This window comes from Flavobacterium sp. ZB4P23 (genome assembly GCF_003970375.1).
GTDB lineage: Bacteria > Bacteroidota > Bacteroidia > Flavobacteriales > Flavobacteriaceae > Flavobacterium.
Genome location: NZ_RYDK01000001.1, coordinates 1 through 115,343 on the forward strand (window position 1 = coordinate 1; position 115,343 = coordinate 115,343).

Sequence of the window (115,343 nt, forward strand, 5' to 3'; positions counted from 1 at the left end):
GACTCCATTTAAGGTATCATTTATTAAAACATTGGAGAAAGCTGTTCCTCCGTTGGCACCATTTACAGCAGTTCCAGCATCATCATTAGCGACAATAGCAGCGCATTGCAAAGTTCCGCCACTAGTACTTGCTGTATTGATAAATGCTCCGTATACATTAATATCATTTATTACACTCGCAAGTGACCCTACACTAATTCTGATTTCGTCAAAAGATTGAGTACTCTGAAAACCCACATTATAGATTCCAGGACCAGAGTCATACGGAGGTATCGTCAAAGATAGATTTAACAATAGGGATGCACTTTTAGACTCTCTAAATACACCGTCTAAATAAGTAGAAATAGTTAACGAATTGAACAAATCTAACTGGATCAAACTATTCAAATCTTTTATTGTAAATCCTGCATAACTACCCGCAGGATAAGTAGACAACTGATCTAAAACAGCTATAGAAGCTGGAGCAATTACTCCTGCGGTAACTAAAACCGAAGCAAAATCAGTAGTGTTTGCTGTTAATACACTATTTGTATTGTTAACTGCGCAGGCCACACAAGCCAATCCATCAACACCGGTTTTTCCACTATCAATGATTACAGGAAAAATTGGATTCGTCAATGCGTATGTTTTATTGCATTCTAAGATTACCGGACACAATTTTTGGAAAATAGCACTGTAAACATTCACAACTCCCAGACTCACTGTTGCTGTATTAGTAATAGTAATACGAGCTTCATCAAAAGATTTAGTTGTAACAAAACCAATTGTCTGTAAACTACTTCCCACCAAAAGATTGGTTCCTACCGTAACTAAAGCAGCATTTCCAACTTTAGTTTCCTGAAGAACTCCATTAAGATACGTTCTTATAGTGACTGCGTCGAGTGCATTTACATTCAACAATAAAGGATTCTCTATTGTAAAACCTACAAAAGAACCTATAGGATAATCTTTTACCTGATCTTTTACAGAAATACTACCGCTGTTTCCAACACTTATCGTTAAATTTATTTGAGCAAAATTTGAAGTATTCTGATCTATCAAATTGTCTACATTGTTTATTGAACAAAGTGCACAAACTAAACCATCAATACCTGTATTTATACCATTAATATAAACTGGATAAGTAGGAGCTAACATCGCTGTTTGTGTATTACAAACCAAATCAGGCCCAGCACAGAAATTTTCAAAAACAGCACTATAAACTCTTGTTGAACCTAAATTCAGAGACAATGTCTGGTTAATGGAAAGCTGAACTTCATCAAATGATTTTGTTGAAACAAAACCCACTTTATACCGACCAGGATTGTTTAATAAAGAGCCATTGACTACCAAATTATTACCCAAAAAAGATTCTTGCTGAACTCCATTAAGGTATGTAATTATTGAAATATTCCCTAAGGCTGAAACATTCAGCAAATTAGAGTTTTCTATTTCAAAGCCAGCATAAGTACCCGCGGAATAATCCGTTAGTTGATCTTTTACAGCAATACTTCCCGAAGCAGCGACACCAGCTGTTAAAGTTATTGTAGCATAATCATTTGTATTAGCGCTAATGACATTCGAAGCATCGTAAATAGTACCTAAACTTATGCCTGAAATGCCAGTATGTGACGGTTCTAAACTTACTGGATAAGCTGGAAGATTCATTGCCGATGCGGTATTACAACTTAAAGCCGGACCTGTACAATAGTTTTGGATAACCGGGTAATAAACATCAATAGTATTTAACAAACTAGCCAAACCTTCTACAGAAATTTCAATCGCATCAAAATCTTGAGTTGTATTAAAACCTACTACATAATTATTTCCTGAACCGTTAAGCAATCCTACACCCAAAAGAGAAGAACCCGAAGCTATTTCTTTTAATGTACCGTTCAGATATGTTCTAATTGTAATTGAGCCCAGTAAATTTAAGCTCAATAAATTACCAGTATCAATCCTGTACCCTACATAAGTACCAGCAGAATAATCCGTATCTGTGTCTGTCACTCTATAATTTGCTGAACCTGCTGCACCAATAGTTACAAATGCAGTTGCAAAATTATTCAAGTCTGTATCTATTAACCTAGAAGCATTAGGAACCGCACAAAGCACACACACACCGTTGATACTTGCTGTTGCTAATAGGTTACCGTAAGTGCTATCAATAAAAGGAAGTGGAGTATCTGAATTACATTGAGCTGAGACAATATTTGTTGTTATAGTCTGGCTTACTGAATCACTGCGATTCCCACAGTTGTCGGATGCATCCCAAGTTCTGGTTGTACTGTATAATCCAGGTCGACTGCCAGGTGTTTGAGTGGTAGAAAGTATATTAACTGTGGTTATTCCACAAGTATCAGTTGCAGTTGGCGGACTAAAAACAGGTGTTGTCGGAGAATTAATTGTAATATTTTGACCGGCAGCACTTATTATTGGGGCTACTAAATCTTTTATTGTATATGTATAAGACCAGTTGCGGGTATATGGAGTTTCACTTGGATTACATGTTGTATAATCTACATAAGACCACGTGTAAGTTTTTGTAGTATTACAAATTGAAGATGAATTAGGCTCTTTAATAGTTAGACCTGTAAATATGATATCATTACCGCAATTGTTTTTAAAAGTAGGAGTTGAAGGTAGAATAGCTTCTGCTGCACAACTTACTATTGAACCACCATTCATAAAAGCGGAAACAAAATTAGATCTACCACAGGCATCTGTAACTTTTAGTTGGAGTGCTACGTTCCCAATTACAGAAGGAGCGATGTAGGTTGTTGGGTTTGTTGAAGTGCTTGAAAAAGTCCCACCTCCAATAGCGGACCATTCATAGGTAACCGCCCCCAGATTTCCAGTCACAGTTGCTATTAATGGATACGTTTGACTAGGAGTTAATGCAGTTGGAAAAGAGCTGTTAAGGTTTACATTAATTTGTTGTTTAATTCCAGCCAATAGTACAAAGTTAAAAAATGATCTTTGAGCCGCAATCATAGATTCAGTAGTTCCACTGTTATATTCATGAGCCGCTTGATACATTACCATACCCTTGGTAGCATCACCATAAGTTGGTCCATAAGCTAGAAGAGCAGCCGGATTTTCAGGGAAAGTGTAATTTCTACCAGAGTCCGTATAATTGTTTTGATAAATGGCTACTTTAGTAGTACTTCTCCATAAAGATTCTGCTTTTGGAAGATAGATTCGTTCTGATCCATTTTGTAGTGAAGCATCCATTTTCCCAATAAACTGCATCACCGGATCAGCATTAGCGGATGGATTATAAGTTCCAACAACGATTGGCTTATTGTGATTTGCCCATGGCTCTAGACCTTTTTCCGTAAGAAAATTAAATGGAGTTGTATTCCCCGCACTCACTATGTCTAATGCGCTTACTGCATGACAGCCTACCCAAAGATAGCCGCCATTATGCATATAATTTCTTAGTGCGATAACATACGCCGAAGACCAATTCTGTGGATCAGCATGTGGCAGTACGTAAATATCACCACAACTTGTAAGTTGAGTTGGGTTACTTTGTGTTACATAAGAACTTGATGGAATTCCGGCATTAAGATAATATGGAGTTATTAGGCTACCATTTTCGGTATCTAGTAGTGCCCTTGGCCAGCTGGTAAGTTTATTAAATATGGGTGCAGTGAAGGGTGCTGCAATCGGGCCATCAATAACAACCCCATTTGATCTCCAAGTGGCAATAAGGGTTCCTAAAATAGCGGCATCCTCAGCAGCAATTATAAAAGTTCCCCCTTTATAGGCTTTAGATCCAATTGAAAAATCAGCACCATCTTTAACTTTTGAGGAGTTTATTGACCAGTATACTGGTACATTTTTATCGCGAATCAAAGTGTAAACTAAGCCATAAGGCTTTAAACCTTTGGCAACTGTAGTGTTTTGCCCCATATCAATAATATAAGAGCCTGCATCGAATGTTTTGTTGGGATTAGTTTGAGAATGTATAGGACTTTCAGACATAAAGAAAGCCAATAAAAAAAGAGTAATTTTAGTTTTCATACAATCAAATTTTAATTAATTGAGGAGTATTATTTTGAATTTTAAAAATCAAATTCAAGTCTTAAAGCATAATAATGTTGAAAAACAAAATGATATTAGTAGCCGGCTTGGTCTTCAAAAACAATGTTTTCAAATTTCCAGGAAGCAATTCCACTATCTTTAGACTCTAAACAATTCCAACAAACTATTTGTGCTGTTTTGTCATCTAGAGGTATCATAATGTTAGCCGTAAAAAGATCCCCATTTTTGAAAGTAATGACATAAGTAAGTTTTACATCTTTTTCATTTTCATTCTTAATTTCAAAATATCCAGAATCGCCATTTTCATTTTCACAAGTTCTAAGAAATAGTAAGGATTCCGTTTTGCTTTGACCAAAAGAAATCCAATCTGAACATTTGTTCGAGCTTAAATTTGATGAAATGAACACGATAGTAATTGTATAAAGTAAAATTATTTTCATTTTTTGTTTTTTAAATTCCTAATTTTTGTTTTATCCTTCAGAACTTTTAAATAACATACATTCTGTTTTTGAATGATGTTTTGCTAGCAATTATTTGTATTGTATTTAAATGAAATTTTTCTAGTCCTTTGTTCTGTTAATACACTGAATAGTATTTACAAAGTCAGTCTGACTATTCATTAATGAAGATGAATGATATATTTAGAGTGAAGGACTTTTCAAAAAAATTTGATAAATCTGAGAAGATATTTTTTGGGGTAAAGTATTTTTTTTCATGTAGGTATGAGTGATTATATTCAGGTTTTTTTAAACAGGGCAATGTTTAAAAGAGCTAAATTATAGGTAATACAGCAGGTTTGTTTCTTTTTTCTATAAACTACTTAAAAAGTCGATGAAAGGTAAAATTTTTTAAAAAAAAAAGATAAAAAACGGAAAAGAAAGTTAATTTTTTATAATATAGGGATATAATTATTTGCCATAAAAAGAGGTTTTGTAATTTTTGTTTATAATTTAACCATCTATTTACTAATAGACTGATTTAAGGTAACTTATTTTTTAGACTGTTTACTAAAAACATTTTTACCAACTAAAAAGCACCTTGTAATGATTCTTTTTGATACTAATAACATAGTTTTTAATAAAAAAAATTAAATAATAAACTTAGTTTTTGTAAATTGTATCTGATTATTTAATTTCTTATGTTTAGAGACCCCAAAATTATTTTACATTATGAAAAATTTAATTATAGTACGTCATGCAAAATCAAGTTGGGAGGTATCGTTACACGATAAGGATCGTGCTTTAACAAAGAGAGGCATACAAGATGCGCATCTTGTTTCTTCGGATATTAGCCATTTTATACCCAAAACATATCTAATCTGGACGAGTACAGCCAAAAGAGCAACAGACACTGCGTTAATTTTTGCTCAAAATTTAGCATATCCTATTGACTGTATCATTTACAAAGACGACCTTTATACCTTTGATGAAAAAAAGCTTGAGAAAGCTATTAAATCCTGCAGTAACAGTTTTGAAAATATTATTCTTTTTGGACATAACGGGGCAGTTACAAATTTCGTGAATAAATTTGGAGATGTTTTCGTTGAAAACATTCCTACAACCGGATTTGTATCCTTAGAATTTGATACTAAAAATTGGAAAAAAATAAAAAAAGGTAAAATAAAAAAAATTATATTCCCCAAAGATTTAAGATGAATAAAGTAGTAGCACATAAATATATTGATAGAGAAAAAAGTTGGTTGGCATTCAATGCCAGAGTGCTTCAGGAAGCTGGAGATAATTCAGTTCCGTTACTAGACAGATTGCGGTTTTTAGGTATTTTTTCCAATAATTTAGATGAGTTTTTTAGAGTTCGTTTTGCCGCCATCAGACGATTAAGTTTAACAGGGATAACCGGAGAAAAATATCTTGGGGGTATTTCAGCACAACAATTAGTCAAAGATATCACTGAAATTGTTATCCAGCAGCAATCCGAAAGTTTGCGAATTTTGAGTGTAATTGAATCGGAACTCGAGAAAAAAAATATATTTATCATTACAGAAAATGATATCTCCACACAACAAGAAATTTTTTTGAAGGACTTTTTTATCCAAAAATTAAGTCCTGAATTAGTCACTATTATATTAAATGATTTAGCAGAATTTCCATTGCTAAAAGATACATCCGGATACCTGGCAGTGAAGTTGGTGATGAATCACACCTCAGAGATTCGCTATGCCGTTATCGAAATTCCTAAAACAATTAACCGTTTTGTGGTTTTGCCCTCTGATAATGAAAAACAATATGTAATTCTTATTGATGACGTGATTAGACATAATTTAAGCAGCATCTTTAATATTTTTGATTATAAAAGTGTTTCGGCACACATGATCAAAATTACCAGAGATGCGCAATTGGATATCGATAGTGACTTAAGTAAAAGCATGATCGAAAAGATATCCTTGAGTGTAAAAGACCGAAGAATTGGAGAACCAGTTCGCTTTATTTACGACCAATTGATTGAAAAAGATACCTTACAGTTTTTTCTTGATGAAATGAAAATTGAATCAACAGATAGTATTATTCCAGGAGGGAGATATCATAACAGAAGGGATTATATGAATTTTCCTAATCTTGGGCGATTTGATTTATTGTACAAAACGAATGATCCTTTACCCATTCCTGGGCTAAGTCTCGAAGGAAGTATCTTAGAAAAAATTAGCCAAAGAGATTATTTATTAAATGCTCCTTATCAGTCTTTCTCCTATCTCACACGATTTTTGCGTGAAGCGGCATTAGACCCAAAAGTGACTTCCATTAAAATCACATTGTATCGTTTAGCTAAAAATTCTCAAATTATTAGCTCTCTGATTAATGCTGCTAAAAATGGAAAAAAAGTAACGGTTCAAATCGAATTACAAGCTCGTTTCGATGAAGCTTCAAATATTTCCTATGCTGAACAAATGCAATTAGAAGGTATTGAACTTATTTTTGGAATAAAAGGGCTAAAAGTCCACAGTAAAATATGTGTCATCGAAAGAAATGAAAATGATAAGATAAAACGATATGGTTTTATTTCAACAGGAAATTTCAACGAATCTACCGCCAAAGTCTATACTGATGTGACTCTTTTTACGAGTCACCAACAAATTTTGAAAGATATCATGAAGATCTTTGAGTTTTTTGACATTAACTACAGGGTGAATCGTTACAAACATCTGATTGTTTCGCCTCACTATACAAGAACTCGATTTGTAAAATTAATAGACCGTGAAATTACACATGCATTAGCCGGAAGGAAAACACATATGAAACTAAAAATGAATAGTTTGTCTGATTTTGCAATGATAGATAAGTTATATGAAGCCAGCAGGGCAGGAGTGAAAATTCAACTTGAAGTGAGAGGAATTTGTTCCTTAATACCCGGTATTGCTGGAATGAGCAATAACATAGAGGCCATAAGCATTGTGGATAATTATTTAGAACATTCCAGAGTTTATATTTTTGGAAATGCCGGACAAACCGAAGTTTATATTTCATCCGCAGATTTCATGACTAGAAACTTAGATGACCGTGTCGAAGTAACCTGTCCTATTTATGATCAGGAAATAAAAAATGAATTAATCGATAATTTTGATATCGGATGGAAAGGCAACGTAAAAGCTCGTTTTCATTCCTATAAATTAGATAATAAATACAGAGGACGAAATCATAATCCTGTTTTTAGGGCACAACTAGAGACCTATAAATATTACCAAAATAAGTTAGAACTAGCATCCAAAAAGTAAGTAGTATCATCCCGGTAATCATTTGTTTGATACATTAAATTGAATAATGATTTTTTATAAGGAATAACGAATCCAAGCAAAATGATTAAAATAAAAAAATATGCAGCAATCGATATTGGATCTAATGCCATGCGCTTGCTAATTACAAATATAGTAGAACAAGAAGGCAAAGAGCCACAGTTTAACAAAAGTTCCTTGGTTCGTGTTCCTATTCGTCTTGGGCAAGATGCCTTTACCGTTGGTGAAATTTCAGAAGAAAATATTGAAAGAATGTGTGATGCCATGAAAGCTTTTAATCTTTTGATGAAAGTTCACAAAGTAGAATCCTATAAGGCTTTTGCTACTTCAGCCATGCGCGAAGCCTATAACGGTAAAGAAGTTGTGGCAATAATAAAGAAAAAAGCCGATATAAAAATTGAAATTATTGATGGTAAAAAAGAAGCAGCCATAATTGCTTCTACTGATTTACATCATTTATTAAAGACGGATCAAACCTATCTTTTTGTAGATGTTGGTGGCGGAAGTACGGAGTTTACATTGTTTTCGAATGGAAAAATGAAAAATTCAAGATCCTTCAAAGCCGGAACCGTACGTTTATTAAATGACATGGTTTGCGATGTAGTCTGGGATGAAATAGAAAAATGGATTAAAACAAATACGCAGGAATACGATGAAGTTACCTTAATAGGTTCTGGCGGAAATATTAATAAGCTTTTTAAAATGTCCGGAAAAATACAAGAAAAGCCCTTGTCGTATATTTATATGAATTCACAATACGCTTTCCTGAATTCCCTTAGTTACGAGCAAAGAATATCTGAGCTGGGATTAAATCCGGATCGTGCCGATGTAATTATTCCTGCAACCAGAATCTATCTGAATGCTATGAAATGGAGTGGTGCCAGAAATATTTATGTTCCTAAAATTGGACTTTCAGATGGTATTGTAAAAGCCATGTACTACAATAAAATTTAAGTTTCCAATCTAAATTATGTGTATTATGCATCTAAATCTAATCCAAATGTTGTTCGTAACAGATCAATATTTGGATTTATTTCATGAAGTCTGTTGTAACGGTCTTGGTCATTAAAATTTTTTCTGCTTTGAATACTTTCATTTACAATCACTTCAATTGTAATGTCGTGATTGTGTAAATGCCCTTTTAAATATCCCAAAAGCCCATTTAATTCTTTTTCAAAATCAAGTTTTGATCCTTCATTGGGCAACTCAATTGTGATGGCAGTTCCACTTAATACCGGATCATTAATAAGCAGGAGTGATTCCATAATTCGAAACCCTTTCTCTCCTAAGCGTTGTGCATATTTATTCCAATACAGCAACATTTCAGTCTCGCTAAAAGTTTCTGTAGGCAAATTAAGAACTTCTTTTATTATTCCTTTATTGCTTTCTTCTAAAGCTTTTTTTGCCCGAATACTGGATAACGAAAAAGCTGAAATCTTAGGCTCGTTTCCTGATGGGTTATGGGTTATGGGTTTTGGGCTTTGGGTTTCAGGTTGAACAACTTCAAGTTTAAACTCTTCAGCTGAGTTCTGGGAAACAGTTTCGGATTTGGAAACTGGAACTTGATTTTTGACATTGCCATTTTCATTGCTATTGCCATTGTTTTTTTGAATTTCTACTATAGCGTAATCATTCTTCCTGTAATAAGTAGGTGGAATTATAAATTGGTCAACTTTTTTTTTTCTCCATCAAAAGTGATAGAGGCCAGTTGCATAAGGCAAAGCTCAACAAGAAGTCGTTGATTTTGACTCAGTTTGTACTTTAAATCACAATCATTTGCTATTTCGATTCCTTTCAAGAGAAAATCTTGACTGCAATTTTGTGATTGCACGCCATACATTTGTTGTGCTTGTTCTCCAACTTCTAATAAAGATAAAGTTGCAGGTGTTTTAGAAACCAGTAAATCTCTAAAATGAGAGGCTAATCCGGATACAAAATGGTGTGCATCAAATCCTTTGGCAAGAATTTCGTTGAAAGCGATTAATAATTCCGGAATTTTGTTTTCCAAAATCAAATCTGTTACATTAATATAGGTTTCGTAATCCAACACATTCAAGTTTTCCGTAACGGCCTGACGTGTCAACTCTTTTCCACAAAAAGAAACTACTCGGTCAAAAATAGACAACGCATCTCGCATGGCACCATCAGCTTTTTGAGCAATGATATGCAAAGCGTCATCTTCAAAATTTACGCCTTGACTGGCAGCAACTTCAGCAAGATGTTCTTTGGCATCCTTTACGGTAATTCTTTTGAAATCAAATATCTGACAACGAGAAAGTATCGTTGGAATAATTTTATGTTTTTCGGTCGTTGCTAAAATAAAAATGGCGTGTTTTGGCGGTTCTTCCAATGTTTTCAAGAAAGCATTAAAAGCTGCGGAAGACAACATGTGAACCTCATCAATAATATACACTTTGTATTGTCCCGTTTGTGGCGGGATCCGAACTTGGTCAATCAAATTACGGATATCATCAACAGAGTTGTTTGATGCGGCATCCAATTCAAAAACATTAAAAGCGAAATCTTCATTTGGATCATCGTATCCGGGCTGATTTATTTTTCGAGCCAAAATACGAGCGCATGTCGTTTTGCCAACGCCGCGAGGCCCTGTGAATAATAGGGCAGAAGCCAAGTGATTGCTTTCTATGGCATTCAATAAAGTATTGGTAATGGCTTTTTGTCCTACAACATCTTTAAATGTTTGAGGACGATATTTACGGGCCGATACTACAAATTGTTCCATAGAATTTTATTCGAAAGCAAATATAGGTTTTAATTTAAAGATGGAAAAATTTAAGTATTGAAAGATTTTATAATTTTTCAAATGGTTTTTATTTCCCAAATTCCCTAGCCCAGATAGAAGAGAAAATCAGATTTTTAAGTGTTTTTTTTTAACGGTATTATGTGTTACCTAAAGTTTGGATTGTCCACCGGTTTCGATGCATAATTTTTCTAAAACAACTGCGGCGTCATTATTTGAATTTGCCGAAAAACCAGCTACAAAAACTCCTTTTTTACCAGAATCAGAGCTGATTCCATATACTACTGATTCTTCGTCAGGATCAGTATCCCCTTCGTAGCGGTAGACGTGATTTACTTCAAATTTATGTGGATTAGATTTAATATCATCTTGATGAATATTAAAATCATAGGTAAAACCTTTTTCTTTTAGATCTTCTAAGGCTTCTATTACGGTGGTATAATGGTACATTGGTTTCATGATTAATGAAAGATTTATTGTTATTTATAAAGGTAACTAATTTATTATTAAGTCATTGCGAAAAGGATGTTAAAGTAAATAATCTAAAATGGCGATACATGAAAAAATATTGTAATTTTGCACCGCAGACCGCCTTATCGCTGTTTTGAGCAATCAAAAGAGAGGAAAGTCCGGACACCAAAGGGAAGCATAGCGGGTAACACCCGTCGGTTCAAGTAATTGGATTAGGACAAGTGCAACAGAAAGTATGTACAGGTAATGCTGTAGTGAAACCAGGTAAACTCTATGCGGTGAAATATCAAGTATATCAGCATTTAAGGGCTTCTCGTCCGTTGTTGAAGGGTAGATAGCTTGAGTCCCGCAGTAATGCGGGATCTAGATAAATGATAAGGCTCTACTTGATTAGAGACAGAATCCGGCTTATAGGTCTGCATTTTTTTAAAAGATTTGATAAAATTTAGGATTGTGAAATCTAAAAGGAAACCATTAAGATATTAGTTTTCATTAAGTTCCACGGCTTAATTTTCTAAATTCCTTAATGGTTTACTTTTTTAAATAGTGCTTATGATAACACGAATTGGAATTTTAGGATTAGGTGGAGTAGGCGGTTATTTCGGAGGATTATTAGCCAAAGCTTATTCTGAGTCGGATGCAATCGAAATTGTCTTTATTGCTCGTGGCGAAACCCAAAAAGCAATAGCCCAAAAAGGATTGAAAATTATTTTAGAGGAGAGTGAAACCATTGTTTTTCCTAGTTTAGTTTCTAACGATCCAGAAGAAATTGGGGAGCTGGATTACCTTATTTGCGCCACTAAAACCTATGATATCGAAAAAAGTTTTGAATCTATAAAAAACTGTATCACTCCAGATACGATAATTCTTCCTTTATATAATGGCGTTGATGCCACGGCACGCATACAAATACTATTTCCTGAAAATAATGTATTACAGGGTTGTGTGTATATTGTTTCGATGATTGTTGCTCCCGGTGCGATCAAAAAAATTGGTGCTTATGAAAAATTATTCTTTGGTTCAAAAAATGCTCCGGTTTCTAAGTTAATAGAATTACAATCTATCTTCGAAAAAGCAAATATCGAAAGTTATCTTGTTGAAAATATAGAAGAAACGATTTGGGAAAAGTTTATTTTTATTTCAGCTCTGGCTTCAGCAACTTCATGTTTGAACCAAAACATTGGAGGAATTTTAAATAATCCTGAAAATAAGGCAGTTTATAGCTCATTATTAAACGAGATTTCTGCTGTTGCTTTAGCAAAAGGATTAGCGATGCCAATTGACATTGTTGCTCAAACTATTGCTAAATTAGAGAAGTCCCCACAAGACAATACATCATCCATGCACAGAGATCTATTAGCAGGTAATAAAACGGAAGTGGGTTCCTTGACAGAATATGTAGTTAATGAAGGTTTGAAATTCGGGGTTGATACTCCAATATATAAGCAAATATTGGAGCAATTGTCTTAAAATTGTTTCCGGAATTATTCTTCGTCACTATCGTTTTGGTCTGATTCATTTTCAGAATCTTCCTCGCCAGAGCCAATTTCGAAGAAACTAAAAATGGAACCACCATAACTTTTTTTAAATGAAAAGTGAATCATGTGATCCAGTTTGGTATATTTAGAATGTTCAATTACCATCATTCCCTCTTCATTGAGCAGTTCTTTTTCAAAAATCAATGAAATAATTTTTTCAAAAGTATTCTGGTCTAATGCATAAGGTGGATCTGCAAAAATGATATCGTACGAAGTTTTACACCGTTCTAAATAGGTAAAAACATCACTTTTTGTAGCAGCTATATTAAAATCATATTCGGTTGCCACTTGTTTGATGAATTTTACACAACCAAAATCCGCATCGACAGAGGTAATTGGGGTGCTGCCACGAGAGGCAAACTCGAAACTGATATTCCCGGTTCCAGAGAATAAATCTAATATTTTTAGTCCTTCAAAACTGAAATGGTTGTTCAAAACATTGAATAATGCTTCTTTAGACATATCGGTAGTGGGACGAACTGGGAGTCCTTTTGGCGGAAAAATGCGTCTTCCTTTGTATTTTCCTGAAATGATTCTCATGAGTTGAAAAGTATAAAATGATTTCTGTTTTCGGCCTCAGAAAAATAATTGTTCCATCGCAAATCTTCCACATCAATTAGGGAAACATTGCGAATGTATTGGTAAGCTATTTTGAAAAAAGCACTCTCGGTTTCAATTTTCCCTATCATTTCCAGTTGAAAGTTCTCTGGATTTAAATTCAATTGTTCGGCTGTAAATAAGATGTAATACATAAAATCTTCAGGTGTGCTGTATTCAAAAGAATTGAAAAGCAATAATTTTTGGTTTTGAACCACAATGATTTCAAAATGACCTGAATTGAAATGAATAAACATCTTTTTTTGGTCAATGTTTTTGGAGGCAACCAAAAGTTTCGAAACTAAAATACTATTGGCGTGTTTATAATCAAAAGAGCCAAACTGATCAATAAAAAAATTATTGATATTCACGTACGGAATATAGACGGCATTCATTTGATTATTTGGTATTTCATCAAACGCAAAAAAATCAGTTTCAAAAACCTTTGTATTATATTGTAAGTAACTTCCTATAAAGTTTTCATCAAAAAGTGCTGTAGGTACAAACGTAGAAAGATTGTTGTTGTGGATCACCAGAACGGCGTCATAGGTATCCTTTAATTCTGGATAATTCTGAAAGGCATTGGCAAACAAATCTTCAATTTTGGTAGTGGTGTCAAATGGATCAAAATGTATCTCATTGAATGAAATAACAGTGTTGTTCAGCATATCAAATGTACAAAAAGAAAGTCCCTTCAATGAAACTTGAATGGAAAGTTTTTTATAATTTTTTTCGACTATGTTCATAATAAGATTACTTTTTCTAAACAACGCAAACTTACAAATTTTAAAATCAATAACAATATCAATTGCAATGTCAATAGCCAAAATCAATAGTAATAATTGAAAATTGAAATTGCTATTGACATTGAAATTGAAAAAACATTCTCTACCTTGCATGTAAATTATACCAAATGAATTCCTCCTCTTTTTATAGTCTTTTACAAAAAAAATTTCCTTTTCAACCGACACACAAACAGGATATTTTTTTTCAAAAAATAGCTATTTTTTTAACGGACACGCATAACGATACCATTTTTGTTTTAAAAGGATATGCGGGAACCGGAAAAACTACCGTAATAGCTACGATTGTAAATAGTTTAGTAGAAATCAATAAAAAGTATGTTTTATTAGCGCCAACAGGGCGTGCGGCAAAAGTGATTGCTAATTATTCCGATAAACCGGCTTTTACAATTCATAAAAAAATCTATTTTCCTAAGAAATCTTCCGGAGGTGGCGTCTCATTTACTTTGCAACAAAACAAACACACCAACACGATTTTTATTGTTGATGAAGCTTCGATGATTTCGGACACCAATTCCGATTCTAAGCTTTATGAAAATGGTTCTCTACTGGATGATTTGATTTCCTATGTGTATTCAGGCACGAATTGCAAAATGATTTTACTGGGAGATTCGGCTCAATTGCCGCCGGTAAATTTAGATATCAGTCCCGCATTAGACATTCAAACATTAAGTATTAACTACGATAAAGAAGTCGAATATATTGAGTTGGACGAAGTGATGCGTCAGGAAGAAAATTCGGGAATTTTGCACAATGCCACGGAACTTCGAGAACTATTGAAGGATTCTTTTATAACTGAATTCAAATTTGATGTCAAAAAATTCAAAGATATTGTGCGCCTAACTGATGGCTATGATATTCAGGACGCCATTAATTCTGCCTACAGTAATTATAGCATTGAAGATACTGCTTTTATTGTTCGTTCCAATAAAAGAGCGAATCAATATAATGAACAAATCCGAACCAAAATCCTCGATAAAGAAAGTGAACTTTCTACAGGTGATTTCCTGATGGTGGTGAAAAATAATTATTTCTGGTTAAAAGATTCTGATGAAGCAGGTTTTATTGCCAATGGTGATATTATCGAAGTCTTGGAAATTTTCAATATCAAAGAATTGTATGGTTTTAAGTTTGCCAAAGTAAAAATCAGAATGATTGATTATCCCAATCAGATTCCGTTTGAAACAGTATTGTTATTGGACACCATAAAAAGCGAATCGCCATCATTAACCTATGAAGAGTCCAACCGATTGTATCAGGAAGTGCTGAAAGATTACGAAGGTCAAACAAAATTCAATCAGTTCCAAAAAGTAAAAGCCAACGAATATTTCAACGGCTTACAAGTAAAATTCTCGTATGCCATAACCTGTCATAAATCACAAGGCGGGCAATGGAATACCGTTTTTATAGAACAACCGTATTTGCCGGACGGCATCAATAGAGATTATATTCGGTGGTTGTATACCGCAATGACCCGAGCCAAAAACAAATTATATTTGATCGGATTTAAAGATGAAAATTTTGTGGAGTAAATCTAAAAATAACCGCAAATTCGCAAATTTTTCTATTTAATTTTTAATATATAATTTGCGGATTTGCGGTAAAAAAAATAGCTATGAACACACTAAACGACTTGCTTAAAATTTCAGGCTCTTTTTTGAATACGAGTTATTGGGGATTCTTCTCGTATGACGCCGGTAAATATTATGTAGATCTACTTATTTTGTTTTTTCGAGTACAAATTCCAAAGTATCTACAAAAGCACCATCGATACCATTATCGATTTCAAAATTCTGGTAGGAGGGACTTGCCTTCATCTGTAAATTTTCCAATTGAAGTGAATCCATTTTCGCAACATATTGTCCCGATTTTAAACCCAAATAACTAAAATAACCATCGGGTTCCGAAAGAATACTGGCGATTAATGTATCGTGTAAATCATAGATAGCGACTTTTAAGCCTCCAGTTCCCAGAAGTTGCTCATTTTCTTTTCGATACACCATTCCGGAAACTTCTCCCACAACCACAACCGGAATTTCAATTATTTTTAATTGATTGGGATTTAGTATACAATTTAAAGTTTTGTTATTTATGCGCCAAGCAATAGAATTAACTTTGGCGGTATTAAGTTCCACATAATTATTAATATAGGGTTCTAATCCGGTTATTATGGTGGTTCCATCGGGATTAACGAGCTGACGGTCACCGCCCATTACTATGATCTGGACTCCTTTTACCAGAGGTTCTTTGGCCTCTTTTTTTCCATTTCCATTGATATCTAAAAACGGAACAAATTTTACACTCGCTCTGCCCACACTTATTTGGTTATTAAAACGCACAAAATTAGCTTGGGGTTCGAAGATTAAGCTTCCGCTGGCAGATTGTGAAAAAGAAGCACTATTTTTATAAAAAACACTTGAAAATCCAGTATTGATATGATCGAAATTATGTGTAAAACTAATTTGAAAACTACTGTTTTGATTCTTAAAATTATAATCTAAAGAGGCTTGAATATAGCCTTTTTTAAAAATTGGCTTTCTCAATTGTGTTTGCAATGTCGTCATGGCATTGGCATCATATCCATAGCGCAATTGGGGAACAAGGACAAATCTTTTAGGAAGTTGGAATGAGGTAGAAATATTGCTGTATACCAATGGTTTTTGGTTTTTGGTAAAAAAGGCATTGGTGGTAAAATTAAAATTAAATCCAAATGAATTTCCCGAGAGTAAAAATTCAGAAGTGGTAAATTTAGTGGTACTAAATAGGTTTTCTTGAATGGTAAATCGGGAAGTTCCCGAAAAAAAAGAACTGCGATGCGGCATGGAAATACTTGCTTTCCGCATTTCGGAATAATTGAATCGAACGGCTTGTTGGTTCTTATCGTATTTGCTATAATCAAAGTCAAAACGAAGGTTTTTGGGTGTCGTATAATTCAAATTGAGATCATACAGCACTTTTGAATAATAGCTTGCCGTAAGAAATAATTGAGACGAGAGTCGAAAGGATGAATTCAAAAACGGAATACTTTTATTCGATTCTAAAGAGGAAATATATTCTATTCCACCTCCCAAAGTGACGTGATTAGAAAGTCCATAATTTACTTTTGCACTGGTAAAAATACTGCCTTTGCTATCCTCAATAATCCCGGAACTGATCGTGTATTCTACCTCCTTTTTTGGAAGGAAAAGAGCAGGAACTACAAATTGATTGCTAAATAACTGCTCTTCGCCCCAAGGTCCATAATATCGGAGTGTAACTTCGGTACGACCGTACATTAAAGGAACGTTGAACGAAAAGAAACCGTTGGCATCTGCCTGAAGATAATCGATTAATACATTGTTGATGTAGAGTTCCACCGTCCAATTGGCCTGGGTATGATCGCTCAAGATATACGTGCCAAAAGATTTTCTGATTTGGGTAGAGGCATTCGTGATCTGAGCTCCGATAATGGGAAACAAAATTGTCGCTTTGGAAGGAGCTGAAATTTTTCCTAAAGTGAACTGCTTAATATATTTGTTTTCATTGTTCACATAGCGCCATCGATAAAACTGGTTTTTGGCCACTATGGGTTGGTTGCTGGTGTAATTTAGCAAAGTGGTCAATTCACCTCCAGCTACAATGCCGCCTAAATTGAGGAGTAATCGTTCTGAATGACTTCCTTCAGATTGTTGTATGGTATTAACAGCCCAATTAGCTGTTCCAAAATGAAGTAGTGGTTTGTCACGTACGATAGTTGTGTCCGCTTTAAATTCCATTTTCATTTTGTTGATGTTATCGCGCATTTCTAGCAATCGGGCTTCTCTAATGGCGGGAAGTTCGAGTTTTGAGACCATTTCAACGGATAAACTCCTAAAGCTAAAATTATTTTCGAGCCCAAATATTTGATTGAAATAAGAAGCGTTTAAAAATAAATTTGTTTTGGTACGAATAAAATCGCTTGATTTCAGGGTGTAAACTTCCTCTTTGTAGCTAATGGTGTTGGTGTTTTGGTCAATTTTGAAGGTGTTATTTTGATTAATAAAAAAACCTTCAATAGTAGTAAAATTAGAATTGGGTATATTTCGTATTTTAATATAATCCAAAACTTCGGATACCGAAAGATAGACTTTAGATCCGCATATTACCGAGGAAATTTCGGTGGCACCAATGTATTTTACCTGAAGCAGCACTAAAACTTCATCGCAATCTTCCTCTTGTGCAGTAGCAGAAAAGGCTATCATGGAGAAAAGGAATAGAGATATGATGTTGTACAATTTAGTCATAAAGAACGAAGAGTAGCAAGTACTTTTGCTAAAGGGAATTATTTTTTTAGAGAACTGCCTGAGTTGCGTCTATGAATATTAATTAGAATTTGTTTGATCAGTAGTGTTTTGAATTCGGATTTTTTCTAAACTAGCTGTCAAAGTTCTTGTGAAGATGTCAAGTTCAGTAACAGAATCTTTTAAATAGATACTTAAACTTTCTAACTCTTCTTTTGATATAGCTTTAGAATCAATATGATTTGTCAAACCTTGCATTCTAGAAATAGGACTTCGAACTTGATGGGAAACTTGAAAAAGCATTTCAGTAATGGATTTTAGGTATTTCTGTTTTTCTGTATCTTTTTGTAACAAGATATCTTTGTATCGTAGAATAATAAAGCACGATATCCAGATAGAAAGAATGGATAAGAATTTGTTAGTAAAAACACTATAATACATTTCGATATGGTAGTAATCAATGGTATCAATAAGTGTTAAAATAGTGCATATTATGGCAAGCTTTATTATTTTATCTTTGTCTAAAGTATATGAAATAACTAAAGGAATTATATACAAAACAGCTATTGCTACTCCTAGAGGTACTTTTAAGTCTAATACGAATATAATTAGAACGATACTTGTTATAAGAATTTTTGGCATTATTAATTTTCTGTTCTATTAAATAATATATAAATCAAAAGGTTTATCTGTAATATAATTCTTTTGCGATTGCACTTATCTCATTATCATGCTTTGTTTTAGAAAAAAACGATGTCTTTCACGGCGTAATTTATCTGAAAATATTTTGATGTTTTGGTATTGTATTTTTTATCGTAATGTTTTCAAAAAACAAACAAAATTAACAAACAGATGATTCTTATTTATTACTATTAATTTCCGTTTCAAGTGAATATTCTTCGTTGTCTGACAAATTAAGGAAGGCTTCAGCATAAGTAGTTTCTTGATTTGGGGTAGAATAGATCACCTGTAATTTTCCCTTGCTGTAATCAATACCTGGAATAGTATTGAGTTTAATTTTGGTTTTGCGCAAATTTCCAGGAGCATATACTGCAAAGCCTTTTATTAGTCCCACATTAGTACTAATTCCCTCAGGATAAATATAATTGACATTCAGTTCCCCATAAGCAGATTGATTGCCTGTGCGGTGAATATCCAAGTATAAATCCTGTGATGGCAGCAATGCCAAATTAGATAAGGTCACTGCCGTATTTGCTTGTCCTATCGTAATAATATTGGCGATTAAAATCCCATAAACAGGTGTTAATTGAATGTCTATACTTTTTGGCTTGATCGTATCTGTTGCAGTGGTTTCGTTTTCTAAAAGTTTCGTTTTAGGAACACCTCGAAAATACAGATGAGAGCGGTATTCACCCTCTTTTAATTCGCTGGTTTTGATGAGTTGGATTTTTACGGTTTGCGATTCATTAGGTGCCAGAGTGATAGTTCTGGGATAATAACGGAGATAAGGTGAGGCAAAATTTTGATTTTCTTCTGGTTCTTCTATCGTATTGAATTTACCATCTTCATCCATTTTAATCTGACTGTAGGATAATCTGTAGGTTGTAGTATCTTTCCCGGTATTGGATAAATTAACATTTTGTACCCGGCTTTGAATTCCGTCAAAGACAATGCGTTTTGGGAATACCATTAAATCTCCTTGGGCCAGTAAAGGAAATGAAAAATTTAAAAAAAGAACCAGAATAAGAATACTTTTTTTAGTCATGAGGGTTTTAATTTTGTGGTATTTTGTTTTTCTATTTAATGAATTAAGCTCCTTAAAATTTAATTAAAAAGGGTGTTTATTTCTAAGCACCCTTTTTATTCAATTTAGTTGTAATTTACCGTAACAGCAAAACCACCCGAATTTACATAGGTACCGACCACTTGTGCAAGTCCAACGGTTAACGTAGCTCCAACAGTAAAGGCTTGTGATCCAGCAGTTAAAGTTCCGGAAGTTCCAATTGAACTTACAAAAGAAGCAACTGACATAGTTTTTAATCCTGTACCTGTAGCTGCAGTTGTAAGTTCAAGAGCACTAGTAGGCAATGTAATTGTATAAGCATAAGCTCCTTCACCTGATACTGCAAATGCAGCAGCAGCAGGAGATCCAGTAGCAGAAGTCAATTTAACTCCTCCAGTAGATGATCTAACAGCTGCAGGAGTCATAACAAGTGTACCCCCTTCAGTAGATAAAGTTGCAAAGGAACCAAAATTTAATGCGGTCGAAGTAGTAATTTGAATTGGAGCTACAATAGTTGTAGTGGTACCAGTTGAATTTACTGAAGATGGTGCATTTTGTGCCAAAGCACTTGTACTAAACACAGCAGTCAAAGCCATAATAGATAAAAGTGATGTAATTTTTTTCATTGTAAAATAATTTGGGGTTAAAATTAAGAAGCAAGTGCAGGTTTTGCTCTGGTCCTTAATCAGTTTAAATAATTTGTTTTGTATTAGCAAAAGTGCCAATTCCGGAGCAAATGTATTTAGTCCGTTAATATATGTAAAACGAGAAGTAATAAATGATGGCTACTAAGTCATAAGTGAAAAGGAGCCGAAGTAAGAATTATTTGATAAAAATTTAATAAAATCTTGGTTTTTATTGTGTTCATGCTTTTTAAAGGCTTTAAAAAAACATTAAAAAGTTAAAATTAACTAAAAGGACTTGAATTTTTAATAATTAAAATTCTTATAAAAATGTATTATTGCTACAGTTATGCGTTCATTTATTGTATTTTCTTAAAAGGTTTAAAAAGATAATTTATAAACGAATGGAACTAGTTTCGAAAATTAAAAAAGAGTGTCTTTGCGGTTTAAAACAAGTTGTTTTTAAACGTTTCAAAATTAGCATCATTTGAGTATAATTCGATCCAGAAATTCTTGTGTAATAGGTTTTTGCTGAAAGGAAACTACATTTGGGTCCCTGCAAACACGAATAATATCATGATTATCAATCGTGTTTGAAACAATAAATACTTTAACCTTATTTTTTAAAGTAAGCGGAAATTTATCATAAGCTTCCAGAAATTCAAAACCCGAAAAATGGGGCATATATAAATCTATAAAAATTATCTCAGGCAGCTGACCATGTCTTTCTTGATTTTCTTCTAAATATATCAGTGCTTCCCTTGCAAGTGAAAACTCGACAACCTTTTTTCCAAAATTATTATGGAGAATTATTCTAGAATTAATGTAGCGTTCAATTGGATTATCATCAATTAATAGCACTTTTTCGAATTTTGCTTTCAACTCGGTTTTCATGGTTTTAGTATTTAAGTGCAGTCATACAGGAAATATTTATTAGTTTACAACGAAAAAGAACTCCTATAATTTTGTGTAATTGTTATTCTTTAAGTTTAATAAATTTATTAAAATCATCTTGCCGTCTTTTGGCAACAGCCAAAAGTACACCATTAGGAAATTCGCAGAAATAGCCTTCTTTTTTAGAAATTTTCACTATGTGACGCAGATTAATAATATACGAGTGGTGAATTCTAAAAAAATAGTTGGGATCGAGAATTGTAATATATTCTCCTAAATTTTTACTCGATACGATTTTTTTGCCATTTTGTAGAAAAAAAGTAGTGCACCTTCCTTCGGCCTTACAGTAAATTATTTCCGACATAGGAATGAGTTCAATTTTATCCAAGGAGGAAACCGCAACATAATCGTTTGGCTGATTTAATGAGTTTAATAGCTCAAGTGCCTTGATTACCTGATTTTGATAGGATCGCTCCATTTTAATTCTTTTAATTACTTTGTATACAGCTAAAAGAAGAGAATTAAAATCGACAGGTTTTAAAATAAAATCAATCGCATTTTGTTTAAATGCGATTACAGCATTTTGTTTATCGGCAGAAATGAATACCAGTTTAGGAATACTCTGTTCTAATTCATTGAGCATATCAAAAAAAGTATCATCTGTAAAGGAAATATCTAAAAATACGAGATCTGGTTTTTGTAATTGTATACTATTGATTCCTTCAATTATAGAGCTCGTTTCGTTTACTATTTTAAGAATTATAAAGTTTTCTTTTTCAAATTTTTTAATAATTTGTAAAGTGTCTTTTTCTTTCGTAATAATTACGGCATTAATAGGTATCATAGGTGTGGACTTAAGGGGTAATTGATCTTTAAAACCGATGAATACCATTAGATATTAATCTATAGTATTCATTTTTAGAATGTTATAAAAAAAATAAAATAATATTTTTGTGTATCGAAAATAAAACAATAAATAGCAATAGTACTCAGCAGTTCTTTAAATAAAAACAAAAGTAATAATCGTTACGTTTCCTGTATTAAGTGTTATTAAACAGTGTGTTTTTGCTAAAAAGGGTATCTTTTAGTTAATTTAATTTGGTGTTTCCATTAACACAATGGAATTTCCTATTTTTTATTGTAAAAGGATTGAGAATTTACAATCAAATAGTAGTCTTTTGATACTTTTAATGGTAATTTTAGAATTATATATTTTATTGATTTTAAGAAAGTTAGTGTTTATTTTTGATAAAAAAAAATTTAAAGTATATATTTTCCTTAGAGTCCTAACAGTAGAGTAAGTTAGTTATGATCTGAGATTATTTTATTTTATCTAACCGTGTAAGAGCGCTACACCATCCTTCTCAAAAAATAAACAATTTTAATGAAAAATGGATTTTGAATTTGGCTTTTTATTGAAGTGTTTTGTTTGGTTCAAAACTAAAAATATAATGATGAATAAGCCGATAAACATATTTTAAATATATATGTTTATCTGATACCTAAAGTATATTTTTTTACTACAGATTTTACGCTTTACCATTTTAAAAAATCTATGTATAACCCGGGAATCCGTGCCAGTTTTCTTTTAATAGGAGTAATTACAGAAAGACATAAAATTAAATATGGTTGTCCGTTACTTGTACCAAACTACATTTTACAAATGAAATTTAGCTCTTTTGTTATTTCGACCAAAGTGAGAAATCACATAACGAGAGCAACTGATATGATTTCTCCTCCGTCGAAATGACAAAATAAAACGAAATGGTATTAGTAACGGATAGTCATAAAATTAAAAAAATATTTTTGCATTGTGGTAGCTAAAGATAATTAAACAAGACCGCTCAACTTAATAATGCAATGTAATTTAGCACTAAATTATTTTTCCTTACTTGTAGCAGCCTTATCGGTCAAGAACAATAATTCGCCATCCGATGGTTTAATTAATTGCATAGGATATTTTTCGGGATTATACGCTCCATATAAAACTTCGTTTAAGGCATAGGCTTTATTTTCTCCAAAAGTCACTACTACAATCTGTTTCGCTCTATTAATAAGAGGTGCAGTTAGAGTTATTCGAAACATAGTTTGAGACTCAAGATAATAAGCTGTTACCCACTTATCCTGTTCTTGCAATACGGCTTGCCCTGGAAAAAGAGAAGCAGTATGGCCATCATCACCCATTCCTAATAAAATAAGGTCAAATTGTCCGTCCTCGCCTGTTATATTTTTAATAGATTTTTCATATTCCAACGCATAATCCTCAGGAGTAACACCTTCTCTATACATTGGAAATATATTGTTTTTTGGTATATTTACAAGACTTAGTAGCGTATCGTTAGCCATTTTTGCATTGCTAAGTACATCATCAAGCGGTACCCAGCGTTCGTCACCCCAAAAAATAAAAATCTTTTCCCAATCTATTTTTGTCTTGTAGGAAGCTGTTGCCAAAAGGGCATAGATAGCTACAGGTGAGGAACCGCCGGTAAGCGCTACGACAAAGCGACCGCGTTTCTGTATTGCTTTTTCTGCAGCAGCTACAAATATATTGGCAGCCTGGCTTGTTATGTCTTCCTTAGTATTAAAAATTCTTACCATCAGCTGCTACTTCTACTTGTTTTGTTTGTACTGCTTTCTTATCTTTTTCTGCCTTGTCCGCTTTCTCTGCTTTCTTTCGTAGCTTTTCTTCTTCGGCATCTAGTGTATTTGATGCCCAAGAATGCCCCTGACGAGCAAGTAATTCATTTGCCGCTTCAGGACCCCAGCTTCCAGCTTCGTATTTATGCAGACTTGAAAATTTATCGTTTTCCCAAGCATCCTGAATGGATGTTACCACATCCCAGGCTTCTTCGACCTGATCGGAGCGCATGAATAAAGTTGGGTCTCCCTGTAAAGCATCTAATAAAAGGGTTTCATAGGCTTCAGTTGCTTGGGTAGAGCATGAAAAATAATCAAAAACCATTTCAGCTGGTTTTAACGAAAGAGACAAGCCTTGTTTTTTAGTCATAAACTGCAGTCTAATATCCATTGCGGGCTGAATGTTTATGATTAATCGGTTTGGCATCATTCCTTCTTTTCCAAAAGAAAAAGTAGAATGGGGTACCGGTTTGAATTGTATAACTATCGAGGATTGTTTTTCCTTCATTCTTTTACCTGTTCGAACGTAAAAGGGAACACCTTGCCAACGCCAGTTATCCAAATAAAATTTCATTGCTACAAATGTTTCTGTGATGGAATTATCCTTCACCCCTTTTTCTTGCAGGTACCCAGCTATCGGTTTTCCTTTTATCGAAGCTTTTTCGTACTGGCCTCTCACTGTGTAGTGTTCTACTTCATCAGGAGTTATACGGCGTATTGCTTTTAAAACGTCAGCTTTACGGTTTCTGACCTCATCAGCTTGTAACGAAGTGGGGGCTTCCATGGCAACCATCGTTAAAATTTGCATCAGGTGATTTTGTATCATATCCCTTAATGCTCCGGCACCTTCATAAAAACCACCACGGTCTTCAACACCCACTTCTTCGGCAACCGTAATCTGTACCGAATCAATAAAGTTACGGTTCCAGAGCGGCTCAAACATTGAATTTCCAAAGCGGAAAGCTAGGATGTTCTGTACAGTTTCCTTGCCTAAATAGTGGTCTATGCGGTAGATTTGTTCCTCTTCGAAGGTTTTTGCCAATAGCTTATTTAAGAGCTCGGCAGAACTTTTATCATAACCAAACGGTTTTTCAATAATAATACGATCCTGTTCCGGATTCGCGGCAAGATCTAATTTCTTAATATTATTAGATATGGTTTCAATGAAAGAAGGTGCTATTGAGAGGTAAAAAAGTCGGTTGGCACGTACCCCAAAAGACGCATCTATGGCGTCTAACTTTTGTTTCATCAACACGTATGATTCTTCTTTGTCGATATCATTTTGCAAATAAGAAATATGAGAAGCAAATTGTTCGAACTCTTTTTCGGAGGCTATTTTATTTCTCGAAAACTCATTTAGGTTTTCACTGACATGGTTTCGGTAATGCGCATCACTGTTTTCGGCCCTTCCTAAGGCAATGATCTCAAACTTTTCCGGCATACGACCATCAAGATAAAGATTATAAAAAGCGGGGAAAAGCTTTCTTTTAGCTAAGTCACCGGTAGCTCCAAAAACAAGAATGATGGTTGGGTTTATAGTATTGAGATTATCCATTATGTTCCATTTAAAATTTAGTCATTCCACTCGGTGTGAAATATACCGTTAGTATCAGTACGCTCATAAGTATGAGCCCCGAAGTAGTCGCGCAGTGCCTGTATCAGGTTGGTCGGAAGTTTTTCTGATCGGTAAGCATCAAAATAAGCTAAGGAGTTCATTAGACCGGCAATAGGTATCCCTTTTTGAACGGCAAATTGTACCGTAGACCTAATATTCGATTGATTCTCGTTTAACGTTTTAGCTATGCTATCGTCGAGCAGTATGTTTTTCAGTTTCCCATTTTTGGCATAAGCTTTTCTGAAATCTTCAAGAACTGTGGAACGAATAATACATCCACCGCGCCAAATCTTAGCGATTGTCTCCAAGTTCAACTCGTAATTATACTCTTCTGAAGCTTTCGTTAATAAGGCTAATCCTTGGGCATAGGTAATTAATATGGAGAAATATAAAGCCCCTTTAAGTGTTTCTATGGCTGCAGGCAAGTCAGTATTGGTTTGTTCTGCATTCCAAATTAATTTTGAGGAAGCCTCAATTCTTTCCGGTTTATTTTTAGACATTTCCCTCATTGCAACGGCAGCATCTACGGTTGAAAGGGGAACTTCTAAGTCCATGGCATTTTGAGAAGTCCATTTTCCTGTTCCTTTGGATTTTGCCCAGTCGGAGATTAGATTTATTAATATCTGGCCGTCGGTATCTTTTTTCTTCAGGATGTGTCCTGTTATTTCAATCAGGTAGGATTCGAGTTCGGTGTTATTCCATTCTTCAAATACTTTTTGAATTGTAGTGTCGTCTAGTTCGTATCCGCGTTTCATAAGATCGTATGCCTCTGAAATAAGCTGCATAATCCCATATTCAATTCCGTTATGCGCCATTTTTACGTAGTTTCCTGCAGATCCGTTGCCTAAGTATTCTACGCAAGGTTCTCCATTTACTTTAGCAGCAATGGATTCAAAAATAGGACGTAGCCTTTCATAGGCTTCTTTATTACCTCCGGGCATAAGGCTAGGGCCAAAACGGGCTCCTTTTTCGCCTCCTGAGATTCCCATTCCAAAGAAGTGGATTCCCTTGGCCGATAATTCTGTATATCTACGGTCAGTATCAGTAAAATATGTATTTCCGCCGTCGATAAGAATATCTCCTTTATCCAGGTGGGGCAGTAGGTTTTGAATGACAGCATCAACAGGTTTTCCTGCTGGTACTAATATCAGGATAGCTCTTGGCTGTCTGATAAGTGCAACAAAATCTTCGACGGCTGTTGTGGCTTTGATTCGGTGTTGGGAATTCGCTTCTTCTGTGAGAGAAAGAACTTTATCATCATCTAAGTCTAAGCCAGCTACAGCATGACCTTGGTCGGCCATATTTAAGAGTAGATTACGACCCATTACTCCTAGGCCCACTATGCCAAAATCGAATGTATTCATAATTAGTATGTAAATTTATTATTAGAAAAAAAAAGGCTGGACTTTATTTATAAAGTCCAGCCAAAATTAGTCAATTATTAGGCTACAGTAACACTATTTATAGCTTCTTTTAATGCTTTTGCAGCAGCAGCCGGATCTTCAGCACCATAAATGGCACCACCAGCAACAGCTACATCTGCACCAGCAGCTACAACATCTTTTATTGTACTAATATTCACACCACCTGCTACAGAGAAAGGAACTTTTGCTAGTCTACCTTCACTGATAAGTGTTTGTACAGAATATCCTGCTAATGTTTGTTCGTCAAGACCAGCGTGTAGTTCAACAAAAGCAACTCCAAAAGCAGTTACTTCTTTTGCTCTTTGTACTCTATCTTTAACTCCAATAGTATCAACTACTACTTTTTTACCATATTTTGCTGCAGCTTCTACCGCGCCTTTTACAGTTGCATCATCTACAGCACCCATAACGGTTACTAGATCTGCTCCAGCTTTAAATGCAATCTCAGCTTCTAGAAAACCGGTATCTGCAATTTTCATGTCTGCAAAAATTAATTTGTCAGGGAAAGCAGTTTTCATTGCTGTTACCACACTAAGTCCTTCCGATTTAATAAGCGGAGTACCTAATTCTATAATATCTACGTAAGGTGCTACTTTGTGTGCTAGTTCTAATGCTGCTTCTGTAGTAAGTAAATCAATTGCGACTTGTAATTTTGTCATGTCTAAAATGTTTAAAAAAATTAATAATATTAAAAAAATCGTTATTCCAGGTTGGCGTGTTTGGGCCATAGGTCTTCTTTGGTCAACTTTGATTCTTGCCAAAGCGACATAAAAACGCTCTCCAGGATAAATAATATAAACTGTTCAAAAAGGCTGCCTGCATACTGCTCGGAGACCGAAGCCCCAAAGTCAGTTTTTGTTGCCGCTTTTATGAATATGATATGGTCTGCCACTTCTGCTAATTTACTTTCTGCATCGGCAGTCAGCGCAATAACTGTTGCTTTTTGAGCCTTCGCTTTCACCGCTGATGAGAGTACTGAAGAAGTAGTGCCGGATCCTGATGCTAGCAGTAACAAATCACCTTCAAGAATGGCGGGTGTATTCGTTTCTCCTACTATGAATACCGTATAGCCTAAATGCATAAATCTCATGGCTGCCATTTTTAATGCAAGTCCGCTTCTCCCTGCTGCCATTACAAAAATTCGTTTGGCTGCTTTAATTTCGTTAACCAAAACCTTTATCTCTTGAGGATTAATCTCATTTGCTAATTTTAGGTTTTCCTCCAAAATAACATGCAGATTTTTGTTTGTCAAAGTGTTACTATTCATTTTGTTTTATTTTTAAATAAGCGATACGCTCCTACTATCATTCAAATTAGTACACCAATGAAATTGGGTAATTTTGATCGATTTTTTTTCGAGTGTGTGAGGTATTGCGTGATTGAAATTACAGGATGCCTTTATAATTTTAATTTTTTCTATTCAGAATTAAATAGAATAATAAAGCTGTAATCGATTTTTTGCAACAGTAATTAATCTCTATTTTGAATAGTATTAATTACTGATGCAAAGATAGATCAGAAGGAAAGGAGGGATGTTATATATACAAGACTATGCGGTATAAATTTGCGCCAGGCCATTCTGAAGGTCCGTTGGCGTTTCCTTTAGCTTAGCTCTTACAAATTTATTAAGAGCTGATGGAGAGCTAAACCCAAGGTCAAATGCGATTTCTTTGTGAGAGCGATCCGTAAACAGTAATTGTCTTTTAATTTCGGTAAGGATCCGGTTGTGGATTGCATTTATTGCGGTTTCGCCAGAATATTTTTTATTTAGTGCATTTAACTTTTTAGTGCTGATAGCCAGTTTTAAGGCATAGTATTGTACAGTGCGCTCCATTTTATATTGATGGTTCAAAAGTTTTTTAAAGGCTATATAGGTATTCTGGTCAGGACCTTGAGTGTCCTGATGTAAAACAGGATGTTGGCCATGGATTGATTCAATGAGTCCCAAAAGGAAGATTTTGATATAAAAACGGGCCTGCTCTTTTTTAACTAGGCTAGGGGCATTATAAATATCCTGTATGTTCTTTATAATAGGTAGGACTTGTTCAAATTCTAGGCTAGAAAGTGCGGTACAATTAAGGTGGGCCGATAAGTTTACATTATAGGCACTGAGCTCATTTTTCAATATATCTGAACAGAACAATACTTCTTCAAATAATATAATTTTGCCAGATAAATCAGTTGACAAATTTGACAAAAAGTGGATTTGATCCGGAAACAGAATAGAAATTTTTCCTGAGTTTAATAAATGAATTTTGTCTTCGATATGTACTTTAATACTTCCTGATTCCACAAGTATGATACAAAAATGATCTTTTTTATGTGGTTTCAAATAATCTTCAGCACTTGCTGTCCCAAGGTCAAAAACCCGGAAGGACAAATTTTTATCATCCGTTTTTTGAATGTTTTTTTTAATCTCAAACCTCTCTAAGTACATAGGATATTTTTTATATAAGTGCTGAGTGCGCTCTAATAAACGACTTTAATGCATCAAGTTTATTATAGAGTCATTTTAAATGATGCTTGTAAACCTAATTTATTAAATTTAAAACACTTCTTTAGTACAATTTTCATTAGTAGCTTTTCAATAATAGCTTAATAATCAAGGGATTTTAATTATAAAAGGGAGTGTCAGTAATTTTAAACATTAAAGATCAAGGACAAATATACTCTTTTCTTATCTTAAGATATTGATTCAGCTTGAAATTAGGCTCAAAACTAGATTCAGTACGGTTCTTAGAGCACTAATAATGAATTTTAATTTTTATATTGAAGGAACTAACATTACCCGCGAAAAGAGTGAAACATAAATACCTTAATTTTAACGGATGAAAAAGTACGTAAAATTGATGATCAACTTTCAAAAACTAAATTATTATGAAAACACAAAACGATAAAAAATTAGATAATCCAGTTTGGTTTTCGTTATTAGAAACGCATCAAAATTTTGCTATGAATTCTGGCAATATAAAATTCTATCCTCCGGATTATTGCCCGTTTGGTGGTTTTGAAAAAGGCGATGCTATTGCTAAGTCTATCGATAAATACGCTGCAATGGTTGATAATTTCTTTATTGTTGGAGAAAAACCAGAATTTTCAAATCTATTGACGATTAATAAAGAATTGGTTTGCCTTCAAATGATTGTTTACAATCCAATCGACATTCTAATTAATGATCGAATCATACAACTGACTGACGAACATATTGATGCTTTATATGCGTTGGTAAATTTGGTGCAGCCAGGGTATTTTAAAAAGAAAACCGCTTTATTAGGCAATTATTATGGTATTTTCAAAAACAATAAACTTGTTGCCGTGAGTGGTGAGCGCATGCAAATGAATGATTTTATCGAAGTCAGCGCAGTAGTAACACATCCCAATCACACCGGAAAAGGATACGCCAAACAATTAGTTGCCCATACAGTAAATGAAATTTTTAACCAAAATAAAACACCTTATTTACATGTAATTGAAGACAATAGCACAGCCATAACACTCTATCAAAAACTGGGTTTTACAATCAGGCAAAAAATTAGTTTTTGGTATATTACCAGGTAAACTTGTGGATTGAGAACAATTTTGTAAATCCTGAAAATGCACTAGCTGAGTCCAACTCAAAATCTGGGCAACAATAACTTAAAAAAAATCATCATAAAAGAGTTTTTTTTAAATGATTATAAGTAGCAAGAAAGATATATTGTCGCAATTATTAAAAAGAGTTTTTGCCACAGATTGTAAGGATTAAAAAGATTTTTAAAAATCTGGGAATCTGTGGCAGTTATTTAGTTATTACCTCTGGGACTTTGCTTCGAGGTAGTTTATTAAAAAAGGACTAAAAACTAAGTACTTAAAACAATATTTTTCAATAAAAAACTAAACTTGAGTTTTTTACGTAACTATTATTATTAGAAACTAATATCAATAATTATGACTAGAAAAGAATTTTTTTCCAGAGTAGGATTTGGAGCAGCAACAGTTTTACTACCTGCTTGTATTGCTGGTATGGCCGTGAGCTGTAGCTCCGATGATACAAATTCAGGTCCATCAGGTACCACCAACACGACACCTCCAGCAAGTTCAAATTTCACAGTTGATGTAAGCATGGGGACTTTAGCTAAAAACGGAGGTTTTTTAGTAACCCAAGGAATAATTATCGCTAGAACCAACGCAGGTGATTTTCTAGCAGTCTCTGCTGCATGCCCTCATGAGGGAGTTATTGTTAATTATGATGAAGCAGGTAACAAATTTGTTTGTCCAAGACATAATTCTCAATTTACCAGTAAGGGAGTAGTTACAATTGGGCCTGCAGTGTCTAATTTAAAAGAGTACAAGACTTCATTAGCAGGAACAGCACTGACTGTTTTTGTGTAATAAAATTAAAACAAAGAGCTATAAGTAAGTCGAAAGTTTAAAAGTCGTAAAGTCAAAAGAATTAACTTTAAGTAAAACAGCTTTAAATCAGATTTTTACATGATTTTATCCTGATTTTAAAATACGACATTATACCATGGTTATTACTTAAGTCTCTTATTGTTAAATTAATTCTGTCTTAATTTTGTTCTCTGCTAAATTGTTGTTTAGGGAAAACAAATACTTTTATAGAAATAAAAACAACCCTAAAATGAAAAAATACACGCTGATTTTGTTTCTTTTCTTAGGAACATTTGGTTATTCTCAAAATTGGGAATCTGATTTTAATGATGCAAAAATAAAAGCAATCAAAGAAAACAAAAATATCCTTCTTGTGTTTTCAGGATCTGATTGGTGTGCGCCTTGTATTAAACTAGAAAATACAATCTGGAAGTCAGAAGATTTTAAAAATGAGGCAGAGCAAAAATGGGTCATATACAAAGCTGATTTTCCTAAGAAAAAAGCAAATTTACTGGCTGCTAATTTAACAGCTAGCAATAAAAAATTAGCTGAGCAGTACAACAAATCTGGAAATTTCCCTTTAGTGCTGTTACTGGATAAAACAGGGACCGTATTAGGAATTACTGGTTACAAAAATGTGACTCCGCAAGAATACATTCAAATCATTCATTCCTTTGAGAAATAATGAAAAAAATACTCGTACTCAGTTTTATATTCACAACGGCATTAGCAACTTCGCAAATTACGCATAAGAGAAAGTTGTTTATGTTAGGGAGTCCTTTTGAGGTTACCGCTGTTGCAAGTGATACTATAAAGGCCAACGAATATATTGATTTGGCTGTAGCCGAAGTAAAACGAATTGAGTATTTAATCTCCGATTGGATTCCAACAACGCAAATCTCCGAAATCAATCGCAATGCAGGAATACAGCCAGTAAAAGTGGATGCTGAAGTTTTTGAATTGGTCGAAAGAGCCATTAAAATCTCCCAAATTACCAATGGTGCTTTTGATATTTCGTATGCTTCCATGGACAAAATATGGAAATTTGATGGTTCCATGAAAGTAATGCCAACCGATGAAGCCATAAAAAAATCAGTCGCGAAAATTGGGTATAAAAATATTATTCTAAACCAGAAAGAACAGACTATTTTTCTAAAATCAGAAGGAATGAAATTAGGTTTGGGCGGCATTGGACAAGGCTATATTGCTGATAAAGTAAAAGATTTATTGTTTTCTAAAGGCTGTCTTTCCGGAATTATAAACGTCTCGGGAGATATTAATGCCTGGGGGAAACAACCGGACGGAAAACCTTGGACTGTAGGAATAGTAAACCCTTTGAACAAGAATAAAATTTTTGCCACGTTCCCGATAGAAGACAGTGCGGTGGAAACTTCCGGCAGTTATGAAAAATATGTGATTTTTAACGGTATTCGTTATTCGCATATTATTGATCCCAGAACGGGGTATCCGGCAAATGGTGTGGTCAGTGTCTCTGTTTTTTCCAAGCAGACTGAAATCGCTGATGCGTTGGCCACAGGAATTTTTGTACTTGGAGTAGAAGTAGGCTTGGATTTAGTAAATCAAATTAAAGGGATTGAATGTATTATTGTTGACGATAAAGGAAAAATTCACTCTTCAAATGGAATTGATATCAAAAAATATAATTAATAACAAAATGCACTCATGAAACATAAAATAGCCTTTGTATTTTTTACACTTTTGATTTTGCAATCGTGCAGTTCCATAAAAGAATACGAAAAAGAGAAAATAACTGATCCTGACATGAAGCTTTCTGCCCGAACAGCGGAACGGTATGAAACGTCTTTTCAAGTATATCGTGAAGCTGCTGGCGGAGCCAATGGTGGAAAATCAGGTGGCGGCTGTGGTTGCAATTAATTTAAAGCATCAATTCAGATTGTAAATTCCAATCCATTAGAAAATGAAAATAAAAATTTTATCTCTTTTTATCTTAATCACTGTAACTGCTTTTTCTCAAGAAAATAGTAAAGAACCCGTTTTTAAAAAAAGAGTGTTAGAAAGTACAGAAGTGGACTTTCTAGCGAGTTATTACGAGCAAGATGGATCAAGATCAGCTGTTTCTGGGGGTATTGGTTCAGAGAAACTTACAGATGTCGCTTCTAATATTGTGGTGGCAATGCCGTTGAATGAGGATGATGTCTTGACTATTGATTTAGGAATATCAGCCTATTCATCAGCTTCGTCCAGTAATATAAATCCATTTAATTCTACGGGTGCTTCTGGTAGCAGAGGCGCTAATGATCCAACAGCAGGCAGTAAAGCGGCGGCTACGGGACCCAGTGGAACGCCTTGGCAAGCTTCATCTGGTGCTTCAAGAAGTGATGAGTTAGTATCCGTTGTTGCTAATTACAGTCATAGTAGCGATTCCAGGAATTTTATTTGGAATACAGATGTTTCTTTTTCAAATGAATATGATTACACTTCAGTTGGTTTTGGTGGCGGAATCACTGGTCTTTTTAATGAAAAAAACACAGAATTGAGTTTGAAAGTAAATGCATATATAGATCAATGGAGACCTATTTATCCAACAGAGTTGCACGAATATTCATTGTATGGTTCAAATTTTTTAAATCAAGGCTATTTTTTTGGTGTATCAGTTTTGGATCAGAACGGTGTATCCTCAACAGATTACTTGCCGTCTGAATTTAAACAGGTTACTACTGTTAACAGAAATTCATTTTCAGCTTCTGTAGGGTTTTCTCAGGTTTTGACTAAGAAATTACAAGTTTCCGTTTTCTTTGATGTATTGCAACAACAAGGATTATTGTCTTCTCCTTACCACCGAATTTATTTTGCAGACAAAGCCAATTTTTACATTGGACAAGCGCAATACATAAGCAATTACGAAAGTCCAAGCAACACCGGAGTTTACAAATTAGCAGATGATATCGAAAGATTACCGGATTCACGGTTTAAACTTCCCGTTGGAGCGCGTTTGAATTATTACATCAATGACCGATTTATAGTACGAACCTATTATCGTTTTTATTCAGATAACTGGGACATACAATCGCATACCGCCAGTATTGAACTTCCTGTGAAATTGTCCGATAAGTTTACTGTTTTTCCAATGTACCGCTATTATACACAAGCGGCTTCTAAATATTATGCGCCTTATGAAACGCATTTGTCAACAGAAAAATTTTATACTTCGGATGCTGATTTAACCACATTTGATGCCAATCAATACGGTTTTGGCGTTAATTATACAGATATTTTTTCTGCAGGGAAAATTTGGAAATTTGGCTTAAAAAATATTGATTTTAGATTCAATCATTACAAACGAAGTGATAATTTGACGGCTAATATTGCTACCATTGCTTTTAAATTTGTAATGCAATAAACCCTGAATTTGTAAAAAAACAATAAAGATGCATATGTTAATTCTTTTCAACTTCACTATTTTTATTCAGAGACCGAAAACGGAATTAAGACCAAAATATCGATTACACTCATTTGTAAATGGTTGAAAACAAAATTCTAATTATCGGAACCTTTTTCGGAATTGGAATTTTGATAGCTGGAATGTTTTTAAAGAAAGATTCGTTAAAAAATACGGCGTATATTTTGTTTGTGATAGTGTCAATTTTTGTCAATAAAAGTAGGAAATTCTGGGGATGAAATTCGTCATACAGAAATTAGTGAAGACAGCGCTGTTTCTGCACCCGTGAATGAGAATACAGCTGTGAAAAAAGAATATAATAAAAAAAAAGAATAATATTCATTTAACAAAAATTAGCATTTAAGTTAAAATAAAAATTGCTTTCTAAAGAATTTAACTCGTATATTTGCAAAAGAATTAAAATAAAGCAGACAAAAATGTTTACAAATCAATTGCATCATCATCATTTTCATTATTGCTCTCAAGCGATGTGTTAATGGTATGTGTGTAAATCATCATATTCTAAAAACCCGTTTGAGTACATCAAACGGGTTTTTTATTACCCCATATTTGTACTCAATCAAAATATTTTAAACAAAAAAACAAAAAACAAAATGAGTACATTAAAAATTGCAATTCAAAAATCAGGGCGTTTAAACGAAGACAGCATTCAAATTCTAAAAGATGCAGGCATTTCAATTGATAACGGAATCGACCAATTAAAAGCAGAAGCATCCAATTTTCCTTTAGAAGTTTTGTATTTAAGAAATTCGGATATTCCTCAATATCTGATTGATGGAGTTGTGGATATTGCTATTGTGGGCGATAATTTATTAGTTGAAAAAGGCGGAGATATTGAAGTAATTCAAAAATTAGGTTTTTCAAAATGTAAAGTATCTGTTGCTGTACCAAAAGCATTTGATTACAAATCCGTTCAGGATTTAGATGGTATGCGTATTGCAACTTCTTACCCTAAAACAGTGCTTGATTTTTTTAATTCGAAAGGTGTAAATGTCGATATTCACCAGATCTCAGGTTCGGTTGAAATAGCTCCAAACATTGGTTTAGCTGATGCTATTGTGGATATTGTTTCCAGTGGAAGTACATTATTTAAAAATAATCTAAAAGAGGTTGAAGTTATTTTTAAAAGTGAAGCGGTGTTGGCTGTTTCTCCAAAAGTAAGTCCTGAATCTCAAAAAATAATAGACACTTTAAAATTCAGAATTGAATCTGTTTTAAGAGCAAGAAAATCGAAGTATATCTTGATGAATGTGCCAAATGACAAAATTGATGCTGTTGGAAAAATTCTTCCGGTATTACGAAGTTTAACCGTTTTGCCTTTGGCACAAGAAGGATGGAGCAGCGTACACTCGGTAATCGACAAAGATACTTTCTGGGATGTGATTGATCAATTGAAAGAAGCTGGAGCTGAAGGAATTTTAGTTTGTCCAATTGAGAAAATGGTTTTGTAGAATTATGAATGATATGATTTAAAAGTAAAATCTTTCAATTTTTAAATCATTTAATCTTTGAATAAAATTAAAAATGAATAAAATATTCAATCCAAAACCCGAAAGCTGGGCTTCCATTTTAGAAAGACCTACAAAAACGGTTGATGATATAGAAGCAACAGTAAAAGAAATTTTTAAGGAAGTACAAAAGAAAGGTGATCTTTCTGTTGCAAAATACACTTCGCTTTTTGATGGTGCAATTATCGAAAATTTAGCAGTTTCTAAAGCAGAAATTGACGAGGCTATTGCTTCCATTTCTGCCGACTTAAAAGAAGCAATTTCACTTGCGAAGTCAAACATTAAAAAATTCCATACTGCTCAAAAAACAGAAAGAGTAACTGTAGAAACTATTGAAGGAGTAAATTGTTGGCAGGAAAAAAGACCCATTCAAAAAATTGGATTGTATATTCCAGGAGGAACTGCACCTTTATTTTCCACAGTCTTAATGCTTGCTGTTCCTGCAGAAATTGCAGGCTGTAACGAAATTGTTTTGTGTTCCCCTCCCGATAAAAATGGAGCTATAAATCCCGCAATATTGTATGCTGCAAATTTATGTGGTGTGACTAAAATATTAAAAGTAGGAGGTATTCAAGCAATTGCCGGAATGACTTTTGGTACGGAAACGATCCCTAAAGTGTATAAAATTTTTGGACCAGGAAATCAATATGTAACGGTAGCCAAGCAACTCGCAACTCAGTTTGGCGTAGCAATTGATATGCCGGCCGGTCCATCAGAATTATTGATTGTGGCTGATGATACAGCAGTTCCAGCTTTTGTAGCATCAGATTTATTATCTCAAGCGGAACACGGAGCGGACAGTCAGGTAATTTTAGTTTCTACTTCCAGAAAGTTAATTGAGGCTGTTGAGGCTGAAATCCAAATCCAAATAAAAGCGTTGCCAAGAAAAGCCATTGCTGAAAAAGCGATTGCTAATTCTAAATTAATTTTTGTCGAAAATGATAAAATTGCTTTGGATTTAATCAATGAATATGGACCAGAACACTTTATCATTTGTTCAGAATTTGATGATTTTTACAGTAATGGCGTTCAAAATGCGGGTTCTGTATTCATAGGAAATTATACACCTGAAAGTGCCGGTGATTATGCTTCAGGAACGAATCACACCTTGCCAACCAACGGTTACGCCAAGAATTATAGCGGTGTAAATCTGGATAGTTTTACTAAAGCAATGACTTTTCAAAAAATATCCCAAAAAGGCATACAAAATATCGGGAAAGCTATTGAAATCATGGCAGAAGCGGAGGGATTGCAAGCGCACAAAAATGCAGTTACATTACGATTAAAAGCGATTGAAAATGAAAAATAATTTCGATATAAATAATTTGGTTAGAGAAAACGTAAAGCAATTGAAACCGTATTCTTCAGCTCGTGATGAATTTGAAGGTTTTGATACTGCAGATATGATTTTTCTTGATGCCAATGAAAATCCGTTTGAAAATGGTGTAAATCGGTATCCAGATCCACAACAAGTTAGTGTAAAAGAGGTTTTGGCTAAACTAAGAAATGTCAAAACAAATCAAATCTTACTTGGTAACGGAAGCGATGAAGTGTTGGATTTGTTATTCAGAGCTTTTTGTGAACCAAAAACAGATAACGTAATCACTTTGCCACCAACATACGGAATGTATGGTGTTTTGGCGAATATCAATGCAGTAGAGAACAAAGAAGTGTTGCTTTCAGAAGATTTTCAGCCGCAAATGGAGAAAATCATGGAAGCTGTTGATGCAACCACTAAAATTATTTTTTTATGTTCACCAAATAATCCAACCGGAAATTCTTTTTCGGATGAAAGTGTGGCGTATATTCTTCAAAATTTTAAGGGGTTGGTAGTAATTGATGAAGCGTATATTGACTTTTCAAAAAAAGAAAGTTGGATTAATGAATTAGACGAATATCCAAATTTGGTCATTACTCAAACACTATCAAAAGCGTACGGTTTGGCAGGAATCAGATTGGGAATTTGTTATGCATCTGCGGAAGTAATTTCGGTTTTGAATAAAATAAAACCACCATATAATGTGAATGAACTGACTCAGAAAAGAGCTTTGGAACGATTAGACAAGCCGGAAAAGATAAAATCTGAAATTGAATCTATTATAGCACAAAGAGAGGAGTTACTTAAAGCGTTACTTGATGTTAATTTTGTCGAAAAAATTTATCCTACAGAAGCCAATTTTATTTTGGTAAAAGTGGATGATGCCAATAAAAGATACGCAGAGTTGATTGCAAAAGGAATTGTAATTCGGAACCGAACCACCCAACCACTTTGTGAAAATACATTGCGTTTAACTGTTGGAACAACACAAGAAAACATGAAATTAATTGAGGTGTTAAAACAACTTTAAACCTTAAACCTTAAACTTTTTTTAATGAAAAAAATACTTTTTATAGATCGTGACGGAACAATGGTTTTGGAACCAAATGATTATCAATTAGACAGTTTTGAAAAACTGGAATTCTATCCAAAAGCATTTCAATACCTTGGGAAAATTGCTTTGGAACTAGATTTTGAACTCGTAATGGTGACCAATCAAGATGGTTTGGGTACGGATTCGCATCCGGAAATTAACTTTTGGCCCGTGCATAATTTAATTATGAAAGCGTTTGAAAATGAAGGCGTTATTTTCAAAGAGGTATTAATTGATAAAACATTTCCGCACGAAAATGCTCCAACGCGCAAACCTGCATTAGGTTTGTTGACAAAATACATTGATAATCCGGAGTATGATTTAGCAAATTCATTCGTAATAGGAGACAGAATAACAGATGTGGAATTAGCCAAAAATTTAGGTTCAAAAGCGATTTTTATTAATACCGATGAAGAATTGGGAGGCGACGAAATTGCTTCAAAAAGAGAGGAATTAGATTCCGTTATTGCTTTGCAAACTACCGATTGGAAAGTAATTTATGAGTTTTTGAAATTAGAAGAACGCTCCGCTTCAATAAAAAGAAAAACAAATGAAACGGATATTTACATCAACGTAAACCTTGATGGAACTGGAAAAAGTCAAATTGAAACTGGAATTGCTTTTTTTGATCACATGCTCGACCAAATTGCGCGTCACGGACAAATGGATCTAGAAATTCTTGTAAAAGGTGATTTGGAAGTAGACGAACACCACACAATTGAAGATACAGCAATTGCACTTGGAGAAGTTTTTGCGAAAGCATTAGGAAATAAATTAGGAATAGAACGTTACGGTTTTTGTTTGCCAATGGACGACTGTTTAGCGCAAGTGGCTATTGATTTTGGAGGCAGAAACTGGCTGGTTTGGGAATCCGAATTCAAACGGGAGATGGTCGGAAAAATGCCAACGGAGATGTTTTATCATTTCTTCAAATCTTTCTCCGATGGAGCGAAAGCCAACATCAATATAAAGGCAGAAGGAACGAACGAACATCACAAGATTGAAGCCATTTTTAAAGCTTTTGCCAAAGCAATAAAAGTAGCCGTAAAGCGGGATACAGAAAAAATGATTTTGCCAAGTACAAAGGGGATGCTTTAATTTAGTCGAAAGACAAAAGTCTTAAAGTCTTAAAGTGCTCCGGCATTGACTTTATGACTTTTGACTTTACAACATTAAGACCAATATAAATGAAAACAGTAATCATAAATTACGGTGCAGGCAATATTCAAAGTATTATGTTTGCCATCGAAAGATTGGGATTCAAAGCTGTTTTGAGCAATAATCCGGACGAAATTAAAGCAGCAGACAAAGTGATTTTTCCAGGCGTTGGAGAAGCAAGTTCCGCAATGAAAATGCTTTTAGAAAGTGGTTTAGACACTTTGATTCCAACCTTGAAACAACCTGTTTTGGGAATATGTTTGGGAATGCAACTGATGTGCAACAAATCGGAGGAAGGGAATACCAAAGGTTTGGGAATTTTTGATATTGATGTGATTAAGTTTACGCCAAAAGTAAAAGTACCACAAATGGGGTGGAACCAAATTTACAACTTGAAATCAGATTTATTCAAAGGAATTGCAGAGAACGAATACATGTACTTGGTCCATAGTTTTTATGCTCCTATTTGTACAGAAACCATTGCCACAACTAATTACGAGCTAGAATATTCCTCAGCATTGGAAAATGAAAATTTTTATGGAACTCAATTTCATCCTGAAAAAAGTGGTGATGTTGGAGAACAAATTTTGGGTAATTTCTTAAAATTAAAGGATTGAAAAATTCAAAGATTGAAAAATTAGAGAATCAAATAGTTCTTTAATTAACATTCCCAATCTTTAAATAATTCAATTTTTAAATCTTTAAATTAAAAATAAATGAGAATAATACCCGCAATAGACATCATTGATGGAAAATGTGTTCGCTTGTCAAAAGGCGATTACAATACTAAAATTATATACAATGAAAATCCGCTTGAAGTGGCCAAATCATTTGAAGCTCACGGTATAGAATACCTGCACCTGGTTGATTTAGACGGAGCAAAGTCAAGCCAAATTGTGAATTATAAAATATTAGAGCAAATAGCTTCTAAAACCAAATTGAAAATTGATTTTGGTGGTGGATTAAAATCCGATTCCGATTTGAAAATTGCTTTTGAAAGTGGTGCCAATCAAATTACCGGCGGAAGTATAGCCGTTAAAAATAGAGAACTATTCGAAAAATGGATTGCAGAATACGGTGCTGATAAAATTATTTTGGGAGCAGATGCCAACAATGAAAAAGTAGCGGTCTCTGGTTGGCTGGAGGATTCTAATGAAGAATTGATTCCCTTTATACAAGAGTATCAAAATAAGGGAATTCAGTATGTAATTTGTACCGATATTGCCAAAGACGGTATGCTTGAAGGACCATCCTTTGATTTATATAAAAAAATTATTAATCAATGCACTGTCACTTCGAGCGCGTCATCTCGAGCGCAGTCGAGAGGCGAGAAGTTGGCGGAATCCAATGGCATAAAATTAATTGCTTCGGGAGGAATTTCTACTTTTGACGAATTACCAAAACTAGCCGAATTAGGCTGTGAAGGAACAATAATTGGTAAGGCAATTTATGAAGGACGAATTTCATTGAAACAATTAGAAAAATATATAATAAAATAGATTGTTTCACAAAGACACACAAAGATGACACTAAGATTCACCAAGAATTTTGTGAATCTCTGTGAAACTTCGTGAATCTCTGTGTAATAAAAACAATAATGCTTACAAAAAGAATTATTCCCTGTCTCGACATTAAAAACGGAAGAACCGTAAAAGGTATTAATTTTGTGGACTTGCGTGACGCAGGAGATCCAGTTGAATTAGCTAAAATATATTCAGATGAAGGCGCAGATGAATTGGTCTTTCTAGATATTTCTGCCACGGAAGAAAGAAGGAAAACCTTAGTTGATTTGGTTCGTAAAGTCGCTTCCACGATTAATATTCCATTTACTGTTGGTGGTGGAATTTCCTCCGTTGAAGATGTTGAAATTTTGTTGCAAAACGGGGCGGATAAAGTTTCTATTAATTCTTCAGCGGTCAAAAACCCGCAGTTGATTAATGATTTGGCACAAAAATTTGGCAGTCAATGTGTAGTGGTTGCAATTGATGCCAAACAAATTGACGGGCAATGGATTGTTTATTTAGTAGGAGGAAAAGTGCCTACCGAATTGAATTTGTTTGATTGGGCCAAAGAAGTGGAAGAACGTGGTGCAGGTGAAATCTTATTCACGTCAATGGATAATGACGGAACTAAAAACGGTTTTGCTAATGAAGCTTTGGCTAGACTTTCTGAGTTAGTTAATATTCCTATAATTGCTTCAGGAGGAGCAGGAAATATTCAACATTTTGTAGACGCTTTTGTAGTTGGAAAAGCCGATGCAGCATTGGCCGCAAGTGTATTTCATTTTAAAGAAATTGAAATCAAAACATTAAAAAAAGTCCTTAAAAATAACAATATCGAGATTAGAATATAGAAATAGATAATAGAATAAAGAGAAAAGAAAGTTAGATTAGATAATCTTTCAATCTTTAAATTTTCAATCTTTAAATTAAAAACATGAACATAGATTTTTCAAAAAATACAGACGGATTAATTCCAGCAATCATTCAAGACAGTGAAACCAAAACGGTTTTGATGTTGGGTTATATGAATGCCGAAGCGTATCAAAAAACGATAGACACTAAAAAAGTAACCTTTTACAGTCGAAGTAAGCAAAGGCTTTGGACAAAAGGCGAGGAAAGTGGCAATTTTCTAAATCTGATTGACATCAAAAACGACTGTGATAATGATACGTTATTGATTCAGGTAAAACCAGAAGGGCCAACATGTCATAAAGGTACAGATACATGCTGGGCTGACGAAAACAAAGCAGATTATGGCTTTATTTCGGATTTAGAAGATACAATCCAACTTCGAAGAGAAAATGCAGATTCAGAAAAAAGTTACGTTGCTTCTTTATTCAAATTAGGGATGAACAAAATTGCCCAAAAAGTAGGTGAGGAAGCGATTGAAGTGGTTATTGAAGCCAAAGATGACAATGATGATTTGTTTTTGAGTGAAAGTGCTGATTTACTTTTTCATTATCTTATCTTATTGCAAGCCAAAGGGTTTAAGTTAGATGATGTGGTAACAGTTTTAAAAAGCCGTCAGAAGAAAAATTAGCATACTTACTTTTTATACATAAAACCCAATAGAAAATTCATTTGCTATTGGGTTTTCTTTTTTCTTTTATTTCCAATAGCAATCCACTATATTTACTTTTATTTTAAAATTAAAGCAGCACATGCAAGTAATGAATTCAGACAATACCACCTTTAATCCTGATGCAAACAATTTTATACTAAATACTGGACTACACATAATTCTAACTACTGATGAAGATGATGCTCGGCCGGTTTATATTTCAGGGAATTTTAATAATTGGCGCACACAGGACAACGAATTTCTGATGGAGAAGATAGGGAACCGTTCGTATCATTACAAATTCCCACATGATTTTGATTATCCAGAGATGCTTTTGTATAAATTTACGAAAGGAGATTGGAGCGATGTTGAGATTAACAGTCATGGGAATCGTACCGAAAATCGCTCTACATTAGTACATACTGGCATTCAAAAAGAACACGTTGAGAGATGGAGAAAAAACTGGTTGCCTTTTAAACAATCTTTTTTACCTCAAGTGCAATTGATTTCGGATGAATTTGAAATTCCCCAACTCAATAAAACCAGGAAAATATGGGCGTTATTACCCCATGATTATGACAAATCGAGTGAAAGTTATCCGGTTATGTATTTGCAGGATGCTCAAAATTTATTCAATGAATCAGCTGAATTTGGCAATTGGGAAATTGATAAAAAACTGGCAGTTATGTCAGAATATAAAATCGGAAAAATTATAATTATTGCTATTGAACACGCCGAAGAAGATCGCATCAAAGAATACAATGTAGGGAAAACTGTTCTAGGAAAGGGGCAAGGCAAGAAATACATTCGCTTTGTGACTGATACATTAAAACCCTACGTAGATCGCAATTTTAGAACCAAAAAAGAACGGGAATTCACCGGAATTGGAGGAAGCTCAATGGGTGGATTAGTTAGTGTTTTTAGTGGATTAAGAAATCCTGAAGTGTATGGGAAATTAATGATTTTTTCTCCCTCGCTTTGGGTCGTTCCTGAATTAAAAATCAATATTGAAAAAGCTAATTCAGCAGATACAAAAATCTATTTATATGCCGGTGGCGATGAAAGTATAACGATGATTGAACATATCAAAAGTTTTAAAGATAGTTTGATTTCAAGTGAATTTGTAAAAGAAAAATCGAATATTAATTTAAGTATTAACAAGCAGGGAAAACATAGCGAAACCTACTGGAGTGACGAGTTTCCAAAAGCAATTGAATGGTTGTTTTTTAATGAAAAAGAAGTGTAGAGATGCGATTTATCGCGTCTATTACAGAGTATAGATAAAAAAACGACATTAATGTTGAATTTCATCCAATAACAACAGCCATAAAAAAAGAATAAATGAGAACAAGTACAATAACAAATTCAGATGATTTTTCAGGTACAATTTTAATTCCGGTTTTTGAAACCTATTCAAAAAGTATTGTTCCCATTACATTTAATGGATTGGAAATTGCTTCCAAAGTTTTTTTTGGTAAAAAAGACACACACTATTTGGCCGAAAAAAATGATAATACGTATGTTTTTATTGGCTTGGGAAAAACGATAGATTATAAATCGTTAAAAACTATTTTTCGCCGTATTTCATCGAAACAAAAAGAAAATTTAAGTTTGAGTGTAGCTTTAGTTATACCTGAACAATTTACTGAGGATCAGGCTGAAGCTATGATTTCAGGATTGTTTTTGGGAACGTATGATTTAGGTCATTTTAAATCGGAGAAAAGTGTACATCCTTTTTTAGAACCAGATTTTAGCTTGAGTTTATTATCTGAAAAAGAGCATTTGGCTACAGCCAAAAAAGGAATTAAAATTGCCAAAGCGCAACTAGCAACCTATGATTTAGTCGATTTGCCTCCGAATACAATTAATCCAAAATACTTGTCGAATTGGGCTAAAGAGACTGGGCAGAAATATGGGTTTGACGTAGAAGTTCTCGGTTATGAAGCTTCTAAAATTGCAGGTCTTGGCGCTTTTTTAGCAGTAGGAAAAGGAAGCGAGAATGAACCTCAATTTATCATTATGAAGTATACTCCTGTTGTTGAAGTAAAACACCTAAAACATGTTGGATTGGTGGGGAAAGGAATCACCTTTGATACTGGTGGATTAAATATAAAAACGGCAGGAATGGTCCACATGAAGTGTGATATGGCTGGTGGTGCGGCAGTATTTGGGGCGATGCAACTTATAGCCGATTTACAATTGCCAGTCAAAGTAACTGCTATTGTTCCTTGTGCCGAAAACTCGGTTGACAGCAAGTCCTTTTTACCTAGTGATGTAATTCACAGTTACAGTGGACATTCAATAGAAATAATTGATACTGATGCAGAAGGCAGACTCATTTTAGCCGATGGATTATCGTATTTGATTAAAAATTTCAAACCGGAATATATTGTGGATATCGCCACACTTACTGGAAGCAGCGTGGGTACTTTTGGGTATGAATGTGGTGCTTTGTTTACCAACAATGCAGAAATGGCTAAGAAATTGCAAGAAAACGGAGATGCAATAGGAGAGCGTTTGTGGCCTTTACCGCTTTGGGATGTTTACAAATCAGACATAGAAAGTGATATTGCCGATGTGAAAAATTATAGCGGAAAACCAGTTGCCGGAGCCATAAGTGCCGCCAAATTTTTAGAATATTTCACCCAAGAACACAACGCTTGGGCGCACCTTGATGTAGCTGGAGTGGCATTTGGTGAGGATGAATTTGCTAAAAGTAAGCATGCAACAGCGTATGGTGTTCATTTATTAACTAAATTCATAGAAAATTTATAACCTATGGAAAACGCTAAAACCTTTCTTTGTATTTCAAATTATTTCAAAGGTGCCGATTTTTTAATTAATTTAAAAAAATTAGGCAACAAAGTCTATTTAGTGACAAGCGAAAAACTCAGAGACAAGCCATGGCCACACGAACATATTGATGAGATTTTTTATATGGAAGGCCAAGATGTCGATTGGAATTTAGAACATCTGTTATTAGGTGTTGGTAATTTTATGAAAACTACTAAAGTAGATGCCATTGTTGCGTTAGACGATTATGATGTAGAAAAAGCCACGTATCTAAGGGAAAACCTCCGTATTGATGGGATGGGACAAACTACGGGACGTTATTTTAGAGATAAATTAGCGATGCGAATGAGAGCCAAAAGTTGTGGAATTTCTATTCCTGCTTTTTGTTCTTTGTTTAATGACCATGACATCAATACTTTTGCAGATGCTATTCCTGCTCCATGGGTTTTGAAACCACGTTCCGAAGCTTCTGCAACAGGAATTATAAAAATAGAGGACAAAGAGCGTTTGTGGATCCATATTAATGAAATGGGGAATAACAGATTCAAATATCTATTGGAACAATTCAAACCTGGTGATGTGTATCATTGTGACAGTTTGATTTCGGATAGCAAAGTAATCTTCAGTTTGACTTCTAGATATTTAGCTACACCAATGGAAATATCTCAAGGTGGCGGCGTTTTCCGTTCGGCAAATAGTAAATACAAATCAGAGGATGATATCGAGATAAAAAAAATAAATGAACAAGTGATGAAAGGTTTTGGGTTGAAACATGGAGCCGCTCATACAGAGTTCATCAAAAGTAATGAAGATGGACAGATTTATTTCTTGGAAACTTCTTCACGAGTAGGAGGAGCGCATTTGGCCGAAATGGTTGCTGAAGCTTCGAATATTAATTTATGGAAAGAGTGGGCGGCAATTGAAGACGCTTTGGTCAAAGGAACGAAGTACAGTTTACCAAAAGTAAAAAAAGGATATGCCGGAATCGTTTTGACTTTAACAAAATTCCAGCATCCTAATTTATCTTCGTTTTCAGATCCGGAAGTTTGCTTTAGAATACCCTTAGAATATCATGCAGGACTTATTGTCAAATCAGATAATCAAGAAAGAATTTTAGAATTGCTAGAGGAGTATGGCAAACGTTTAGCCAATGATTTTACTGCTGTAGTAGAACAAAGCAAAGTAACCCACCTGCATTAGTTTTTGTGTTTTAATCTAATAAAAAAGCGACTATTTTAATTGGATAGTCGCTTTTTTATTAAACTTTACTTAAAGTTCAATTGAGCATATTAGTATACCTTAGCAACAAATTTTTCTAAATTAAATAGATTTTATAATACCTTCACATGAAAAAAATACTTTTTATTTTTAGCTTTTTTGCCCTTATTAGTTGTAAAATTCAGAATACACAACAGGTACTTGAAACTAATAAACCTACTCAAAACACTTACTTTACGATTGCTTTTGGTTCCTGCGACAATCAAAAGATTAAAAATGAACTTTGGCCAGCGATAGACAAAAATCATCCTTCCGTTTGGATTTGGGGAGGTGATAATGTGTACTCGGATACAGAAGATATGCAGTTTCTTAAAAATAATTATGAAATTCAAAAACAAGACGCGGATTATCTAACTTTTATTAAAGATAAAATAGTTTTAGGAACTTGGGATGATCACGATTATGGAGCAAATGACGCTGGGGAAGAATATCCCTTTAAAAGAAAAAGCCAACAGTTATTATTGGATTTTTTAGGCACTTCAAAGAACGCTTCTGAGCGAAAAAGAGACGGAGTTTATACTGCTAAAACTATTGAGGTAAATGAAAATAAAATAAAAGTCATTGTATTGGACTCTCGCTTTTTTAGAACGGCACTGACTAAAGCCACCGATTTAAAAAAACGTTTTCAACCTAATACAGCAGGTGAAGGAACGGTGTTAGGAAATGCACAATGGAAATGGTTGGAAAATGAACTTCAAACTTCTGAGGCACAATTTAATGTTATTGTCAGCAGCATTCAATTTTTATCAAATAAACACGGTTTTGAAGCTTGGGGAAATTTTCCCCATGAAATTGAAAAACTAGAGCAATTGATTGTTTCAACGAAAGCAAAAGGTACCTTTATAATTTCTGGTGACCGCCATATTGCTACTTTTTCTTCCAAAAAAGTTCGCGGATTGTCGTATCCTTTAGTCGATTTTACTTCGAGTGGACTAACCCATACCTATGCTTCTTTTTCTGGCGAAGAAAATCCTTATGTAAAAGGAGAAGTGATCAAAGATATTAATTTTGGGTTGCTGAAGTTTGATTTTGAAAACAATAAGGTGATCATGGAAATTCGTGGAAAAGAAAATACGCTGTTGCAAGAATATGTCCAAATCTATCCTGGAAAATAAATTCCAGGAAGTTTAATTATAGAGTTTTAAAGTTTATTTTTGTCTAAAGTAAATTCACCATGCAAAAACAATTCAGTCTTATTTTGATCTCTTTCCTTATTTTTAATGGTGTAAATGCGCAAGGACTTTTGGAAAAAAAAGAGGAAATATTTACCAGACAAGATACTTTGCGCGGCAGCATCACCAAAGAAAGAGCGTGGTGGGATGTAAAACAGTACTATCTTGATATTAAAGTAAATCCTGCTGACAGTACTATTTCAGGTTCCAATACAATAAAATATCAAGTCGTTCAGGAATACAATAGTATGCAAATTGATTTGCAAAATCCTATGGAAATTTATAAAGTCATTCAGGATGGAGTAGCTTTAAAATATAGAAGAGAAGGAAATGCATTTTTTATTGAATTGATTGCATCTCAAACAAAAGGAGCCATAAAAAAGTTGACTGTTTTTTACGGAGGCAAACCTAAAGTTGCTGTAAATCCGCCATGGGATGGAGGAATTACTTGGAAAAAAGATGCTAATGGGAATTCTTTTATTGCTTCTTCTTGTCAGGGATTGGGTGCGAGTGTTTGGTGGCCAAACAAAGATCACATGTATGACGAAGTGGAAAATATGCTGATCAGTGTAAATGTTCCTGAAAATTTGACAAATGTATCTAACGGTCGTCTGATCAGTGTTAAGCAATTAAAGGACGGAACCAAAACCTATAATTGGTATGTCTCAAATCCTATCAATAATTATGGTGTAAACATAAATATAGGAGATTATGTTTCGTTTTCAGAAAAATATAAGGGAGAAAAAGGCGATTTAGACTGTACCTATTATGTTTTGAGAGACAATTTGGCGAAAGCCAAAAAACAATTTCAGGATGTTCCAAAGATGTTGAAAGCTTTTGAGCACTGGTTTGGACCATATCCTTTTTATGAAGACAGTTACAAGTTAGTTGAAGCTCCGTATTTAGGAATGGAACATCAAAGTTCAGTGACCTACGGAAATAAATTTAAAAATGGTTATTTAGGAAGGGATTTAAGCGGAACGGGTTGGGGATTAAAATTTGATTTTATCATTATCCATGAATCCGGACATGAATGGTTCGCCAATAATATTACGTACAAAGATATTGCTGATATGTGGATTCATGAGAGTTTTACAAACTATTCTGAAAGCCTTTTTGTAGAATATTATTATGGGAAAGAAGCTGGATTTGAATATATCCGAGGGACCAGAAAGGGAATAAACAATGATAAGCCGATTATAGGAAACTATGGTGTAAACAAAGAAGGATCTGGTGATATGTATCCAAAAGGAGGGAATATGCTACATACTTTACGCCAAATTGTAAATGATGATGAAAAATGGAGAAAAATATTAAGAGGTTTGAACAGTACTTTTTACCATCAAACGGTATCGACTAAACAAATTGAAGATTATTTAAGTCAGCAAGTTGGAATCGATTTAGCTACCTTTTTTAATCAGTATTTAAGAGATACCAGAATTCCTACAGTAGAATATTTTTTCAAGGATAATCAATTAGGATATCGCTGGACAAATTGTGTGTCAGGTTTTAACATGCCTGTTAAAGTAACGCTGAATGGCAATGAAGAATTGCTACAACCAGAGACAGAATGGCAACGTGTTTCTGTAAATACTGAAAATTCAAAATTGGAAATAGATAAAAACTTTTATGTAGCCAGTTTTAATATTACGGAATAAATTACAAAAGGTATGTTTCTGAAATTTAGGAAACATACCTTTTTTTATCTTTTCTTAAACTGTATCGGATTTTCACCCACTACTTTTTTGAAAATTCTATTAAAATATGACAGACTTTCAAAACCACACTCAAAGCACGTTTCTGTTGCATTTTTATCAGTTTTTAAAAGTATTTTAGCTTGTTCTATTCGATACTGATTTAAAAATTCAGTAAAAGTCAATCGGGTCATTTTTTTAAAATAACGACAAAAAGCGGCTTTGGATAAATGAGTCAAACGAGAGATTTCTTCAATAGAAACAGCCCTTTGGTAGTTTTCTTCTATAAATTTATATACTACTTTTAATCGCACTTGTTCTTTGTTATTGTACAGATTCTCAAATGGTTTATCGTGTAATAGTGTCTTTTCATTTGCTGTTGCTAAAATCTGAAATATGGACAGTACTTCTATAAATTGTTCAAAATGTGATAAAAGATGAATTTTTTGAAGCCTTTTGCCAATTTCATCTTTTACAGCTCCATGAAAACAAACCACCTTTTTAGAGTTCTCAAATAATTGATTAATGAAAGCTAGTTCAGGAGTGGTGATAAAGTCATTTTTGAAAAAATCTTCTTTTATCTGTAAAACTACTTTTTCATATTCGGTTTTAATTCCATAATCAAAATTCAAATGCGGAATATTAGAACCTATAAAAACCAAATCACTTCCTTCAAAATCCCCAATATGGTCACCTACGCGTCGTGTTCCATTTGGTGCTACAATGAAAGTCAATTCAAATTCAGGATGAAAATGCCAATAATAAAAATTATTCAATTTTGGATTGACCAATATTCTAAAGGAACTACCGGCTAATCTTTTTATATCCTCAAAAACTATTTTCATACCTCGTTACTGCTATAATTGTTCAATATAATACATATACTTGTCTAAAGTTACTAAAATAAATCAATATTGTACAAATAGCAGTACATTTTGTGAAAGTAATTAAGGTTCACTTTTTCTAATTTTGGAATAGTAATAACACGAAATAGATAATTATGGAAAAGAATAAGCAATCAATGGTTCCCACAATGGTTCCCACAATGGCACATAACAATGCCCACAAAGATATTCCGGGAAATCCATCGACAGCAAAATCCAGCACAACAAAATTAAATGATCGCTCTAATGGTAAACCTCTGCGTTTGCTTACTGAAGCCGATTGGAAGTTTTGGATTGAAAACGGGTATATTGTAATAAAAAATGCTGTTCCGAAAGAAAACGCTAAAAAAATGGCCGATTTCCTGTGGGAATTTGAAGAGAAAAATCAAAATGACCCAGAAACTTGGTATGCGCCACCAAGAGCCGAAATGCAAATGAAAGAACTTACCAATAGCGGTATGGTTGAAGTGTACAATCATCAATACCAATGGGATAATCGACAAATGAAAAAAGTATACGATGCATTTGTAGATATTTGGGGAACGGAAAAATTATGGGTAACCATTGACCGAGCAAATCTAAATTTACCAGTCCGTCCGGATTTTGATTTCAAAGGATTTATACATTGGGATTATGATCCTGAAACAAAACCTCAAAACGTACAAGGAGTTCTCGCTTTGGCAGACCAAATGGATGAAAATATGGGAGGATTTCAATGTATTCCTGATTTATATCGAAATTATGATACTTGGAAACTGACACAACCGGAAGATAGAAATCGATTTCAACCGGATACCTCTGAATTTGAAGGCAAATTTGTAAAAGTAAAAATGGAAGCAGGAGATTTATTGATTTTTAACAGTTCACAACCGCATGGCATTCGCCCCAATATTACAAAAGATAAAGTGAGAATGGCACAATATATTTCTATGATGCCAGCGGAAGAAGAAAATGAAGAACTACGTCAATGGAGAGTGAATTCCTGGAAAGACAGAATTGCACCTGAAGGATATGCCTTTCCTGGAGATCCCCGTAAATGGGAACAAACCAAATATAAAACGGCAGCGCTTAGTGAATTGGGAAAAAAATTATTGGGAGCAGAGAAGTGGTAACAATAAAGTAGACTATGTTTTTATCGTAATTTAAAAAGTCTCTTGCTATAAATAATTTTATTATTGGCTGACATAATTTCCAATTTCAGAAGACCGAATTCTGATTCACGATGATGTTTTGGCCACCGAAGGAACGGCAAAAGTAGTTTGTGAATTGGTCAAAAGATTGGATAGAGAAATTGTACAATGCAATTTCCTAATGGAATTAGCTTTCTTAAATGGAAGGGCAAAAATCAAAGGAAATGAAATTTTTGCCGCAATTACGTATTAATCCAGCGCACGTGTGGTTACGTAATATCTAAAACCAATAATTGCCATTTGCCATTTCTTGGCTTTAGCCAAATCCAATCGCTGTTTGGTGAAACTAGGTAAAATAACTTTGTTAATTTGGGCTAGGATTTTATACATATCATTTTGTTTGGTGTAAAGATATAAAAAAAGACGATCTTGATCTGGACCGTCTTTCTGGGTTTTTATGAGGATTTTATTTTTTTTGAAATTCTTTTGTTTCAATTTCAATAATTCCATTTAATGCTTTTTCTCCATATTTTTTTAACGCATTCTGTTTTGTGCTTTCGGGTCCATTTGATGGTTTTTGTGCACCTACTGAAAAAATATCCTCTGGCTTTAATTTATCCAAAGCTTGATAATCACTAATTTTTCCATTAATAACTATAACTGCTTCTTTATAGTTTACATTCTTATCATTTTGAATTCTCTTAATATTGTCTTCTGGCGCAAATGTTCCAAAATTGATCTCCCAACCTTTATTATCCTTTTTAACAGGGTCGCCTTTTGCAGCTTTAGATTTAAAAGTTGGTGCAGCAGGTGGTGTTGGTGGCTCAGGTATCATCTCTTTACCATCTAAATAACTTTTAGTAATAATACGGATTGAATTCTTAGCTGAAGTACCATCTTTTTGAATATTTACTGAGCTAATATAATTTGGATTCATGCTTTCAGCCTCTAGTGGGCTTACTTTTTTTCCGTCAATAAAATATTCTGCATCGTCAGGAATACCATTTTTTTCTGTCGTTATCTTTGTAACCGTATACGTGGTTTTTGGTTTTTGAAGAATTTTTAAACTATTGGGATTCACATTTTCTAATCTTAAATCCGTTACTTGTGTATTAGAATTAAAAATATTTGTACTTTTTGCTGTTTTACCTTTTGTTACAATTCTAATTATAGATTTGTTATTCTCCTTAACAACATCCATCGTAGTTATGTCATTAGGATTCGTTCTATCTAATTCTTCTTTACTTACTTTTTTTCCATCGATAAAAATCTCTGTATTTTTATCAATACTGTCATTTTTAGAACTACTGACTATAAGTACTTTAGCTTTTTTAATACTATCCTTTTCTTGCTGGATTTCTAAAGCAGCAGTAACTGGATGTTTTGATTCTACTTTGACGGTTTCTTCTTTTACTTTCTCCTGAGCAATTACATCAATTTGAAATAAAAATACAAATGCTACTAAAGCAGGAATAACGACTGCGTACTTCCAAGAATTCGATTTTTTTGATTGATTTTTGTTTAACATAACGATTCGTTTTTTGATTAATGATTGATAAAAATGATTTGTAATGGCAACACAATTCTCGTGTGTTGTTATTTTTAAAAGTGTGAACTGATACGCTTTTTTGTCGGATATCTTTTTCGTGGCTTCGCTGTCAGCAATGAATTCCAAGTTTTGGATAATTGCTTTTTTATAAAACCAAATGAATGGATTAAACCAAAACACAATACAAAACAATCTTGAAATTAATACATCAACAGTATGATTTTGCTCACTATGAACTTTTTCGTGTTCTAAAATGTTTTCTAGTTCAGAGCTGCTGTACAAGGACGAATTGTAAACGATAGTATTAAAATAAGAGAAAGGAGCGAGGTTGTCTTTTAAGTCTATAAATTTAAAATTCGCTTGACGTTTTATGGTTTTTCCTTTTACTATTTTTTGTAAACTGTAAAATTCAAAACCAAATTTAGTGAAAAGGCATAATGTGCCAATGCAGTACAGCACTGCTAATGCCAGATAAATATATTCTTGCGTGTGGTCTTCATCAATAATTGTACTTATGGGCAATGATGACCAATCATAATTTACAGGAGTAGGTTCTACCCATATTGTTTTAGTAAAAACAACTAACGGCAAAAGAATGGAAGTGAATAATCCCAATAACAAAAACCAACGATTGCTTGTGAAAAAGGTTTCTTTTCGCAACATAAAATGATACGCCAAATAAAACAAGGCAATTAATCCGCTGGATTTGATGAGATAAATATAAAATACTTCCATAATTAATATTGTTAATCTAAAGTTTATATTTCCTCTTTATGACTTTCAATCATAGCCAAAATTTCCCGTAATTCAGCTGCAGATATTTTCTCTTCTTTGGCAAAATGCGATACCATATTTTTATATGAGCTGTTGAAATAATTATCAATAGCAGTATTCATGAATCGTTTTCTATAATCTTCTAAACTTATAATAGGAAAGTATTGGTGTGTGTTTCCAAAGGCATTGTGTGACACAAATCCTTTTTCTTCCAGATTGCGCACAATGGTTGAAAGTGTGTTATAATGGGGTTGATCTTCTGTGATTTCTGCAAGGACTTCTTTTACGAATGCTTTTTTGAGCTTCCATAAAATGTGCATGATTTCCTCTTCTTTGTTGGTTAACTTTTGCATAATTTTTTATTTAAACCAAACCTACAACTATTTTTTTAGTTATCAAACTATAAATGTAGTTTTTTAACTATTTTTTTAGTTTTAACGTGTTTTTGCAGTTTTTTGGAAATTAATTATCCTTTTAATCAAAAATGTTATCATCACAAGGAGACTGCGTGAGGGGTAGAAGCTAGCTACCGAAGTAGCGCGTATAACCCGACGCTATAAAGAAAAGGGGCTAATAACGATTTTGTTGATAAGCCCCTTTTTTTTATAGGGTCACGCCCAAAGAATGATAATGGAATTAATTGTGTTCTTTTTGAACGAGTTTTTGCAGCCAGATACAACCTACCACTGCTAAAATACCTAAACTTCCCATGACAAACCAGTTAGCTTGGTAGTCAAAAGCGGCTATGATTTCTAGTCCTGTCTTAGAACTCGCAATGTGTGCTAAGCTGAAGCTCATGGTAAACAAAGCCATGTAGCGGCCTTCATGCCCTTTTGGAGCCCGGCTCAACGCAAATGAATTGGAGAAAGGGAAGATGAACATTTCGCCAAAAGTGATAAAAAGAATACTAACAATTAGTATTCCAGCCCACATATTGATGAGTAAAACATAAAAACTCAATGACATTAGCAATGCGCCCCAAAGAATAATTTTGAGTATACTGATGCCTTTTCTTTGAGTGAAACTTACAATTGGCATTTCCAGAAAGAAAATTAACAGTCCGTTTAAAGACAATAAAAGTCCACTTTGAAACTCGGTTAATCCAAATTTTTCATTATGATATAAGGGTAAAGTGGTGAAAAGTTGAAAGAAAAGCATGGCTGTTATGAAACAAACAAAAAGGAAGATCCAGAATATTCTGTCTTTGAAAACAGAGGCTGGTATCTCAGTTTCGATATTGGCGGAGGCTAAATCGATAGGTTTTTTGCGTTCTTTTACCAGTAGGGTGAAAATTAAAATAGATACAATACACGAACTTCCATCCACCCAGAATAATCCGCTGTAACCTAAATTCATAATGATTAAACCACCTAAAGCGGGTCCAGCTGTGAAGCCTAAATTTACCGCTAACCGAACTAAAGTCAGTGCTCTGGTACGATTTTCAGGTTTAGCATAAGTCGCCAAGGAGACAAACATGGCGGGACGAAACATATCAGCAACGGTCATTATGACAAACATTCCAATGCACAATCCCCAGAAGGTCCGAATGTATTGTACAAAAAACAAAAGGATTCCGCTGGTGAATAAACTGAAAACCATGATTTTATAAAAGCCTATTTTATCGGATAATTTGCCACCAAGCCAAGATCCCAGCATAGAACCAAAACCAAAAGCAACCATAATCCATCCCACTTGTGCGTAGGATAAATTCAAATCTTCTTTTAAATACTTAGATAAAAAAGGCAAAACCATCGTACCGGCGCGATTTATAAAAGTGACGAGCGTTAGAATCCAAATTTCTCTGGTAAAGCCTTTGAAATTATTAATGTAGCGTTGAAAAGCAGTTTGAAACATGTATTTGTTATATTTTGCAAAGGTAGAAAACTTTGTACCGATGCGCCTTTGTGTCCTAGTAACTTTTAAACTATTTTTGCATAAAAATAAGAACATGAGAACGCTATTTACTTTATTTCTTTTGGTTCAATTGAATTTAGGCTTTGGCCAATATAAATTTGACGTTTCGGCTGTAGCCAAATTTCAAAAGGAATTAAATTCAGAATATGCCGATGCAAAGACAAGTCCGTTGACTCCGAAAGATTTAGCGGAATTCAAAACACTTGATTTTTATCCTGCAAACGAAACTTTTTATGTGGTCGCTAAGTTAGTAAGAACAAAAAAAGAGAAGCCTTTTGAAATGAAAACGTCAACAGACAGGAAACCATTGTATGTAAAATATGGGGAGCTTTCTTTTACAATTGACGGTCGGGATTTGAAACTGAATGTGTACAAGAATATGGAGCTCTCAAAAAAAGAGGAATATAAAGACTATTTATTTTTACCGTTTTCAGATCTGACTTCAGGAAACGAAAGTTACATTGGCGGGAAATACATTGATTTGAAAATCCCAAAAGGAGATGCTATTGTGATTGACTTTAACACGTCATACAATCCGTATTGCGCGTATAATTTTACATATTCCTGTCCAATAGTACCATTGGAAAATGATTTGAATATCGAGATAAAAGCGGGAGTTAAAAAATTTCACAACTAATGGATTTCTTTAATCTGCATACACATAAAGATACGAATCAACCCAATGTGTTGGAATTAGTGAATCAATATCCACAGGAATTTGACGCAACAATTCCGTATTATTCCATCGGGATTCATCCGTGGTTTATTATTGAAGAGCGAATAGAAGCTGACTTGGCAATTATCGAAAGTAAATTACAAGAAGCAAATTGTCTCGCTGTGGGCGAATGTGGGTTGGACAAACGCATCGAAGTTTCAATGGAATTGCAACAGTTGGTTTTCGAAAAGCAATTGCTTTTGGCGCAGCACTATCAAAAACCAGTGGTAATACACTGTGTCGCTGCTTTTCAGGAAGTGATTGCAATTACGAAAAAATTGAATATTTCAGTTCCAATGCTGATTCATGGGTTTTCCAAAAATGCCCAAGTCGCTAAACAATTAGTGAACAATGGATTTTATATTTCGTTTGGGAAATATTTATTGCTAAATCAGGACCTAGAAGCTGTTTTTAAAAGCGTTCCTGATAATCGATTTTTTTTGGAAACAGATACGGTGGATGAAGGGATTGAAGCAGTTTATGAATTGGCAGCAAAATACAGAGGAATTTCGCTGGAAGAAATACAGGAACTTGTGAATAGTAATTATAATGAAGTTTTTGATTTAAGAATTTTTCAAAAACATTAAACTTTAAACAAAAAACAATGGCAGAATGGACAGAGAGAGCCGAACTTTTATTCAAAAAAGAAGGTTTAGATAATTTAAAAAAGGCAAATATATTGGTTGTAGGATTGGGTGGTGTTGGTTCTTTTGCGGCCGAATTTTTGGTAAGAGCAGGAGTGGGAACGATGACTATTGTTGATGGTGACGTAGTTGATATTACCAATATAAACCGACAATTGCCTGCTTTACATTCAACTGTAGGACAACCAAAAATTACTGTTGTTGGGGATCGATTAATGGACATTAATCCAGAATTAAAATTGACGCGTGTACAGGAATTTCTTTCGCCAGAGCGTGCTTTCGAAATTGTATCGGAGGAATTTGATTTTGTTTTGGATTGCATTGACAGTGTGACGCCAAAGCTGAATTTGATTATTGGAGCCAAACGAAAAAGAGTAAAAATCATCAGTAGTATGGGCGCAGGTGGGAAAATGGAAGCTTCAAAAGTGAAAGTGACTGATATTACCAATACCGTGAATTGTTATTTTGCCAAAACCATTCGAAGACGATTGAAAGAATTTAAAATTGATAAACTGAAAGTGGTTTTTTCGTCGGAAATTCAAGATGAAACGAGTTTAAAAATGACGGATGGATCCAATTTCAAAAAATCATTTTATGGAACCAATAGTTACATGCCTGGATTATTTGGTTTGTACGCTGCAGAAACCGTGATTCGCTATTTACTTAAGAAATAGTGGTTAGAATTCAGTTTTTTAATGTTCCGTTCTAAAAAGTTAAGAAGTCTTAAAATCTATAAAGTCTAATAATTTAACAAAAATGATACAAACCGTAATTTTTGACATGGATGGTGTAATTGTCGATACTGAACCCGTACACCGTTATGCTTATTTCAAACAATTTGAGGAATTGAATATTCCTGTTACGGAGGAAATGTACACTTCATTTACAGGAAATTCTACTCGGAATATATTTCAGAAATTGAAAAAGGTTTTTGAAATTGAACATGAAGTGGAAGATTTGATTCAAAGAAAACGAACTATTTTTAATGATGCGTTTGATAGTAAAGCAGATCTAGAATTACTGCAAGGCGTCGAACATCTTATTAAAGAATTACACCAAAACGGAATACAATTGATTTTGGCTTCTTCGGCATCCAAAGTGACTATTGAACGCGTGTTTAGCCGGTTTAAGTTACATGATTATTTTACACATGTGGTAAGTGGTGAAGATTTCCCTAAATCAAAACCACATCCGGCTATTTTTGAACATGCGGCAAGTTTATCAGTTGCACCAAAAGCAAATTGTATCGTTATTGAGGACAGTACAAATGGAATAAAAGCGGCCAAAGCTGCTGGGATTTTTTGTGTGGGCTACAACAGTATTCATTCTGAAGCACAAGATTTATCTGAAGCAGATGTAATGATTAATCATTTTAACGAATTGGATTTTGAGGCAGTTAGGAATATTCAATCTAAATTAAGGAATAATTAACAGTACAAAGCCATTGAATTTGTAAATTTGGAAAACATTTAAAAATTATAATATGAAAAAAATAATCATTGCACTGGCTTTATTTATGGCCGGTTTCAGCGCTGAGGCTCAGTTAAAAACACCTCAATCAAGTCCGAAAATGACGCTTATGCAAACAGTTGGTTTGACTGATGTAGAAGTTAACTATTCAAGACCAAGTGCCAGAGGAAGATCCGTTTTTGGAAATTTAATTCCTTTTGGAAAAGTATGGAGAACTGGAGCTAATGAAAATACAACTGTTTCCTTTAGCGATGATGTGATTATTGATGGTAAAACATTGAAAAAAGGAAAATATTCATTGTATACTATTCCGAAAATAGAAAGCTGGGAGATACTATTTTATAAAACTACTGATAACTGGGGTAATCCAGAAGAGTGGAAAGAAGAAAATGTAGCGCTTAGAGCTACTGTTAAGCCTGAAACAGTGAATAAAAGTGTGGAAACATTTACTATTGGAATTAGTGGTTTAGACAATAATTTTGCTTTTTTAGAAATCTATTGGGAGAACTCCTATGCTGCTTTAAAATTTGAAGTGCCAACACAACAAAAAACAACGGCTAACATCGAAAAAGCATTAGCTGGACCAGCTAGTGCAGATTATTTTTCTGCTGCTCAATTTTTATTCCAATCGAATGGCGACAATGCAAAAGCATTGGTTTATGTAAACAAAGCGTTAGATATGTCTAAAGATAAACCGTTTTGGTACAACAGATTGAAGTCATTAATTCAAGCTAAACTTGAGGACAAAAAAGGAGCAATCGAAACGGCTAAGGCATCACTTGCAGCGGCTGAAATTGCTAAAAACCAAGATTACGTGAAAATGAATAAAGACAGTATTACAGAGTGGAGTAAAAACTAATTACTCTAACGTTTTATATAAGAAGATCCCGTCTCCATTTAGAGACGGGATTTTTTTTTGAAATTTTGGACTGTGTAATTTATTAGATGTTTGCATAGTATCCATGGGATTATCATTACTCGCCAGTTCGCTCTTGCTCGTTTCTGCGGAAGAAGAGATTTTTATATAAGAACTTCTGAAGTAAAAAAAATAACAGCAGATTCACGGATTATCAATATAAAAATCTGCGAATCTGCGGTTATTTTTTTATTTAGGCTGTTATCGCTCTCTGTTTTCTAAAAATGGTCCATTGCAACAATAATGAAATTACAATTGTAAGCATTGCACCAATGAAATTCAGCCACAAATAACCCAGTTTTTCTTCTCCGCTCGGGAAAATATAAATGGCGTAATAGTAGATGATAAAAATAGTAATCTGACTTACTACAGCGCTATAAAAAATGGCTTTAGATTGTACTTTGTGGATGTAAAAACCAACTAAGAAAATTCCAAGGACTGTTCCATAAAATATGGATCCAATGATGTTTACCAGTTGAATTAAATTTTCAAAAAGCGTTCCAATACAAGCAAATAGTATGGCTATAACCCCCCACAATAAGGTAAAGAATTTTGTAGCATACAGGTAGTGTCGTTCCGATTTTTCTTCTTTTAGATTGCGTTTGTAAATATCAATTGCGGTGGTAGAGGCCAGTGCATTCAATCCCGAAGCGGTAGAGGACATAGCAGCCGAAATAATTACGGCCAGTAACAAACCAATAAGCCCTTTGGGTAAATAGTTGAGAATAAAGTGAAAAAACACATAATCTTTATCATTGGTCTCGCTATTACTATCAGCTTTCAGAATTATTTCTTTGGCACGATCTCTTAAATCTTTTTCTTTATTGGATAAAGTCACTAATTCTTTCCTAAGCGTTGGATTGTCATAATCCTGATTGAGCTGGTCGATGTACAAAAGATTAATTACTTTTTTGTCTTCGGATAAATCGTCTAATTTTTTCTCCAAAGCATTGTATTCGCTTTTGTAAGCTGATTTTTCAATCATGGCTTTATTATTTGGATTAAAATTTAACGGAACAGGATTGAATTGGAAAAAGACAAAAACCATAACTCCGGTCAGTAAAATAAAGAACTGCATAGGTACTTTTAAAAGTCCGTTCATGATTAGTCCCATCTGGCTTTCTCGAACGGATCGTCCGGATAAATAACGTCCTACCTGCGATTGATCGGTACCAAAATAAGCTAATGCCAAGAAAAAACCTCCTGTTATTCCGCTCCAAAAGGTATATTTTTCCTCTGGATCTAAAGAGAAATTAACAATATCCATTTTATCATTTGCCCCAGCAATATGCAACGCACTGGAGAAAGTCATATCATTAGGTAAATAATGCAAAATCAGAAAAAAAGTGATTAGCATTCCGGACATAATCACAAACATTTGCTGTTTTTGAGTTACATTCACTGCTTTGGTTCCACCCGAAAAAGTATAAATGATAACTAATACACCAATAATAATATTCATGTAGGTAAGATTCCAACCCAATAAAGCGGACAAAATAATTGCCGGAGCGTATATGGTCAATCCGGTTCCTAAACCTCTTTGGAACAAGAAAAGGATGGCAGCTAGGGAACGGGTCTTCAAATCAAATCTTTTTTCAAGGTATTCATAAGCTGTATACACTTTGTATTTGTGGTATAAAGGGATAAAGGTGACACAGATTACCACCATAGCAATTGGCAGTCCAAAATAGAATTGCACAAAACCCATACCGTCATGATAGGCTTGCCCCGGAGTAGAAAGAAACGTAATTGCACTGGCTTGTGTGGCCATAACAGAAAGTCCTACAACATGCCAAGGTGTTTCATTACTCCCTAAAATAAAGTCTTCTACATTTTTACTGCCCTTGGTTTTCCAAGCCCCATAAATTACAATAAACAATAAAGTTACTATCAGTATAATCCAATCAAATAATTGCATAATTTAAGCGTATAATTTCATGATGAGACAAAAGATCAGGATGTATATTGCATTGGCTACAAGTACCCAAGTATAATTTTTCTTCCAGGTTTTTATTTTTTTTGTTTCCATTTTAAAGTGGGTTAGTTCTTGATTTTTTGAACAGGAATTTTTTCAGATGATTGTAGCGAAATAATATTAGAAATTAATTTATAGGCACCAGTAACGCCTTCAGGTAATTCTCTAAAAAAACTTAAGCCGGTATAAATATAGTGTCCTTTTCCGTAAGGAGCAATAAGTAATGCACCATTTTTAGGGCTTTCCCCTTTGTCATTTGAAGATAGGATAGGAGTAAAGGCTTTGTCGTACTCATTGGGGTAATACAATCCTTGTTCTTGTTTCCAGCCTTCAAAGTCTGTAGCTGTAATTTGGTTTGGAAAATTCAAAACAGGATGGTGTGGCGCTAAGAATCGGACTTCGGCATCTTCTTCGGTCACTCGGTCTCGGGAGAGTTTCAAGGGATAAGGTGCAATAGTATTGGTAACAAGATCTCCTGCAGTATTGTACTGAACGATCATTGTTTTTCCGGATTTTACAAAATCAAAAAGTATATTTTGTTTGTTTGCCAGTGCAGGCAAGATATTATAGGCACGAACACCTGTGATGACTACGTCGTACAATTCTAATTTTTCAGGAGTAATTTCTTCAGGTTTAAGTAGTGTTACGGCATATCCTAATTGCGTCAGGCTACTGGGAACTTCATCTCCGGCACCCATAATGTATGCGATTTTTTCACCATTTGTTTTTAAATCCGTTTTAATGCATTTGGCTTCAGCCAATGTTAAAACTTGCTGTTTTGTGATGTGGTCATACTTAATGATAATTTGTTCTTTGTCAAATTGTTTATTGTCAATTATCGCCACGCTTTTGGCTACAGCTTCTTCGGATTTATTTGGTGCAGTTACCTCAAAATAAACAATTTGTTCCGTTCCCTTTTTTTCAATGTTAAAAGGAATCGATTTAGGAAAAACACCCCAGTTTTCAGGTAATTCAAGTTGTAAAATTCCTTTTACGGAGTCTTTTCCAGTTTTGATTTTTACGGCTACAGCTTTCTTTTTTGTGTCTTTAAAAAGCAATACTTTGTCTATAATTGAAGTAGTAACTTCGGGAACAATGTCCAGATAATTATATACTTCCCCTTTTACATCATCGTTGTATTTATACACTACGGTTCGTTCAAATGGAATTTCAATCTCATTGATTTTAATATTAAAAATCACTTTAACTTCCCGAATAATATCTGGAATCCCTATGTTTTGTTGTTGCTTTACTGCGTACATCCCAACTGTTCCTTTTTCTTTTAACCAATATGGTTGTGTGTAGTTAATTGATTCGGGTAATTTTAAATCTAAATTAATGGTGTTTAGTATGTTGTTTTTTAAATCCCGATTTTGAGGTGTAATATTTTGATTAGGTATAGCGGTCACACTCATTAATTGTATGGGTACGGAGCTTCTATTAATGGCTTCGAGTTTCAATTTAATAGTGCTTCCGGGAGTCGCTTCCTGATTTTGGGCAACGGCTTCAAGATACAAACCAGAACAGGCCGATATAATTTCTTTTATGGCTTCTGATTTCAGTGGCGACCACTGATTTTCGTCCAAAGCTTTCATCATAGCATAGGCTTTCGCCAAATCTGGAATGCTTGCCGAAGGATTATTATGGTCGAATTCAGCGGCAATAGTTGTCAATAATTCTCCGATTGATTTTCCCTCTTTTATTCGGTTCCAAGAAGTATCGATTCCTTCAAAAAGTGATTTCTTATCTTTTAAAGCATCTCCATTTATAAACTCTAAATATTCTGTTTCCTCCCCACGGGCTCCAGTGCTACCAAACCCTTGGGATTGATGGCGGCTCCGACTTAATGCGGCTATTTCCTGATTTGATTTTCCTAATCCAGCGTAATAAACTCCTGTTTGCAGCGCAATTAAATTCGTTTTATGGGCAGCATTAAATTTTTCGATACTTCCATAAAACCACCAAGACGTATTAAAAAACTGTCGTTTGGTTTGCCAAGGTGTTACAAATTGCAATTGCTCGGGAAAAATTGATGGGTTATTCGCTAAGTCAAAACTTTCTACGCTTAACATTGCTGATGCCGTGTGGTGTCCGTGAGTGGTTCCGGGCGAACGATGATCAAATCGGTTAACAATCACATCGGGTTGAAATTTCCTGATGGCCCAAATAACGTCAGCTAGTACTTGTTTTTTATCCCAAATTTCTAATGTTTCTGTTGGATTTTTAGAAAAACCAAAATCATTGGCACGGGAAAAAAACTGTTCTCCTCCATCAATTTTTCGGGCTTCAATAAGTTCTTGGGTTCTTATTACTCCTAATAATTCCCGCAATTGCGTGCCGATTAAGTTTTGTCCACCATCCCCGCGTGTCAAAGACAAATAGCCGGTTCTGGCCTTTTGTTCATTGGATAAATAAGAGATCAACTGGGTGTTTTCATCATCAGGATGTGCGGCTATATAAAGTACGGAACCTAGAAAATTAAGCTTTTGAATTTGATTATAAATTTCAACAGAATTTGGTTTTTGAGGTTCTTGTGCAATTGTTATTTGGCAACATAAGAGAAATATTAGAATAGCTGATGCGTGTTTTTTTTGCATTTTTTAAAATTTAATTGCAGTAACTTCAAATGTAGGAATTAAATAATTTCTTCTGAAATATTTTTGGTTTTCTTTAATAATTAAAAAGAGAGAGAACCAATTTTGGTTCTCTCTCTTTTTAAATTAAGGTGTGACTAATCTCGATCATGTCCTTTTCCCTTTCCATGTCCATGACCATTGCCGTTATTTCGGTTGTCATGTTTTTTATATTCTCTTCGGTCATCATTATCATATCTTCTATGATTATCATTCCCCCTTTGGTTTACATAAACGCGACGATTATTGTTGTGCCCAATATTTCTTTGTTCTCTTCCATGATAACCTCTATGATATTTTACTTTGTGATTCTTAAAATTACTATAAGGTCTTGAACCGTGATAATCGTTTAATACTACTTTATATCCATCATATAAATCATAGTTTCTATATTGATTTGGTAAATATCTGGAACGTATCCATCTTCCTCCACCAAAATAAATGAACTGTGTGGCTCTTACATCATAATAAGCTTCAACATCCGGTAAATAATAATATTCAGCTTCTGCGTATCCTATAGGTCCCCATGATGGAGCAGTACCTATGTTTAAATTTACTGAGACTTGTGCATGTATTGTGCTTGATGCAAAGAGTATAATTCCTACGATGATTAATTTTAATGTTCTCATTTTTTCAAATATTTAATTTGTAATAATTTTTTATAATAACTTGTTATTGCTATACTTTTGTGAATTTCCAACAACTGTGCCAAAACAAAAAAATTAACATTTAATTAAGGATTAATGTTCTAAAAAAAAGAGCCTCATTGCTGAGACTCTTTTTATAAATTATTATGAAATCAGTATTAATGTTTTCCATTTCCATTATTTCCTTTTCCACCTTTATTGCCATGTCCTTTATTTCCATGTCCGTTATTCCCATTACTTTTGTACACTTTATTGTTATTACTGCGGTTAGAACCTATTGATTTTTGTGGTTTACCTTTGTATCCTTTGTAGTATTTTACTTTGTGTGTTTTAAAGTTACTGTATGGTCTTGAACCATGGTAATCGTTCAATACTACTTTATAACCATTGTATAGATTATAATTTCTGTATTGATTAGGTAGATTTCTTGAACGAATCCAATTTCCTCCACCAAAATAAATGAATTGTGTGGCTCGTATATCATAATAAGCTTGAACATCCGGTAAATAATAATAATCTACAGCTGAATAACCAACTGGCCCCCATGCTGGTGGACTACCTATATTTACATTTACTGAAACCTGTGCTTGCATCGTATTTGCGGATGCAAATAGTATAATTCCTGCGATGATTAATTTTAATGTTTTCATTTTTAGAAATTTTAATTAGTAATTATTAGATAGTAATTTTAGTTACTATTTTATCTCGTTTTGAAGTAAAACCAACAATTATGCCAATATCAAATAATTAACATTTACTTTGTTATTTTACTTCATAAAAAAAGGAAACGATTATTCGTTTCCTTTTTCTACAGGTATAAATTTATTTACAATAAAAGTATCAATAAAAGGATAACGATTATAATTGCACCTACAGATAAGTATATACCATTTCCTGTAGATTTTAATTCTGCTTTGATAGCACGTACTTCTTTACGTAATTCTTTTTTTTCAACTGAAGTCAAAGACGATTTATCCATCGCTTTTATTTCATCAAGTCTATTAAGCAAAACTTTTACTTCTGCAGGCACTTCTTTAGGAGTATTTAAAATTACAGTTGGATTTTTTTCAGCGGCTAACATTTGTGTTGGAAGAACACTAATTGATAATACCATCATCATCAAATAAAAGGTGAATTTTTTCATTTTGTTTGGTTTTTAGTTAAAATTTTAACACAATAAAAGTAAACAATAAAACATAATTTTTTCTTATAAAATTAAGGTATTAAATTATATAATTCACACCCTTCATTGTGTACTGTATCGTAATTTTCTAAAAAAAGTGTCCTGTAGATAGTGTGTTCAATATAATCCCATACAAATTGAACTGTTTTCGAAGGATATTAGTATTATGCGAATATTTTTTTGGAATAATTTATATTTATAAAGCGTATTATTTGTAAAGCACGGTACGGGGTTTTGTCAGTTCGAAATCTTGAAAACCAAAATCAGTTGTTTCAATTGCATTTGTTTTGAAAATATTTTCGCCATTTCCAGGAATAGACGGATAGTAGGACAGCGAAATTTGAAAAGCACTAAATACCAGAAAATCATTGTTTATAATACATCCAATTCCAATTTTTGAATAGGCTTTACTTTGAGTCAATCCCTTATTAGGATTTCCTAGTACGGCAATGGAATAATTACAATAGGGATTGATTCTAAATCCCCAAAGATCCCATGGCGCATAGGCTTGGGTTTGTATGGTTAAGAGTGCTTTTTGGGTTCCATATTGAGCACTATTAAAGCCCCGAAGTCCATAATTTTCATTGATATTTAGCTGATCGCCAATAATATTGACACGGTTTGTACCAATAATTACCTGGGGCTTGATGAACTGTCTCCATTTCCATTTTCCCAGACTCATCAAGTTTGTGAAATAATTTGCCTGAAAAGAAAAAGCGGTTTGCTGCGTAATTGATTTTTCAAAAAAGGTACCTATCTCTACATTAGCACTTAAAAAGCCCCATTTATAATAATTTCCAAAAGCCGCTCGGGCAGCAAGATACAAACGCCCCAAATTGTTTTTATATTGATAGCCAGAAGTGATGCTGTAAATTTTGCCAATGGGAACATCTTCTATAATTCCATTTTTGAAAATATAGTTGTCTTGCACGAATTTACGTGAACTAATACCAATCCCGAAAAGAGCAAGTTTTTCACTAGAGTAGAAATCAGTGGCATCATAGAGGATAGTTGGGCTTTCCAGATATTTTATATTTAAAAAACGTCCTGCCAGAATCAGATTTGTGGTGCGCTGGTTTTCTGTTCTTCCTTTAAAAATAGAAAAGGCACGTCCAAGCCATAAATCCTGCGAATTGTATTTGAAATTTTGATAGGTAAATACGGAATTGACATCAGCAAGGGTGTCTTTTCTAAATTGCTGGTCTATGTATATTCCCCCTGCCCATTTTGTAAAAGCAGAGTAAAAGGGACGGTCTACATTGAGGCTTTTGCTGTAGTAATTGTCTAAATCTATCCGGTAATTCAGAGTTGTCTGAATGAAGGTATTCTGGACGTTAGGAACGCTATAGGACAATCCATACGCGCTTTTTCCGTCGCTGAATCTGTTTTTGAATTCATTTTTGAATTCATGGCCAGTGCCTAGAAAATTACGATCATTGAGTTCAAAATTAGTTCTTGAACTGGAAATGGATCCCTTGGGAATAATACTCCATGTATCTAAAACCCGAAAGGTGACATCTACTGAATCCGGGCTGTTCTGAATTAATTGTGGGGTTACGTCAACGCGACTGATGTATCTTTGAGCTCTAATCAATCGTTCTGATTCTTTTACTAATAAAGAATCGAAAGGTGTGTTTTTTGTTATTAACAGTACATTCTTAATAGCGAGTTTTTTTGTTTTGATATGAATTCGGTTTCCAGTTCGTTCGGCCCAGTTTTTAGGGGCTCTGGCGGTATCAATATCAGAATACCCAAAAGGGTCTAAAGTGATAATAGTAATATTTCTGATCGTTTTTCCTTCAAAAGTTTCGTATTTTTTGGGAATTACTTTTTTCTTTGTTTTTTTTATAGTTACGGGCCTGAAAACTAATTTATGAACAAGTGTTGTAAACTTATTTTTTTTAGAATAGGATTGAATTTTTTTGTAAACGCCAGCGGAATCTTTTTCCTTCTGGTTTACTTGTGAAAAAGAAATCTGGTGGCAACAGACGATCAAAAAGAATAAAATCAGCTTTTGCTTTTTAGTCATTATACAAAATTAATTTAAAAATTGAGAAAGAAAAAACCAGCAAAACATTGATAAATAATTGGTTTAAATAGACTCACTTGTTTTATTAAGGTCAGTTTCTGCTTTATTCTCTGTATTGTTTTCCGTTGTTGTCTCAGTAAAAACAGGAACTATAAGATCCGTTTTAATTATGGTTTTTTTAGAGGATGCATCTGAATCGAATAGCGGTAATTTGATACTATGCCAAGTATAGGTTTTGGGCAAATGATCTCCCATTAAATACCCCCAAGGTTCTAATGACTCAATTCGGTCAAAAATTACCTTAAGAACCGCAATTATGGGTAATGCTAAAAACATTCCGGCGATTCCTGCAATGGCTCCTCCAATAATGATTCCTATAATGGATATAAAAGCATTTATTTCTACTTTTGAACTTACTATTATTGGGACAAGGATATTATTATCTATTAATTGAACAAAGATGGTAACCACAATTATACCAATAATTATGGATAAATCCGGAGTACCAGTCAATGAGGCAATAATGCTTAAAATTCCGGCAAAAAGGATTCCTATATAAGGAATTAGATTTAGAATTCCAGTTACAACACCCAGCAAAACAGCATATTTCACGCCAATAATAATAAATCCTACAGTAGTCATTACCGATACTAAAATGGTCTCGATAATTAAACCTACAATATAACTGTTTATAGCAACTCTAATATTTGTTAAAATATTTTTTAATTGTTCATGATTCTCTTTTTTGAATAGTTTAGACAAAAACAATAAAAAATGAGTCCTGTATAAAAGAATCAAAAAAGTATAAATAGGGATTAAGGTCAAATTTAGTAGCGTATCCGTAAATGACAATAGCGTGGTACCAATGATTTCTTTCCCTTTTTCCATAGAATCTTCAGTAGCTGTATCCAGATATTGTTTTTGTTCCCAAGAACTTAAATTGAAATGTTCACTGAGAAACTGTTGAATGTTACTAATATGAATAGTTATGTTTCTTTCAATTTTATCAAAATCATCTGCAAAATCACTGATTTGAAAGGATAGAAATACAAAAAGGCCTAAAAAAAGCAATACAAAAAGCAGTACCGCCAGCATAACGGCTAACACATGGGGAAAGTAGAGTTTAGATTTTAAAAACTGAACGATGGGATATAACAATATCGCAAATAAAAAGGACATCATTATGGGAACTAATATATCCTGACCAATATAAAATATAAAAATAATAGCAATTAAGCTCAATAAAACGAGCGTAAGTTTTGCGTAAAATGGAAATTTTAAAAGGTCATTCATATCTTTTTATTTTTTTTTAAAGACAAAAACAATTCAATAGTAAATTATTTATTTCTAATTGACAAATATCCAGCATTTAAAAAAGTAAAACATTATATATTTTTCAGCAATAGTTATATAATTTCCACTTCAATAGGATCTTTTGCAAGATGATGATTTACCATTCGTTCAGCAGAAGTAAACTAATCCGTAAATTCTTTTTGATCGGCATAATTGTTTAGTATCGAAATTCCTTTTTGCAAAAGCAAGCTGTTCGGATAGATGATTTTTTCTCCATCTATAGTTTTCAAATATACATGAAAAGCCCCTATATCTTCAATTTGAGCTTCAATAGGAAAATCTTTGTCATGAATTTTTATTGTATCTCCAATTTTAAACGGAAAAGAAAAAAACAAAATAACTCCAGAGGTGATGTTGCTCAAAATAGACCATTGAGCAAACATAGCGACACCTACAACGGTGGTAATAGAGGAAAGTGCAATAATAATATCCTTTGTCTGAACGCCCCAAATTAGTATGACAGCTATAATTGCAAGAATATTTATAAATAAATGAATGTATTTGATGACTAAATTAGTTCGATGCTCCAGTTTTTGGTCTGATTTAGCATAGCTGCGTACTAATTTTGCAGCAATAATTCTCAAAAAAATCAACAGCAATCCTAGGATTCCTGTGGCCACCAGTTCTCTGGAATACTCGTGAAATATAAATGTATCCATAATGCAATCAGTCTAATTTAGTTAAGTAGTCATATACTTTATCCGTAGGCATTCCCATCACATTAGCATAGGAACCTTCAATTTTTGAAACGCCAATAAAACCGATCCATTCCTGAATACCATAAGCACCCGCTTTGTCATAGGGCTTGTAATTTTCTATATAGTAGCGAATGGATTCCTCACTCAACGTGTTAAAAGTGACTTTTGTTATTTCATGAAGCAGGACTACTTTTTCATTTGTCTTAAAGCAAACAGAAGTAATTACTTGGTGAGTAGCATTCGATAATGATTTCAAGATTTCAAAAGCATCCTGTTCGTTTTTTGGTTTGCCTAGCGCTTTGTTGTTATACCAAACAATGGTGTCACTGGTGATTAGGATTTCATTGGACTGTAATTCACCGTCAAAAGCACTGGCTTTTAATTCAGCCAAATAGTTCGTGATTTCGTACGCTTTTAATTCAGGAGGATAAATTTCTTCGATTTCTTTCAATCGAATTTCAAAATCTAAGTCCAAATCTTTGAAAAACTGCTGCCGTCTTGGCGATCCTGAAGCCAGAATAAGGGTGTATTTTTTTAATTTATTTTTAAGCATTATATTTTATATTTAAACGAATAACAATAACGGATAAAATTCCTAAAAGAAGGATCCATTTTAACAATAGACTCAAGATGCGACACTCTCTTTTTGATTTTGCAGACCAAATTTTTAAAGTGAAATAAAACAACGGACCTACAACAAATAACAACATATATAATGTTGCAAACACCAATTCTAACAGGTACCGATGAATATAACATACGATAAAAAATAGCGGAATCAAACTTAAGCCGGAAACTATTTTTGCCGTTCTGGATTTTCCAATTACAATAGGTAAGGTACTCATTCCTTGATTATAATCGCCATCTGTATCTTCTATATCTTTGACAATTTCCCGAAGCAGATTAATAACAAAAGCAAAAATAGCATAATCTATCAAGATAGAAAAAAACAAGCCCATTTGTTGCTGATTATTTATTGTTGTTGCAGGAAATAAATCGAAAACTCCAATGATAATCACACTAAAAGAAAGTAGTAAAGCCACAATGATATTACCAATAAGCATCATTTGTTTCAGACTGGTTGCATACAAATAAAGTGTTGCGGCAACCAAAATAAAAATAGAGGCAAAACCTGGTTTTCGTATGACATTCGACAAATAAAAACCAATCATTACCCCACTTGACGTAAGCCAAATATACAGATTATAGGCTTGAATTTCTGAAATGGTTTTGCCCACAATCACAGCATTTGGTTTATTGATGGTATCTGTTTTTTGGTCAAAGATATCATTGATCACATAGCCGCCTGCAGCGATCAAAGCAGTTGATAAAATTAATAATCCATACTGCCAATCCGATAACGCCAAAGAAATATTCTGAACGTGTAAAAAACCATACCTGAAAACAAATTGCATAAAAGCAAGCATTAGCAAGTTCTGGTATCTAATTAGTTTAAAAAAAGGAATCACAGATGTTATTTTAAATTTATAATTTAACATTTAAAAAAGTACTAGTCATGCTTCCCGTCAAAATGTGCCATCCATTTCCCTTGTGCTTTCATGACTTGTTCAATGACATCTCTGGCCGCTCCTTTTCCTCCGTTTTTATGCGAAATATAGCGGGAAATAGCTTTGATTTCCGGGCTAGCATCTTGGGGACAAGTGGGTAATGTGACTAACTGCATCACATGATAATCAGGAATATCATCGCCCATGTATAACACGTTTTCAGGTTTAATGTTGTAAAGTTCCACATATTCTTTAAAAGTTTCTACTTTGTCCGGCGTACCTAAATAGATGTCTGTAACCCCCAGATTTCGTAGCCTGACTCGAACCCCTTCATTGCTTCCGCCGGAAATAACACATACATTAAACCCGCTTTCTATAGCTGCTTTCATAGCGTATCCATCTCTAATATTCATGGTGCGCAATATTTCGCCTTCATTAGTTACAAAAACAGAGCTGTCAGTTAGTACCCCATCGACATCAAAAATAAAAGTAGTGATCTCGTTCATTATTTCTTTATAACTTTTTGCCATTCTCTTGTATTGATTGTGTTAGTATTTTATAAATAGTCAGATGATTTTCATTTGATAAAAAAGCTTCGTGGGCTTCAATCGTTGAAGTGTCATTGCGTTTTGCAGGACCCGTTTGTGCCTCTTGCGGCGAAAGTACCATTATTTTCCGAACTGTTTCTGCAATTAAAGGTCTTAAGATTTCAAATGGAACCTGATGTTCCTGGCAGATTTCTTGACCTATTTGGTACAAATGATTGGTAAAATTGTTCACAAATACGGCCACCACATGCAAGGCTTTTCGTTGCTCAGAGTTGATTGCATAAACGGTTCCTGAAATTGATTTGGCCACTTTATCCAATAATTCATAATCAATCCCATTTTCGCTTTCTAAACAAATAGGAATGATATTGAAATCGACCGCTTTGTTTTTGGTAAACGTTTGCAAAGGATAAAAAACGCCTCTTCGATTATTTTCGTCTAATGCATGCAAAGAAACACTCCCGGAAGTATGCACCACTAAGCGATTCTTGAAAGCTAGATTAGAGGAAACTTCAGCAATAGCATCATCAGAAACTGAAATGATATACATGTCGGCTTCAACTAAAGTATTGAAATTATTAGTGACTTTTTCCAAGTCTATTAGGTGGGAAACACTTTTTATTTGTCTCGAATATACCTGAACCAATTCTATTTCTGTCCCTGGTCTATGAGGATTTTGAAATGCCGCAATTAAATGCTGTGCCACATTTCCGGAGCCAATAATAACTACTTTGATCATGGGGTAAAATTAGCAAAAAAAATATGAAGTGTATTATTCAATTTTCAGGAAGGTTACAAATAAAAACCAGCCTAAAAAAAAGTTCTTTAGCCTCCTTGAAAAAGACTTAATTTTAGTTTAAATTAACAAATGTAGGAATATAGAAGTCAACATTTTTAAGTACTTTTGTACCACTTTTATAAAACATAATCCCATAAAAATGGATAAAAAAATATTTTCTTTTTTGTTTTCTACACGATTAATGGCCTTTCTGTTTATTTCATATGCCGTTGCCATGGCCACAGGAACTTTTATCGAAAGTAAGTACAATACGGATACGGCAAAAATTTTAATTTATAATGCGTGGTGGTTTGAGGCTATTCACGTATTTTTTGTGATTAATTTCATCGGGAATATTAAGCGGTATCAACTCTTGAAGAAAGAAAAATGGGCTACTTTATTGTTGCATTTGTCTTTTATTCTTATCATTCTTGGTGCTTTTGTAACGCGATACATCAGTTATGAAGGAATGATGCCAATTCGTGAAGGGGCCGCTGAAAATCAGATTTTTTCTGATAAAACCTACCTGACACTTTTTGTAGACGGCGAATTTAAAGGAGAAATGAAACGCCGGGTTTTTGAAAAACAGGTACTGCTTTCTCCTGCCACTAATAATAATTTTAGCATTTCCGGTACTTTTGCTGATACCCCATTTGAAGTGGAATATGAAAATTTTATAATGGGAGCTAAAGAATATGTCAAACCTGATCCAAAAGGAATTTTGTATTTGAAATTAGTCGAAGCAGGAGATGGTAGTCGTCATGAACATTTCTTGAAAGAGGGCGAAGTACAAAATATTCATAATGTTTTATTTTCGCTAAATAAATTTACGGATGGTGCCATAAATATCAATACTACAGGAAACGCGTATACAATTCAAACACCTTTTGAAGGAGATTTTATGCGAATGGCAGATAAACTAAAAGGAAAAGTGACTAAGGATAGCGCGCAACCATTGATGATGCGTTCGTTATACACAATAGGTGAAATGCGATTTGTGCTTCCGGATCCTGCTGTAAAAGGGGTTATCGATTATGAATCTAATAATGATTTTAAAGCTAAAAATCATGAAGATGCACTAACAGTAAAAATAACGGCTGAGGGACAAGAAAAAACAGTAACCGTTTTAGGCTCCAAAGGTAAATTAGGAGATGTAAATTCAGTGAAAATTGGGAATATAGAGTACTCGGTTTTTTATGGAAGTAAGGCGTATGTTTTGCCTTTTAAAATTAAATTAAATGACTTTATTGCACAAAAATATCCAGGAACAGAGAAAAGTTATTCTTCATTTGAAAGTCAGGTTACTGTTGAGGATAAAGAACCTTTTGATGCCAGAATATATATGAACAATGTTTTGGATTATAAAGGATATCGCTTTTTTCAATCCGGTTTTGATCCTGATGAAAAAGGAACCATATTGTCTGTAAATCACGATTTTTGGGGAACAGCAATCACTTATGGTGGTTATTTCATGCTATATTTTGCCATGATGTCCATTATGTTTACTAAGTATTCTCGTTTTGCAGATATTAAGAGAAAATTAGAAGTGGTAAAAATTAAGAAAGCAAAATTGCTGACTATTTTAATCCTGCTATTTAGTTTCAACAGTTTTGCACAAGAACACGACCATGCGGATCACGAGGGACATGCGCACACGGAAGCTGAAGCAGCGCCGGCAACACACGCTAATCATACCAAAAAAGTATTGAATCAGGATGAACTGAATGATTTAATTACTAAATATAAAGTTCCTGCAGAACATGCCGCAAAATTTGGTAGACTTGTAATTCAAGACGGCGGCGGTAGAATGAAACCGATTAATACGTTTTCATCTGAATTATTGCGAAAAGTAAGCCAGAGTGATTCCTATAATGATATGAATTCAGATCAAGTTTTCTTGTCTATCACTCAGTATGCTAGCTATTGGATTGAGATTCCAATCATTCATTTAAGAAGAGGAAATGACAGTTTAAGAAAAATAATTGGGGTTGATAAGAAAGCTAAATTTGCACCTTTTGTAGCTTTCTTTGATGCCAAGGGAAATTATAAACTTTCTAAATATTTAGAAGAATCATTTAAAGCGGCTAACCCCAATCAATTTGAAAAGGATTTTATCGAAACCGATAAAAGAGTAAATTTGATGGAATCAGCGTTAAGCGGTCGAATATTAAAAATTTTCCCTATTCCGGATGATAAAAACAACAAGTGGGTTTCTTATTTAGAACTTAACGAAGCTGGTTTCAAAGGAATGGAAGCGACGTATACTAAAAATGTATTGCCTTTGTATTTTGGTTCTTTGGCAAACGCTTCAACTTCTAATGATTACAAAACTGCCGATGAATTGCTGGAAAGTATCAATGGTTTCCAAAAACGTTTTGGGAGTAAAGTGAGACCAAGTGAAGAAAGAATTACATCAGAAGTGTTGTATAATAAATATGATGTTTTCAATAAACTTTTTTATTGGTATGTTTTAGCGGCAATTTTGATGTTGTTTTTTACAATTATGCAAATCTTCAAAGAGCGCAAAGTATTAGCTATAGCAGTAAATACAATGCATATTATTATAGGATTATTATTTGCATTGCATACTGTGGGCTTAATTGCACGTTGGTATATTTCTGGTCACGCACCTTGGAGTAATGCGTATGAATCAATTATATATATTGCTTGGGCTACCATGTTTTTTGGTTTGGCTTTCGACAGAAAATCAAAACTTACTGTGGCTTCTTCAGCTTTTGTAACCGCAATGATTCTTTGGGCTGCAAATCTAAACTGGATTGACCCGGAAATTGCAAATTTACAACCGGTACTGAACTCCTATTGGTTAATGATTCATGTGGCGGTAATTGTGGCCAGTTATGGACCGTTTGCGTTAGGAATGATTTTGGGGACGGTTTCATTATTGCTGATTTTGTTTACCAATGAAAAAAACAAAGCCAAAATGGATTTGAATATTCAAGAGATCACTTACATCAATGAATTAGCCTTAACGATAGGTTTGATAATGTTGACTATTGGAAACTTCCTTGGAGGACAATGGGCCAATGAAAGCTGGGGACGATACTGGGGCTGGGATCCAAAAGAAACTTGGGCATTAATCAGTATTATGGTCTATGCTTTTGTAATTCATGCCCGATTTGTTCCATCACTACGCGGGAAATGGGTATTCAATTTAATGAGTATGTTTGCTTTTATATCGATATTATTCACGTATTACGGTGTGAATTTTCATCTGGTAGGATTGCATTCCTATGCGAGTGGCGAAGCCCATTCCTTAAACTGGATTTGGTATTCACTGGCAGTAATAACATTATTTGGTGCTGTCTCCTATCCAAAATATAAGAAGTATTATAAGAAATAAGTTGGATTATTTTCCAATAACAAATAGACTGTCTCAATATAAAAATGAGCCAGTCTCTTTTGATTGTATTTCTAAAAGAGAAAACCTACTAGTTCCTAAAATCGATTTCACTCTCGAGAAGATGAAGTTGTAAAAAAAGTAAAAAGCAGCTCATGGAGTTGCTTTTTTGCATAAACAACCAAAACGGCTTGCATACAGGGCAAAATGTATGGATATAATGGTTGTGTCTGTCGTGTTGGAAGGGATGGTGTCGTGAATAAAGTATTTGATTGGAAGTAGAAATGTATGCAGTATAAGCCACTTTGAGTTAGTCATTTAGCATCTGATTTTCCTTCTTATGCATAAAATCAGCATCGGTAGGTTGGTATGGAATAGGAATTTATTTCTCCCGGAATAAATTTTGTTCTTCGTATTCTATGGTTTGATAGTAGTTTGATGAGATGCCTTAAAAGTGGTTTTTTTGAACCGCCATGCAATTATATTAATACAACCTAAAAATAGGTAAATCAATTAAATAAAAAAAATCCATTTGTCATTTTTTTATATAAAAAAAGAGGCTGTCTTTTTGAGACAGCCTCTATAATTTCAATTTAAATATGAAATTACGGTCTTTGTTTTTTCATTTCTTTTTCAATCATTTCGTAGAATTGATCAATTTTTGGTAAAACAACAATACGAGTTCTTCTGTTACGAGATCTGTTTTCAGCCGAATCATTTGCAACTAAAGGAATATATGAACTTCTTCCTGCCGCTATTAATTGCTCTGGTTTAACACCCAATTGATTCGTTAAAACACGAATAATAGAAGTAGAACGTTTCACACTTAAATCCCAGTTGTCAAGTATCACACCGGAACCATTGTAAGGAACATTATCAGTATGACCTTCAACCATACATTCAAAATCGGGTTTGTCATTGACCACTTTGGCAACTTTAGCCAAAACTACTTTAGCTCTGTCAGTCACTTCATAACTTCCGCTTTTAAACAATAGTTTGTCAGCTATAGAGATAAATACAACTCCTTTTTCTACATTTATTTCGATATCCGGATCAGAGATTCCTACTGAACTTTTTAAACTAGTAACTAACGCAAGTGTTACACTGTCTTTTTTAGTTAAAGCATCTTGCATTCTACTAATTTTCAAATCTTTCTCTTTGATAGATTCTAACGCTTTTTCAATATTTTCAGCTCCTTTAGTAGACAGAATAGTCATGTCTCTAGAAGTACTGATTAAACCTTGATTTTGGTCTTTTAAACCACTCACGGTAGCAATAAGACCCGCTTTTTCTTCTAAGCAAGAATTTAATTTTACAGTTGCTGTATTTAATAAATCCTGAGTTTCTTTGTTTCTAGCTTCTAAATCAGTGTATTTCTTTTTTGACACACATGAGGATAGTACCGCTAAAACAGATAAGGCAATTACTATTTTTTTCATAAATTGTATAGTTTTAGTTTTAATGTTAAATACAAATTTAACTTTTTTATATTTATTTTATTCCAAATAAATCGTTAAAAACAACGATATTCCTGATAAAATAAATGTAAACGATACTTTTTGTAGTATAGTATTTTTGTTTTTGAAATTTTGCTCTTTTTTTGCATTGTGATGAAAATAGGCTGTAAAAGGACCCATGGGCTTTTAGTATTGCGAAAAAATGTTTGAACTTTCCTTTGAAAATAAATTGTAAACCTGCAATTCCGTCTAACACCATTCGGATTAAAAGTATCCAAAACAATTGATTTTTTGGGATATTTTTGGTTAGCATTAACAATGAATTTCTAAAGTTCAAAAAAGTTTTTTTGGAATTTCCTTGTTGCAAAGTAGCCCCGCCAACATGGTAAACAACGGACTCATAATTGTATTTTATTTTATACCCTTTGTTGAAAGCACGCCAACATAAATCAATCTCTTCTTGATGTGCAAAAAAATCGCCGTCAAAGCCATTTAATTCCTTATAAACAGAACTCCGGATAAAAAAACAAGCTCCGGAAGCCCAAAATATTTCTCGGTTGTCATCATACTGACCACAGTCTTTTTCTACGGTGTCAAAAATTCGTCCTCGACAATACGGATATCCAAATTTATCAATGAATCCACCGGCAGCACCAGCGTATTCAAAATATTCTTTGCGTTTGAAATCTAATATTTTAGGCTGAATAATGGCAGTTTCAGGTTCTTTTTTAAAAGTTTTAAGTATCGGTTGCAACCAATTTTCAGTCACTTCAATGTCAGAATTCACCAAGGCAAATAGTGTAGCATCTATGTGTTTTAAGGCTTCATTGTAGCCACTGGCAAAACCTAGATTGCTTTCGTTTTTAACAATTTTAACCAAAGGAAAAAAAGCTTTTATATAAGAAATCGAATCATCTGTAGAGGCATTGTCAGCCACATAAATGGTAGCTTCCGGTGAATATTTAACCACAGACGGCAAAAATTTTTCTAATAATAAAATTCCATTCCAATTCAGGATGACAACAGCTACTTTCATTCAGATTTTTAGATTTTCAGATTTTTCGACATTTTAGACCATTACAATCTAAGAAGTTTAATATTCTAACTATTATAATTTGGTAGATTCTCTAGAAAAGCATATCTCTCGTTTTCAAAATCCATTTGGCAAAAGTAATGATTCAATCCATTGGTCACCATTAAAAATTCAGACTTTAGTGTCATATTATATCTTGCAATTTGGTCGAAAGTCGCTTGGGTAATTTTTACTTCAGGCGCTTTGCATTCGATTAAAATAAAAATAGAACCATCCGGATTAAAAACCACAACATCGTATCTTTTGCGCAAGCCATTGACTTTAAGTACTTTTTCAACATTAATCAATGATTTTGGGTATTTTTTTTCTTCCAATAAAAATTGAACTACATGCTGGCGAACCCATTCTTCGGGAGTAAGAATGATGAATTTTTTCCTGATTGCATCAAAAATAGAAACTTTATTTTCGCTATTTTTGAACCGAAAAGTATAGGAAGAAAAATTTAATTGCTGCATGAAGCAAAAATAGTTATTTTGTTTAAAATTTAAGGTGTAAAGTTTCATACGATTCAACAAACTTTAAACTTTAAACTTCAAACAAAAAAGAAAATGGATGAAGTATTAAAAATTGTAAATGATATAAAAAACGGAACCATCAGGCCCCTCTATTTTTTGATGGGAGAAGAGCCATATTATATTGATAAATTAGCGACTTATATTGAGGATAAAATATTAACAGAAGAAGAAAAAGGATTCAATCAGACCGTTTTATACGGAAGGGATGTTACGATAGAAGATATTATCTCGACCGCAAAACGCTATCCAATGATGGCGGAACGACAGGTAGTAATTGTCAAAGAAGCACAGGATTTGACTCGCACGATAGACAAACTGGAGAGCTACGCTGAGAATCCAATGGCAACAACCGTTTTAGTTTTTTGTTACAAATACAAAACGCTAGACAAACGTAAAAAACTAACCAAGTTATTGACTAAAAACGGAGTGGTTTATGAAAGTAAAAAACTGTATGAAAACCAAGTTGGGGACTGGATTAAACGTGTTTTAGCAGGTAAAAAGTATGCTATAGAGCCTAAAGCTAGTGCCATGCTAGTGGAATTTCTAGGGACAGATTTAAGTAAAATAAACAATGAACTCGAAAAATTACAAATTATTTTGCCAGCGGGAAGTACCATAACTCCTAAACATATTGAGGAAAATATAGGGTTTAGCAAAGATTTTAATGTGTTTGAATTGCGAAAAGCAATTGGCGAACGCAACCAATTAAAGGCGTATACGATTGCTGAAAACTTTGCCCAAAACCCAAAAGATAATCCAATGGTGGTGACTACCAGTTTGGTTTTTGGATTTTTTATCCAATTACTAAAATACCACGGTTTGAAAGACAGAAATCCTAAAAATGTAGCTGCCGTATTAAGCGTGAATCCGTTTTTTTTGAAAGAATATGATGTGGCTTTGAAAAACTATCCCATGAAAAAAGTGAGTCAGATTGTTGGTGCTTTAAGAGATATTGATGTCAAAAGCAAGGGTGTTGGCGCCAATGCAATGTCGCATTCTGATTTGTTACGAGAAATGCTTTATAAAATATTTAATTAAAGGACAAAAATTTCCGATATTTGCACTCCCGAAACTTCGGGTTATTAAAAATAAATACCACAATTATGGGAATGAATAAAAATACTATTTTAGGTTGGGCTACTTTGATAATGATTGTAATGGGTTTATTGCTTATCGCATTAGGCGCTTTTAAATATGATGACGTAGCAGGCTGGGGATTTGCAGCTGTAGGTGTTGGCTTTTTGGCTAATGCTTGGGTGTTTAGTTCACTTAAAGGCAGACTTTAGTAGTTATTCTTAATGTAGATATGAGACTTAAGAGCAAATAGATAATATAATTTTAAATTAAAAAAATGGAGATGGCAGACGATAAAAAAGTGATATTCTCAATGTCAAAATTGAGTAAAACCTATCAAGGAGCAGATAAACCAGTACTTAAAAACATCTATTTGAGTTTCTTTTATGGAGCTAAGATTGGTATTTTGGGTTTAAATGGTTCCGGAAAATCTTCTTTATTAAAAATTATTGCCGGTGTTGATAAAAACTACCAAGGAGATGTAGTGTTTGCACCGGGTTATACGGTAGGGTATTTAGAACAAGAACCTATTTTAGATGATACTAAAACGGTTATTGAAATTGTAAGAGAAGGAGTTGCTGAAACAATGGCAGTTTTAGAAGAATTCAATAAAATCAATGATAGTTTTGGTTTGCCGGAAGTCTATGAAAATGCCGATAAAATGGAGCAATTGATGGATCGTCAAGCACTTTTACAAGACAAAATTGATGCATTGGGAGCGTGGGAAATCGATACTAAACTGGAAATTGCCATGGATGCTTTGCGTACTCCGGAAGGCGATACGCCAATTAAGAATTTATCTGGTGGTGAGCGTCGTCGTGTCGCTTTATGTCGCTTGTTGTTGCAACAACCTGATGTATTGCTTTTGGATGAGCCTACGAATCACTTGGATGCAGAAAGTGTACTTTGGTTAGAACAACATTTAGCACAATATGCCGGAACTGTAATTGCAGTAACGCACGATAGATACTTCTTGGATAATGTGGCCGGTTGGATTCTGGAATTGGACAGAGGGGAAGGAATTCCTTGGAAAGGGAACTATTCTTCTTGGTTAGACCAAAAATCAAGCCGTATGGCATTAGAAGAAAAAGTAGCTTCAAAACGCAGAAAAAACTTAGAACGTGAGTTGGATTGGGTTCGTCAAGGTGCCAAAGGGCGTCAAACAAAACAAAAAGCGCGTTTGCAGAACTACGATAAATTACTGAATGAAGACCAAAAACAATTAGATGAAAATCTGGAAATTTATATTCCAAATGGACCACGTTTAGGGACGAATGTAATTGAAGCCAAAAATGTTGCTAAAGCTTATGGAGATAAATTATTGTATGATAATTTAAATTTTACGTTGCCACAAGCAGGAATTGTTGGGATTATCGGACCCAATGGGGCTGGTAAATCAACTATCTTCAAAATGATAATGGGCGAAGAGAAGCCAGATGCAGGGGAATTTTTAATTGGGGATACCGTAAAAATTGCTTACGTAGATCAAGCGCACTCCAATATAGATCCTAATAAATCGATTTGGGAAAACTTTGCTGACGGTCAGGAATTGATAATGATGGGCGGAAAACAAGTAAATTCAAGAGCATATTTGTCACGATTTAATTTTGGTGGTGGAGAACAAAATAAGAAAGTTTCTATGCTTTCCGGTGGAGAACGTAACCGTTTGCATCTAGCAATGACTTTGAAAGAAGAAGGAAACGTACTTTTGCTGGATGAGCCTACGAATGATTTGGACATCAATACACTTCGTGCATTAGAAGAAGGTTTGGAGAGTTTTGCTGGTTGTGCGGTTGTTATTTCTCACGACAGATGGTTCTTAGATAGGATTTGTACACACATTCTAGCTTTTGAAGGAAACTCTGAAGTGTATTGTTTTGAAGGTGGCTTCTCTGAATATGAAGAAAATAAAAAGAAACGTTTGGGTGGTGATTTAACACCAAAACGATTGAAATACAGAAAGTTAATTAGAAGTTAGTCTTTCTGAAATTTGTTAATAACAGCAAGAGGATGACTAATAGACATCCTCTTTTTTTGTTCTGTAATTTTTGTTCTGTCGGAATTCATCATAATGAAAACTGCTAAAAAATTTCTACGTTGACTAAACCAAATTTGACAACCATTATAAAAGTTCCGTTATCCCAAGAAAAAAGTGTAGTGTCTTTCTTGATCCATTTATTTTAAGTTGGTTCAAATTCAGGCTTCTCATAAAATAAAAGGCATGATAATTATTATAATTGGTCTTTTAGTCTAAAAACTTAGCCTCTAACTCTTTTGTGGGAATCATACAACTTTCCTTTTTTCCAAACCATTTGTATCGATTTACAGCGATATAATCATAAAAGAAATTGTTGAACGATGTGGGGAATATCGAAAATATAGTGGTTAAATAAAATAGCCCACCTAAGTTTTTAGCTATTGCTAAAGCAGCTTCTGATTTATAATAATAAGCAAAACCAGGCTGATACAGAATAATACTATCTGTTTTTTGTGTATTAACTCCCAAATGTTTGATGATTTTTTGACCCAAATCAGATTGTAAGGCGACAAATCGGAAAATATCTTTAGTATCATGCTTAATAATCACTTGCACCGCCGAATCACACAGATTACAAACGCCGTCAAAGAGAATTATTTTTTTGTCTTTAGGAATATTGAGCATAATTTAAATTTTATAATTCAACTAGATTGAAATTTCTGCTTCATCAAAATGATGAAATACGTGATGAGACTGCAAACTGAATACTGGTTACTTCTTCCCCGCTTCAACAAACTCCAGCGCTTCCAAACTGACTTTTGAAGTAAATACGCCGTAGTTCACTGTTACTTTGTTTTTTTCAATAGAATCGATGGTTCCTACTGCTTTTCCATCAAGCATTCGCACGCGATCGCCTACTTTTAAGGTTGGTTTTGGTTTTTCAACCACGATTTTTAATTTCTTTTCTTTCTTTTCTTTTCTTATTTCCTCCACTTGAACCGTAACTTCTTGAATGACTTCTTTTTTCTTTTCTATCAGTGCTTTAGTTTCTTTAACAGTTACTTTTTTGCGTTTTGAATTTTCTATTTCAATAATTTTAAGAAATTCACCAAGCAATTCTTTCTTATTTTTATTATTGAAATATTTCTCTGAAATGTCTTCAATTTTTTGTCCAATGTAAATCGTTTTCTGATTGCTGTCGTATAATTCCTGATAGCTTTCTAGTTTTTGTTTGATTTTCACATTGATAGTCTCCATTTTCTTGCCTTCTTCACGCGCTTTTGTTTCTTCTTCTTTGAGGGTTTGCGATGTTTTTTCCATCTTTGAACGCTCTTTTTGAAGTGTGGCAATCGTTTTATCAAAGCGTACTTTTCCAACTTCAATTTTCTTTTTGGCCCGATTGATTAAGCTGAAAGGAATTCCGTTTTTCAGAGCGACTTCAAAGGTAAATGAACTTCCGGCTTGACCTAATGCCAATTTATACATAGGCTCTAATGATTTTTCATCAAAAAGCATGTTGGCATTGGTAGCAAAAGGCAATTCGTTAGCCAGAATTTTTAGATTTGAATAATGAGTGGTAATAATCCCAAAAGCTTCCCGATGGTAGAACTCTTCTAAGAAAATTTCGGCTAAAGCACCTCCCAATTCAGGATCTGAACCCGTACCAAATTCATCAATAAGAAACATAGTTTTTCTATTACACTTCTTCAGGAAATAGTTCATGTTCTTTAATCGGTAACTGTATGTACTTAATTGATTTTCAATAGATTGATTGTCTCCGATATCTGTTAAAATTCTATCAAATAAAAATGTTTCACTGCGTTCATGAACGGGAATTAACATACCGGATTGTAGCATCAGTTGCAATAATCCAACGGTTTTCAAGGAGATAGTTTTTCCTCCTGCGTTGGGTCCGGAAATTACAATAATTCTACTTTCCTGACTGAGTTCAATAGTTTGCGGGTGTGTAATTTCGTTTTTCTGTTTATTATTCAAATATAAAATAGGATGGTACGCATCTCTAAAATAAACACGACGTTCCTCAGTAATTGTTGGCAAAATTCCGTTGATTTTATTAGCATAATTTGCCTTTGCGGCAATTACATCAATATCACTCAAGAAATCCTGATATTCAATCAATAACTGTAAAAAAGGACGAATATAATTAGATAACTGTTTTAAAATTCGGGTGATTTCTTCTTTTTCTTCATATTCTAAATTACTCAATTCACGAGAATATTGTAAGGTAGCTTCCGGTTCAATATAAGCAATACTTCCAGTCTTGGAACTGCCCAGAATGGATCCTTTTACTTTGCGACGGTACATGGCTAAAACGGCCAAAACACGTCTGTTTTGTACAAAACTTTCTTTTATATCGTCTAAATATCCTAATGAGTTGTATTGTGTCAGTGCTGTGCCAAAACTTTGATTCACTTTCCCGCGAACCGCATTCATGTTCCTACGGATATTCAATAAATCCGGGGATGCATTGTCTTTTATTTCACCATATTTGTCAACTACTTCATCGACCATCGTGATAATTTCTTTAGTCAGTTCAACTTGGTTTGCTCTTGCGTTTAAATTTGGATAATAATCTTCGAATTTTCTCAAAAAACTCAATAGGAAATTTACCGTTGATGAAATGGTAGCGATTTTTCTAAAACTGCCCACTTCCAAGAAACTGTCTTCAATGGCCAGAAATTTTATCTCATACGTGATGGCATCAAAACCATGATTTGGAATGGCATTGTTATTTTGGAAAGACGAAACATATTCCGATGTTTGCATTAATGCCTGTACCAACGTTTCCTTGTCTTTAAATGGAGTGATTTCTAATGCTTTTTGTTTTCCAATGTCAGTATTACAAATGGTCGAAATGGTTTCGAGAACAGTTGGAAATTGTAAATCTTGTAATGTTTTTTCGGTGATGGATATCATTTTATAATCTAAGTTGTAAAGGTTCAAAGTTACAAAGATTCAAAGTGAAATGCATTAATTTTTTTAGCGTACTTTGCGAAAAACTTTGCGAACTTTACGGCAAAATAAATTACATGCAAATTAACCTCAATCCCTCTTGGAAAACCATTTTATCAGACGAAATCAAGAAATCCTATTTTCAGGAATTAATGGGAACTGTTGATGAGGAATATAAAAATCATACTTGTTATCCTCCCAAAGAATTGATTTTTGCAGCGTTTAATTATTGCAGTTTCAAAGATGTAAAGATTGTTATCATTGGTCAAGATCCGTATCATGGTAAAGGCGAAGCGAATGGTTTGTGTTTCTCTGTGAATGACGGCATCCGAATTCCGCCGTCGTTACGCAATATTTTTCGCGAAATGAGTGATGATTTAGGGACTATTTTTATGCCTGCTGCCGGTAATTTAGAAGCTTGGGCAAAGCAAGGTGTTTTATTGTTGAATGCCTCGCTGACCGTGAGAGAAGACAGCCCAAATAGCCATAAACACTTGAAATGGAATGTTTTTACGGATGCAGTTATCCAAAAAATTTCGGGAGAAAAAGAGCATGTTGTTTTCTTACTTTGGGGAAATTTCGCCCATAAAAAAGGACTTAAAATCGACCGAAATAAACATTTGGTTTTTGAATCCGGACATCCTTCGCCTATGAGTGCAAATCAGGGAAAATGGTTCGGGAATAAACATTTTAGTAAAACAAATTCTTATTTGAAAAGAAATGGTTTAGAGCCAATAGAATGGTAGTAGTCTTTTAAACTATTCTTAAATTATATTTTTCTGAACCAGTAAGAAATTAAGGATTTAAAACTTAATTTTCTAAATTTTTTAATGGTTTAAAAGATTTTAATAGTACTGGTTTTAGAATTTGTTTTTGTTTGTATAAAAGAGTAATTATTTTTTTATTATATCTTCCAGAACGGCTCTGTCAGCATAATTAATTACTTTCAAAGTAACTTCTTGGTTTTTGATTGTTTTACCTTCTATAAGGTAGAGTTTTCCTTTCTTAAGATCAATATTACTTTGGTCAAAATCAACATCTCCAAATTGCAATGTATTTTTTATATCGGCAGTATCAATCCATTTTTCAGCTAAAATAAGAGAAGCTTTATCGGAATAATAAAAGGGTTTGTTTCTTAAATCATTTAGTACTCTTGCGTTTGGAAAATAATTGCAGCGGGTGTCTTTGCCGCTGAAAACTAACGCTACAAAAAACAGTCCTATAACTAAACCTACAAGATAATAGGCAAAACGATGTATAAACTTCATGAATTATATTTTTGGCAAAGGTAGCAGAAAGTTTTCTTAAAAAACAATTAAATTAATGTCGTTATTGGGTAAGTCAAACCAGTCACTAATAGCATTGTTTGTGAGGATTCCGTGGTACATATAGACGCCATTTTTTAACCCTTTATCACAACGTATAGCACTCTCAATACCACCATCCTCAGCAATTTTCATTAGGTAGGGCGATATTATATTACTTATGGAAAGCGAAGCGGTTTTAGAATAGCGGGACGGAATATTGGGTACGCAATAATGCAATACATTGTTTTTGATAAACGTTGGTTTTTCATGGGATGTCACTTCTGAAGTTTCAAAACATCCTCCGGTATCAATGCTTACATCTACGATTACGGCTCCAATTTTCATGTGTTCTACCATGGTTTCTGTCACTATAACGGGACAACGATCTTTACCTCGCATGGCGCCAATGGCGACATCACACCTTCTCAATGCTTTTAGCAAAGCTTTTGGTTGTATGGTAGAAGTAAAGATTCGTTGGTTCAGATTATTCTGCAAACGACGTAGTTTGGTGATAGAATTATCAAAAACTTTGACATTGGCTCCTAATCCTATAGCGGTTTTGGCAGCAAATTCCCCCACCGTTCCTGCACCTAGAATGACCACATCAGTAGGAGGGACTCCGGTAATGTTACCGAATAATAGTCCTTTTCCAAATTCATTAGTAATCATCAATTCGGCAGCAATTAGGATAGAAGCAGTTCCTGCTATCTCGCTCAGGGATTTTACTGCAGGATAGGTTCCGTCTTCGTCTTTGATGTATTCAAAAGCCAATGCGGTAATTTTCTTTTTGGTTAAAGCCTCAAAATAGTTTTTTTTACGCGTTTTTAATTGGATGGCTGACAACAGAATGGTTTGCGGATTCATCATTTCAATTTCGGTAAGTGTGGCAGGTTCCACCTTCAAAATCATAGGACAACTGAATACTTTTTTGGTGTCATTTGTGATTTCGGCACCTGCATCACTATATTCTTTGTCGGTATAACTCGAACTCAATCCCGCACCAGCTTCAATCATTACGCGATGTCCGTGATACGTAATTGAAGTAACAGCATCTGGTGTAAGACAAATCCGGCGTTCCTGATAACTCGTTTCCTTGGGAATACCAATAAAAAGTTCACTTTTTTGTCTTGCAATTTCCAGTTTTTCCTCCTGAGGTAAAAGCTGTTGTTTTGTGAATGGTGTTATAGTTATTGACATTGATGTTGTTAAATTAAGGGTACAATTTACGTAAAAAGTTTTATAAACGATACGAATTCAATCTTGATAAATTCGTTTATAAGACAACTAAATCTCAGTGAATGATTCTTTCCATTTTTATATCGGCTCGCTCATAAACGCCATCTTCTAACAGTACTTCTACGAAATCAAATTTTTTATACAAATGAATAGCCGATAGTAATTTCCGGTTCGAATATAAAATCAGTTTCTCCATTCCTTTTGTTTCGGCAACAGCAAGGCAATGCAGCATTAATTTTTTGCCAACTCCCAGTCCTTGTGCGCTAACAGTAACAGCCATTTTACTCAGTTCAAAAGTGACATTATCAATTTTCATTAAGGAAACTGTTCCTACTATGGTATTCTTGTATTTTGCATAAAAAATCATTCCGCCTTTGTCAATTATCTGACCTTGCGGATCCGAAAGTATTTTTTCATCTTTGGGTTCAACCCAAAAATGTTTTTGTAACCATTCCAGATTTAATGTTTTTATCGCTTCTTTGAAAGCAGGGGCAAATGGTATTATTTCAACGGTATTGTCTACACTCATATTTACTTTTAACTTAAGGTTAAAGAACGTTTTCCGTCAGGAAGCAGTGAAATAGTTATAACGGAATGTGTTTCCGGAATCAAATTTGGGATCTTCTCAGCCCATTCTATAAAGCACCAATTACCAGAATACAAATAATCATCAATCCCCATATCCAGCGCTTCGAATTCAGTATTTAATCTGTAAAAATCAAAATGATAAACTAACTGATTGTCAAATGCTTCGTATTCATTAACTAAAGAAAAAGTTGGGCTACTCGTTGCTCCGGTTACGCCAAGCGTTTTACACAATTGCTTGATCAAAGTTGTTTTACCAACGCCCATTTCCCCATGAAAAAGAATCACTTTTTTAGGATTCTTTGTAATGATTTTTTGCGCCACTTCCTCGAGTTCGTCAATAGAAAAAATGATATTCATTCTTGTGAAATTGTTTAAAGTTTAAGGTTCATGCTATACGTTAAAAACGGATACTGACTACTTATTTTGGGTTAAAAACCAAAAATGGAATAATCATTTCTTCTAATGAAATACCCCCGTGCTGATACGTATTTTTGTAATAACTCACATAATGATTGTAGTTGTTGACATAGGCCAAAAATAAATCATTTTTTGCAAAAATATACGAACTGCTCATATTTATGGTAGGCAAACCAATATTTTTTGGTTCTTTCACAGCATAAACATCTTTGTGTTCGTATGTCAAACTGCGTCCGGTTTTATACCGCAAGTTCAAACTAGTGTTTTTGTCACCTACCACTTTCGATGGGTTTTTTACGTTTATCGTTCCGTGATCCGTGGTCAAAATCAATTTGAAACCCATTTTTTGAGCTTGTTGAATGATTTCTAAAAGTGGAGAATTCTTAAACCAGCTCAAGGTCAGTGAACGATACGCTTTATCATCAGAGGCCAGTTCTTTTACGACATCCATCTCTGTTTTGGCATGGGAAAGCATGTCTACAAAGTTATATACAACAGTTACTAAATCATTATCTTTTAGTGCTTTAAATCCCTCTGATAATTTTTTTCCGCTGGCAAGACTTGTTATTTTAAAATAATCTTCCTTGATATTCAAACCCAATCTTTTTAGTTGCGCCGTCAAAAATTCGGCTTCAAAAAGGTTCTTTCCACCTTCTTCCGGGTCGTTTTTCCAGTATTTCGGAAACTGTTTTTCCATTTCCAGCGGGGTTAAACCGGAGAAAATAGCGTTTCGCGCATATTGTGTCGCCGTAGGAAGAATAGAATAGTAAGGCACTTCTTTTTCTAGTTTATAGTAATTTCCTACTACACTTTCAAAGGTTTTCCACTGATCATAGCGCAGGTTATCAATTACGACAAACAAAATAGGCTTGTCTTTTTTCTGGAGTTCAGGAAGCACTAATTCTTTGAATAATGTGTGCGATTGAACCGGTTTATCGGCCTTTGGAGCAAACCAATCCTCATAATTGCGCTCTATGAATTTTCCAAACTGGGAATTGGCTTCTGTTTTCTGGGATTCCAAAATTTCAATCATACTCTGATCATCGATATTTTCCAATTCCAGTTCCCAAAAAATTAATTTTTTGTATAACTCAACCCAGTCTTCATAGGAATTCACCATCGCCATTTCCATGGTGATTTTTCTAAATTCTTTCTGATAATCCAGCGTTGTTTTTTGAGAAATCAATCGGGAATGATCCAGATTTTTCTTTAAACTCAACAAAATCTGATTTGGATTCACGGGTTTGATCAAATAATCGGCAATTTTTGACCCTATGGCTTCCTCCATAATGTATTCTTCCTCGCTTTTCGTAATCATAATCATGGGAACCGAAGATTTTTTCTCCTTCATTTCTGACAGCGTTTCCAAACCACTCATTCCAGGCATATTTTCATCCAGAAAAATAATATCAAAATTGTTTTCTTCAAAAATTCCAATGGCGTCAAGTCCGTTGTTACAGGTCGTAACCTCGTAATTTTTCTTTTCCAGAAATAATATATGTGGTTTCAAAAGGTCGATTTCATCATCTACCCAAAGTATTTTTATTTTATCCATAAGTTGTAGTAACAGGTGTTCGAAAGAACTAAATTAAAGTGGCAAATTACATTTTTTTGGAATTGCTATCTGCTAATGTTATTATAATTTTTTAACATATTTACGTTATAATTTTTAAAATTACAATTCACTTTAATTCTGTTTTAAGTTAATTTTTTGGTGTACCTAATCGTTCGTAAACTCCGTCCGGGTCTGACTGTACGCTATATTTTAGATGAAATTTGAGCTATATAATACATGTGTTTGGTATTGTTTTCGCCTAATCTAATGGCAAATTTATCATTTAAAACCAGCACACCACTTACCGTGTTATCTAAAAACTCCTTCGTGACAGGCTTTTTTAACCTAGATTCGTTGTGAATAGGTTTGATATCCATAATAAATTGATTAAATTTCGGAATTGATTAGTCAATCGGAGCGGTACATTCGGCTCGTATTGCTAAAAAATTGAAACTGATGGTTATACAATTGAATGTGATATTCTGTTGTACGATACTCCATTCATGTTGTGTATCGCTTACTCTGTTATTTCTTTTATTTTTAAGAGAAAATATTTTAAAAACAGAATCTAAGCCGTTAAAAAAAAGACTAATGAAAGAAGTTACAGATATTTTAAAAGCCTATTCAACAGCCAAAGCGAGTGGAAAAAAAACAGCATTGGCAACAGTGGTCAAAGTAGAAGGCTCTTCTTACCGTCAGCCGGGCGCACGCATGCTTGTAACAGAAGACGGTATTTTGACCGGTGCTATTAGCGGCGGATGCCTTGAAGGCGATGCCTTGCGAAAAGCACTGCTGGCCATACACCAAAAACAAAATAAGCTAATTACCTACGATACCAGTGATGAAAGCGATTCTGATTTTGGAGTGCAATTAGGATGCAACGGAATTGTCCATATTCTTTTTGAATACATCGATGAATGTGCAGTATGTAATCCGATTTACTTGTTGGAACAATCGGTAGCAGAACGCAAAGAAGCCGTGGTTTTGACCTTGTTTTCCTTGGAGCGGAATACTGTACAAATAGGGACTGTATTAGTGTACCGAGAAGATCTGGTGATTAGTCAAAGAACTGATTTAAAGGCATTGCATGTAGCTTTCAAGGAAGTACTTTATAGCAAATCATCGATTATAAAAAAAATACAGCTAGAAGATCATGAACATGAAGCTTTAATCGAATACATCCCACTCCCAGTTTCGCTAGTACTTGCCGGTGCAGGAAATGATGCGCAACCATTAGTAAAAATGGCTAATTTATTAGGTTGGGAAGTACTTGTAGGTGACGGAAGAGCAACGCATTCAACCGCAAAACGTTTTCCAGAAGCCAAGCAAATACTTGTAACCAAGCCACTGCAATTAGTAGAAAACAGCAGCATTGACTCCCGGACTTTCTTTGTCCTGATGACGCATAACTACAAATATGATCTGGAAGTTTTAAAATTGCTTTTGGAAACTGATTGTATGTACATCGGAATATTAGGTCCCAAGACAAAACTGAACCGCATGTTCGATGATTTGAGCGCCGAAGGAATTGTGGTAACTAAAGCACAGCTGGATCGAATCTATGGTCCGATAGGCCTTGATATTGGTGCGGAAACATCAGAAGAAATAGCGCTTTCTGTTGTAGCAGAAATAAAAGCAGTGATGGAAGGAAAAACGGCGAACTCGCTCAAACACAAAAAAAATAAAATACACCCTGCTACGAATGGGATTAAAAATACTTGATTATGATAAAAGACACATTCGGACGCGTTCACGACTATCTCAGGATTTCACTGACTGATAATTGCAATCTACGCTGTTTTTATTGCATGCCAGAAGAAAATTATGCCTTTGCACCAGCCTCTAAATTAATGCAGGTTGAAGAGATCGAAACCATCGCCAAATTATTCGTGGCCAATGGCGTAAAAAAAATTCGCCTGACCGGAGGCGAACCTTTGGTACGAAAAGACGCTCCACGGATTATAGAATCTTTGGGAAAATTAGGAGTTGAACTCGCTATTACTACCAATGGCGTGCGGATAAATGAAATGCTAGACGAGCTTTTAGCGGCAAATATTAAGGCGATAAATATCAGCTTAGATACTTTGCAAGCCGATAAATTTTTGAAAATTACCCGAAGAGATTTGTATCATCGTGTCAGAAGTAATATCGAATTGCTGTTGCAGCACGGGATTCGTGTGAAAATAAATGTGGTTGTGATGAAAGGCCTCAACGAGAACGAAATTCTGGATTTTATAGCACTGACCCAACACAATACAATCGAAGTACGGTTTATCGAATTCATGCCTTTCAGTGGTAATAACTGGACGAGTAACCAAGTTTTTACCCTGCAAGAGATTTTGTTGAAAGTCGCTTCAAAATATGATGTCCTTCCGGTGCAGCCCGAACCCAACGATACCTCAAAAAAATATATGATTCCGGGTCATGTGGGTTCCTTTGCTGTAATTAGTACAATGAGTTCTCCTTTTTGTGAAACTTGCAACCGCATGCGACTGACGGCTGATGGAAAATTAAAAAATTGCTTATTCTCTAAAGAGGAAACCGATTTGCTTGGCGCTTTACGTTCCGGTCAAGAAATTTTGCCTTTGATAAAAGACACTATTATGGCTAAGGCCAAAGCTTTAGGAGGACAATTTAGTGGTGTTTTTGAAGATATAAATGCCAGTAAACTTAAAAATAGAAGTATGATTACAATAGGCGGCTGATGGAAAATAAAACAGGAATAGTACTATTGACAGCGGGGGGGTCCTCGCGCTTGGGTCGGCCCAAACAGTTACTTGAATTTAATGGTAAAACCTTACTTTTTCATACTGTAGAACAAATACTCGAAGTAAGCACTAAAGCGATTGTTGTAATGGGTTCAAAGAACACCGCTATTGAAAAAGAAGTTAATTCGGTTTTAATTTGCCGAAATCCTGATTGGCAAAAAGGCATGGGGTCTTCGATAAGCAAAGGCTTGGAGGAGTTGCTGCTTGTTAATTTAGACATTGAGCACTGCATTTTGGCCGTTTGTGACCAGCCTCATATTGATGCTGCTGTTTTCCGCAGCTTAATTGAAAAGCATAAAAAAACCGGAAAAGGTATTATCGCCTCTAGTTATGCCAATACGATGGGAACTCCCGTTTTGTTCAGCAGAAAATACTTTACTGAGCTAATGCAGCTTTCTGGTAATGCCGGAGCCCGAAAAATGATTGAAAAATACAAAAAAGATGTGGCCAGCATTCCCTTTGAAAAAGGGGCTGTTGATATCGACACTATAGAAGATTACGAACAACTGATCCATCCCAAATGATTTCTGTAAAAGAAGCAAAACAACTAATTATGGGAGCAGCTTTGACAAAAAAAAGTGAGCTCGTCGCACTCCAATATGCTCATGGACAAGTGACCGCAAGAGACATTCGAGCCATGATAGACATTCCAAATTTTCATCAATCTTCCATGGATGGTTATGCTATGAAATATGAAGATAAGGACAGTCTTCTTACCATTATAGGAGAAATGGCGGCTGGTACGAGTAGACAACTGGTACTTAATAAAGGTGAGGCTACGAGAATATTTACCGGCGCTCCTTTGCCGGAGGGAGCTGATACCGTAGTAATGCAAGAACGGATATGCCTTGAAAACGGAAAACTACTAGTTGAAGACCAGACACTTTTCAAAGGAGCAAATGTAAGACTAAAAGGAGCAGAGGTTGAAAGCGGAGTCATTGCCATGGCGGCTGAAACTTATCTTTCCCCGGCAGCAGTAGGCTTTCTAGCCGGAATAGGCTGTGCGGAAGTTTGGGTATATTCACCTCCAAAAGTGGCTATTATCCTTACCGGAAATGAATTGCAAGAACCAGGTCGTCCCTTAGAATTTGGTCAAGTCTATGAAGCCAATTCTTTTCAATTGAAAGCCGTTTTAAATAAAATTGGCGTCAGAGATATTACAGTACAAACTGCTGAAGATCAGATTGAAGTATTACAGGACGTTTTGCAAAAAGCGCTTGACACTCATGATATTGTTCTTTTGAACGGTGGCGTTAGTGTGGGCGATTATGATTTTGTGCCTCTTGTGGCGCAGCGGTGTGGTGTCGAGCAACAATTTCACAAAATCAAGCAGAAGCCCGGGAAGCCTTTGTTTTTTGGAACAAAAAAAGACAAATTGATTTTTGGACTTCCTGGAAATCCTTCGTCTTCGCTGACTTGTTTTTACGAGTATGTGTTACCAGTACTTGAAAATCGTATGGGCTTGACTAATAGCTTGACGGAAATTACCGCTAGGGTTACACATGATTATCCTAAAGCTTCGGGATTAACACATTTTCTAAAGGCCTCGTATAGCAATGGAACAGTAACTCCCTTGCATGCACAAGAATCTTTCCGTTTGCACTCTTTTGCTCAGGCGAATTGCTTTATTGTTTTGCCGGAAGAATCAAAAGGTTGCCTAGCCGGAGAAGAAGTTGCCGTTCATCTCCTGCCTGGATAATACTTGTTTCAAAAAAAAACAATATTTTTACTATTTATCCCTAACTCATTAAATGAATGTCTATAGAAGTATTTTACGTAATTCTTTTTTTTGTTGCTTTCTTATATGCTTCGGTCGGTCATGGTGGTGCCAGTGGCTATCTGGCGCTAATGGCACTTTATGGTATTGCTCCTGAAGAAATGAAACCGACTGCTTTAGTGCTCAATCTTTTCGTTTCTATAACTTCTTTTTTACACTATTATCGCGGTGGGTTTTTCTCAAAAAAAATATTTATTCCAATTGCAGCAATGTCGATTCCCATGGCCTTTATTGGCGGAATGATTACCGTTGAAGAAACGGTTTACAAGCGAATTTTGGGAGTGTTATTGCTTTTTCCTATTCTTCGTTTTTTCTTTTTCAAAAATGTAGAAGATTGTCAATTGAGGCCCCATACTGTTTCCGTAGCAATTATTAGTGGAGGAATCGTGGGCTTGCTGTCGGGAATGATTGGTATTGGAGGAGGTATTTTGCTTTCACCCCTTTTATTACTGTTGCAATGGACCAATCAAAAACAGACTGCGGCCATAAGTGCGGCATTCATATTTGTGAATTCTCTAGCGGGGCTAGGTGGTATGCTCACACGAGGTATTACATTCACGGGAGATATGGCTCTGTTTGTTGGTGTAGCTTTGGTCGGAGGATTTTTGGGTGCTTATTTAGGTTCTAAGAAATTTAATGCTACTATTCTGAAATATGTACTGGCTGTAGTTTTGCTGTTGGCTTCCTATAAATTAGTGTTTTCAAAAGCTTAGTTATATGTAAATTAGGAGTAATTATATTCTTAATAGGTTTAAGTATAAATATAGGATTTTTAAAATTAATTTTGCTTAAATTTAGACACTAGTATTAATGATGATTTATGGCTCATAAATGTTTGATAATTCAGAATAACAACGCGTAATTAAAAAAATATTCAGAACGTTTAGCGGAATTTTGCATTAAGATGTTTTGGATAAAGATAGATTTATTGTAATTTCCCCAAACGCCCGTATTTGAAAAAATCATAAAAAATCAGGCTTTGCAAATATTATCTACATATGAAAATTAAAATTATAGCATTTGGTTCGATTACAGCGATTATGGGAAAAGAAATTTGCCTGCACGCTACTGACATCGTGTCTATGAAAGAAGCTTTAGAGCAACTTTTTCCAGAATTGTCGGATCGTAAATATGCGGTAGCAGTCAACATGAAATTAGCAGGAACAAATGTTTTATTTGGTCAAAATGATACGGTAGCACTTATGCCACCTTATTCAGGAGGATAATATGGAAAATTATAACGCCCGATATTCCCGCCATTATTCACTTCAAGATTTTGGAACTAAAGGACAGCAAAAACTGGAGAAAGCCAAGGTGCTTGTGATAGGAGCGGGTGGTTTAGGATGTCCCGTCTTGCAGTATCTTGTTGCCTCTGGGATTGGTACCATTGGCATTGTAGATCATGATATCATATCCTTAAGCAACCTGCAACGACAGGTTTTATACACGACGGATGACATTGGTAAAGACAAAGCCACAGTTGCATGCAAAAGACTACTAAGCCTCAATCCTGAAATTAGTATTACGGGCTATGTCATTGCACTTAGTTCTAAAAATGCAATAAAACTCATCCGTGCCTATGATATTATAGTGGATTGCACTGATAATTTTGCATCCCGCTATTTGATAAACGATGCCTGTGTCTTGTTAGAGAAGCCTTTGGTTTTTGGTGCTATTTATCAATATGAAGGGCAAGTGGCTGTTTTTAATATTGAAGATGAAAATAAGAACAAGACGAACTACCGCCATTTGTTTCCTAAACCTCCAAAACCGGATGAAGTTCAAAATTGCAATGAAGCGGGTGTTTTAGGCGTTTTACCCGGGATCATCGGGTTGATGCAGGCTGGGGAGGTGATTAAATTACTTACAGGAATAGGGGAGGTATTGGTTAATAGACTCCTTACATTCAGTTTGCTTAATTATGAACTGTATGTCATTGAAATTAATATGGAAGTTTCCGTTTCTGATTTGATACCAAAAGATGAAATAACATTCGAAGCCACAGAATATAACTTGCTCTGCGGACTCGCAAGTACCGAAATTGAAACCCTTTCTGTTATTGATTTTTTAGACCAAGTTTCCAATAACGATACTATTGTAATTGATGTCCGGGAAAAGGACGAGCTTCCAAAAGCTGATTTCAAATATTGTGCTCTTCCCTTATCCGGGCTGAGTGAAAAAATTCCAGAAATTAGTGAACGTACGATTCTATTATTCTGCCAAAGTGGAAAACGTAGCTTGATAGCAGGGGCACTTTTATTAGAAAAATTTGGAACTACCAAAAAAATAAGCCACTTAAAAGACGGCATCAATGCATTAAAAGATCTTAAATAATGATCAAAAAAATCAAAAATATTTTCATTGAAGGAGCTATTCCTCCATTATTTATAGCAGATAGCATTGCAAAACATGCGACTAAAAAAAATATTGGAGCGCACAGTATTTTCCTGGGTCAGATTCGGGAAGATGTTGTTGATGGCAAAACAGTGAAAGCTATTGAATATAGTGCTTATGAAGCGATGGCGTTAGAAAAAATGCAGGAAATCAGGGAAGAGCTATTTTCTAAATATGAGTTAAGCTGTATGCATGTGCATCACAGTCTTGGGGTGGTCAATGCGGGTGAAATATGCCTGTTTGTTTTCACTTCTTCTAAGCACAGAAACATTGCCATGGAAGCCTGTAATGAAATTGTAGAACGCGTGAAAGCAGAACTTCAGATTTGGGGAAAAGAAATTTTTAATGACCAATCCCATCAGTGGAAAATAAATAGCTGAATTTAATTTTCGTACTTGGATTAAATCCGATTTAGAACATACTATTTTATGACTTTAATAGCCGTGTTAATTCGGAAACGGTAGCAATTGTCAATTCAATTTCTGCTAAAGTGGTAAATTTTCCTAAGCTAAATCGGATCGAAGATAAGGCATTTTCATTTGTAAGACCCAATGCTTTCAAGACATGTGAAGGTTCTGATGTAACAGCCGAACAGGCCGAACCATTAGAAACGGAAATATTTTGCAAAGCAAGAATAAGATTTTCAGAATTCACGCCTCGAAAGCAAATATTGGTCGTATTGTAAAGACGATTTGTTTGCGAACCATTGACAAAAGATGCGGGTATTTTCAATAGTTCCCTTTCAAGTAAGTCTCGCATTATTGTTATCCTATCTCTGTCCTTTTCCATTTCTAAGCTTGCAATTTCGCAGGCTTTGCCAAGTCCGATGATTCCCGGAACATTTAAAGTACCACTTCGTTTGCTGTTTTGCTGACCACCTCCAGTGATTTGACCCGTTAATTTTGCTTTTATTTTTTTGGAAACAAATAATGCACCGATGCCTTTTGGTCCATAAAATTTATGTGCAGAAAGAGACAGAAGGTCAATGCCTAAATCAACGACATTAATTGGAATTTTTCCTATAGCCTGAGTGGCATCGCACAGGAAATAGGCTTCTTTAGATTTAGCAATTTCCCCGATTTTTTTAATATCCTGGAGTGTCCCCGTTTCGTTATTTGCCATCATGACAATTACTAGTGCAGTTTCTTCGGTCACGGCTGCTGTAAGAAGGTCTAGGTCTAAAATACCATCCTTATTGACGCCTAAATAGCTGACTTTGTATCCGATGGTTTCTAGGTGAAGGCAAGTATCCAAAACGGCTTCGTGCTCTGTAATTACAGTAACAATATGTTTGCGTTTTTCGTTTGCAAGTCCTTTGATTGCAAGATTTATTGCTTCTGTTGCACCTGAGGTAAAAATAATGTCGTTTGGTTTTGCTTGAATTAGTTCCGCTGTTTGCCATCTGGCCTGTTCGACTGCTTCTTTCACCGTTAATCCAGCCAGGTGGCTACTGTTTGCATTGGCATAAAAATTAGTGAAATAGGGAAGCATGGCATCAAGCACCCGATCGTCAATACGCGTTGTTGCATTATTATCTAAATAGATTTTTTCTTGGATAAGTGACATTTAAACTAGTGTTGTAAAGTAGGTTTTATGCTTATTTAGTTCTTTTGTGAGTTTTTAAGAATCTGCTTTTGCGGAGCATAGGAATTAAAAAAGAGCTTGTAATTGCCATCACCTTCAAAGGTAGAAAATTTAGCCAGAATCATTTTGAAGTTTTAACGATTCTGGCTAAAAAAATAGGGCATTATACCGTTGCCAGACTAAACGGTAATTTTCGTATTCTTTTGCCTGTCAGGTCAAAAATGGCATTTGTCAACGCTGGTGCAAAAGGAGGAAGACCGGGTTCTCCAACTCCGCCTGCATCTTCTTCATTGTCTATAATATACACTTCTATTTGTGGAATATCCGTAATACGAGGCATTGGGTAATCATAAAAATTATTTTGTTCTACTATACCATCCTTAAATGTTATTTCATGTATTGTTGCCGCACCCAGACCCATGACGATGGAACCTTCAACCTGCGCGCGAATAATATCCGGATTTACATACCAGCCACAATCTATGACGGCCCAAACATTATCTATTTTTACACCTCCAGAGGCATTTTTTGAAACTTTTACAATGTGTCCTACCGTTGATTTGAAACATTCAGTGATGGCTACACCATAGCCTTCATTTTTACTTCTTTTTTTCCAGCCGGAGACTTCTTCCATTTTGTCAATTAGTTTTTGGCATCTTTCATCCTGTAGATGAGCTCTTCTAAAATCCAGCGGATCCGCGCCAGCTTCTACAGCCATTTCATCCATAAAACTTTCAAACGCAAATCCGTTTGTAGAAGCATACACTGAACGCCACCACATTGTTGGTAGTGGTGTTTCAAAGGGAACATCTGAAATGCTTAAATTTTTGATACTCGCATAATAGGGTTCAAGGAATCCTTCGCTGGTACTATCATTAGGAACGTCTTTCTTTCCTCCACTCCAGTGGTCGTTATTTTGGCCTGCCATTCTAAATTTAAGCGCTTCAATTTTCCCGCCTTTTATTACACCTTCACAACGATAAGAGATTCCTGGTCGGTAAGGGCCCTGCTTAAGGTCATCCTCTCGTGTCCAAACTACCTGAACCGGAGCTCCAATTTCTTTTGAAATCAATACCGCTTCATGAGGATAATCGGTAAAGGCTTTTCTTCCAAAACCACCACCGAGGAAAGTCATATTTACAATTACCTTTTCTTTTGCAATTCCCATTTGGGTGCTTATAAAATCCTGAACCCATCCAGGTGCTTGAATCGGACCCCAAATTTCTACAGTATCTCCTTGGAAATTGGCAATACAATTCAGCGGTTCCATACAGCTATGCGATTGGTACGGGGTCTGGTAGATTACATCCAGTTTCTTATTTGATTTTTCTATGATTGCAGTAGGATCACCTTGAGATTTAAGAGGCAATCCTTCCTTTGTTTTTATAAATTCTTCCTGGCGTTTGAATATTTCGGGACTGTTTACATGTTCAAATCCAGTATCATCCCATTCAACTATTAAAGCCTTTTTCCCCTGCATCGCTGCCCAAGTCGAATCAGCCACAACGGCGACTCCTTCCCGAATGGTATTGTGGACCACCATTTTTACCACAAAAATCTGTTTTACCCCAGGAATTTTTTTTGCCACGGAATCATCAAAACTTTTTACAGTTCCACGAAGTCTTGGATTTCGTTCTACGGCTGCATAGAGCATGCCTGGAATCTTTTTATCGAGGCCAAAAATAGCAGTCCCATTTGTTTTCATGGGCGTATCCAAACGGTGTAATGGCTGGCGGATAAGCTTATATTCGGATATTTTTTTGAGTTTAGGATTTTTAGGAGCTTCTAATTTTGAAGCTTGGGTTGCCAGTTCTCCATAGTGTTTCTTTTTGCCAGAAGGCCTGTGAATAACATGTCCTGCTTCGGCATAGCAATCGTCAACGGATACATTCCATTGGAGCGCAGCTGCGGCAATCAGCATTTCACGTGCCGTGGCGCTCAATTTTAGTAATTTTTTGTACGCGGATCTTATGGTTGAGCTACCACCAGTAATCTGGTTTCCGTATTTTTTTTCATTTCCTTGGGCAAATACTACGTCTATATCTTTTAAATTTACTTCTAGTTCTTCGGCTATAATTTGCGGAATGGAATGATAGGCACCCTGACCCATTTCTGCACGGTGACTCACTATGGTTACTTTTCCGGAGGTATTGATGAGTATCCAGGCACACATTTCAATATCAGCTGCTGTTAAATCGGATGGTTTTATTAAAGTTGGAACTGTATCGCCGGGTAAATAAAACCCCATACAAAGAGCAGCCCCACCCAAACCAGTAAGTTTGAGAAAGCTTCGTCTTGTATTTACTAAATTGTTTTTTGAATCCATCATACTTTAGAAATTATTTATTTTACAATACTCTGGTTTAGAAATTATTTGGCGGGAGCATATGCACCGTTATTTAGCCATGTCAGCCATTCTTTTTTAAACTCTGCATGGGTCAGTGGCGGTAGGCTGCGCCCTTCGCCCGGATTCCATCCTGCAAGAACAAAAGCATCATCAGCATGTTTTTTGAGTTTATTAATATCCATATGTCCGTTTTTAGATGGATCCATTAATTGTTTTGCCAGCTGGTGTGCTGTTCTGCCTTCAAAAACCATTTTCATATCAGCAGGTGGCAAGTGCCAGTCTGAATTTCCTGGTGGTGTATGTAATCCAGGTGTATTTTGAGTTTGGTGGCAATTCGTACATTTCATGGCATATAATCCTCTTCCGTCAATACCGCGTTTAGGAGCCATGACATGTAAATGACTGTCTTCTCCTTGTAAAGGAACGTCACCAATAGGGTGGCAGTTCACGCAACGGGGACTCATTAAAACTTTATAAACCTTTTGGAATGCTTTTACAGAGGCAATGCTGTCCTTGATGATTACAGTAGGATTAATATTTATATATTCACTTTCATTCTCCGGTTTTAGTGTCCAGCCCAATGCAACTACACTAACGAGCAAAAAAAAGAGAATAACAGCCGTTTTATTTTTTTGGAATGAAGCCATAGTAAATTGATTATTTTAAGAGAGGAATATCCTATAAAAAGTTGATTTAGTATATTGAAGTATCTTTTATCTTTTATCTTTTTCTTGTAATTGTGCGGCTAAATGAATGGCTTTTCTTACACGAGGATAGGTTCCGCATCGACAAATATTTCCTGACATCGCGTCATCAATATCCTTATCAGTCGGTTTTGGATTTTCTCTCAATAACACTGCAGCTGACATGATTTGGCCGGAATGGCAGTATCCGCATTGGGGTACATCCATTTCATTCCATGCCAGTTGCGCTGGGTGGTCATTATGTAAAGACAAGCCTTCAATTGTGGTTATTTTTTTTCCTTCGGCCCTGCTGACTTTAGTTACGCAGGATCGAACTGCTTCTCCATCAAGATGCAACACGCATGCTCCGCACTGTGCAACACCACAACCAAATTTTGTTCCAGTCAGGCCCAGTGTGTCCCTTACTACCCATAGTAGAGGCATGTCCGGACTTACATCAACTTGATAGGTTTTATTATTTACGTTTAATGTTATCATAAGTACTTGAAATTAGATTAAAGATCAATAGACAGTTTCCTGAAAATAGGTAAAAAAATATCTAATGTTTAAACTTACTAAAAAAAATAAAGGTTTTCTAATATTAACACTAAATTTAACGAAAAGTAAATACTGTATTATGATTCTCAACTCACTTTTACTATTGTAAAAATAGGGGTTGCATCTGACAATGAGATAATAAGTACATTTTTGAGGTTTATATTATGGTTTTATTCCTTAAAATTCTGATTTAAATGTGCAGTCCTGTTTATTGCTTCAATAATTATATACTTTTACCCAACAACAGAGATTTATAATACTTTGAAAGGACGTAATTAAATACTAAAGCAAATTGAATAATGAAGTTTACAACAATCACTCTTGGAGACAATAAGATAGAAGTTTTTAATTCTTTTATGGCAAAAGAAACTATCGTATTGAACGGAAAAGTAGTTTCGGAAAAAAATTCGATAACCGGAGCTACACATCATTTTAAAATGATTGAAAATGAGCAAGAAGTAGCCTGTAAATTTATTTTTGGGTACGGTGCTAATGGAGTGGTGATGAGTTTATACAAAGACAACAAACCAGTAATTGAGTCCCAAAGAAGTATGTTCTTTGGATTCGTATTAATTACGCTTCTTACGTTTGGGTTTGTATTTTTTTATACTTTACTCTTTCACTGAGAAAGTCCACTACTTAAATATTGGAATCCGAATTAAAAGACAAAACCACTGCTTATACAATAAACAGTGGTTCTGGAACTAACAGAAATCAATTCTAATTAATCAAGTAAGTCTTATTGCCAGCCCCCACCAAGGGCTCTGTACAATTGAATTATGGCTTTGTATTGTTGGAATTTATTGTCTATCAAGCTTAATTCTGCATTCAAAGCATTGTCTTTTACAGTTAAAACTTCTAAATAATTCGCTAGTCCGTACGTCAATAATTCATCTGAATAATCAGTGGCTTTATTCAATGCAGCTACTTGTTTTCCCCTCACGGTGAGTTTGTAGGTTTCATTGTTGTATTGTGCCAATGCATCCGAAACTTCTTTTCCGGCGGTCAACAAAGACTGCTCAAACTGAAGATAGGCTTTTTCCTGATTTGCTTTTGCAATTTCAAATCTGGTTTTAATCTGTCTTTGATTAAAAATAGGTTGTGTCAAACCTGTAATTACATTAGCAAAAAGGGAATTAGCGCTAAACCATTCTTTCAAATCAATACTCTGAAGTCCACCTGTTGCGGTAAGTTTTAACGTTGGATAAAAATTACTTTTAGCTACATTGGTTTGCTCAAAACTCGAAATAAAGTTGTATTCTGCTGCAATCACGTCAGGTCTGTTTCTTAGTAACGTAGCAGGTACACCAAGTGTAATGGTTGGTTGTAAGGATTGTGTTTCAAAAGTGCTTCTTTCAATTTTGGCAGAAGCTTCACCCATAAGAATGCTCATCGTGTTTTCAAGAATGATACTATTATTCTTTAAATCAGCAAGGATAATTTCGGTAGCATATTTTTGCGCCTCGGTTTGCTTCACACCAACTTCGGTAACATTTCCTGCCGCCTTTAATGCTACAATTGTTTCAATACTTTGATTTCTGTTAATCAAGGTTCGTTCTGCTAATTTTATTTGCGCGTCAACAGAAAGCAATTGATAATAGGTTGCGGCAAGGGTAGCAATTAATTGTGTTTTGACCACTTGATTCGCTGCTGTAGTTTGAAGATAGGCCGCATTTGCTGCGCGCTTGTTGCTTCGTATTTTTCCCCAAATGTCTGCTTCCCAAGAAAGATTCCCTGTAAACAGGTATTGATCTACATTAGTTGCACCACCACCACCACTTATTAAGGCACCTAATTGACTGTTTTTAGAAAGCTCTTGATGCGTCCAGTCGGCACCTACAGAAAGTGTTGGAAAATACCCGGCTTTTCCCTGTCGCATGGCAGCCTCGGCAGCTTGGATATTTTGCATTGCAATTCTGATATCCAGGTTATTGTTTAACCCTTTTTTGATATACCCTTGCAAAAGAGGATCGGTAAAAACGAGATCCCAAGCAACATTAGCAAGTGAAGTGGTATCATTTGAAACAACTTCAGTTCTGTAAAGATTTTCGGTTTTTAATTCTGGCCTATCGTATTTTTTAGCAACAAAGCACGACTGCATTACAGTAGCGGTTATAACAACTACTGCTATTTTAATTAACTTATTCTTCATTTTCTTTATTTAAAAGTGCGACATCAGTTTCCTGATTTGTTATCGGAAGTGGTTTTGTAGAAATTTTTTCTTGTAAGGTTTGGAAAACGATAAACAATACCGGTATTACAAAAATACCAAAAATGGTTCCTATTAACATACCGCCAATTGCTCCAGTTCCAATAGCATTATTCCCAACAGCTCCAGCTCCTTTAGCTAACATCAAAGGCAATAATCCGAAAATAAATGCAAATGATGTCATCAATATAGGACGTAAACGAGCAACTGCACCATGAATAGCCGCTTGGGTGATACTCATTCCTTTTTTTCTGGAATCTACAGAAAACTCGACGATTAAAATGGCGTTCTTAGCGAGTAATCCAATAAGCATAATAAGTGTTATTTGTAGGTAAATATTATCACTCACATTGAAAAAATAAGCAAATAAGTATGCTCCTGCTAAACCAATTGGCAATGAAATTAATACCGCAAAAGGCAACATATAACTCTCATATTGAGCGGCTAACAAGAAATATACAAAAACCAAACACAATAGGAAAATATACAATGTTTGACCGCCAGCACTTATTTCCTCACGAGTCATTCCTGAAAACTCATAACCATAACCAATAGGTAAGGTTTGACTTGCCACTTCTTCAACTGCTTTAATGGCATCACCTGAGCTGAAACCTTCATTTGGAGCCCCTGTTACTTTTATAGAAGTGAATAAATTGAAACGTTCTATTGCCTGAGGGCCAAATACTTTTACTAAAGTCACAAATTGTGAAATAGGAGCCATCTGACCAGTATTATTTCTTACCAATACTTGATTTAACGATTCGGGATTACTTCTAAATTCGGGTTCAGATTGGTAAACCACCCGAAATTGTTTTCCAAATTTGTTGAAATTAGAAGCATAAACGCCACCATAATATCCTTGCATCGTGCCTAAAACATCCGTGACAGTTAACCCTGATTTCTTTATGGTAGCAACATTCAAATCAATTCGGTATTGCGGATAATTTGGAGAAAAAGAGGTAGTTGCATATTTGATTTCGGGACGGCTATTTAAAGCTCCTAAAAATTTACTTTTTACTTCATCCAACTCCTCAATTGTTCCTCCTTTTTGATCTTGTAATTGAAATTCAAAACCATTGGTGAAACCAAAACCAACAAGTGTAGGACGAGCAAAATACAGGACTTTTGCATCTTTAACAGAAGCCGTACGCTTAAACAATTCAGCTATTACTGCATTTATTTCCTGATTCGCATCTTTACGTTCAGCCCAAGTTTTTAATTTTACAATTACCATTCCGTAATTACTACCTGTACCACTTATTAAACTACGACCTGAAATACGAAGTACTTCTTTTATTTCAGGAATATCTTTTACTTTATTTTCAATTTGCAATAATACTTCCTCGGTTCTTTCTAATGAAGTGCCGGGCGGAAGAGAAACGTCTGAAAGAATTGCTCCTGTATCCTCACCCGGAACAAAAGCCTTTGGCGTAATATTTAATAATAAGATAAAAATCCCTGCAAAAATGGCAATTCCTAAAAAAGCCAACCATTTACGTTTTATAAAAAACTCAACAGATCTTTTATACTTAGCGGTTGTTGTTTCAAACCCAACATTGAATGCCGTATAAAAGCGTTCTGCAAAACCTTTTTTCTTTGAGTTTTTATCGTGTTCTTTCAAGAAAATGGCACACAAAGCAGGAGAAAGTGTTAGGGCGTTAATAGCTGATAATACAATTGCAACAGCCAAAGTTATTCCAAACTGCTTGTAGAAAACGCCCGCTGAACCGCTAATAAAAGAAACAGGAATAAATACCGCTGACATAACAAGTGTAATAGAAATAATTGCACTACTAATATCTTGCATGGCACTATGAGCTGCTTTTTTGGGATCATGTTCCCCAGCTTCCATTTTGGCATGGACGGCTTCAACTACTACAATGGCATCATCGACCACAATTCCCACGGCCAATACTAAGGCAAAAAGAGTTAATAAATTAATGGTAAAGCCAAATAAACTTAGGAAAAAGAAAGTACCTACAATTGCAACAGGTACGGATATTGCTGGTATAAGGGTAGATCTCCAGTCTTGTAAGAAGATAAAAACCACAATAAAAACCAATAAAAAGGCTTCAATCAAAGTATAGATCACTTTAGTGATAGATTCTTCTAAGAAGTCATTTGCATTAATTAAGGTGGCATATTTTACCCCTTTCGGGAAATTTACTTCCGCTTCATTTAACACTTTTAAGGAACCTTCAATTACTTCTTGTGCATTTGATCCTGCAGTTTGTGCAATAGCAATTGCAATAGATTTGTTTCCATTTGTGTACGCATTACTGGCGTAATTTACAGCCCCCAATTCAATTTTTGCAACATCCCCTAATTTAAGGATTTCTCCGTTTTGGGTTGAACGGATAATAATTTCTTCGAACTCTTTTACATCTTGCAGGCGCCCTTTGTATTTTAATGTATATTGAAAAGATTGGTCACTACTTTCACCTAACTGACCGGGAGCGGCTTCAATATTCTGCTCAGCCAATAAAGCTGTAATATCCGAAGGAACAAGTCCATAAGCTCCCATTACATCTGGCTTGAGCCAAATACGCATCGAGTAGTCTTTTTGTCCAAAAATCATTGCTTCTCCAACTCCTGCTACACGTTTTATTTTTGGTAAAATATTAATGTTAGCATAATTTTGAAGGAAAGTATCATCATAATCCGGGTTGTCGCTGTATAAAGATAAAATCAAAATATTGTCGCTTTGTCTCTTTGAAGTTGTTACACCGGCTCTTGTAACTTCTTGAGGCAACAAAGGTGTAGCACGTGAAACACGATTTTGCACATTCACAGCTGCTAAATCTGGATTTGTACCTAATTTAAAGTAAATATTAATAGCTGCTGAACCGTCATTATTTGATGTAGAAGTCATGTAAGTCATGTCTTCAACACCGTTGATTTGTTCTTCTAATGGAATTACTACCGAGCTCATTACAACTTCGGCACTGGCGCCTTGATAGTTTGCTGCTACGGTTACCGTAGGTGGCGCTATTTCTGGATATTGTGAGACAGGGAGTGAGATTAACCCTAAAACTCCTAAAATTACGATGATAATAGAGATCACCGTTGACAATACCGGTCTGTCAATGAATTTTGAAAACATATTTTGTTATTTATTCAATAATTAGTTTCTGAATTACTTTTTTGTTGGATTGATGATAGTTTTAAAATCAATAATTTCAGCCTTAATGAGGGTTCCTTCAGTTACTATCCCCACTCCTTCAACAAGTATTTTATCGTTTACATTTAATCCGCTATCCACTACAAAAAATTGACCTCCAGGAATTGCGCGAACTTCAATTGGGATTGCTTGCACTTTGTTGTTTTTATCCACAACAAGTGCAATGCGTTTGTCTTGTAATTCTAATGTTGCATTTTGAGGAATGACAATAACATCCTCTAAATGTGTAGGGATTTGTATCGTTCCACTTTCTCCAGAACGCAACAATTTGTTTCCGTTTGTAAAACGTGCTCGTACATTAAACGATCCTGTTTGTGTGTTGGCTTGTCCGCTAAAGGTTTCAATTTTACCCTTTTGTTCATATTGCATCCCATTGCTTAAAATTAAATTTACCGCTTCCATTTTGTTTATTTTTTCTTGAAATGACTTTCCTGGAGTATTCATCATGATATCCAATTGTTCTTTTTCATTTACTGAAAAATAGGCATAAATCGTGCTCACATCCGAAATTCGGGTTAAAGGTTCAACGGTTTGGCTGCTTACATAACTTCCAAGTCTTAAAGGTAAAGTTCCTACAATTCCGTTAACAGGACTTTTTATAGTAGCATAATTAATTCTGGCAACGATACTTTGATATGTACTTTTAGCACTAGCTAAATTTGCTTTAGCCGTTTCTAATTGCACATCACTGATGATGTCACGCTCTACCAAAGGGATTAAACGATTTACCTCCACTTGAGCAGCCGCAACTTTTGCTTTTGCAGCGCCAGCTTCCTGGGTTGCTGTTTGAGTCTCTAATTTAAAAAGCAATTGCCCTTTTTTAACTTCTTGTCCTTCTTGTACATATATTTTTTGAATATATCCATCTACTTTTGGACGAATATCTATATCGGTAACGCCTTCTAAACTCGCAGGATATTCAGCTAATAAAGTTGTATTAGAGGTTGCTATCTCAACCACTTTGTAGGACATAACAGAAGGAGCCGTTTTAGCCGTTTCTTTTTTGCAGGAGAGCAAGCTTATTGATAATAAAATTACACTTATAAAATATTTTTTTTTCATCTGGGACTATTTACTAAAATTGATTAATTATTATTTTACTATTATTATTTTCTATTTCTTTGAATTTATGGATGGTTTTAATCAATAATTCTTCGACTTCTATTACATGTTTTTTGTATGCTTTTGTATTTTCCAGATTGCACTGCTCTTCAGGACATGAAATGTTTTTTTCACGGTACGCTTGCAATTTTTCGATTATTTGTTTTTCAAAATCAAGTATTTTTAGATAATTAGTCAGTCTTTCGCTAAATGGACTGGATTTGAAATATTTTTTTCGATCACCAGTTAACGTATAATAATTTATTTTGTCCATTTTTAGCAGCAGATTCAAGTTCGTAGAAATCGAACTTTTACTGGCGCCCAGTTTTTCAACTATTTCTTCAAAGGTTAATCCTTTTTTGCAGCCATCAATTATTAATAGTCCCAGAATTCTGGAGCCAAGTGGAGATAAATTATACAGTAACTCAAAATGAATTCCGAACATTTCTATAAGTTCTTCTCTTTCTTTAGGGATATTGTTCATAATTTTTTTGCAAAAGTACTATTTAGTTCGGTGTTTACCGAACTAAGCGAACTTAAATCTATGTTAATTTATTTAACAAATTGTAGTTAATGAAGTTACTGCTTCTACAATAAAAATCTAAAGTTTATTCCTCATTTAGTTATAATTAGATTAAAAGTTAGTTGGTGAAAAAAAAATGCTTAATATTGAAAAGTGAACATTTATCCGTAATTTATCAAACCAAATGAATTTTATTATGAAATCTAAAAACTTCAAGAACTCTTTATTAATGATTTCTTTATTCTCTGCAACAGCAGTTATGGCGCAACACAACTATGTAAATACTCCGCCAGAGGTTTCCCCAATGTCAATGAAACCAGAAATGACTGAAATTTGGGAACCAGAAGTAAAAGGTATTACCCCGGCTAAAACCCTTGGAAATGCGCCTTCGGATGCGATTATTTTATTTGACGGTAAAAATTTAGCGCAATGGGTGAGCCAGAAAGATATAAATAAACCGGCAGGATGGAAAATTGTTGATCAAGATTACATGGAAGTTGTTCCGGGTACCGGAGCCATTCAAACTAAAATGGTTTTTGGGGATTGTCAGCTGCACCTGGAATGGAGCGCGCCGGATGTTGTTTTAGATGGGGGACAGGCAAGAGGAAACAGTGGCGTATTTTTCCAAAACAGATATGAATTACAAATATTAGATTCCTATAATAATAGAACCTATAGTAATGGCCAGGCCGGAAGTATTTATAAAGATCATCCACCTTTAGTAAACGCCGTGAAAACACCATTAGAATGGAATGCTTATGATGTAATATATACGGCACCTCGTTTCAAAGCAGATGGTAAAATTGATGCTCCGGCAAGAATTACCGTGTTTTTGAATGGTGTTTTAGTCCAAAATAATACTACAATAAACGGGTTGACACTTTACATCGGTTTGCATAATTATCCCTCGGCTCATGGAGAGGATGTTATTTCGCTTCAGGATCATGATTCTAAAAATCAATTTCGAAATATTTGGATCAGAAAAATATAAAATTAAATACCAACGGAGTGCTAAAACGTTCCGTTTTTTTAGCGCTACAGCACAATTAGCATTGTTCTGTTTTTGAAATCTAAATTACTTATATTTGTTGACCTAAAAAAAAACTTATAGTGAGTCAAATCAATAAGCTAAAAATATTCAATGATCCCATTTATGGGTTTATTACCATACCCAATGCCTTAATTTACGATTTAATACAGCATCCTTATTTTCAGCGTTTGCGCCGTATTTCCCAGATGGGCTTGTCGTATTTAGTATATCCTGGTGCCAATCATACCCGTTTTCATCATGCTTTAGGTTGTATGCATTTAATGCAAAAAGCGGTTGATGTATTGCGTTTTAAGGGAGTTTCAATATCTCCTGAAGAAGAAAATGCACTCTATATTGCCATTTTGTTACACGATATAGGACATGGCCCTTTTTCGCATGCTATGGAAAGAAGTATCGTTGAGGATGTACATCATGAGGAAATTTCCTTATTGTTCATGAATCAGTTAAATGTGGAATTCAAGGGCCAGTTGAGTCTAGCCATTCAGGTTTTCAAGGGGGAATATGACCGGAAATTTATGCTGCAACTTATTTCGAGCCAATTGGATATGGATCGTATGGATTATTTGAAACGCGATAGTTTTTATTCGGGTGTTTCAGAAGGCAATGTCAATTCAGAACGATTGATCCAAATGATGAATGTTGCGGATGATGTTTTGGTTATTGAAGAAAAAGGAATTTATTCTGTTGAAAAATTCTTGATGTCCAGACGATTAATGTACTGGCAGGTTTATTTACACAAAACCAGTTTAGTGGCCGAGTTAATTTTGACGAAAGTCCTAAAAAGAGCTAAAGAGTTGACCTTAAAAGGAGTACAATTGCCTTGCAGCAAGCCGTTGTCTTTTTTTATAGAAAATAAAGTTACGATGGACACATTTGATGCTCGGAGGTTAGATTTATTTGCACAATTAGATGATTTTGATATTATTGGGGCTTTAAAAGCTTGGCAAAAAGAGGATGATTTTATTCTGTCGTCTTTGAGTAAAATGATTGTAAACCGTGATTTATTAAAAATAAAATTGACGAGTGAAAAAGTCACTTTGGAAGAATTACAGCCGTTGAAAGAACGTTTTGCAGCAGAGCATCATATTTCTTTACAAGAAACAAACTATTTTATTTTTAGAGGAAAAATAAAAAATCAGGCTTACAGCAAACAGGCAGAACCCATACGGATTTTGAATAAAGACAAAACAATTGAAGACGTTGTGGATGCCTCTGATCAATTGAATTTGAAATCATTATCTAAATCCGTTACTAAATATTACATATGTTTTCCAAAACAACTGTTATAAATTCAGTATTTAAAACCTATTTTTTATATTTTTGTCGGGATGAAATTTACAGCAGAACAAATAGCAGGGATTTTAGAAGGTGAAGTTGTAGGAAATCCCATGGCAGAAGTTTCTAGATTATCAAAAATCGAAGAAGGCATCGAAGGATCACTAACTTTCTTGTCAAACCCCAAGTATCAGAATTATATTTATTCTACTAAAGCATCTGTAACAATTGTTAATGATACTTTTATAGCAGAGGCACCAATTACTACAACTTTGATTAAAGTGATTGATGCGTATTCCGCATTTTCTAAATTATTAGAATTTTACAATCAGGTAAAATTAAATAAAAGTGGGATAGAACAACCCTCTTTCCTTTCGGACAGCGTTAAATATGGAGAAAGTTTATATTTAGGGAGTTTTAGTTATGTAGGTCAAAATGTCGTTTTAGGAGAAAACGTAAAAATTTATCCCAATTGTTTTCTGGGTGATAATGTAGTAGTAGGGGATAATGTTATTCTATTTGCTGGTGCAAAAATTTATTCAGAGACCATAATAGGGAATAACTGTACGATACATTCCGGAGCTATAATAGGTTCAGATGGTTTTGGTTTTGCACCTAATCCAGACGGAACTTACACTAAAATCCCACAAATAGGAAATGTTATTATTGAAGACAATGTTGATATTGGGTCTTGTACTACAATAGATAGAGCCACAATGGGTTCAACTATTATACGAAAAGGCGTGAAGCTGGACAATCAAATTCAAATTGCGCACAATGTTGAAATTGGGGAGAATACGGTAATAGCGGCGCAAACCGGTGTTGCGGGTTCAACTAAAATTGGCAAAAACGGAATGATTGGTGGCCAAGTTGGAATTTCTGGACACCTAACCATTGGCAATAATGTACGAATTCAAGCGCAATGTGGTGTAGGAAGGAATATTAAAGATAATGAAATCTTACAAGGAAGTCCCGCATTTGGGTACAATGATTTTAGTAAATCGTACGTTCATTTCAAGAATTTACCCAAAATTGTTGCAGAAATCGAAGAATTAAAAAAACAAATTTTAAACCAAAAAAATGGAAAAAATGGTTAAACAGAAGACCATCAAAACAGAAATCTCTCTAACTGGAGTTGGATTACACACAGGTAAAGAAGTGAAAATGACTTTTAAACCTGCTCCAGTCAATAATGGTTTTACTTTTGTTCGAGTAGATCTAGAGGGACAACCTATTGTGGAAGCTGATGCAAATTATGTAGTAAATACACAAAGAGGAACCAATTTAGAAAAGTTAGGAGTAAAAATTCAAACACCAGAACATGTTTTAGCGGCATTGACGGGTTGTGACTTAGATAATGTCATCATAGAATTGAATGCTTCTGAACTACCAATAATGGATGGCTCCTCTAAATTCTTTGTTGAAGCTCTTGAAAAAGCGGGTATCGAAGAACAAAGTGCAAAAAGGAATGTATATATAGTAAAAGAAGTTATTTCATTTACTGATGAAGCCACAGGCAGCGAAATTTTAGTGATGCCAAGTGATTATTACTGTGTTACGGCAATGGTTGATTTTGGAACTAAAATTTTAGGGACTCAAAATGCGACTATGAAAAATATTTCTGATTTCAAAACGGAGATATCTGAGTCAAGAACCTTCAGTTTCTTGCATGAATTAGAATCTCTTTTAGAGAACGGTTTGATAAAAGGAGGTGATTTAAATAATGCTATCGTGTATGTTGATAAAGAAATATCAGCCACTACAATGGAAAGTTTAAAACTCGCTTTTGGAAAAGAGCAAATAACGGTTAAACCAAATGGTATTTTAGACAATCTGACTTTGCATTATCCGAATGAAGCGGCAAGACACAAACTACTTGATGTAATAGGTGATTTAGCTTTAATTGGAACTAAAATACAAGGTAAGGTAATAGCTAACAAACCAGGACATTTTGTCAATACACAATTTGCGAAGAAAATGGCTAAAATCATAAAAATTGAACAACGAAATTATGTTCCTGTTTTTGATTTACATCAGGAACCATTGATGGACATTCATAAAATCATGGCAGTTCTGCCTCATAGACCCCCATTTTTATTGATTGACAGAATTATCGAAATGTCAGAAACTCATGTGGTTGGAATGAAAAATGTAACCATGAACGAAAACTTTTTTGTAGGTCATTTTCCTGAAGCTCCGGTTATGCCAGGTGTTTTAATTGTGGAGGCCATGGCGCAAACAGGAGGGATTCTTGTTTTAAGCACGGTTCCGGATCCGGAGAACTATTTGACTTATTTTATGAAAATAGATAATGTTAAATTTAAACACAAAGTATTACCAGGCGATACTTTGATTTTTAAATGCGATTTAATTACGCCAATCCGACGAGGTATTTGTCATATGCAAGCAAATGCGTATGCAAATGGAAAACTGGTTGCTGAAGCAGAATTGATGGCCCAAATTGCTAAGAAACAGTAATTTTTTTGTTGATTTGGTTAATCGTGTATTCGGTTAATCGATTAAACAGTTAAACGATTAAACAAAGAATATGAATCAACCACTAGCATATGTTCATCCCGGCGCTAAAATCGCCAAGAATGTTGTCATTGAACCGTTTACAACCATCCATAATAATGTAGTTATTGGGGATGGCACTTGGATAGGATCTAACGTTACCATAATGGAAGGCGCAAGAATAGGAAAAAATTGTAATATATTCCCTGGTGCAGTAATTTCAGCAGTTCCACAGGATTTAAAATTTGGCGGAGAAGATTCTTTAGCAATTATTGGAGATAATTGTACCATAAGAGAATGTGTGACCATCAACAGAGGAACAATAGCCTCCGGACAGACTACCTTAGGTAATAATTGTTTGGTAATGGCAACGGCGCATATTGCCCACGATTGTCACATAGGTGATAATGCTATTATTGTAAACGGAGTCGCTCTGGCTGGTCATGTAA

At 34.6% G+C, this 115,343-nt stretch carries 105 protein-coding genes, 1 other RNA gene and 1 pseudogene (1 of these 107 running past the window's edge); 52 read left to right on the forward strand and 55 right to left on the reverse strand.

Annotation, left to right across the window (positions count from 1 at the left end; genetic code table 11):
* Positions 1–4,008: hypothetical protein (locus EKL99_RS00005; protein WP_197037184.1), on the reverse strand; the 4,008-nt coding region annotated here is incomplete at its 3' end.
* Positions 4,009–4,103: 95 nt separating this feature from the next.
* A complete protein-coding gene (locus EKL99_RS00010) occupies positions 4,104–4,469 on the reverse strand; it encodes a hypothetical protein (RefSeq protein ID WP_126459218.1) in 366 nt (121 codons plus the stop codon).
* A gap of 729 nt (positions 4,470–5,198) precedes the next feature.
* Between EKL99_RS00010 and EKL99_RS00015 the strand changes: the two genes are divergently transcribed.
* From EKL99_RS00015 to EKL99_RS00025, 3 genes are all read left to right on the forward strand, one after another.
* Positions 5,199–5,684 carry a histidine phosphatase family protein gene (locus EKL99_RS00015; RefSeq protein ID WP_126576145.1) on the forward strand — a complete coding sequence of 162 codons (486 nt, stop codon included), beginning with the start codon at positions 5,199–5,201 and terminating at the stop codon, positions 5,682–5,684.
* A complete protein-coding gene (gene ppk1, locus EKL99_RS00020) occupies positions 5,681–7,756 on the forward strand; it encodes a polyphosphate kinase 1 (protein ID WP_126459224.1) in 2,076 nt (691 codons plus the stop codon). Before EKL99_RS00015 ends, ppk1 begins: the two co-directional genes overlap by 4 nt.
* An 81-nt stretch (positions 7,757–7,837) precedes the next feature.
* A complete protein-coding gene (locus tag EKL99_RS00025) occupies positions 7,838–8,728 on the forward strand; it encodes a Ppx/GppA phosphatase family protein (RefSeq protein WP_126553444.1) in 891 nt (296 codons plus the stop codon).
* Between the two features lie 23 nt (positions 8,729–8,751).
* Here EKL99_RS00025 and EKL99_RS00030 read toward each other — a convergent pair whose 3' ends face one another.
* The 3 genes from EKL99_RS00030 to EKL99_RS00040 form a co-directional block, all read right to left on the reverse strand.
* Complete coding sequence (locus EKL99_RS00030; RefSeq protein ID WP_231507343.1) at positions 8,752–9,126, reverse strand: DNA polymerase III; 375 nt, start codon at positions 9,124–9,126, stop codon at positions 8,752–8,754.
* Positions 9,127–9,431: 305 nt separating this feature from the next.
* Positions 9,432–10,517, reverse strand: a complete 1,086-nt coding sequence (gene dnaX / locus EKL99_RS00035) for a DNA polymerase III subunit gamma/tau (protein WP_126451676.1) — start codon at positions 10,515–10,517, stop codon at positions 9,432–9,434.
* Between the two features lie 168 nt (positions 10,518–10,685).
* Entirely contained in the window at positions 10,686–10,994 is a 309-nt protein-coding gene (locus tag EKL99_RS00040) for a hypothetical protein (RefSeq protein WP_126459229.1), read from the reverse strand.
* A 121-nt stretch (positions 10,995–11,115) separates the two neighbouring features.
* Here EKL99_RS00040 and rnpB point away from each other — a divergent pair.
* Both rnpB and EKL99_RS00050 read left to right on the forward strand, forming a co-directional pair.
* Positions 11,116–11,433: RNase P RNA component class A (rnpB, locus tag EKL99_RS00045), an RNA gene on the forward strand.
* A gap of 125 nt (positions 11,434–11,558) precedes the next feature.
* Complete coding sequence (locus tag EKL99_RS00050) at positions 11,559–12,476, forward strand: ketopantoate reductase family protein (RefSeq protein ID WP_126459232.1); 918 nt, start codon at positions 11,559–11,561, stop codon at positions 12,474–12,476.
* Between the two features lie 14 nt (positions 12,477–12,490).
* On the opposite strand, the gene EKL99_RS00055 is transcribed toward EKL99_RS00050, so the two are convergent.
* Together EKL99_RS00055 and EKL99_RS00060 are read right to left on the reverse strand one after the other, a co-directional pair.
* Positions 12,491–13,084: an RsmD family RNA methyltransferase gene (locus EKL99_RS00055; RefSeq protein ID WP_126576146.1), complete on the reverse strand. Its 594-nt coding sequence runs from the start codon at positions 13,082–13,084 to the stop codon at positions 12,491–12,493.
* On the reverse strand, positions 13,081–13,887 hold the full coding sequence (locus EKL99_RS00060) for a DUF3822 family protein (RefSeq protein WP_126576147.1): 807 nt from the start codon (positions 13,885–13,887) through the stop codon (positions 13,081–13,083). Before EKL99_RS00060 ends, EKL99_RS00055 begins: the two co-directional genes overlap by 4 nt.
* Before the next feature lie 167 nt (positions 13,888–14,054).
* Between EKL99_RS00060 and EKL99_RS00065 the strand changes: the two genes are divergently transcribed.
* On the forward strand, positions 14,055–15,476 hold the full coding sequence (locus EKL99_RS00065) for an ATP-dependent RecD-like DNA helicase (RefSeq protein WP_126459238.1): 1,422 nt from the start codon (positions 14,055–14,057) through the stop codon (positions 15,474–15,476).
* A gap of 186 nt (positions 15,477–15,662) precedes the next feature.
* On the opposite strand, the gene EKL99_RS00070 is transcribed toward EKL99_RS00065, so the two are convergent.
* The 12 genes from EKL99_RS00070 to EKL99_RS00125 form a co-directional block, all read right to left on the reverse strand.
* The gene (locus EKL99_RS00070; protein WP_126576148.1) at positions 15,663–18,164 is read right to left on the reverse strand and encodes a hypothetical protein; all 2,502 of its coding nucleotides are present in this window, start codon (positions 18,162–18,164) and stop codon (positions 15,663–15,665) included.
* A 120-nt stretch (positions 18,165–18,284) separates the two neighbouring features.
* On the reverse strand, positions 18,285–18,845 hold the full coding sequence (locus EKL99_RS00075; RefSeq protein ID WP_126576149.1) for a hypothetical protein: 561 nt from the start codon (positions 18,843–18,845) through the stop codon (positions 18,285–18,287).
* 217 nt (positions 18,846–19,062) lie between these two features.
* Positions 19,063–19,929, reverse strand: coding sequence for a molecular chaperone (locus tag EKL99_RS00080; RefSeq protein ID WP_126563684.1), 867 nt, complete (start codon positions 19,927–19,929; stop codon positions 19,063–19,065).
* 104 nt (positions 19,930–20,033) lie between these two features.
* Complete coding sequence (locus EKL99_RS00085; RefSeq protein WP_126553430.1) at positions 20,034–20,573, reverse strand: DUF4402 domain-containing protein; 540 nt, start codon at positions 20,571–20,573, stop codon at positions 20,034–20,036.
* Positions 20,574–21,053: 480 nt separating this feature from the next.
* The gene (locus EKL99_RS00090) at positions 21,054–21,464 is read right to left on the reverse strand and encodes a response regulator (protein ID WP_126459254.1); all 411 of its coding nucleotides are present in this window, start codon (positions 21,462–21,464) and stop codon (positions 21,054–21,056) included.
* A gap of 82 nt (positions 21,465–21,546) precedes the next feature.
* Positions 21,547–22,308 (reverse strand): LytTR family DNA-binding domain-containing protein, encoded by a 762-nt coding sequence (locus tag EKL99_RS00095; protein WP_126576150.1) that lies wholly within the window; start codon positions 22,306–22,308, stop codon positions 21,547–21,549.
* Between the two features lie 1,034 nt (positions 22,309–23,342).
* Positions 23,343–24,062, reverse strand: coding sequence for a 6-phosphogluconolactonase (gene pgl / locus EKL99_RS00100; protein WP_126576151.1), 720 nt, complete (start codon positions 24,060–24,062; stop codon positions 23,343–23,345).
* Positions 24,046–25,656, reverse strand: coding sequence for a glucose-6-phosphate dehydrogenase (gene zwf / locus EKL99_RS00105; RefSeq protein WP_126459263.1), 1,611 nt, complete (start codon positions 25,654–25,656; stop codon positions 24,046–24,048). Before zwf ends, pgl begins: the two co-directional genes overlap by 17 nt.
* A 17-nt stretch (positions 25,657–25,673) precedes the next feature.
* Positions 25,674–27,080, reverse strand: coding sequence for an NADP-dependent phosphogluconate dehydrogenase (gndA, locus tag EKL99_RS00110; protein WP_126576152.1), 1,407 nt, complete (start codon positions 27,078–27,080; stop codon positions 25,674–25,676).
* A 77-nt stretch (positions 27,081–27,157) separates the two neighbouring features.
* Positions 27,158–27,799: a 3-hexulose-6-phosphate synthase gene (gene hxlA / locus EKL99_RS00115; protein WP_126563688.1), complete on the reverse strand. Its 642-nt coding sequence runs from the start codon at positions 27,797–27,799 to the stop codon at positions 27,158–27,160.
* Positions 27,800–27,840: 41 nt separating this feature from the next.
* Positions 27,841–28,407: a 6-phospho-3-hexuloisomerase gene (gene hxlB, locus EKL99_RS00120; RefSeq protein ID WP_126576153.1), complete on the reverse strand. Its 567-nt coding sequence runs from the start codon at positions 28,405–28,407 to the stop codon at positions 27,841–27,843.
* Between the two features lie 282 nt (positions 28,408–28,689).
* A complete protein-coding gene (locus EKL99_RS00125; protein ID WP_126576154.1) occupies positions 28,690–29,577 on the reverse strand; it encodes a helix-turn-helix transcriptional regulator in 888 nt (295 codons plus the stop codon).
* A 440-nt stretch (positions 29,578–30,017) separates the two neighbouring features.
* Here EKL99_RS00125 and EKL99_RS00130 point away from each other — a divergent pair, with 440 nt between their 5' ends.
* From EKL99_RS00130 to EKL99_RS00220, 20 genes are all read left to right on the forward strand, one after another.
* A complete protein-coding gene (locus EKL99_RS00130) occupies positions 30,018–30,698 on the forward strand; it encodes a GNAT family N-acetyltransferase (RefSeq protein WP_126576155.1) in 681 nt (226 codons plus the stop codon).
* Between the two features lie 369 nt (positions 30,699–31,067).
* Positions 31,068–31,511, forward strand: a complete 444-nt coding sequence (locus EKL99_RS00135; protein WP_126553417.1) for a ubiquinol-cytochrome c reductase iron-sulfur subunit — start codon at positions 31,068–31,070, stop codon at positions 31,509–31,511.
* A gap of 250 nt (positions 31,512–31,761) precedes the next feature.
* The gene (locus tag EKL99_RS00140) at positions 31,762–32,196 is read left to right on the forward strand and encodes a thioredoxin family protein (RefSeq protein WP_126459286.1); all 435 of its coding nucleotides are present in this window, start codon (positions 31,762–31,764) and stop codon (positions 32,194–32,196) included.
* Positions 32,196–33,179: an FAD:protein FMN transferase gene (locus EKL99_RS00145; RefSeq protein ID WP_126459289.1), complete on the forward strand. Its 984-nt coding sequence runs from the start codon at positions 32,196–32,198 to the stop codon at positions 33,177–33,179. The genes EKL99_RS00140 and EKL99_RS00145 overlap by 1 nt, the downstream gene beginning before the upstream one ends.
* A 15-nt stretch (positions 33,180–33,194) precedes the next feature.
* On the forward strand, positions 33,195–33,407 hold the full coding sequence (locus EKL99_RS00150) for a DUF4266 domain-containing protein (protein ID WP_126451655.1): 213 nt from the start codon (positions 33,195–33,197) through the stop codon (positions 33,405–33,407).
* Positions 33,408–33,450: 43 nt separating this feature from the next.
* Complete coding sequence (locus EKL99_RS00155; protein WP_126576156.1) at positions 33,451–34,893, forward strand: DUF3570 domain-containing protein; 1,443 nt, start codon at positions 33,451–33,453, stop codon at positions 34,891–34,893.
* Between the two features lie 246 nt (positions 34,894–35,139).
* Positions 35,140–35,268 (forward strand): hypothetical protein, encoded by a 129-nt coding sequence (locus EKL99_RS14750; protein WP_255416388.1) that lies wholly within the window; start codon positions 35,140–35,142, stop codon positions 35,266–35,268.
* A gap of 278 nt (positions 35,269–35,546) precedes the next feature.
* Positions 35,547–36,404, forward strand: coding sequence for an ATP phosphoribosyltransferase (gene hisG / locus EKL99_RS00160; protein ID WP_126569044.1), 858 nt, complete (start codon positions 35,547–35,549; stop codon positions 36,402–36,404).
* Positions 36,405–36,477: 73 nt separating this feature from the next.
* Positions 36,478–37,770, forward strand: coding sequence for a histidinol dehydrogenase (gene hisD, locus EKL99_RS00165; RefSeq protein WP_126576157.1), 1,293 nt, complete (start codon positions 36,478–36,480; stop codon positions 37,768–37,770).
* Entirely contained in the window at positions 37,760–38,809 is a 1,050-nt protein-coding gene (gene hisC, locus EKL99_RS00170) for a histidinol-phosphate transaminase (protein ID WP_126576158.1), read from the forward strand. Before hisD ends, hisC begins: the two co-directional genes overlap by 11 nt.
* Before the next feature lie 24 nt (positions 38,810–38,833).
* Entirely contained in the window at positions 38,834–39,970 is a 1,137-nt protein-coding gene (hisB, locus tag EKL99_RS00175; RefSeq protein ID WP_126553407.1) for a bifunctional histidinol-phosphatase/imidazoleglycerol-phosphate dehydratase HisB, read from the forward strand.
* Between the two features lie 89 nt (positions 39,971–40,059).
* Positions 40,060–40,647, forward strand: a complete 588-nt coding sequence (gene hisH, locus EKL99_RS00180) for an imidazole glycerol phosphate synthase subunit HisH (RefSeq protein ID WP_126576159.1) — start codon at positions 40,060–40,062, stop codon at positions 40,645–40,647.
* Positions 40,648–40,746: 99 nt separating this feature from the next.
* Positions 40,747–41,529: a HisA/HisF-related TIM barrel protein gene (locus tag EKL99_RS00185; RefSeq protein ID WP_126553405.1), complete on the forward strand. Its 783-nt coding sequence runs from the start codon at positions 40,747–40,749 to the stop codon at positions 41,527–41,529.
* Positions 41,530–41,627: 98 nt separating this feature from the next.
* Positions 41,628–42,383: an imidazole glycerol phosphate synthase subunit HisF gene (gene hisF / locus EKL99_RS00190; RefSeq protein WP_126576160.1), complete on the forward strand. Its 756-nt coding sequence runs from the start codon at positions 41,628–41,630 to the stop codon at positions 42,381–42,383.
* 83 nt (positions 42,384–42,466) lie between these two features.
* Positions 42,467–43,072: a bifunctional phosphoribosyl-AMP cyclohydrolase/phosphoribosyl-ATP diphosphatase HisIE gene (hisIE, locus tag EKL99_RS00195; protein ID WP_126451645.1), complete on the forward strand. Its 606-nt coding sequence runs from the start codon at positions 42,467–42,469 to the stop codon at positions 43,070–43,072.
* Between the two features lie 121 nt (positions 43,073–43,193).
* Entirely contained in the window at positions 43,194–44,339 is a 1,146-nt protein-coding gene (locus EKL99_RS00200; protein WP_231507344.1) for an alpha/beta hydrolase, read from the forward strand.
* 95 nt (positions 44,340–44,434) lie between these two features.
* A complete protein-coding gene (locus tag EKL99_RS00205) occupies positions 44,435–45,868 on the forward strand; it encodes a M17 family metallopeptidase (RefSeq protein ID WP_126576161.1) in 1,434 nt (477 codons plus the stop codon).
* Between the two features lie 3 nt (positions 45,869–45,871).
* Positions 45,872–47,086 (forward strand): acetyl-CoA carboxylase biotin carboxylase subunit family protein, encoded by a 1,215-nt coding sequence (locus EKL99_RS00210; protein ID WP_126576162.1) that lies wholly within the window; start codon positions 45,872–45,874, stop codon positions 47,084–47,086.
* Positions 47,087–47,232: 146 nt separating this feature from the next.
* A complete protein-coding gene (locus tag EKL99_RS00215) occupies positions 47,233–48,279 on the forward strand; it encodes an alkaline phosphatase D family protein (protein WP_126563699.1) in 1,047 nt (348 codons plus the stop codon).
* Positions 48,280–48,338: 59 nt separating this feature from the next.
* A complete protein-coding gene (locus EKL99_RS00220) occupies positions 48,339–49,994 on the forward strand; it encodes a M1 family metallopeptidase (RefSeq protein WP_126576163.1) in 1,656 nt (551 codons plus the stop codon).
* 44 nt (positions 49,995–50,038) lie between these two features.
* Here EKL99_RS00220 and EKL99_RS00225 read toward each other — a convergent pair whose 3' ends face one another.
* Complete coding sequence (locus EKL99_RS00225; protein ID WP_126459331.1) at positions 50,039–50,875, reverse strand: AraC family transcriptional regulator; 837 nt, start codon at positions 50,873–50,875, stop codon at positions 50,039–50,041.
* Between the two features lie 155 nt (positions 50,876–51,030).
* Here EKL99_RS00225 and EKL99_RS00230 point away from each other — a divergent pair, with 155 nt between their 5' ends.
* On the forward strand, positions 51,031–52,026 hold the full coding sequence (locus tag EKL99_RS00230) for a phytanoyl-CoA dioxygenase family protein (protein ID WP_126553393.1): 996 nt from the start codon (positions 51,031–51,033) through the stop codon (positions 52,024–52,026).
* 91 nt (positions 52,027–52,117) lie between these two features.
* Positions 52,118–52,297: pseudogene (locus tag EKL99_RS14485) on the forward strand (adenine phosphoribosyltransferase); the annotation flags it as partial.
* Here EKL99_RS14485 and EKL99_RS00240 read toward each other — a convergent pair.
* From EKL99_RS00240 to EKL99_RS00255, 4 genes are all read right to left on the reverse strand, one after another.
* A complete protein-coding gene (locus tag EKL99_RS00240) occupies positions 52,294–52,434 on the reverse strand; it encodes an SsrA-binding protein (RefSeq protein WP_091170625.1) in 141 nt (46 codons plus the stop codon). The pseudogene EKL99_RS14485 and the gene EKL99_RS00240 sit on opposite strands and share 4 nt — an antisense overlap.
* Before the next feature lie 76 nt (positions 52,435–52,510).
* A complete protein-coding gene (locus EKL99_RS00245) occupies positions 52,511–54,328 on the reverse strand; it encodes a M56 family metallopeptidase (RefSeq protein WP_126576164.1) in 1,818 nt (605 codons plus the stop codon).
* Between the two features lie 23 nt (positions 54,329–54,351).
* The gene (locus EKL99_RS00250; RefSeq protein WP_126459340.1) at positions 54,352–54,720 is read right to left on the reverse strand and encodes a BlaI/MecI/CopY family transcriptional regulator; all 369 of its coding nucleotides are present in this window, start codon (positions 54,718–54,720) and stop codon (positions 54,352–54,354) included.
* A 283-nt stretch (positions 54,721–55,003) separates the two neighbouring features.
* Positions 55,004–56,221, reverse strand: coding sequence for an MFS transporter (locus tag EKL99_RS00255; RefSeq protein WP_126576165.1), 1,218 nt, complete (start codon positions 56,219–56,221; stop codon positions 55,004–55,006).
* A 94-nt stretch (positions 56,222–56,315) separates the two neighbouring features.
* On the opposite strand from EKL99_RS00255, the gene EKL99_RS00260 reads away from it, so the two are divergent.
* From EKL99_RS00260 to EKL99_RS00280, 5 genes are all read left to right on the forward strand, one after another.
* On the forward strand, positions 56,316–56,918 hold the full coding sequence (locus tag EKL99_RS00260; protein ID WP_126576166.1) for a DUF1684 domain-containing protein: 603 nt from the start codon (positions 56,316–56,318) through the stop codon (positions 56,916–56,918).
* Positions 56,918–57,583: a TatD family hydrolase gene (locus EKL99_RS00265; RefSeq protein ID WP_126576167.1), complete on the forward strand. Its 666-nt coding sequence runs from the start codon at positions 56,918–56,920 to the stop codon at positions 57,581–57,583. Before EKL99_RS00260 ends, EKL99_RS00265 begins: the two co-directional genes overlap by 1 nt.
* A 17-nt stretch (positions 57,584–57,600) precedes the next feature.
* Positions 57,601–58,314: a ThiF family adenylyltransferase gene (locus EKL99_RS00270; protein ID WP_126576168.1), complete on the forward strand. Its 714-nt coding sequence runs from the start codon at positions 57,601–57,603 to the stop codon at positions 58,312–58,314.
* A gap of 82 nt (positions 58,315–58,396) precedes the next feature.
* Complete coding sequence (locus tag EKL99_RS00275) at positions 58,397–59,071, forward strand: HAD family phosphatase (protein ID WP_126576169.1); 675 nt, start codon at positions 58,397–58,399, stop codon at positions 59,069–59,071.
* A 52-nt stretch (positions 59,072–59,123) separates the two neighbouring features.
* Positions 59,124–59,969 carry a DUF2911 domain-containing protein gene (locus EKL99_RS00280; protein ID WP_126561532.1) on the forward strand — a complete coding sequence of 282 codons (846 nt, stop codon included), beginning with the start codon at positions 59,124–59,126 and terminating at the stop codon, positions 59,967–59,969.
* 250 nt (positions 59,970–60,219) lie between these two features.
* Here the strand turns inward: EKL99_RS00280 and EKL99_RS00285 are convergent, their stop codons facing one another.
* From EKL99_RS00285 to EKL99_RS00340, 12 genes are all read right to left on the reverse strand, one after another.
* Positions 60,220–61,944, reverse strand: coding sequence for a sodium:solute symporter (locus tag EKL99_RS00285; protein WP_126451506.1), 1,725 nt, complete (start codon positions 61,942–61,944; stop codon positions 60,220–60,222).
* Positions 61,945–62,066: 122 nt separating this feature from the next.
* Positions 62,067–64,598 (reverse strand): PIG-L family deacetylase, encoded by a 2,532-nt coding sequence (locus EKL99_RS00290; protein WP_126576170.1) that lies wholly within the window; start codon positions 64,596–64,598, stop codon positions 62,067–62,069.
* 134 nt (positions 64,599–64,732) lie between these two features.
* On the reverse strand, positions 64,733–65,263 hold the full coding sequence (locus tag EKL99_RS00295) for a hypothetical protein (protein ID WP_126459366.1): 531 nt from the start codon (positions 65,261–65,263) through the stop codon (positions 64,733–64,735).
* A gap of 176 nt (positions 65,264–65,439) precedes the next feature.
* Positions 65,440–65,931, reverse strand: coding sequence for a hypothetical protein (locus tag EKL99_RS00300; protein WP_126553381.1), 492 nt, complete (start codon positions 65,929–65,931; stop codon positions 65,440–65,442).
* Between the two features lie 176 nt (positions 65,932–66,107).
* Positions 66,108–66,425, reverse strand: a complete 318-nt coding sequence (locus tag EKL99_RS00305) for a hypothetical protein (protein ID WP_126459372.1) — start codon at positions 66,423–66,425, stop codon at positions 66,108–66,110.
* A gap of 247 nt (positions 66,426–66,672) precedes the next feature.
* Positions 66,673–68,493 (reverse strand): hypothetical protein, encoded by a 1,821-nt coding sequence (locus tag EKL99_RS00310; RefSeq protein WP_126568916.1) that lies wholly within the window; start codon positions 68,491–68,493, stop codon positions 66,673–66,675.
* Between the two features lie 63 nt (positions 68,494–68,556).
* Entirely contained in the window at positions 68,557–69,786 is a 1,230-nt protein-coding gene (locus tag EKL99_RS00315; protein WP_126553378.1) for an AI-2E family transporter, read from the reverse strand.
* A gap of 182 nt (positions 69,787–69,968) precedes the next feature.
* Entirely contained in the window at positions 69,969–70,505 is a 537-nt protein-coding gene (locus EKL99_RS00320; RefSeq protein ID WP_126576171.1) for a mechanosensitive ion channel domain-containing protein, read from the reverse strand.
* A gap of 7 nt (positions 70,506–70,512) precedes the next feature.
* Complete coding sequence (locus EKL99_RS00325; RefSeq protein ID WP_126576172.1) at positions 70,513–71,097, reverse strand: Maf-like protein; 585 nt, start codon at positions 71,095–71,097, stop codon at positions 70,513–70,515.
* A complete protein-coding gene (locus EKL99_RS00330; RefSeq protein ID WP_231507345.1) occupies positions 71,090–71,959 on the reverse strand; it encodes a geranylgeranylglycerol-phosphate geranylgeranyltransferase in 870 nt (289 codons plus the stop codon). The genes EKL99_RS00325 and EKL99_RS00330 overlap by 8 nt, the downstream gene beginning before the upstream one ends.
* 95 nt (positions 71,960–72,054) lie before the next feature.
* The gene (locus EKL99_RS00335) at positions 72,055–72,582 is read right to left on the reverse strand and encodes an HAD family hydrolase (RefSeq protein WP_126459389.1); all 528 of its coding nucleotides are present in this window, start codon (positions 72,580–72,582) and stop codon (positions 72,055–72,057) included.
* Positions 72,566–73,339: a Rossmann-like and DUF2520 domain-containing protein gene (locus tag EKL99_RS00340; protein WP_126459392.1), complete on the reverse strand. Its 774-nt coding sequence runs from the start codon at positions 73,337–73,339 to the stop codon at positions 72,566–72,568. Before EKL99_RS00340 ends, EKL99_RS00335 begins: the two co-directional genes overlap by 17 nt.
* 199 nt (positions 73,340–73,538) lie before the next feature.
* Here EKL99_RS00340 and ccsA point away from each other — a divergent pair, with 199 nt between their 5' ends.
* Positions 73,539–76,739 (forward strand): cytochrome c biogenesis protein CcsA, encoded by a 3,201-nt coding sequence (ccsA, locus tag EKL99_RS00345; protein WP_126576174.1) that lies wholly within the window; start codon positions 73,539–73,541, stop codon positions 76,737–76,739.
* A 602-nt stretch (positions 76,740–77,341) separates the two neighbouring features.
* Here the strand turns inward: ccsA and EKL99_RS00350 are convergent.
* From EKL99_RS00350 to EKL99_RS00360, 3 genes are all read right to left on the reverse strand, one after another.
* Positions 77,342–78,175, reverse strand: coding sequence for an OmpA family protein (locus EKL99_RS00350; protein ID WP_126451518.1), 834 nt, complete (start codon positions 78,173–78,175; stop codon positions 77,342–77,344).
* Between the two features lie 52 nt (positions 78,176–78,227).
* A complete protein-coding gene (locus EKL99_RS00355; protein ID WP_126576175.1) occupies positions 78,228–79,229 on the reverse strand; it encodes a glycosyltransferase family 2 protein in 1,002 nt (333 codons plus the stop codon).
* Positions 79,230–79,294: 65 nt separating this feature from the next.
* Positions 79,295–79,741, reverse strand: a complete 447-nt coding sequence (locus EKL99_RS00360) for a type I restriction enzyme HsdR N-terminal domain-containing protein (RefSeq protein ID WP_126459401.1) — start codon at positions 79,739–79,741, stop codon at positions 79,295–79,297.
* Positions 79,742–79,834: 93 nt separating this feature from the next.
* Here EKL99_RS00360 and holA point away from each other — a divergent pair, with 93 nt between their 5' ends.
* From holA to ettA, 3 genes are all read left to right on the forward strand, one after another.
* The gene (gene holA / locus EKL99_RS00365) at positions 79,835–80,839 is read left to right on the forward strand and encodes a DNA polymerase III subunit delta (protein ID WP_126576176.1); all 1,005 of its coding nucleotides are present in this window, start codon (positions 79,835–79,837) and stop codon (positions 80,837–80,839) included.
* Between the two features lie 65 nt (positions 80,840–80,904).
* Positions 80,905–81,087, forward strand: coding sequence for a CAL67264 family membrane protein (locus tag EKL99_RS00370; RefSeq protein ID WP_126459407.1), 183 nt, complete (start codon positions 80,905–80,907; stop codon positions 81,085–81,087).
* A 71-nt stretch (positions 81,088–81,158) separates the two neighbouring features.
* Entirely contained in the window at positions 81,159–82,853 is a 1,695-nt protein-coding gene (gene ettA / locus EKL99_RS00375; protein WP_126459410.1) for an energy-dependent translational throttle protein EttA, read from the forward strand.
* 267 nt (positions 82,854–83,120) lie between these two features.
* Here the strand turns inward: ettA and EKL99_RS00380 are convergent, their stop codons facing one another.
* Together EKL99_RS00380 and EKL99_RS00385 are read right to left on the reverse strand one after the other, a co-directional pair.
* A complete protein-coding gene (locus EKL99_RS00380) occupies positions 83,121–83,537 on the reverse strand; it encodes a thiol-disulfide oxidoreductase DCC family protein (RefSeq protein ID WP_126459413.1) in 417 nt (138 codons plus the stop codon).
* 87 nt (positions 83,538–83,624) lie between these two features.
* The gene (locus tag EKL99_RS00385; protein ID WP_126459416.1) at positions 83,625–85,790 is read right to left on the reverse strand and encodes a DNA mismatch repair protein MutS; all 2,166 of its coding nucleotides are present in this window, start codon (positions 85,788–85,790) and stop codon (positions 83,625–83,627) included.
* Between the two features lie 113 nt (positions 85,791–85,903).
* Between EKL99_RS00385 and EKL99_RS00390 the strand changes: the two genes are divergently transcribed.
* Positions 85,904–86,572, forward strand: a complete 669-nt coding sequence (locus tag EKL99_RS00390; RefSeq protein ID WP_126561540.1) for a uracil-DNA glycosylase — start codon at positions 85,904–85,906, stop codon at positions 86,570–86,572.
* A 147-nt stretch (positions 86,573–86,719) separates the two neighbouring features.
* Here the strand turns inward: EKL99_RS00390 and EKL99_RS00395 are convergent, their stop codons facing one another.
* From EKL99_RS00395 to EKL99_RS14390, 6 genes are all read right to left on the reverse strand, one after another.
* Positions 86,720–87,094, reverse strand: coding sequence for a DUF4258 domain-containing protein (locus EKL99_RS00395; RefSeq protein ID WP_126451527.1), 375 nt, complete (start codon positions 87,092–87,094; stop codon positions 86,720–86,722).
* 36 nt (positions 87,095–87,130) lie between these two features.
* Positions 87,131–88,330, reverse strand: coding sequence for an alanine dehydrogenase (locus EKL99_RS00400; RefSeq protein ID WP_197037185.1), 1,200 nt, complete (start codon positions 88,328–88,330; stop codon positions 87,131–87,133).
* A gap of 94 nt (positions 88,331–88,424) precedes the next feature.
* Positions 88,425–88,898, reverse strand: a complete 474-nt coding sequence (locus EKL99_RS00405; RefSeq protein WP_126576177.1) for a GNAT family N-acetyltransferase — start codon at positions 88,896–88,898, stop codon at positions 88,425–88,427.
* An 8-nt stretch (positions 88,899–88,906) separates the two neighbouring features.
* A complete protein-coding gene (gene tsaE / locus EKL99_RS00410; protein ID WP_126576178.1) occupies positions 88,907–89,314 on the reverse strand; it encodes a tRNA (adenosine(37)-N6)-threonylcarbamoyltransferase complex ATPase subunit type 1 TsaE in 408 nt (135 codons plus the stop codon).
* Positions 89,315–89,375: 61 nt separating this feature from the next.
* Positions 89,376–90,929 (reverse strand): PglZ domain-containing protein, encoded by a 1,554-nt coding sequence (locus EKL99_RS00415; RefSeq protein WP_126553364.1) that lies wholly within the window; start codon positions 90,927–90,929, stop codon positions 89,376–89,378.
* Positions 90,930–91,132: 203 nt separating this feature from the next.
* Positions 91,133–91,306: a hypothetical protein gene (locus tag EKL99_RS14390; RefSeq protein WP_156063247.1), complete on the reverse strand. Its 174-nt coding sequence runs from the start codon at positions 91,304–91,306 to the stop codon at positions 91,133–91,135.
* A gap of 214 nt (positions 91,307–91,520) precedes the next feature.
* Here EKL99_RS14390 and EKL99_RS00420 point away from each other — a divergent pair, with 214 nt between their 5' ends.
* From EKL99_RS00420 to EKL99_RS00455, 8 genes are all read left to right on the forward strand, one after another.
* Positions 91,521–92,651: an XdhC family protein gene (locus EKL99_RS00420; RefSeq protein ID WP_126563716.1), complete on the forward strand. Its 1,131-nt coding sequence runs from the start codon at positions 91,521–91,523 to the stop codon at positions 92,649–92,651.
* Positions 92,652–92,653: 2 nt separating this feature from the next.
* Entirely contained in the window at positions 92,654–93,634 is a 981-nt protein-coding gene (moaA, locus tag EKL99_RS00425) for a GTP 3',8-cyclase MoaA (protein WP_126576179.1), read from the forward strand.
* Positions 93,634–94,221, forward strand: a complete 588-nt coding sequence (locus tag EKL99_RS00430) for an NTP transferase domain-containing protein (RefSeq protein WP_126576180.1) — start codon at positions 93,634–93,636, stop codon at positions 94,219–94,221. Before moaA ends, EKL99_RS00430 begins: the two co-directional genes overlap by 1 nt.
* Positions 94,218–95,396, forward strand: coding sequence for a gephyrin-like molybdotransferase Glp (gene glp / locus EKL99_RS00435; RefSeq protein WP_126576181.1), 1,179 nt, complete (start codon positions 94,218–94,220; stop codon positions 95,394–95,396). Before EKL99_RS00430 ends, glp begins: the two co-directional genes overlap by 4 nt.
* A 56-nt stretch (positions 95,397–95,452) precedes the next feature.
* Complete coding sequence (locus tag EKL99_RS00440) at positions 95,453–96,187, forward strand: sulfite exporter TauE/SafE family protein (protein ID WP_126576182.1); 735 nt, start codon at positions 95,453–95,455, stop codon at positions 96,185–96,187.
* 285 nt (positions 96,188–96,472) lie between these two features.
* Positions 96,473–96,700 (forward strand): MoaD/ThiS family protein, encoded by a 228-nt coding sequence (locus tag EKL99_RS00445; RefSeq protein WP_126576183.1) that lies wholly within the window; start codon positions 96,473–96,475, stop codon positions 96,698–96,700.
* A gap of 1 nt (position 96,701) precedes the next feature.
* Positions 96,702–97,808, forward strand: coding sequence for a HesA/MoeB/ThiF family protein (locus EKL99_RS00450; RefSeq protein ID WP_126563718.1), 1,107 nt, complete (start codon positions 96,702–96,704; stop codon positions 97,806–97,808).
* Entirely contained in the window at positions 97,808–98,248 is a 441-nt protein-coding gene (locus EKL99_RS00455) for a molybdenum cofactor biosynthesis protein MoaE (protein WP_126563719.1), read from the forward strand. Before EKL99_RS00450 ends, EKL99_RS00455 begins: the two co-directional genes overlap by 1 nt.
* Positions 98,249–98,294: 46 nt before the next feature.
* Here EKL99_RS00455 and EKL99_RS00460 read toward each other — a convergent pair whose 3' ends face one another.
* From EKL99_RS00460 to EKL99_RS00475, 4 genes are all read right to left on the reverse strand, one after another.
* Positions 98,295–99,434: a cysteine desulfurase family protein gene (locus EKL99_RS00460; protein WP_126459455.1), complete on the reverse strand. Its 1,140-nt coding sequence runs from the start codon at positions 99,432–99,434 to the stop codon at positions 98,295–98,297.
* A gap of 181 nt (positions 99,435–99,615) precedes the next feature.
* On the reverse strand, positions 99,616–101,781 hold the full coding sequence (locus EKL99_RS00465) for a xanthine dehydrogenase family protein molybdopterin-binding subunit (protein ID WP_197037186.1): 2,166 nt from the start codon (positions 101,779–101,781) through the stop codon (positions 99,616–99,618).
* Positions 101,782–101,822: 41 nt separating this feature from the next.
* Positions 101,823–102,401 carry a hypothetical protein gene (locus EKL99_RS00470; protein ID WP_197037187.1) on the reverse strand — a complete coding sequence of 193 codons (579 nt, stop codon included), beginning with the start codon at positions 102,399–102,401 and terminating at the stop codon, positions 101,823–101,825.
* Between the two features lie 111 nt (positions 102,402–102,512).
* Positions 102,513–102,980, reverse strand: a complete 468-nt coding sequence (locus EKL99_RS00475; protein ID WP_126459461.1) for a (2Fe-2S)-binding protein — start codon at positions 102,978–102,980, stop codon at positions 102,513–102,515.
* Positions 102,981–103,339: 359 nt separating this feature from the next.
* Here EKL99_RS00475 and EKL99_RS00480 point away from each other — a divergent pair, with 359 nt between their 5' ends.
* Entirely contained in the window at positions 103,340–103,666 is a 327-nt protein-coding gene (locus EKL99_RS00480) for a hypothetical protein (RefSeq protein ID WP_126576185.1), read from the forward strand.
* 113 nt (positions 103,667–103,779) lie between these two features.
* Here EKL99_RS00480 and EKL99_RS00485 read toward each other — a convergent pair whose 3' ends face one another.
* The 4 genes from EKL99_RS00485 to EKL99_RS00500 are packed head-to-tail and all read right to left on the reverse strand — an operon-like array spanning position 103,780 to position 110,015.
* Positions 103,780–105,192, reverse strand: coding sequence for an efflux transporter outer membrane subunit (locus EKL99_RS00485; protein ID WP_126576186.1), 1,413 nt, complete (start codon positions 105,190–105,192; stop codon positions 103,780–103,782).
* Positions 105,182–108,352, reverse strand: coding sequence for an efflux RND transporter permease subunit (locus EKL99_RS00490; protein WP_126576187.1), 3,171 nt, complete (start codon positions 108,350–108,352; stop codon positions 105,182–105,184). The genes EKL99_RS00485 and EKL99_RS00490 overlap by 11 nt, the downstream gene beginning before the upstream one ends.
* A gap of 33 nt (positions 108,353–108,385) precedes the next feature.
* The gene (locus tag EKL99_RS00495) at positions 108,386–109,492 is read right to left on the reverse strand and encodes an efflux RND transporter periplasmic adaptor subunit (RefSeq protein ID WP_126568900.1); all 1,107 of its coding nucleotides are present in this window, start codon (positions 109,490–109,492) and stop codon (positions 108,386–108,388) included.
* 13 nt (positions 109,493–109,505) lie between these two features.
* A complete protein-coding gene (locus EKL99_RS00500) occupies positions 109,506–110,015 on the reverse strand; it encodes a GbsR/MarR family transcriptional regulator (RefSeq protein ID WP_126553340.1) in 510 nt (169 codons plus the stop codon).
* 235 nt (positions 110,016–110,250) lie between these two features.
* Here EKL99_RS00500 and EKL99_RS00505 point away from each other — a divergent pair, with 235 nt between their 5' ends.
* From EKL99_RS00505 to lpxA, 5 genes are all read left to right on the forward strand, one after another.
* Positions 110,251–111,045: a DUF1080 domain-containing protein gene (locus EKL99_RS00505; RefSeq protein WP_231507346.1), complete on the forward strand. Its 795-nt coding sequence runs from the start codon at positions 110,251–110,253 to the stop codon at positions 111,043–111,045.
* 119 nt (positions 111,046–111,164) lie between these two features.
* The gene (locus tag EKL99_RS00510; protein ID WP_126568898.1) at positions 111,165–112,394 is read left to right on the forward strand and encodes an HD domain-containing protein; all 1,230 of its coding nucleotides are present in this window, start codon (positions 111,165–111,167) and stop codon (positions 112,392–112,394) included.
* Between the two features lie 39 nt (positions 112,395–112,433).
* Positions 112,434–113,477, forward strand: coding sequence for a UDP-3-O-(3-hydroxymyristoyl)glucosamine N-acyltransferase (gene lpxD, locus EKL99_RS00515; RefSeq protein ID WP_126451547.1), 1,044 nt, complete (start codon positions 112,434–112,436; stop codon positions 113,475–113,477).
* Positions 113,470–114,858 carry a bifunctional UDP-3-O-[3-hydroxymyristoyl] N-acetylglucosamine deacetylase/3-hydroxyacyl-ACP dehydratase gene (locus tag EKL99_RS00520; protein WP_126460118.1) on the forward strand — a complete coding sequence of 463 codons (1,389 nt, stop codon included), beginning with the start codon at positions 113,470–113,472 and terminating at the stop codon, positions 114,856–114,858. Before lpxD ends, EKL99_RS00520 begins: the two co-directional genes overlap by 8 nt.
* A 70-nt stretch (positions 114,859–114,928) precedes the next feature.
* Positions 114,929–115,343, forward strand: the 5' portion of a protein-coding gene (lpxA, locus tag EKL99_RS00525; RefSeq protein ID WP_126451549.1) for an acyl-ACP--UDP-N-acetylglucosamine O-acyltransferase. 371 nt of this gene lie beyond the right edge of the window; only the first 415 of its 786 coding nucleotides appear in the window; it begins with the start codon at positions 114,929–114,931; the stop codon falls past the right edge of the window.

Bases quoted from the DNA above. Each gene is read 5' to 3' on its own strand.
- EKL99_RS00010 (WP_126459218.1), bottom strand. From the start codon at position 4,469: ATGAAAATAATTTTACTTTATACAATTACTATCGTGTTCATTTCATCA.
- EKL99_RS00015 (WP_126576145.1), top strand. From the start codon at position 5,199: ATGAAAAATTTAATTATAGTACGTCATGCAAAATCAAGTTGGGAGGTA.
- ppk1 (WP_126459224.1), top strand. From the start codon at position 5,681: ATGAATAAAGTAGTAGCACATAAATATATTGATAGAGAAAAAAGTTGG.
- EKL99_RS00025 (WP_126553444.1), top strand. From the start codon at position 7,838: ATGATTAAAATAAAAAAATATGCAGCAATCGATATTGGATCTAATGCC.
- dnaX (WP_126451676.1), bottom strand. From the start codon at position 10,517: ATGGAACAATTTGTAGTATCGGCCCGTAAATATCGTCCTCAAACATTT.
- EKL99_RS00040 (WP_126459229.1), bottom strand. From the start codon at position 10,994: ATGAAACCAATGTACCATTATACCACCGTAATAGAAGCCTTAGAAGAT.
- EKL99_RS00050 (WP_126459232.1), top strand. From the start codon at position 11,559: ATGATAACACGAATTGGAATTTTAGGATTAGGTGGAGTAGGCGGTTAT.
- EKL99_RS00055 (WP_126576146.1), bottom strand. From the start codon at position 13,084: ATGAGAATCATTTCAGGAAAATACAAAGGAAGACGCATTTTTCCGCCA.
- EKL99_RS00060 (WP_126576147.1), bottom strand. From the start codon at position 13,887: ATGAACATAGTCGAAAAAAATTATAAAAAACTTTCCATTCAAGTTTCA.
- EKL99_RS00065 (WP_126459238.1), top strand. From the start codon at position 14,055: ATGAATTCCTCCTCTTTTTATAGTCTTTTACAAAAAAAATTTCCTTTT.
- EKL99_RS00070 (WP_126576148.1), bottom strand. From the start codon at position 18,164: ATGATAGCCTTTTCTGCTACTGCACAAGAGGAAGATTGCGATGAAGTT.
- EKL99_RS00075 (WP_126576149.1), bottom strand. From the start codon at position 18,845: ATGCCAAAAATTCTTATAACAAGTATCGTTCTAATTATATTCGTATTA.
- EKL99_RS00080 (WP_126563684.1), bottom strand. From the start codon at position 19,929: ATGACTAAAAAAAGTATTCTTATTCTGGTTCTTTTTTTAAATTTTTCA.
- EKL99_RS00085 (WP_126553430.1), bottom strand. From the start codon at position 20,573: ATGAAAAAAATTACATCACTTTTATCTATTATGGCTTTGACTGCTGTG.
- EKL99_RS00090 (WP_126459254.1), bottom strand. From the start codon at position 21,464: ATGAAAACCGAGTTGAAAGCAAAATTCGAAAAAGTGCTATTAATTGAT.
- EKL99_RS00095 (WP_126576150.1), bottom strand. From the start codon at position 22,308: ATGATACCTATTAATGCCGTAATTATTACGAAAGAAAAAGACACTTTA.
- pgl (WP_126576151.1), bottom strand. From the start codon at position 24,062: ATGGTAAGAATTTTTAATACTAAGGAAGACATAACAAGCCAGGCTGCC.
- zwf (WP_126459263.1), bottom strand. From the start codon at position 25,656: ATGGATAATCTCAATACTATAAACCCAACCATCATTCTTGTTTTTGGA.
- gndA (WP_126576152.1), bottom strand. From the start codon at position 27,080: ATGAATACATTCGATTTTGGCATAGTGGGCCTAGGAGTAATGGGTCGT.
- hxlA (WP_126563688.1), bottom strand. From the start codon at position 27,799: ATGACAAAATTACAAGTCGCAATTGATTTACTTACTACAGAAGCAGCA.
- hxlB (WP_126576153.1), bottom strand. From the start codon at position 28,407: ATGAATAGTAACACTTTGACAAACAAAAATCTGCATGTTATTTTGGAG.
- EKL99_RS00125 (WP_126576154.1), bottom strand. From the start codon at position 29,577: ATGTACTTAGAGAGGTTTGAGATTAAAAAAAACATTCAAAAAACGGAT.
- EKL99_RS00130 (WP_126576155.1), top strand. From the start codon at position 30,018: ATGAAAACACAAAACGATAAAAAATTAGATAATCCAGTTTGGTTTTCG.
- EKL99_RS00135 (WP_126553417.1), top strand. From the start codon at position 31,068: ATGACTAGAAAAGAATTTTTTTCCAGAGTAGGATTTGGAGCAGCAACA.
- EKL99_RS00140 (WP_126459286.1), top strand. From the start codon at position 31,762: ATGAAAAAATACACGCTGATTTTGTTTCTTTTCTTAGGAACATTTGGT.
- EKL99_RS00145 (WP_126459289.1), top strand. From the start codon at position 32,196: ATGAAAAAAATACTCGTACTCAGTTTTATATTCACAACGGCATTAGCA.
- EKL99_RS00150 (WP_126451655.1), top strand. From the start codon at position 33,195: ATGAAACATAAAATAGCCTTTGTATTTTTTACACTTTTGATTTTGCAA.
- EKL99_RS00155 (WP_126576156.1), top strand. From the start codon at position 33,451: ATGAAAATAAAAATTTTATCTCTTTTTATCTTAATCACTGTAACTGCT.
- hisG (WP_126569044.1), top strand. From the start codon at position 35,547: ATGAGTACATTAAAAATTGCAATTCAAAAATCAGGGCGTTTAAACGAA.
- hisD (WP_126576157.1), top strand. From the start codon at position 36,478: ATGAATAAAATATTCAATCCAAAACCCGAAAGCTGGGCTTCCATTTTA.
- hisC (WP_126576158.1), top strand. From the start codon at position 37,760: ATGAAAAATAATTTCGATATAAATAATTTGGTTAGAGAAAACGTAAAG.
- hisB (WP_126553407.1), top strand. From the start codon at position 38,834: ATGAAAAAAATACTTTTTATAGATCGTGACGGAACAATGGTTTTGGAA.
- hisH (WP_126576159.1), top strand. From the start codon at position 40,060: ATGAAAACAGTAATCATAAATTACGGTGCAGGCAATATTCAAAGTATT.
- EKL99_RS00185 (WP_126553405.1), top strand. From the start codon at position 40,747: ATGAGAATAATACCCGCAATAGACATCATTGATGGAAAATGTGTTCGC.
- hisF (WP_126576160.1), top strand. From the start codon at position 41,628: ATGCTTACAAAAAGAATTATTCCCTGTCTCGACATTAAAAACGGAAGA.
- hisIE (WP_126451645.1), top strand. From the start codon at position 42,467: ATGAACATAGATTTTTCAAAAAATACAGACGGATTAATTCCAGCAATC.
- EKL99_RS00200 (WP_231507344.1), top strand. From the start codon at position 43,194: ATGCAAGTAATGAATTCAGACAATACCACCTTTAATCCTGATGCAAAC.
- EKL99_RS00205 (WP_126576161.1), top strand. From the start codon at position 44,435: ATGAGAACAAGTACAATAACAAATTCAGATGATTTTTCAGGTACAATT.
- EKL99_RS00210 (WP_126576162.1), top strand. From the start codon at position 45,872: ATGGAAAACGCTAAAACCTTTCTTTGTATTTCAAATTATTTCAAAGGT.
- EKL99_RS00215 (WP_126563699.1), top strand. From the start codon at position 47,233: ATGAAAAAAATACTTTTTATTTTTAGCTTTTTTGCCCTTATTAGTTGT.
- EKL99_RS00220 (WP_126576163.1), top strand. From the start codon at position 48,339: ATGCAAAAACAATTCAGTCTTATTTTGATCTCTTTCCTTATTTTTAAT.
- EKL99_RS00225 (WP_126459331.1), bottom strand. From the start codon at position 50,875: ATGAAAATAGTTTTTGAGGATATAAAAAGATTAGCCGGTAGTTCCTTT.
- EKL99_RS00230 (WP_126553393.1), top strand. From the start codon at position 51,031: ATGGAAAAGAATAAGCAATCAATGGTTCCCACAATGGTTCCCACAATG.
- EKL99_RS00240 (WP_091170625.1), bottom strand. From the start codon at position 52,434: ATGTATAAAATCCTAGCCCAAATTAACAAAGTTATTTTACCTAGTTTC.
- EKL99_RS00245 (WP_126576164.1), bottom strand. From the start codon at position 54,328: ATGGAAGTATTTTATATTTATCTCATCAAATCCAGCGGATTAATTGCC.
- EKL99_RS00250 (WP_126459340.1), bottom strand. From the start codon at position 54,720: ATGCAAAAGTTAACCAACAAAGAAGAGGAAATCATGCACATTTTATGG.
- EKL99_RS00255 (WP_126576165.1), bottom strand. From the start codon at position 56,221: ATGTTTCAAACTGCTTTTCAACGCTACATTAATAATTTCAAAGGCTTT.
- EKL99_RS00260 (WP_126576166.1), top strand. From the start codon at position 56,316: ATGAGAACGCTATTTACTTTATTTCTTTTGGTTCAATTGAATTTAGGC.
- EKL99_RS00265 (WP_126576167.1), top strand. From the start codon at position 56,918: ATGGATTTCTTTAATCTGCATACACATAAAGATACGAATCAACCCAAT.
- EKL99_RS00270 (WP_126576168.1), top strand. From the start codon at position 57,601: ATGGCAGAATGGACAGAGAGAGCCGAACTTTTATTCAAAAAAGAAGGT.
- EKL99_RS00275 (WP_126576169.1), top strand. From the start codon at position 58,397: ATGATACAAACCGTAATTTTTGACATGGATGGTGTAATTGTCGATACT.
- EKL99_RS00280 (WP_126561532.1), top strand. From the start codon at position 59,124: ATGAAAAAAATAATCATTGCACTGGCTTTATTTATGGCCGGTTTCAGC.
- EKL99_RS00285 (WP_126451506.1), bottom strand. From the start codon at position 61,944: ATGCAATTATTTGATTGGATTATACTGATAGTAACTTTATTGTTTATT.
- EKL99_RS00290 (WP_126576170.1), bottom strand. From the start codon at position 64,598: ATGCAAAAAAAACACGCATCAGCTATTCTAATATTTCTCTTATGTTGC.
- EKL99_RS00295 (WP_126459366.1), bottom strand. From the start codon at position 65,263: ATGAGAACATTAAAATTAATCATCGTAGGAATTATACTCTTTGCATCA.
- EKL99_RS00300 (WP_126553381.1), bottom strand. From the start codon at position 65,931: ATGAAAACATTAAAATTAATCATCGCAGGAATTATACTATTTGCATCC.
- EKL99_RS00305 (WP_126459372.1), bottom strand. From the start codon at position 66,425: ATGAAAAAATTCACCTTTTATTTGATGATGATGGTATTATCAATTAGT.
- EKL99_RS00310 (WP_126568916.1), bottom strand. From the start codon at position 68,493: ATGACTAAAAAGCAAAAGCTGATTTTATTCTTTTTGATCGTCTGTTGC.
- EKL99_RS00315 (WP_126553378.1), bottom strand. From the start codon at position 69,786: ATGAATGACCTTTTAAAATTTCCATTTTACGCAAAACTTACGCTCGTT.
- EKL99_RS00320 (WP_126576171.1), bottom strand. From the start codon at position 70,505: ATGGATACATTTATATTTCACGAGTATTCCAGAGAACTGGTGGCCACA.
- EKL99_RS00325 (WP_126576172.1), bottom strand. From the start codon at position 71,097: ATGCTTAAAAATAAATTAAAAAAATACACCCTTATTCTGGCTTCAGGA.
- EKL99_RS00330 (WP_231507345.1), bottom strand. From the start codon at position 71,959: ATGCAATTTGTTTTCAGGTATGGTTTTTTACACGTTCAGAATATTTCT.
- EKL99_RS00335 (WP_126459389.1), bottom strand. From the start codon at position 72,582: ATGGCAAAAAGTTATAAAGAAATAATGAACGAGATCACTACTTTTATT.
- EKL99_RS00340 (WP_126459392.1), bottom strand. From the start codon at position 73,339: ATGATCAAAGTAGTTATTATTGGCTCCGGAAATGTGGCACAGCATTTA.
- ccsA (WP_126576174.1), top strand. From the start codon at position 73,539: ATGGATAAAAAAATATTTTCTTTTTTGTTTTCTACACGATTAATGGCC.
- EKL99_RS00350 (WP_126451518.1), bottom strand. From the start codon at position 78,175: ATGAAAAAAATAGTAATTGCCTTATCTGTTTTAGCGGTACTATCCTCA.
- EKL99_RS00355 (WP_126576175.1), bottom strand. From the start codon at position 79,229: ATGAAAGTAGCTGTTGTCATCCTGAATTGGAATGGAATTTTATTATTA.
- EKL99_RS00360 (WP_126459401.1), bottom strand. From the start codon at position 79,741: ATGCAGCAATTAAATTTTTCTTCCTATACTTTTCGGTTCAAAAATAGC.
- holA (WP_126576176.1), top strand. From the start codon at position 79,835: ATGGATGAAGTATTAAAAATTGTAAATGATATAAAAAACGGAACCATC.
- EKL99_RS00370 (WP_126459407.1), top strand. From the start codon at position 80,905: ATGGGAATGAATAAAAATACTATTTTAGGTTGGGCTACTTTGATAATG.
- ettA (WP_126459410.1), top strand. From the start codon at position 81,159: ATGGCAGACGATAAAAAAGTGATATTCTCAATGTCAAAATTGAGTAAA.
- EKL99_RS00380 (WP_126459413.1), bottom strand. From the start codon at position 83,537: ATGCTCAATATTCCTAAAGACAAAAAAATAATTCTCTTTGACGGCGTT.
- EKL99_RS00385 (WP_126459416.1), bottom strand. From the start codon at position 85,790: ATGATATCCATCACCGAAAAAACATTACAAGATTTACAATTTCCAACT.
- EKL99_RS00390 (WP_126561540.1), top strand. From the start codon at position 85,904: ATGCAAATTAACCTCAATCCCTCTTGGAAAACCATTTTATCAGACGAA.
- EKL99_RS00395 (WP_126451527.1), bottom strand. From the start codon at position 87,094: ATGAAGTTTATACATCGTTTTGCCTATTATCTTGTAGGTTTAGTTATA.
- EKL99_RS00400 (WP_197037185.1), bottom strand. From the start codon at position 88,330: ATGTCAATAACTATAACACCATTCACAAAACAACAGCTTTTACCTCAG.
- EKL99_RS00405 (WP_126576177.1), bottom strand. From the start codon at position 88,898: ATGAGTGTAGACAATACCGTTGAAATAATACCATTTGCCCCTGCTTTC.
- tsaE (WP_126576178.1), bottom strand. From the start codon at position 89,314: ATGAATATCATTTTTTCTATTGACGAACTCGAGGAAGTGGCGCAAAAA.
- EKL99_RS00415 (WP_126553364.1), bottom strand. From the start codon at position 90,929: ATGGATAAAATAAAAATACTTTGGGTAGATGATGAAATCGACCTTTTG.
- EKL99_RS14390 (WP_156063247.1), bottom strand. From the start codon at position 91,306: ATGGATATCAAACCTATTCACAACGAATCTAGGTTAAAAAAGCCTGTC.
- EKL99_RS00420 (WP_126563716.1), top strand. From the start codon at position 91,521: ATGAAAGAAGTTACAGATATTTTAAAAGCCTATTCAACAGCCAAAGCG.
- moaA (WP_126576179.1), top strand. From the start codon at position 92,654: ATGATAAAAGACACATTCGGACGCGTTCACGACTATCTCAGGATTTCA.
- EKL99_RS00430 (WP_126576180.1), top strand. From the start codon at position 93,634: ATGGAAAATAAAACAGGAATAGTACTATTGACAGCGGGGGGGTCCTCG.
- glp (WP_126576181.1), top strand. From the start codon at position 94,218: ATGATTTCTGTAAAAGAAGCAAAACAACTAATTATGGGAGCAGCTTTG.
- EKL99_RS00440 (WP_126576182.1), top strand. From the start codon at position 95,453: ATGTCTATAGAAGTATTTTACGTAATTCTTTTTTTTGTTGCTTTCTTA.
- EKL99_RS00445 (WP_126576183.1), top strand. From the start codon at position 96,473: ATGAAAATTAAAATTATAGCATTTGGTTCGATTACAGCGATTATGGGA.
- EKL99_RS00450 (WP_126563718.1), top strand. From the start codon at position 96,702: ATGGAAAATTATAACGCCCGATATTCCCGCCATTATTCACTTCAAGAT.
- EKL99_RS00455 (WP_126563719.1), top strand. From the start codon at position 97,808: ATGATCAAAAAAATCAAAAATATTTTCATTGAAGGAGCTATTCCTCCA.
- EKL99_RS00460 (WP_126459455.1), bottom strand. From the start codon at position 99,434: ATGTCACTTATCCAAGAAAAAATCTATTTAGATAATAATGCAACAACG.
- EKL99_RS00465 (WP_197037186.1), bottom strand. From the start codon at position 101,781: ATGATGGATTCAAAAAACAATTTAGTAAATACAAGACGAAGCTTTCTC.
- EKL99_RS00475 (WP_126459461.1), bottom strand. From the start codon at position 102,980: ATGATAACATTAAACGTAAATAATAAAACCTATCAAGTTGATGTAAGT.
- EKL99_RS00480 (WP_126576185.1), top strand. From the start codon at position 103,340: ATGAAGTTTACAACAATCACTCTTGGAGACAATAAGATAGAAGTTTTT.
- EKL99_RS00485 (WP_126576186.1), bottom strand. From the start codon at position 105,192: ATGAAGAATAAGTTAATTAAAATAGCAGTAGTTGTTATAACCGCTACT.
- EKL99_RS00490 (WP_126576187.1), bottom strand. From the start codon at position 108,352: ATGTTTTCAAAATTCATTGACAGACCGGTATTGTCAACGGTGATCTCT.
- EKL99_RS00495 (WP_126568900.1), bottom strand. From the start codon at position 109,492: ATGAAAAAAAAATATTTTATAAGTGTAATTTTATTATCAATAAGCTTG.
- EKL99_RS00500 (WP_126553340.1), bottom strand. From the start codon at position 110,015: ATGAACAATATCCCTAAAGAAAGAGAAGAACTTATAGAAATGTTCGGA.
- EKL99_RS00505 (WP_231507346.1), top strand. From the start codon at position 110,251: ATGAAATCTAAAAACTTCAAGAACTCTTTATTAATGATTTCTTTATTC.
- lpxD (WP_126451547.1), top strand. From the start codon at position 112,434: ATGAAATTTACAGCAGAACAAATAGCAGGGATTTTAGAAGGTGAAGTT.
- EKL99_RS00520 (WP_126460118.1), top strand. From the start codon at position 113,470: ATGGTTAAACAGAAGACCATCAAAACAGAAATCTCTCTAACTGGAGTT.